The 115343-nt window shown below is 55.6% G+C and carries 89 protein-coding genes, 2 tRNA genes, 1 pseudogene and 1 riboswitch (2 of these 93 running past the window's edge); of the genes and pseudogenes, 68 read left to right on the top strand and 24 right to left on the bottom strand.

Annotated features, from left to right (window positions below):
• The 5 genes in view from AD930_RS14950 to AD930_RS14930 are tightly spaced (at most 16 nt apart) and all read left to right on the top strand, a layout consistent with a single transcriptional unit that may run on beyond the window.
• Positions 1–242, top strand: the 3' end of a protein-coding gene (locus AD930_RS14950; RefSeq protein ID WP_061506986.1) for a sll0787 family AIR synthase-like protein. 730 nt of this gene lie to the left of the window's left edge; the window shows 242 of its 972 coding nt (coding positions 731–972); the start codon falls outside the window, past its left edge; the stop codon is at positions 240–242.
• The gene (locus AD930_RS14945) at positions 239–1417 is read left to right on the top strand and encodes an MSMEG_0565 family glycosyltransferase (RefSeq protein WP_061506867.1); all 1179 of its coding nucleotides are present in this window, start codon (positions 239–241) and stop codon (positions 1415–1417) included. Before AD930_RS14950 ends, AD930_RS14945 begins: the two co-directional genes overlap by 4 nt.
• Positions 1405–1692, top strand: a complete 288-nt coding sequence (locus tag AD930_RS14940; RefSeq protein WP_043552798.1) for an MSMEG_0570 family nitrogen starvation response protein — start codon at positions 1405–1407, stop codon at positions 1690–1692. Before AD930_RS14945 ends, AD930_RS14940 begins: the two co-directional genes overlap by 13 nt.
• Before the next feature lie 16 nt (positions 1693–1708).
• The gene (locus AD930_RS14935; protein ID WP_061506866.1) at positions 1709–2956 is read left to right on the top strand and encodes an MSMEG_0569 family flavin-dependent oxidoreductase; all 1248 of its coding nucleotides are present in this window, start codon (positions 1709–1711) and stop codon (positions 2954–2956) included.
• Positions 2957–2971: 15 nt separating this feature from the next.
• On the top strand, positions 2972–4744 hold the full coding sequence (locus AD930_RS14930; protein WP_061506985.1) for an AMP-binding protein: 1773 nt from the start codon (positions 2972–2974) through the stop codon (positions 4742–4744).
• 95 nt (positions 4745–4839) lie between these two features.
• Here AD930_RS14930 and AD930_RS14925 read toward each other — a convergent pair whose 3' ends face one another.
• Positions 4840–5607 carry an SDR family NAD(P)-dependent oxidoreductase gene (locus AD930_RS14925; protein WP_061506865.1) on the bottom strand — a complete coding sequence of 256 codons (768 nt, stop codon included), beginning with the start codon at positions 5605–5607 and terminating at the stop codon, positions 4840–4842.
• A 101-nt stretch (positions 5608–5708) separates the two neighbouring features.
• Here AD930_RS14925 and AD930_RS14920 point away from each other — a divergent pair, with 101 nt between their 5' ends.
• Positions 5709–6641, top strand: a complete 933-nt coding sequence (locus AD930_RS14920) for a LysR family transcriptional regulator (protein ID WP_061506864.1) — start codon at positions 5709–5711, stop codon at positions 6639–6641.
• Positions 6642–6803: 162 nt separating this feature from the next.
• Here the strand turns inward: AD930_RS14920 and AD930_RS14915 are convergent, their stop codons facing one another.
• The gene (locus AD930_RS14915; RefSeq protein WP_061506863.1) at positions 6804–8036 is read right to left on the bottom strand and encodes an MFS transporter; all 1233 of its coding nucleotides are present in this window, start codon (positions 8034–8036) and stop codon (positions 6804–6806) included.
• Positions 8037–8144: 108 nt separating this feature from the next.
• Here AD930_RS14915 and AD930_RS14910 point away from each other — a divergent pair, with 108 nt between their 5' ends.
• Positions 8145–9083, top strand: a complete 939-nt coding sequence (locus AD930_RS14910) for an AraC family transcriptional regulator (RefSeq protein ID WP_061506862.1) — start codon at positions 8145–8147, stop codon at positions 9081–9083.
• A gap of 14 nt (positions 9084–9097) precedes the next feature.
• Here AD930_RS14910 and AD930_RS14905 read toward each other — a convergent pair whose 3' ends face one another.
• A complete protein-coding gene (locus AD930_RS14905; RefSeq protein WP_061506861.1) occupies positions 9098–9754 on the bottom strand; it encodes a TetR/AcrR family transcriptional regulator in 657 nt (218 codons plus the stop codon).
• A gap of 252 nt (positions 9755–10006) precedes the next feature.
• On the opposite strand from AD930_RS14905, the gene AD930_RS14900 reads away from it, so the two are divergent.
• The 16 genes from AD930_RS14900 (at position 10007) to AD930_RS14825 (ending at position 30836) form a co-directional block, all read left to right on the top strand.
• A complete protein-coding gene (locus AD930_RS14900; RefSeq protein WP_061506860.1) occupies positions 10007–11506 on the top strand; it encodes an aldehyde dehydrogenase family protein in 1500 nt (499 codons plus the stop codon).
• On the top strand, positions 11503–13098 hold the full coding sequence (locus AD930_RS14895) for a GMC family oxidoreductase (protein ID WP_061506859.1): 1596 nt from the start codon (positions 11503–11505) through the stop codon (positions 13096–13098). Before AD930_RS14900 ends, AD930_RS14895 begins: the two co-directional genes overlap by 4 nt.
• A gap of 123 nt (positions 13099–13221) precedes the next feature.
• Entirely contained in the window at positions 13222–14793 is a 1572-nt protein-coding gene (locus AD930_RS14890) for an acyl CoA:acetate/3-ketoacid CoA transferase (RefSeq protein WP_061506858.1), read from the top strand.
• A gap of 95 nt (positions 14794–14888) precedes the next feature.
• A complete protein-coding gene (locus AD930_RS14885) occupies positions 14889–16031 on the top strand; it encodes an acyl-CoA dehydrogenase family protein (RefSeq protein ID WP_061506857.1) in 1143 nt (380 codons plus the stop codon).
• Positions 16028–16795 carry a 3-ketoacyl-ACP reductase gene (locus AD930_RS14880; protein ID WP_061506856.1) on the top strand — a complete coding sequence of 256 codons (768 nt, stop codon included), beginning with the start codon at positions 16028–16030 and terminating at the stop codon, positions 16793–16795. The genes AD930_RS14885 and AD930_RS14880 overlap by 4 nt, the downstream gene beginning before the upstream one ends.
• 8 nt (positions 16796–16803) lie before the next feature.
• Positions 16804–17955 carry a dihydrodipicolinate synthase family protein gene (locus AD930_RS14875; RefSeq protein ID WP_061506855.1) on the top strand — a complete coding sequence of 384 codons (1152 nt, stop codon included), beginning with the start codon at positions 16804–16806 and terminating at the stop codon, positions 17953–17955.
• Positions 17956–17957: 2 nt separating this feature from the next.
• A complete protein-coding gene (locus tag AD930_RS14870) occupies positions 17958–18815 on the top strand; it encodes a sugar phosphate isomerase/epimerase family protein (RefSeq protein WP_061506854.1) in 858 nt (285 codons plus the stop codon).
• 15 nt (positions 18816–18830) lie between these two features.
• Positions 18831–19592: an electron transfer flavoprotein subunit beta/FixA family protein gene (locus AD930_RS14865; protein ID WP_061506853.1), complete on the top strand. Its 762-nt coding sequence runs from the start codon at positions 18831–18833 to the stop codon at positions 19590–19592.
• The gene (locus AD930_RS14860) at positions 19592–20527 is read left to right on the top strand and encodes an electron transfer flavoprotein subunit alpha/FixB family protein (RefSeq protein WP_061506852.1); all 936 of its coding nucleotides are present in this window, start codon (positions 19592–19594) and stop codon (positions 20525–20527) included. Before AD930_RS14865 ends, AD930_RS14860 begins: the two co-directional genes overlap by 1 nt.
• 607 nt (positions 20528–21134) lie before the next feature.
• Positions 21135–22421 (top strand): carbohydrate porin, encoded by a 1287-nt coding sequence (locus AD930_RS14855; protein ID WP_167375202.1) that lies wholly within the window; start codon positions 21135–21137, stop codon positions 22419–22421.
• Positions 22422–22512: 91 nt separating this feature from the next.
• Positions 22513–23781, top strand: a complete 1269-nt coding sequence (locus tag AD930_RS14850) for an MFS transporter (protein ID WP_061506850.1) — start codon at positions 22513–22515, stop codon at positions 23779–23781.
• A gap of 550 nt (positions 23782–24331) precedes the next feature.
• Entirely contained in the window at positions 24332–24907 is a 576-nt protein-coding gene (locus AD930_RS14845) for a TetR/AcrR family transcriptional regulator (protein ID WP_061506849.1), read from the top strand.
• A 1-nt stretch (position 24908) separates the two neighbouring features.
• Complete coding sequence (locus AD930_RS14840; RefSeq protein WP_061506848.1) at positions 24909–25226, top strand: DMT family transporter; 318 nt, start codon at positions 24909–24911, stop codon at positions 25224–25226.
• Between the two features lie 135 nt (positions 25227–25361).
• Positions 25362–26354 (top strand): efflux RND transporter periplasmic adaptor subunit, encoded by a 993-nt coding sequence (locus AD930_RS14835; RefSeq protein WP_244150615.1) that lies wholly within the window; start codon positions 25362–25364, stop codon positions 26352–26354.
• Positions 26354–29392 (top strand): efflux RND transporter permease subunit, encoded by a 3039-nt coding sequence (locus AD930_RS14830; protein ID WP_082781918.1) that lies wholly within the window; start codon positions 26354–26356, stop codon positions 29390–29392. Before AD930_RS14835 ends, AD930_RS14830 begins: the two co-directional genes overlap by 1 nt.
• A complete protein-coding gene (locus AD930_RS14825) occupies positions 29358–30836 on the top strand; it encodes an efflux transporter outer membrane subunit (RefSeq protein WP_341843840.1) in 1479 nt (492 codons plus the stop codon). The genes AD930_RS14830 and AD930_RS14825 overlap by 35 nt, the downstream gene beginning before the upstream one ends.
• Before the next feature lie 263 nt (positions 30837–31099).
• Here AD930_RS14825 and AD930_RS14820 read toward each other — a convergent pair whose 3' ends face one another.
• The 3 genes from AD930_RS14820 to AD930_RS18365 form a co-directional block, all read right to left on the bottom strand.
• Complete coding sequence (locus tag AD930_RS14820; RefSeq protein ID WP_061506846.1) at positions 31100–33559, bottom strand: TonB-dependent receptor plug domain-containing protein; 2460 nt, start codon at positions 33557–33559, stop codon at positions 31100–31102.
• A gap of 148 nt (positions 33560–33707) precedes the next feature.
• Positions 33708–35000: an MFS transporter gene (locus AD930_RS14815; protein WP_082781942.1), complete on the bottom strand. Its 1293-nt coding sequence runs from the start codon at positions 34998–35000 to the stop codon at positions 33708–33710.
• A 41-nt stretch (positions 35001–35041) separates the two neighbouring features.
• A complete protein-coding gene (locus AD930_RS18365; protein WP_244150613.1) occupies positions 35042–36163 on the bottom strand; it encodes a peroxidase-related enzyme in 1122 nt (373 codons plus the stop codon).
• Between the two features lie 130 nt (positions 36164–36293).
• Between AD930_RS18365 and AD930_RS14805 the strand changes: the two genes are divergently transcribed.
• From AD930_RS14805 to AD930_RS14760, 10 genes are all read left to right on the top strand, one after another.
• Positions 36294–37301 carry a LysR family transcriptional regulator gene (locus AD930_RS14805; RefSeq protein WP_061506844.1) on the top strand — a complete coding sequence of 336 codons (1008 nt, stop codon included), beginning with the start codon at positions 36294–36296 and terminating at the stop codon, positions 37299–37301.
• Positions 37298–38764, top strand: a complete 1467-nt coding sequence (locus AD930_RS14800; protein WP_061506843.1) for an NAD(P)-binding domain-containing protein — start codon at positions 37298–37300, stop codon at positions 38762–38764. The genes AD930_RS14805 and AD930_RS14800 overlap by 4 nt, the downstream gene beginning before the upstream one ends.
• A 39-nt stretch (positions 38765–38803) precedes the next feature.
• Positions 38804–40171: a cytochrome-c peroxidase gene (locus tag AD930_RS14795; RefSeq protein ID WP_244150612.1), complete on the top strand. Its 1368-nt coding sequence runs from the start codon at positions 38804–38806 to the stop codon at positions 40169–40171.
• 140 nt (positions 40172–40311) lie between these two features.
• Positions 40312–41220 carry a glucosamine inositolphosphorylceramide transferase family protein gene (locus tag AD930_RS14790; protein WP_061506842.1) on the top strand — a complete coding sequence of 303 codons (909 nt, stop codon included), beginning with the start codon at positions 40312–40314 and terminating at the stop codon, positions 41218–41220.
• A complete protein-coding gene (locus AD930_RS14785; protein WP_061506841.1) occupies positions 41214–42341 on the top strand; it encodes a glycosyltransferase in 1128 nt (375 codons plus the stop codon). Before AD930_RS14790 ends, AD930_RS14785 begins: the two co-directional genes overlap by 7 nt.
• A 49-nt stretch (positions 42342–42390) precedes the next feature.
• Positions 42391–43452, top strand: a complete 1062-nt coding sequence (locus AD930_RS14780) for a glycosyltransferase family 4 protein (protein WP_061506840.1) — start codon at positions 42391–42393, stop codon at positions 43450–43452.
• 225 nt (positions 43453–43677) lie between these two features.
• Positions 43678–44058 (top strand): alpha/beta hydrolase family protein, encoded by a 381-nt coding sequence (locus AD930_RS14775; RefSeq protein ID WP_043552763.1) that lies wholly within the window; start codon positions 43678–43680, stop codon positions 44056–44058.
• A gap of 20 nt (positions 44059–44078) precedes the next feature.
• Positions 44079–44298: riboswitch (cobalamin riboswitch) on the top strand.
• 172 nt (positions 44299–44470) lie between these two features.
• Positions 44471–45301, top strand: coding sequence for an ABC transporter substrate-binding protein (locus tag AD930_RS14770; RefSeq protein ID WP_061506980.1), 831 nt, complete (start codon positions 44471–44473; stop codon positions 45299–45301).
• A complete protein-coding gene (locus AD930_RS14765; RefSeq protein ID WP_061506839.1) occupies positions 45298–46305 on the top strand; it encodes a FecCD family ABC transporter permease in 1008 nt (335 codons plus the stop codon). The genes AD930_RS14770 and AD930_RS14765 overlap by 4 nt, the downstream gene beginning before the upstream one ends.
• Positions 46302–47063, top strand: a complete 762-nt coding sequence (locus AD930_RS14760) for an ABC transporter ATP-binding protein (protein ID WP_061506838.1) — start codon at positions 46302–46304, stop codon at positions 47061–47063. Before AD930_RS14765 ends, AD930_RS14760 begins: the two co-directional genes overlap by 4 nt.
• 9 nt (positions 47064–47072) lie before the next feature.
• Here AD930_RS14760 and AD930_RS14755 read toward each other — a convergent pair whose 3' ends face one another.
• The 6 genes from AD930_RS14755 to AD930_RS14730 form a co-directional block, all read right to left on the bottom strand.
• Positions 47073–49619, bottom strand: a complete 2547-nt coding sequence (locus AD930_RS14755) for an HWE histidine kinase domain-containing protein (RefSeq protein ID WP_082781917.1) — start codon at positions 49617–49619, stop codon at positions 47073–47075.
• Positions 49612–50181 carry a biliverdin-producing heme oxygenase gene (locus tag AD930_RS14750; protein ID WP_061506837.1) on the bottom strand — a complete coding sequence of 190 codons (570 nt, stop codon included), beginning with the start codon at positions 50179–50181 and terminating at the stop codon, positions 49612–49614. The genes AD930_RS14755 and AD930_RS14750 overlap by 8 nt, the downstream gene beginning before the upstream one ends.
• 165 nt (positions 50182–50346) lie before the next feature.
• Positions 50347–52143 (bottom strand): glycoside hydrolase family 15 protein, encoded by a 1797-nt coding sequence (locus AD930_RS14745; protein WP_061506836.1) that lies wholly within the window; start codon positions 52141–52143, stop codon positions 50347–50349.
• A 189-nt stretch (positions 52144–52332) separates the two neighbouring features.
• Entirely contained in the window at positions 52333–58398 is a 6066-nt protein-coding gene (locus tag AD930_RS14740; protein WP_061506835.1) for a DUF3320 domain-containing protein, read from the bottom strand.
• 178 nt (positions 58399–58576) lie between these two features.
• Positions 58577–60781, bottom strand: a complete 2205-nt coding sequence (locus AD930_RS14735) for a TonB-dependent receptor (protein ID WP_167375201.1) — start codon at positions 60779–60781, stop codon at positions 58577–58579.
• A gap of 135 nt (positions 60782–60916) precedes the next feature.
• Complete coding sequence (locus AD930_RS14730) at positions 60917–62272, bottom strand: Nramp family divalent metal transporter (RefSeq protein ID WP_082781916.1); 1356 nt, start codon at positions 62270–62272, stop codon at positions 60917–60919.
• Between the two features lie 168 nt (positions 62273–62440).
• On the opposite strand from AD930_RS14730, the gene mntR reads away from it, so the two are divergent.
• From mntR to AD930_RS14710, 4 genes are all read left to right on the top strand, one after another.
• Positions 62441–62914, top strand: coding sequence for a manganese-binding transcriptional regulator MntR (gene mntR / locus AD930_RS14725; RefSeq protein WP_043552753.1), 474 nt, complete (start codon positions 62441–62443; stop codon positions 62912–62914).
• Between the two features lie 145 nt (positions 62915–63059).
• Entirely contained in the window at positions 63060–64538 is a 1479-nt protein-coding gene (guaB, locus tag AD930_RS14720) for an IMP dehydrogenase (RefSeq protein WP_043552752.1), read from the top strand.
• A 9-nt stretch (positions 64539–64547) separates the two neighbouring features.
• Positions 64548–65864 carry an RsmB/NOP family class I SAM-dependent RNA methyltransferase gene (locus AD930_RS14715; RefSeq protein WP_061506833.1) on the top strand — a complete coding sequence of 439 codons (1317 nt, stop codon included), beginning with the start codon at positions 64548–64550 and terminating at the stop codon, positions 65862–65864.
• Positions 65865–65976: 112 nt separating this feature from the next.
• Positions 65977–67803, top strand: coding sequence for a cation:proton antiporter (locus AD930_RS14710; RefSeq protein WP_061506832.1), 1827 nt, complete (start codon positions 65977–65979; stop codon positions 67801–67803).
• Positions 67804–67819: 16 nt separating this feature from the next.
• On the opposite strand, the gene AD930_RS14705 is transcribed toward AD930_RS14710, so the two are convergent.
• Positions 67820–68335 (bottom strand): L,D-transpeptidase family protein, encoded by a 516-nt coding sequence (locus AD930_RS14705; protein WP_373320504.1) that lies wholly within the window; start codon positions 68333–68335, stop codon positions 67820–67822.
• 149 nt (positions 68336–68484) lie between these two features.
• Between AD930_RS14705 and AD930_RS14700 the strand changes: the two genes are divergently transcribed.
• Entirely contained in the window at positions 68485–69204 is a 720-nt protein-coding gene (locus tag AD930_RS14700; RefSeq protein ID WP_061506831.1) for a response regulator transcription factor, read from the top strand.
• 86 nt (positions 69205–69290) lie between these two features.
• On the opposite strand, the gene AD930_RS14695 is transcribed toward AD930_RS14700, so the two are convergent.
• Positions 69291–69899, bottom strand: a complete 609-nt coding sequence (locus AD930_RS14695) for a glutathione S-transferase N-terminal domain-containing protein (RefSeq protein WP_061506830.1) — start codon at positions 69897–69899, stop codon at positions 69291–69293.
• A 327-nt stretch (positions 69900–70226) separates the two neighbouring features.
• Here AD930_RS14695 and AD930_RS14690 point away from each other — a divergent pair, with 327 nt between their 5' ends.
• From AD930_RS14690 to AD930_RS14675, 3 genes and pseudogenes are all read left to right on the top strand, one after another.
• The gene (locus tag AD930_RS14690; protein ID WP_156477131.1) at positions 70227–72527 is read left to right on the top strand and encodes an SGNH/GDSL hydrolase family protein; all 2301 of its coding nucleotides are present in this window, start codon (positions 70227–70229) and stop codon (positions 72525–72527) included.
• Positions 72528–72670: 143 nt separating this feature from the next.
• Positions 72671–73738 (top strand): annotated as a pseudogene (locus AD930_RS17510) (IS5 family transposase).
• Between the two features lie 92 nt (positions 73739–73830).
• Positions 73831–74220: a hypothetical protein gene (locus AD930_RS14675; protein ID WP_156477129.1), complete on the top strand. Its 390-nt coding sequence runs from the start codon at positions 73831–73833 to the stop codon at positions 74218–74220.
• A gap of 202 nt (positions 74221–74422) precedes the next feature.
• Here the strand turns inward: AD930_RS14675 and AD930_RS14670 are convergent.
• From AD930_RS14670 to AD930_RS14660, 3 genes are all read right to left on the bottom strand, one after another.
• Positions 74423–74497, bottom strand: a tRNA-Val gene (locus AD930_RS14670).
• 57 nt (positions 74498–74554) lie between these two features.
• On the bottom strand, positions 74555–76378 hold the full coding sequence (locus AD930_RS14665) for an ABC-F family ATP-binding cassette domain-containing protein (RefSeq protein ID WP_061506827.1): 1824 nt from the start codon (positions 76376–76378) through the stop codon (positions 74555–74557).
• Positions 76379–76422: 44 nt separating this feature from the next.
• On the bottom strand, positions 76423–77184 hold the full coding sequence (locus AD930_RS14660; RefSeq protein ID WP_061506826.1) for a response regulator: 762 nt from the start codon (positions 77182–77184) through the stop codon (positions 76423–76425).
• 149 nt (positions 77185–77333) lie between these two features.
• On the opposite strand from AD930_RS14660, the gene AD930_RS14655 reads away from it, so the two are divergent.
• The 12 genes from AD930_RS14655 to glpK all read left to right on the top strand — a co-directional run bounded on the left by AD930_RS14655 (position 77334) and on the right by glpK (position 91348).
• Entirely contained in the window at positions 77334–77825 is a 492-nt protein-coding gene (locus AD930_RS14655; protein WP_061506976.1) for a sigma-70 family RNA polymerase sigma factor, read from the top strand.
• A gap of 100 nt (positions 77826–77925) precedes the next feature.
• Entirely contained in the window at positions 77926–78498 is a 573-nt protein-coding gene (locus AD930_RS14650; RefSeq protein WP_043552737.1) for a sigma-70 family RNA polymerase sigma factor, read from the top strand.
• 143 nt (positions 78499–78641) lie between these two features.
• Entirely contained in the window at positions 78642–78797 is a 156-nt protein-coding gene (locus AD930_RS14645) for a NepR family anti-sigma factor (RefSeq protein WP_231558340.1), read from the top strand.
• A 106-nt stretch (positions 78798–78903) separates the two neighbouring features.
• Entirely contained in the window at positions 78904–80574 is a 1671-nt protein-coding gene (locus AD930_RS14640) for a sensor histidine kinase (RefSeq protein ID WP_061506975.1), read from the top strand.
• A 132-nt stretch (positions 80575–80706) separates the two neighbouring features.
• Positions 80707–82431 carry a thiol reductant ABC exporter subunit CydD gene (gene cydD / locus AD930_RS14635; protein ID WP_061506825.1) on the top strand — a complete coding sequence of 575 codons (1725 nt, stop codon included), beginning with the start codon at positions 80707–80709 and terminating at the stop codon, positions 82429–82431.
• Between the two features lies 1 nt (position 82432).
• Positions 82433–84127, top strand: a complete 1695-nt coding sequence (gene cydC / locus AD930_RS14630; protein WP_061506824.1) for a thiol reductant ABC exporter subunit CydC — start codon at positions 82433–82435, stop codon at positions 84125–84127.
• Positions 84128–84248: 121 nt separating this feature from the next.
• Positions 84249–84626 carry an OmpA family protein gene (locus tag AD930_RS14625; RefSeq protein WP_061506823.1) on the top strand — a complete coding sequence of 126 codons (378 nt, stop codon included), beginning with the start codon at positions 84249–84251 and terminating at the stop codon, positions 84624–84626.
• Between the two features lie 27 nt (positions 84627–84653).
• A complete protein-coding gene (gene recQ, locus AD930_RS14620) occupies positions 84654–86522 on the top strand; it encodes a DNA helicase RecQ (RefSeq protein WP_156477162.1) in 1869 nt (622 codons plus the stop codon).
• 1 nt (position 86523) lies between these two features.
• Positions 86524–87327 carry a DeoR/GlpR family DNA-binding transcription regulator gene (locus AD930_RS14615; RefSeq protein WP_061506821.1) on the top strand — a complete coding sequence of 268 codons (804 nt, stop codon included), beginning with the start codon at positions 86524–86526 and terminating at the stop codon, positions 87325–87327.
• 94 nt (positions 87328–87421) lie between these two features.
• On the top strand, positions 87422–88942 hold the full coding sequence (glpD, locus tag AD930_RS14610; protein ID WP_061506820.1) for a glycerol-3-phosphate dehydrogenase: 1521 nt from the start codon (positions 87422–87424) through the stop codon (positions 88940–88942).
• A 54-nt stretch (positions 88943–88996) separates the two neighbouring features.
• Complete coding sequence (locus AD930_RS14605; protein ID WP_061506819.1) at positions 88997–89821, top strand: MIP/aquaporin family protein; 825 nt, start codon at positions 88997–88999, stop codon at positions 89819–89821.
• Between the two features lie 27 nt (positions 89822–89848).
• Positions 89849–91348: a glycerol kinase GlpK gene (glpK, locus tag AD930_RS14600; protein WP_043552721.1), complete on the top strand. Its 1500-nt coding sequence runs from the start codon at positions 89849–89851 to the stop codon at positions 91346–91348.
• Positions 91349–91425: 77 nt separating this feature from the next.
• Here glpK and AD930_RS14595 read toward each other — a convergent pair whose 3' ends face one another.
• Complete coding sequence (locus AD930_RS14595; protein WP_061506818.1) at positions 91426–91923, bottom strand: copper chaperone PCu(A)C; 498 nt, start codon at positions 91921–91923, stop codon at positions 91426–91428.
• Positions 91924–92076: 153 nt separating this feature from the next.
• On the opposite strand from AD930_RS14595, the gene nrdR reads away from it, so the two are divergent.
• Genes nrdR through thiL form a run of 3 tightly spaced genes read left to right on the top strand, consistent with a single transcriptional unit; the run spans position 92077 to position 94103 of the window.
• Positions 92077–92577: a transcriptional regulator NrdR gene (nrdR, locus tag AD930_RS14590; protein WP_043552718.1), complete on the top strand. Its 501-nt coding sequence runs from the start codon at positions 92077–92079 to the stop codon at positions 92575–92577.
• Positions 92578–92614: 37 nt separating this feature from the next.
• Positions 92615–93145 (top strand): transcription antitermination factor NusB, encoded by a 531-nt coding sequence (gene nusB, locus AD930_RS14585; protein WP_043552715.1) that lies wholly within the window; start codon positions 92615–92617, stop codon positions 93143–93145.
• Entirely contained in the window at positions 93129–94103 is a 975-nt protein-coding gene (gene thiL, locus AD930_RS14580) for a thiamine-phosphate kinase (protein WP_244150609.1), read from the top strand. Before nusB ends, thiL begins: the two co-directional genes overlap by 17 nt.
• Before the next feature lie 47 nt (positions 94104–94150).
• Here the strand turns inward: thiL and AD930_RS14575 are convergent, their stop codons facing one another.
• Entirely contained in the window at positions 94151–95296 is a 1146-nt protein-coding gene (locus AD930_RS14575; protein WP_043552711.1) for a hypothetical protein, read from the bottom strand.
• 73 nt (positions 95297–95369) lie between these two features.
• On the opposite strand from AD930_RS14575, the gene AD930_RS14570 reads away from it, so the two are divergent.
• The 5 genes from AD930_RS14570 (at position 95370) to msrA (ending at position 101673) form a co-directional block, all read left to right on the top strand.
• Positions 95370–96176 carry an SDR family NAD(P)-dependent oxidoreductase gene (locus tag AD930_RS14570; protein WP_244150608.1) on the top strand — a complete coding sequence of 269 codons (807 nt, stop codon included), beginning with the start codon at positions 95370–95372 and terminating at the stop codon, positions 96174–96176.
• A 218-nt stretch (positions 96177–96394) separates the two neighbouring features.
• Positions 96395–96468 (top strand) — tRNA-Cys (locus tag AD930_RS14565).
• 272 nt (positions 96469–96740) lie between these two features.
• On the top strand, positions 96741–98174 hold the full coding sequence (locus tag AD930_RS14560; protein WP_061506815.1) for a TolC family outer membrane protein: 1434 nt from the start codon (positions 96741–96743) through the stop codon (positions 98172–98174).
• A 181-nt stretch (positions 98175–98355) separates the two neighbouring features.
• Entirely contained in the window at positions 98356–101049 is a 2694-nt protein-coding gene (locus tag AD930_RS14555; protein ID WP_061506814.1) for a valine--tRNA ligase, read from the top strand.
• 81 nt (positions 101050–101130) lie between these two features.
• A complete protein-coding gene (gene msrA / locus AD930_RS14550) occupies positions 101131–101673 on the top strand; it encodes a peptide-methionine (S)-S-oxide reductase MsrA (protein WP_043552705.1) in 543 nt (180 codons plus the stop codon).
• A 9-nt stretch (positions 101674–101682) separates the two neighbouring features.
• Here the strand turns inward: msrA and AD930_RS14545 are convergent, their stop codons facing one another.
• Genes AD930_RS14545 through AD930_RS14525 form a run of 5 tightly spaced genes read right to left on the bottom strand, consistent with a single transcriptional unit; the run spans position 101683 to position 107356 of the window.
• Entirely contained in the window at positions 101683–103041 is a 1359-nt protein-coding gene (locus AD930_RS14545) for an ABC transporter ATP-binding protein (protein WP_061506813.1), read from the bottom strand.
• Between the two features lie 14 nt (positions 103042–103055).
• Positions 103056–104813: an ABC transporter permease gene (locus AD930_RS14540; RefSeq protein WP_061506812.1), complete on the bottom strand. Its 1758-nt coding sequence runs from the start codon at positions 104811–104813 to the stop codon at positions 103056–103058.
• Positions 104810–105289: a dUTP diphosphatase gene (gene dut / locus AD930_RS14535; protein ID WP_061506974.1), complete on the bottom strand. Its 480-nt coding sequence runs from the start codon at positions 105287–105289 to the stop codon at positions 104810–104812. Before dut ends, AD930_RS14540 begins: the two co-directional genes overlap by 4 nt.
• A gap of 24 nt (positions 105290–105313) precedes the next feature.
• Entirely contained in the window at positions 105314–106564 is a 1251-nt protein-coding gene (coaBC, locus tag AD930_RS14530) for a bifunctional phosphopantothenoylcysteine decarboxylase/phosphopantothenate--cysteine ligase CoaBC (protein WP_061506811.1), read from the bottom strand.
• 6 nt (positions 106565–106570) lie between these two features.
• Positions 106571–107356, bottom strand: a complete 786-nt coding sequence (locus AD930_RS14525; protein WP_061506810.1) for a class I SAM-dependent methyltransferase — start codon at positions 107354–107356, stop codon at positions 106571–106573.
• A 29-nt stretch (positions 107357–107385) separates the two neighbouring features.
• Here AD930_RS14525 and mutM point away from each other — a divergent pair, with 29 nt between their 5' ends.
• The 7 genes from mutM to gyrB form a co-directional block, all read left to right on the top strand.
• Positions 107386–108225 (top strand): bifunctional DNA-formamidopyrimidine glycosylase/DNA-(apurinic or apyrimidinic site) lyase, encoded by an 840-nt coding sequence (gene mutM, locus AD930_RS14520; protein WP_061506809.1) that lies wholly within the window; start codon positions 107386–107388, stop codon positions 108223–108225.
• Positions 108226–108252: 27 nt separating this feature from the next.
• Complete coding sequence (locus AD930_RS18450) at positions 108253–108384, top strand: hypothetical protein (RefSeq protein ID WP_264820969.1); 132 nt, start codon at positions 108253–108255, stop codon at positions 108382–108384.
• Positions 108359–108628 carry a 30S ribosomal protein S20 gene (gene rpsT / locus AD930_RS14515; protein ID WP_043552691.1) on the top strand — a complete coding sequence of 90 codons (270 nt, stop codon included), beginning with the start codon at positions 108359–108361 and terminating at the stop codon, positions 108626–108628. The genes AD930_RS18450 and rpsT overlap by 26 nt, the downstream gene beginning before the upstream one ends.
• Before the next feature lie 335 nt (positions 108629–108963).
• On the top strand, positions 108964–110397 hold the full coding sequence (dnaA, locus tag AD930_RS14510; protein WP_082781914.1) for a chromosomal replication initiator protein DnaA: 1434 nt from the start codon (positions 108964–108966) through the stop codon (positions 110395–110397).
• 141 nt (positions 110398–110538) lie between these two features.
• Positions 110539–111663 (top strand): DNA polymerase III subunit beta, encoded by a 1125-nt coding sequence (dnaN, locus tag AD930_RS14505; protein ID WP_043552687.1) that lies wholly within the window; start codon positions 110539–110541, stop codon positions 111661–111663.
• Positions 111664–111700: 37 nt separating this feature from the next.
• Entirely contained in the window at positions 111701–112810 is a 1110-nt protein-coding gene (gene recF / locus AD930_RS14500; protein WP_061506808.1) for a DNA replication/repair protein RecF, read from the top strand.
• Positions 112811–112919: 109 nt separating this feature from the next.
• Positions 112920–115343: the 5' portion of a DNA topoisomerase (ATP-hydrolyzing) subunit B gene (gene gyrB / locus AD930_RS14495; RefSeq protein ID WP_061506807.1), read on the top strand. 15 nt of this gene lie beyond the right edge of the window; only the first 2424 of its 2439 coding nucleotides appear in the window; it begins with the start codon at positions 112920–112922; its stop codon lies beyond the right edge, outside the window.

The following is a 115343-nucleotide window of genomic DNA, read 5'->3' as shown; positions in this document are numbered from 1 at the left end:
TCCCCCGCCCTGAGACTGCACCGATGGAGCGCTGGCTGTCTGCATTCCCCAGCTATGGCTATTTGCTGACGGCGTACCCGGAAAATGCTGCGGCCGTTATGGACCGGTTCAAAGGACGGGGGATTGCTGCGGCTGTGATCGGTCAGGTGACGGACACGCGGCAGCTTGATGTTACATGGGAGGACGAGAAGGAAACCTTCTGGGATCTCGCAAGGACGCCGCTCATGGGGTTAGCGCCATGACGCTCTCCATCGGCATCCTGACGCATTCCACCAACCCGCGCGGCGGCGTGGTGCATGGTATGGCGCTGGCGGAAGCCCTGTGCGACGCTGGGCACGCTGCCACCCTGATTGCGCCAGACACAACAGGGAACGGCTTTTTCCGCACGCCGCGTTGCGGCACCCGTTGCATCCCCGCTGTACCCGAACAGGACCTGCCGACGCTGGTGGAACGCCGCATTGGTGAGATCCGGGAGGCCCTGCGTGGAGAGCACTTTGATGTGCTGCATGCGCAGGATCCGCTTAGCGCCAATGCGCTGGCTGATCTGAGGGAAGAGGGGCGGATAGCGGGTTTTGCCCGCACCATCCACCATCTCGATCATTTTCCCCATCCTGTTTTGGCAGCACGGCAGGAGCGGGGATTTATAGGCGCGACTGAACTGTTCACGGTCAGTGCGCTGTGGGAACGCACCCTGCGCGACGACTATCGGCGCGAAGCTCCTGTTGTGGGCAATGGGGTCGATCCTGTGCGCTTTTCGCCCGTGCCAGCCATGCAGGATGCGTCACTGCGGGCGCGGTATCATCTGCCTGCCGAACGCCGCTTGGTTCTGGCTGTAGGCGGGATTGAGCGCCGCAAGAATACGCTGCATCTGCTGGAAGCCTTTCTGGCCCTGCGCCAGGAGCAGCCTGACGTGCATCTGGTTGTGGTGGGCGGTGCTTCACTGCTGGATCATTCGTCCTACCGCACTCAGTTTACGGCACGTCTGCGCAAAAGCGGGGAAGGCGACCATGTCACCGTGACCGGGCCTGTTGCGGATGAAGACATGCCGTCCTTCTACCGGCAGGCGGCCGTGCTGGCCTATCCGTCCGCAACGGAAGGGTTCGGTCTGTGCCCGTTGGAGGCTCTGGCCTGCGGCACGCCTGTTGTGGTGCCGGAGATTGCGCCCTTCACCGAGCATCTTTCGGAAGCGGATGCGCTGTGGTGCCGTCCGGATGATCCCAACACTCTGCTTCAGACGTTGCGTGACGCCCTCAGCGTCCAAAGCCGCGACCGCTTTCAGGTCAGCGGCCCCGCAACGGCGCGCCGTTTCGACTGGCGCAGCGTGGCCAGTCGGCATCTCCCAGCATACCGGCGTCTGGCTGCCCTGCCACGTGCCAATATCCATAATTCCGGAGCGTTCTCACCATGCCCGAAATGACTTTTCGTGTGCGCTGGCCCGATGGGACGGAGGCGGATTGTTACTCTCCCTCTCTGGTCATTCAAGACTACTTCTCGCCCGGCCAGGATTATCCGGTCCGGGAGTTTCTTGAAAAGGCCGACACGGCCCTGACGCAAGCCAGTGAGCGGGTGCGTGCACGTTACGGCTTTCCGTGCAGCCGTGCCCTTGGCCAGCTTCGAGCCATCCGGCAGGCCAGTGTTCCGTTCCTCACACATCCCGATGCGCAGGTGCGCGTCCTGTCTTTCAGATCCTGAGACGAAAAGAACGACCATGACACAGAACGAAAAAAGCATCCCCGTCATTATCGTAGGGGGCGGACAGGCCGGCCTGTCGATGAGCTGGTATCTCTGCCGCGAGAAGGTGGAGCACTTCGTCTTTGAGGCAAAGACCGCATGCCATTCATGGGATGATGAACGCTGGGACAATTTCTGTCTCGTGACACCAAACTGGCAGTGCGCGCTTCCCGGTCATCCTTACACAGGGACTGACCCGCATGGCTTCATGGTGAAGCAGGAAATTATCGACTACGTCAAAGGCTTTGTTAACTCCTTTAAACCGCCTCTGCGTGAGTACACGGCTGTCACGTCCATTACGCGCCATGAAGCTGGGGGCTACCGTGTGGTGGCGAACGGTGACGTTTGGCATGCCCAGCATGTGGTTATCGCATCAGGCGCGTATCAGGATGCCGTAATCCCCGGCTATGCGAGTGCCATTGATGCCTCAATCCTACAGGTGCACTCGCAGGATTACCGTAATGCAGACCAGTTACCGGAGGGAGCTGTTCTGGTCGTAGGGAGCGGTCAGTCAGGCGCGCAGATTGTCGAGGATCTGTTTCTTGAAAAACGTAAAGTCCATCTCTGCGTTGGTTCAGCCCCGCGTGTTTCGCGCTTTTATCGCGGCCGTGATGTAGTGGACTGGCTTGCAGACATGCGTTTTTACGATCTTACGGTAGATAATCACCCGCTGCGTGATGGTGCCCGAGACAAGACCAATCATTACGTCACGGGCCGCAACGGCGGCCATGATCTTGATTTGCGCCTTTTTGCAAAGGATGGGGTAAGCCTGCACGGCACGCTGGAGACAATCCGGGATGAGGTGGCGGAATTCAGGCCGGACCTCAAAGAGAACCTTGATGATGCAGACAAGACAAATGCTGACATTAAGAAATCCATTGACGCCTACATCGCCCGTGAAGGGATCACGGCTCCGACGGAATCCCCCTATGTGCCCGTGTGGGAGCCCGATGGGAGCAATACTCCGCTGGACCTGAAGGCTGCCGGAATTACATCAATCGTCTGGTGCATCGGCTTCCGCCCGAATTATCGCTGGATCGATGTGCCGGTTTTCAATGGGGCCAATAAGCCAGTCTGGCATCGGGGTGTGACGGATGCGCCGGGCTTCTATTTCCTTGGCCTGCCCTGGTTGCACACATGGGGGTCCGGGCGCTTTTCCGGTGTCTCGCGTGATGCTGCGTGGCTGGCAAGCCAGATCACCGGCAAAGACGTGCCAGTAGCCTGAATGGAGGTAAGCGCCATGCTTCCGTGGACGACTTATGACGCGTTGTATGAGGCTGCGACAAACCAGCCCGAGGCCTTCTGGCTGGATGCGGCACAGCGTGTGACATGGAAGAAGCCGCCAGTGGCCGCATGCAGAACACGGGCGGATGGTTGGCATGACTGGTTTCCTGATGCCACGCTTAACACCTGCTATAATGCTGTGGACAGGCATGTTGAAAACGGGCGTGGCGCGCAGGCGGCATTAATCTGGCATTCCTGCGCGACCAGGGAATGTCAGAGTGTAACCTACAGGGAACTACAGGGCAGGGTGGCCGGGTTTGCCGGTGGCTTACGGTCGCTGGGGGTAGAGCAGGGTGATCGCGTTCTGATCGCCATGCCAACCATGCTGGAGACCGCCATCGCCATGCTGGCCTGTGCCCGGATTGGTGCTGTGCATGTCGTGGTTTTTGCTGGGTATGCCGGGCCTGAGCTGGCGAGACGGATTGATGACGTGGCCCCGAAAGTCGTTATCATCGCCAGTTGCAGTTTTCAGGGACAGACAGTCATTGCGTCAGAGCCTGTCCTGAATGAGGCGCTTACTGAAGCAAAGCACAGACCGCAGGCCTGCGTGATTGTGCAGCGCGATGCCTGTCCGGCCTCGCTTCTTCCTGAAAGGGACCACGATTTCCATGTGCTGGAACAGTCTGTGCCCGTTGATCCGGTCATGCTGCGTTCCGAAGATCCCTTATATATTCTGCATACATCCGGGACCACGGGGAGTGCGAAAGGCATTGTGCGGGACAATGGCGGTCATGCCGTCGCACTCGCCCTGTCCATGGAGCTAATTTACGGCTGTAAACCCGGTGAGACCTTTTTCACCACATCGGATCTGGGCTGGGTTGTTGGCCATTCCTATGGGGTCTATGCGCCGTTGATAAGCGGCTGCACCAGCGTGCTTGTGGAAGGAGGTGCATCCGCTTCCGCTATTCGTAAGCTCTGCCATGAGCACGAGGTGACGTGCCTGTTTACCACCCCAACCCAGATGCGCCTTATGCGGCAGGAAAGCCGTAACCAGCCTGAACCCGTTTTGCCCGCGTTGGCACGCATTTTCGTAGCCGGCGAATATGTGGACCCAACCTTGCTGGGCTGGGCACGATCCTATTTTCGCAAGCCTGTGGTCAACCACTGGTGGCAGACGGAAACCGGGTGGAGCATTACTGCCCATTTCTTTGGTCTGCCTGAGTGTGAACCAGTCTCGCTCATGAATGACATCGGGCGGCCTGCGCCGGGATTTCACCCGGTTATCGTGCCATCGGTGCCGGGTGAACAGTGCGGCGAGATTGTCCTTTCCCTGCCGCTACCACCCGGCTGTCTGGCAGGGGTATGGAAGGAGAGGGAGGTACATGTTCCCACGGCCTATCTTGATGAAACGGGCAGGTATTACCGCACCTTCGATGAAGGCATGATCGACCCGATGCGCGCTGTGCATATGCTCGGGCGTTCTGATGATGTCATCAAGGTTGCAGGGCGGCGGATTTCGGGCGTTCAGATTGAAAAAATCATTGCCTCCCATCCTGCGGTTTATGCCTGTGCAGTGGTCGCGGCCCCCGACGCATTGCGGGGGCAACGGCCTGTTGCCTATGTGGTGGTTAACCCCGGGAGGGAATGTGCACCTTCGTCCGAGGAGATTATTCGGCAGGTTAATAACGTGCTTGGCCGGTGGATTGGTCTTAAAGAAGTCCGTTTCGTCCAGCAGTTACCGACCACTGTGTCCGGCAAGATCACGCGGAAACGCCTGCTGGTCTCCTGACGGTATCAGTCCTGCATCCGGTCATTCTTGTGCCTCTGCTCAAATACTGCGGAGTGTGCGTATTCAGTCTGCAAGAATACCGTAATCGTCCTCGTTCAGATGGCCTGACCGCCGGAGACTTCAATGCGCTGGGCGTTTACCCACCGATTATCTTCGGACAGTAGCGAGGCGATCATCGGGCCGATATCGTCCGGTAGTCCGGGGCGTCCCAGCGCGGTTGTTTCTGCAATGTGGTGGGCGACGTCCGGGTTATCCCGCACTATGCCCCCCGAGAAATCCGTCTGGATCGCGCCGGGTGCGACCGTGTTGACGGCGATGCGGCGCGCCCCAAGCTCCTTGGCCATATAGTGTGTCATCACCTCTACTGCGCCCTTCATGGCTGCGTAGGTAATCCGGCCGGGGTAGGCAAAGCGCGTCAGGCCGGATGAGATGTTTACGATCCGGCCACCATCCGCGATCAGCGGCACCAAGGTCTGCGTCAGGAAAAATGGACCTTTGGCATGAACGCGATAAGCGGCATCAAAATCTTCTTCGGTTACCTTGCCGAACAGTCCTTCATGAGAGGTGCCAGCCATGTTGACCAGATAATTGAAATGCTCAGCACCCCATTCGCGCAGCACGCGCCGGACTTCGTCTGCAAAGGCCGGGAAGGCCTGCGTGTCGCCAGTGTCGAGTTGCAGAGCGACGGCATGGGCTCCGCTGCGCTGGACACTTTCGATCACCTCATCCGCCGCGGATTTGTTAGTGTGATAGGTGAAGATTGAGGGAATGCCGCGGCGGGCGAGGGATTCAACGGTTGCGCGGCCCAGTCCACGGCTGCCGCCGGTGACGATGGCAATGGGGGTCGTGGTCGTTACAGGCATGGGACTCTCCATCTGGTGAAGGCATAATTCTGCTCACACTACCGTCCGTTCGATAAGAGCGCTCTTTCCGTCAGCATTGTTTTGCGCAATGGAATAATCTTATGGACAGACTTGCAATACTCGCCCTCTTTATCCGCATTGTTGACCGTGGCAGTTTCAGCGCCGCGGCAGCTGATTGCGGTGTCTCGCGCCCCGTTGCGACCGCTGCCATCAAGGCGTTGGAACAAAGGCTAGGGGCGCGGCTTTTGCACCGCTCGACGCGCCACGTTCGTCCAACCGAGGAAGGCGCTGCCTATTATCGCCGGTGTGTGGCAATCCTGGCGGACCTCGAAGATGCCGATCGTGGTGCGAGTGGCGCTGTAGCGGGTTTGTTGCGTGCAGATGTGATCGGGCGTCTGGCACGTATGATCCTGCTGCCAGCACTGCCTGACTTTCTGGCCCGGCATCCGGCGCTGACCGTTCACCTCGGGGAAGGCGAGCGGTTTGTCGATCTGGTGCGCGAAGGGGTGGATTGCGTTGTGCGGGCCGGAACCCTGCCGGACAGTGATATGATTGCCCGGCCTCTTGGCGTTATGGAGGAGGTAACCGTTGCCAGCCCGGAGTATCTGGCGCGGCATGGAACACCTGCTTCTCTTGAGGACCTTGGGGGCCATCAGATGATCGGCTTCGTATCCTCCCGCACGGGCCTGCCCCTGCCGCTGGAGTTTACGCGCGGAGGGGAGGTGATTGAGGTGTCGCTTCCGGCACGCTTGCTTGTTGGGGGTGTTGATACTTATGTCGAAGCAGCGAGGCGTGGCTTTGGTCTTGTGCAGGTTCCACGCTATGGCTTTGCTGATGACCTTGCGAATGGGAGCCTGATCGAAGTCCTTCCCGATTTTCCACCCACGCCAACGCCGCTTTCAGTGCTTTACCCAAGCAACCGCCAGCTTTCTCCACGTGTGCGGGTGTTCGTTGACTGGTTGGCGGACGTTATTAGCCCGAGATTTCAGGGCAATGCCGGTGAACGTTCCTCCTTTGGTGCAAAAGCGGAATAGTCACTTTATCAGGGCCGTATAAAGAATGCTGGGATCAAATGACACGCAGGCCTTAACCTCGCGTGTCTTTTCGTCAGCTCACCCTTCCCAATCACCAGGTTCGACTGCATTGAGAGCGGCCCTGACAATGTTCGCAGGGCAAGACGTCTGAACGTTTCGCCGTTATTGGCAAGCATATGCCGGAGAGGATACGCGGGTGTGAACCCGAAGTGTGATCAGTAAAGCCGAAAATAGGAGGATGGCACTTGCGGCAACAAACACTCCCGTCACGCCGCTGAAGCTGAACATCAGACCACCCACAGCTGCTCCGGCTGCGATGGCTGACTGCACGGAGACGACGACCATCCCGCCCGCGCTTTCAGCCTGATCAGGGACTGTATGCGCGACCCAGTTCGACCATGCGACAGGAACGCCACCAAAGGCCATCCCCCATAGGATTACCAGAAGCACTTGTCCGGCTATTCCCGTGGGCAGCAGGATCAGCCCCAAACTTGCGGCCCCAATCAGGACCGGCATGACGACGAGCGTGGCGCGTAGGCTACGTGCAAGCATCCATCCGGCAACCAGTGTTCCGACAAAGTTTGCGACGCCAAAAGCCAGCAGCACCAGTGCCAGACCGCTGGCATTGATCGTCATTACACTTTCCAGCACCGGACGGATGTAGGTGAATAGGGCGTATTGACCCGTATGGACAAGGGTGCAGCAAAGCATGCCCACGCCAATACCGGGCCTGCGCAAAACATCCAGAATAGCGCCTAGTCGGGCCGGACTACGCGGTGCCAGAGGTGGCAGCGTGAAAAACTGGAAGGCTAGCGTCAAAACGCCAAGTGCCGCCGCAGCAAGAAAAGCTGCGCGCCACCCATACAAGGCCCCCAGATAACTGCCTAGTGGCACGGCCACGACGGTGGCTACGGCAATGCCGCTGAAAATGATCGAAAGAGCCCAAGGGAGCAGCGACGCAGGAACAAGGCGCATCGCCACTGCGGCTGCCATACTCCAGAAGCCGCCCAGAGCAATGCCAAGCAAAACACGCATGGCGAGGAGTATGACCAGACTGGATGACAGAGCGGCTAACAGGTTGGAGGCGATCATCAGCAGACTGAATGCGAGCAGCACAATGCGACGATCAATCCGTCGTGTCAGACTTGCCGTCAGTAACCCGGAAAACATTGCAACCACAGCCGTCACTGTGACCGCCTGTCCTGCCAGAGCTTCTGAGACACCCAGTCCGGCCGCCATCGGGGTCAGCAGGCTTGCAGGCAGATATTCTGCTGTCAGAAGTCCGAAAACCCCCATGGTTAGCGAGAAAACTGCCATCCATGCAGGGGAAGTGGGTTCTGCGTCGTCCATACTGCCGATGTCAGCAGTGGCTGGCTCCAGAAATACATCACTCATGAAAACGTCCTCGAAATTGCTGTTCGAGCGTAGGCTAGACGGTGCAATCGGGACGATCTATGACTGTAAATCCGTAATTTTTGATCGAAACGCTTAGGAGGACTTTCATTGGACCAAATCGCTCCGTCCTCTGACCTCATGAGCGAACTGCTCCTTGGGATGCGTTTGCGCGGCATTCAATACCGCCGCGTCTATGCTGGCCCCTCTTTTGGCTTTGCGTTCAAGGCACAACCCGGTTGTGCCTATTTCCATTTCATGGCGACGGGCACAGCAAAGCTGGTGACTGAAGAGGGGGAACTTCAGACGCTATCGGCGGGAAACGCGGTGTTTCTTCCGCAGGGGAGTGCCCATCAAATCGTTTCTGATCCCAAAGCCTCGGTTCAGGATATCGATCACTACGATGTCGTTTCGCTCAGCGAGACCGTTTGTGCCGTGACAGCTTCTTCCTGCAGCGCACCTCATGTCATTTTCTTCAGTGGCTGCATGGAGTTCGATCTCGGTGGCCTTCAGGGGCTTGTTCCCCTAATGCCAGAGCTCATGATGATTGATGCCACGAGCCAGCGTTATCTTGAGCTCATGCCGATCCTGACCGCTATGGAACAGGAAGCCCGTGCAGGGCGCGTTGGAGATGCAGGGATTCTTGCGAGGCTGGCTGATGTTGTGATGGCAGTCATTGTCCGGGGTTGGGTCGAATGCGGCTGTGGCAACAGTTCCGCATTCGTGACAGCGCTTCGAGAGCCGAGACTGTCACGGGCCATTCTAGCTTTGCATCGTCAGCCCGGGCGAGACTGGACCATAGCGGAACTGGCCGCAGAAAGCGGTCTTTCGCGCTCGGTCTTTGCAAAACGATTTCAGGAAACGATAGGCGTAGCACCGTTACGTTATGCAGGAGAATTACGGATGCGCATTGCCCGGACCTGGCTGGCCTATGACAGAATGCCCATTGAAAGGGTCGCTGAGCGCCTAGGTTATACGTCACAGGCTGCCTTCAGTCGTGCTTACAAGCGGATCACAGGAATATCACCGGGGTCCAGCCGACGAGCTTAGGAGGGCAACACACCCTAAGCGCAGAGAAGCCTCAGGATTGTGTCTATGTTGAAAGCCAGTCGCTCCTGCAGGGCTTTTTTGGATAGAAAATCCCGATTGAAAATGACTGATCCAGTATAGCTGTTTGTTAAGTAATAATAGCCAATTGACGCAATGGTAATATTGACTTGAACCGCATCCAGTCCCGCACGGAATGTTCCGTCTTGTGCGCCCTGGTCAAGAATAGCCTGAATACGCGCAACAAATTTCTTACTGACCTCGCGGAGTGTCAAAGAGCCTTTGATGTGTCGTGCTTTATTGAGGTTTTCGTTGTTGATCAGCGTAATGAATTCTGGATTTTTAAGATAATAATTCCATGTAAAGCGCACAAATTCTGTAATAGCGTCCTTTGGTGGAAGGCTTTCCAGATTTAGGAGAGCTTCTTCTGAGCGGATATCAATATAGGCCTGCTCTATGATGATTTTAAAGAGATTTTCTTTGCTTTCAAAGTAATGGTAAATCATGCGCTTATTGGCCTGTGCTTCAAGCGCTATGGCATCCACACGTCCGCCTTCCAGCCCGTTCTGAGCAAACTCCTTCTTTGCGGCCTTCAGAATTCGGAGCTTTGTTGCCTCAGCATCGCGAATACGGGGCGGGGAGGGAGGTCGTGAGGTTTTGGTCACGCGCGTCAATGAATTTGCCTTCTAGGTCACAAGGAAGGGACATAAGCCTCAACAGAAGGTGAAGGCTTCCCAATTTTTTTGCAACAGATTTAAGTAACTAATTGGTTCTTTTCTCGTTTAACGTCGAGGACGCTGATTGCTCGTCTGAGCAAAGCACCAACAACGGAGAGGCGGAACGCCCCCTCGCACGAAGTCAGCTTTCTTGAAGAATAGCCTTCTTTTGAAAGGGCCCAGTGCGATACGAACGGAAGGCTGAATTTGATGACTGTGATAAAAGACCGTTTTTCTACACCTGCCAAACCGCGCGATTTTGGATTTTTCATAGATGGCGAATGGCGGCATGGACGAGAATTTTATGAACGGTTTTCTCCCTCTCACGAACAAAGTGTGACGCGTACAGCCTGCTGCACACAACAGGATCTGGATGATGCCGTGGCCGCAGCCCGCCAAGCGTTTGAGGAAGGGCCCTGGGCCCGGCAATCAGGGGCTGATCGGGCAGATGTTCTGCTAAGGGCCGCCACATTGATGCGTGAGCAGGCGGAAGAGATTGCGTATTGGGAAGTGCTGGAGAACGGAAAGCCTTTCACACAGGCTAAGGGAGAAATTGCTCACGCGATTGCCTGTTTTGAAACGGCAGCCGGTGCCGCACGCTTGTTGCATGGTCATACATTTAACAATCTGGGACGTTCGCTTTTTGGAATGGTTCTGAGGGAGCCCATTGGGGTGGTAGGCCTTATTACCCCCTGGAATTTCCCGTTTATGATCTTGTGCGAGAGGCTTCCATTTATTCTCGCATCCGGGTGTACTGTCGTGGTTAAGCCCGCCGAGGTAACCAGTGCCACAACCCTGATTATGGCCGATATTCTGGCAGAGGCGGGGCTCCCCAAAGGTGTCTATAATGTTGTGACAGGCTCCGGCAGCGTTATTGGGCAGGCTATGGCAGAGCATGCCGACATTGATATGCTGTCTTTTACCGGTTCAACAAAAATCGGGCGGTCCTGCATTAAGGCTTCTGCTGACAGCAACCTCAAAAAGCTGGGACTGGAGTTGGGCGGTAAAAACCCGATTATTGTTTTTGCAGATAGTAATCTGGATGATGCCGCAGATGCGGTCGCTTTTGGTGTTAGTTTTAACACCGGGCAGTGCTGCGTTTCGACCAGCCGACTGATTGTTGAGCAGTCTGTAGCAGATGAGTTTGAGCGCTGTGTTGCTGAAAAAATGGTAAAAATTCGGGTAGGTAATCCGTTTGATCCGGCAACGCAGATTGGTGCCATTACAACGGATGCTCAAAACAAGACAATTCTTGACTACATTGCAAAAGGAAAATCAGAAGGCGCTGTTTTGCTGTGTGGCGGAACCGAGCTTGCAAATGAAAAGGGGCGTTATATCGCGCCAACCCTGTTTACACATGTAACGCCAGATATGGCGATTGCGCGTGATGAAATCTTTGGTCCGGTTCTCTCCTCTTTCCGTTTTGAAAAGGTAGAAGAGGCTATTCGCCTGGCGAATGACACCGTGTATGGCCTTGCCGCTTCCGTCTGGACGCAGGATATCAGCAAGGCTCTGACTGTAACCCGGCGGGTCAAAGCGGGGCGGTTCTGGGTCAATACTATCATGAGTGGTGGTCCGGAAACGCCTATCGGGGGCTTCCGTCAGTCCGGCTGGGGGCGTGAGGCGGGGCTTGCCGGGGTGGAAGAATATACGCAGCTCAAAACTGTGCATATTGATGCCGACAGACGTTCGCACTGGATTGCATCATGACCGCGCGCTTCGACTACATTGTTGTAGGCGGTGGCTCTGCCGGATGCGTTCTGGCAAGCCGTCTTTCCGAGGATCCGACGGTAAAAGTCTGCCTGATTGAAGCCGGGAAGCGGGATGTCCATCCTTTTATCCATATCCCTGCGGGCTTTGCGAAAATGACCGGAGGGCCATGGACATGGGGATTACAGACCGTTCCGCAAAAGCACGCGAACAACCGGAAAATCTCCTATGTTCAGGGGCGTGTTCTGGGAGGCGGGTCGTCAATAAACGCAGAGGTTTTTACGCGCGGCCATCCATCAGATTTTGACAGATGGGAGCGCGAGGGAGCAACGGGCTGGGCGTTTAAGGACGTCCAAAAATATTTCCTGCGGTCTGAGGGGAATACTATTTTGTCGGGAGCCTGGCACGGCACACTGGGGCCTCTGGGCGTTTCGGATATGACGGCACCAAATGTGACCACGCAGGCATTTGTGCAAAGCTGCCAGGAAATGGGGCTGCCTTATAATCGCGATTTCAATGGTCCTACGCAGGAAGGGGCTGGGTTGTATCAGTTAACCGTGCGGAACCAGAGGCGTTGTTCGACAGCGGTTGGCTATTTGCGTCCGGCGCTGGCCCGTAAAAATCTCACAGTTGTGACAAATGCCCTTGTCCTGCGCATTCTGTTTGAAGGACGGCGCGCGGCTGGCGTGCAGTATGCTGTGGGTAGCAAAGTTATGATCGCTGCTGCTGAGCGCGAAATTCTTGTCACATCCGGTGCAATCGGAACGCCCAAGCTTATGCTTCTGTCCGGCATTGGTCCGGCGGAGCATCTGCGGCAGCACGGTATTCCTGTTGTTCAGGATCTGCCTGGCGTGGGTGAGAACTTACAAGACCATTATGGCGTTGATATTGTTGCGGAAATAGAAAAAAATATTAGTCTGGATAAATACAATAAGCTGCACAATATGGCATGGTCGGGCTTGCAATATGCGGTGTTTGGCACAGGGGCGGCTGCATCCAATATTGTGGAAGCCGGGGCATTCTGGCGCACGAGCCCCGCTGTCGATGTTCCTGATATCCAGTTCCATTTTCTGGCGGGTGCTGGAGCAGAGGCCGGGGTGATGACCGTTCCAAAAGGGCGGGCAGGGATTACGCTCAACAGCTATCTCTTGCGGCCAAAATCGCGCGGCACTGTGCGGCTTACGTCTGCGGATGCGCGTGTAGACCCGCAAGTTGATCCTAACTTTCTGTCTCATCCCGAAGACCTGAGGCTGGCTGCAAAAGGGGTCATGCTGAGTTATGAGATGTTCTCTCAACCCTCGCTGCAAAAGCACATCCGCGAGATTTGCTTTTTCAAAAATAAAGCGCCCTCTCTCGATGAGTGTGAGGCCTATGCGCGGCAGTATGGGCGCACATCCTATCACCCCGCCTGCACATGCCGCATGGGGACTGGGGAGGGCGCTGTGGTTGACCCGTTCCTGAAGGTCTACGGGGTAGAAGGACTGCGGATTTGTGACAGTTCCGCCATGCCGTCTCTGCTCGGGTCAAATACCAATGCAGCGACTGTCATGATTGCTGAAAGAACTGCCGACTTTATCCGCGCAGGTGCCTGATACCGGCTGATACCTGGAAATTTACCGGGTCCCTGAAACAGGCTCTTGCATGGCGACAGATTCTCGTATTCACTTTACTAAGTAACCAACTGGTTAGATAATAAGAAAAACGGACCGGATTCCATGTCGAAAATCAGAACCGCCGCGGAAGCTGTCAGCCTCATACAAAATGGGGCTACTATTGCGGTCAATTCATCCTCGGGGTTGCTGTGTCCAGATGCAGTGCTGGAGGCACTGGGCCAGCGTTACGCTGCAGAGGGTGCTCCCGCCAGCCTGACCACCATTCATCCCATTTGCGCAGGGGATATGTTTGGCACGAAGGGCGTGGATCACCTTGCGCAACCGGGGATGATCAGCCGTATTATTGGTGGGTCTTATCCCTCAGGCCCCAGCAATGCAGAGCCTCCGCTGATCTGGCAGCGTATCCTGAGTGAAGATCTGGCAGCCTATAATGTGCCATCGGGCGTCATCTTTGACATGCTGCGTGAAGGAGCCGCCTTAAGGCCGGGCGTGCTGACAAAGGTGGGCATGGATACTTTTGCCGACCCACGCCGGGAAGGCTGCGCCATGAACGAAACGGCACGGCAGCAGCCGGTGGTCCGGGTCATGCAGTTTGAAGGCGAAGAGTGGCTTTATTTCCCTGCGTTAAAGCCGGATGTGGCCATTATTCGCGCCAGCACCGCCGATGAGAAAGGAAATCTGACGTTCGAGCAGGAGGGGGCAACCCTGGGGGCCATGGAAATGGCACTTGCAGCGCACAACAATGGTGGTCTGGTTATTGCGCAGGTAAGGCGTGTTGCCGCGCAAGGAACCTTAAAGCCGCATGATGTGAAGGTCCCCGGCATTTTGGTGGATGTTGTGGTAGAGGCCCCGGACCAGTTGCAGACAACGGCAACTCTGTATGATCCGGCAATTTCCGGCGAAATTTTCCGTCCTCTTTCCAGTTTTGAAAGTCCCGCTTTTGGCCCCTCTAAGGTTATGGCGCGGCGTGTTGCGCAGGAGCTGAAAAAAGGCTGGGCCGTTAATATCGGTTTTGGCATTTCTGCGAATGTTCCGCGTATTTTGCTTGAAGAAGGGCAGCATGGAGCCGTCACCTGGGTGATTGAGCAGGGGGCTGTGGGGGGCGTGCCTCTGCTCGACTTCAAATTTGGATGTGCAAGCAACGCAGAAGCTTTTGTCGCATCGCCGCATCAGTTTTCTTATTTTCAGGCCGGTGGGTTTGACTGTTCCTTACTGTCATTTCTGGAAATAGGCGAAGATGGTTCTGTGAATGTCAGCCGTCTTGCAGCAACACCCCATCGGACGGCAGGAGCCGGAGGGTTTGTGGATATTACCAGTCGGGCAAAACGGATTATCTTCTCGGGAAATTTCAATGCTGGCGCAAAAATGCACATAGAGAATGGTCGGTTGGTCATCGACAAAGAAGGGAAGATTGCCAAAATTGTTCCCGAAGTTGCCCAGGTCAGTTTTTCAGGCCGTAAAGCGACAGAGAACGGGCAGGACATTACCTATGTCACCGAACGCTGCGTCCTCAGACTTCTGGATGGCAAGCTGACGGTTACAGAGGTTGCTCCGGGCATTGATGTCGAGAGAGATATTCTTTCCCAGGCTTCCGGCACGCTGCATGTGGCGTCCGACCTGAAGGAAATGGATGCCGCTCTTTTCAGAGACTCTCCAATGGGCCTGGCACTCTGATTCTATAAATATTCAGGAAAACCCTGTCGCGTTAGAAAATGCTGGTTTTATTTATCTCATAAGTAACTAATTGGTTATAAAACGAGGAGACGCTCATGTTCCTTAACGAAACACAAGAGGAAGTTCGCTCCACAACGCGTTCTTTTGTAAATGACGTTGTTCGCCCCGCAGCAGAAGCTCTCGACCGCGAAGAACGCTTTCCAGCTGAAATTTACGATGAGATGGGCAAGCTTGGCCTGTTTGGCATTGCTGTGCCGGAAGAACTAGGCGGACCCGGCTTTGATACGCTGACCTATGCCGTGGTGATGGAAGAACTCTCCCGCGGTTATGCCTGTGTGGCGGACCAGTGTGGGCTGGTGGAACTTATTTCCACTTTGCTTGTCAGGCATGGTACGCCGGAGCAGCGGAAAATGCTGCCTGATGTCATGGCTATGAAGCGAAAGGTCGCCTACTGCATTACCGAACCGGAAGCCGGAACGGATGTGTCTGGCATTCGCACAACCGCCGTCAGAGATGGGGACGGCTGGGTGCTGAATGGCGGCAAAATCTGGATCCATAACGCGCCCGTGGCAGATACAGGGTTTGTGCTGGCCCGCACGGATAAAGAAGCCGGTAATCGGGGAATGTCCATTTTTATCGTGGATCTGCACGCTAAAGGGGTGGAACGGGGGCCTAAGGAACACAAAATGGGCCAGCGTGCCAGCCAGGTGGGGGCACTGGATTTTCAGGATGTGCGCCTTGGCCCGGATGCCTTGCTGGGCGAGATGAACCGCGGCTTTCATATGATGCTGAGCGTGCTGGACAAAGGGCGCGTCGGCATTGCCGCTCTGGCAGTAGGAATAGCGCAAGCGGGGCTTGAAGCCGCTGTGGATTATGCTGGTACGCGCAAGCAGTTCTGCAAACATATCTCCGAATTTCAGGGTGTGCAGTGGCTGCTGGCGGACATGGCCAAGGACATCGAGGCAGCCCGTCTTCTGGTTTACTCTGCCGCTATGAAAATTGATCGCGGGCTGGATGCCACACGCGCCTGCTCTATGGCGAAGTGCTTTGCCGGGGATATTGCTGTTGCCCGCACGGCCGATGCTGTGCAGGTGTTTGGCGGCTCGGGCTATATTCGGGGCTTTGAGGTTGAACGCCTGTATCGGGATGCAAAAATCACCCAGATTTATGAAGGCACAAACCAGATTCAGCGCATGATTATTGCCCGTGAATTACTGCGGAAGGGTGCTTCTGCATGACACAGGTTGCGCTTGTCACCGGAGCTTCCAGAGGCATCGGGCTGGCGGTGGCTGAAGCTTTGGCAAAAGAGGGATTTTCTCTTGCCGTAAATGGGCTGGCTGATGATGACGAGCTGGCAGCAGCCGTTAGGCATCTTTCAGCCTTTGGGGTCGCTGTTATGCCACTTCCCTTTGATGTGACGAAACAGGAGTCCTATAAAGATATTTTTTCAAAAATCGAAGTGCAGCTCGGACCCGTTACCACATTGGTCAATAATGCTGGTGTGGGGGTGATGCAGCGCGGAGATCTGCTGGATGTTTCCCCTGAAAGCTGGGACCGCTGTTTGGCTGTGAATGCAAAGGCCGTTTTCTTTTTATCGCAAGCGTTTGCGCGTTACCTTCTTGCACGGCCGCGTTCGGCTGAGGTGTTTCATTCTATTGTCAACATCACCTCGTCCAATGCCGTTGCTGTGGCAACCGCACGCTCAGAATATTGCGCCTCCAAAGCCGCAGCGGCGATGGTGTCCAAAACTCTGGCTGTGCGGCTAGGAGCAGAAAATATCGCGGTTTACGATGTCCAGCCCGGACTGATTGCGACCGAGATGACGGCCCCAGTCATTGAGCACTATCGGAAACGGGCAGCGGATGGCCTGACGCTCTTCCCTCGTGTGGGCCAGCCCGCAGAGATAGGCCGCATTGTTGCCGCCCTGGCGGCGGGCAACCTCCCTTACACAACTGGCCAGGTTATTTCGGCTGATGCCGGAATGCTTGTGCCGCGATTTTGAGATCAGCCATGAAAATATTTCTTCCTGATAGCGAAGGGCTGAAAACAGCGTATCAACTGAGTGGCAAGACGGCTCCGCAGAGTGTCCTGCCAGCTGATCCAGCCCGTATTGTTTATTCTGCCGCGCATGTCACAGCAGACCCGTTCAGCGCATCGGCTCCGTCTGGTCGCGCCGCGATCGACTGGGAGGCCACATTGGCTTTCAGACGGTATCTGGACGGACTTGGGCTTGGCATTGCGGAAGCCATGGATACCGCGCAGCGTGGTATGGGGCTGGACTGGCCCAATGCCCTTGAGCTGATCAAGCGCACCAAGGAGGACTTGCCCCACGCACGGGTGGTCAATGGATGCGGGACGGACCATCTAGACCCGGACGATGCCCGTACACTGGATGACGTGATCCATGCGTATCTGGAGCAGGTGGAAGCTATTCAGCGCGTGGGGGCGCGCATTATTCTCATGGCGAGCCGGGCGCTTGTTCGCGTGGCAAAAAGCCCTGAGGATTATAAAAAGGTTTATGCCAAGGTTCTGGATGCCTGTGATGAACCTGTGGTTCTGCACTGGCTTGGGAGCGCTTTCGATCCGGCTTTAAAAGGCTATTGGGGTGCTTCAGATTTCAAGGATGCTCTGGAAATTGCTCTTGATATTATTGAACAGAATAAAAGCAAAGTGGATGGCATAAAAATTTCTCTTCTCGATAAAGAGAAGGAAATCCTCATGCGACGGCGTCTGCCTGCAGGCGTGAAAATGTACACTGGCGATGACTTTAACTATCCAGAACTTATTGCCGGCGATGATCAGGGCTATAGCCACGCCTTACTGGGTATCTTTGACCCGATTGCGCCTTTAGCGGCATCTGCTGTAAGCCGATTGGGGGAGGGAGATAAAGCGGGTTTCCATGCGCTGCTGGACCCGACGGTGCCTCTGGCCCGGCTTATGTTTCAGGCCCCGACCCAATACTACAAAACAGGCGTTGTCTTTCTGGCCTGGCTGAATGGCTTCCAGAAGCATTTCATTATGCTGAACGGGGCACAATCCATGCGTGCTCTACCGTATTTTACAGGTATTTTCCGTCATGCTGATGCGTGTGGGCTTCTGCGAGACCCTGACCTCGCCGTAGCGCGCATGCGTAATTTGTTAACTCTGTATGGAGTGGACTGAGCATGCGGGATTTTAGCCAGAATACGGCAGCTCTGGCTCTGAACACAGCAACACTGGGCCATAATATGCCCGGTGCCGGGGCTGGCTGGTCTCCTGAGCAGACGCTGGATGCCTGCGCACAGCGAGGGATTGGCGGCATTGTGTTCTGGCGGCCGGAAGTAGCAGGCAGGGCGGCAGCTATCGGGCAGTATGCCAGAGAGGCTGGCGTGAAAGTTGTGGGCCTGTGTCGCTCACCGTTTTTAACCGGGCCTTTGTCCCTTCAGAACCCCAAAGCCATTCAGGATGATTTTTACAAGGCGATTGATGAAACCGCCGCGCTGGATGGGGATGTGCTGACAATTGTAGTGGGGGGCGTGGAGGCAGGGACAAAAGGTATTCGGGAAAGCTTGAAATATGTCGCGGAACATGTGGCTTCTGTCAGTGACTATGCCGCACAATGTGGTGTCCGGCTTGCGCTGGAACCCTTGCATCCGATGTATGGTGGGGATCGCTCCTGCCTGACAACCACGCGGGATGCACTCGACCTGTGCGACCAGATTGCCGCTCCTAACCTCGGGGTGGCCATAGATGTTTATCATGTCTGGTGGGATACGGATCTGCCACGGCAACTCGATCGTGCCCAAGGGCGAATTTTTGGCTTCCATTTATGTGACTGGCTGGCACACACGACAGATTTTCTGCTTGACCGCGGGATGATGGGCGATGGGGTGGCGGACCTTAAAGGCCTGCGCGGCACAGTTGAAAAGGCTGGCTATTCCGGGTTCTGTGAAGTTGAAATTTTTTCTGCACAAAACTGGTGGAAGCGTGACCCGAATGATGTGCTGGACATCATGGTGGAACGCTTCCGTACAGTGTGCTGATGGCTGGAGACTGTTATGAAAATTCTCGTTCCAGTAAAACGTGTTGTTGATTACAATGTGAGGGTAAGAGTCCGGCCAGATGGCTCAGGCGTGGAACTCAGTAACGTCAAAATGTCCATGAATCCTTTTGATGAAATTGCGCTGGAAGAAGCCGTTCGTCTTAAGGAAAAGGGTGTGGCAACAGAGGTTGTGGTCGTTTCCATTGGTGTGCCTCAGGTAAAGGATACATTACGCACGGCTTTGGCTATGGGGGCGGACAGGACCATACTAGTGCATGCCACTGATGATGTTAATCAGGATATAGAGCCTCTGGCTATTGCTAAAATACTGGCAAAAATTGTTGATGCCGAAAAACCTCAGCTGGTGATTGCCGGAAAACAGGCGATCGACAATGATATGAATGCAACCGGCCAGATGCTGGCGGCGGCCTTGGGGTGGGGGCAGGGCACTTATGCCTCAGCAGTTGAGATCGATGAGGGTGCGGTGCTGGTCACCCGCGAGGTTGATGGCGGTCTGCAAACACTGCGCCTCAAACTTCCGGCAGTTGTGACAACGGACCTGCGCCTTAACCAGCCACGCTATGTTGCGTTGCCTGCCATTATGAAAGCCAGGAAAAAGACGATTGAAGAAATAGACCTTGCAGCACTTGGCGTGGATAGCGCGCCACGTCTGACAGTGCTGAGCACGGTGGAGCCGGCTAAAAGGCAGGCAGGTGTCAAGGTGCACTCTGTTGATGAACTGATCTCTAAACTGAAAAATGAAGCAGGAGTTCTGTGATGTCTGTTCTGCTTTTAGCTGAAGTGCACAACGGCCAGCTTTTGAAAGACATGCTGGCCCGGACTTTGACAGCCATTGCACCACTGGGGCAGGCCGATGTGCTTGTAACCGGCCAGAACTGTAAAGCAGCCGCCGAAGAGGCCAGTTGTCTAAAAGGTGTAGCAAAGGTTCTGATTGGTGATGATGCCACACTGGCACACGGTCAGGCAGAACCGCTGGCTGCGCTCATCCAGAGCCTTGGTGCATCTTACGATCATATTGCGGCAGGGGCGACGACATTTTCACGCAACATCTTGCCACGTGTCGCCATGGTGCTGGATGTAATGGTTCTGGCAGATGTAACGCATGTGCTGGATGCAGAGACATTCGAGAGGCCGGTATACGCGGGCAATGCGATACAAACAGTGCAGTCGCGGGACCGTGTGAAAGTTTTTACTGTGCGCACGGCAGCGTTTTCTCCATCCGGTATGAGGGAAGAAGGAACGGCCCCCGTCGAAAGCGTTCCTGTTCCTGCAGATCCAGCGTTGTCTGTATGGGTAGAGGATAAAACGATTGTTTCTGAAAGACCTGATCTGACATCAGCAAAAATTATTATCTCAGGAGGGCGGGGGCTTGGGTCTGAGGATAATTTCCATCAGATTACGCTTTTGGCCGATAAGTTGGGGGGCGCAGTAGGCGCCAGTCGTGCCGCTGTGGATGCAGGTTATGCGCCTAATGACTGGCAGGTGGGGCAGACAGGTAAAATTGTAGCACCAGAGCTTTATATTGCTGTTGGAATTTCCGGAGCCATTCAGCATCTGGCCGGGATAAAAGACTCCAGAGTGATTGTTGCAATCAATAAGGATGAAGAAGCGCCTATTTTTCAGGTGGCCGATTATGGACTTGTGGGAGATTTGTTCACATTGCTACCTGAGTTGACGGGTAAGGTAGGATAGAGAGTTTATCGTCTGATAAACGGGTTTTAATAAAATGTTTTCTTTCTAAAAAATTTGCAAATGAAAGTGAAGGTGATTGACGAGCTTTCTATAACGCTCTATCCAGTTACTTAATGGCTGGGACTGTAAACTACACTCAGCCTATGCAGATCCAAAGCTGGTAAACAAAAAAAAGAAAGATAGCCAGATGACTGTAAGCAGACAAAACATCCAAGTGGTGGGGACCGCCTGAAACGCACAGACCGTTTGGTTGGATAACCCAAAAAGGCTGAAACGGCCTTTTTTCAGAAATAACGCAAAGATATACATGCAGGCCTGAGGAAGACTGTCTGGCCTGCATGTGTCGCTGCGCTCTTGATTGGTGTTCGTTATGAAGACCATCTTTGCACCTAAAGCGGCGTGTATGCTGCTTTTAACACTGCTACAAATAACTATTGCATCCTGGGCTTTTGCGCAGGCGCCATCTGTGGATCATGGTAGTCCCAGCAAAAAATCCGAGACAGTAACGGTCAAGCCTGCTTCTAAAAGCTTTTGGGATAACAGCCGCCTTCCTGCTTTTTTGCAGGATGACGTATCAGCTTCAACCCGACAGAAAGAGCAGACAGGTATGGCTGCCAGTCCATTGGGATCTGCCTGGCCTGAAGTCCGGGTTGTTCCAAAAGACGACCGTATTCTGGGCACCTTGGGCGGCCTGCGTACGAAAATGGAACAACATGGTCTTGCTTTTACCTTGACCTACCTGACCGAAACTCTGGGAGACGTTGCTGGGGGCAGAAAACGGGGCGTGACATATACCCATCAGGTTGTCATGGGAACAGACCTAGATTTTGAGAAAATGTTAGGGTGGAAAGGAGCCTCTTTCCACATGCTTGGCATACAACGCGCTGGCCGCAATGTCGCGACAGATTATATGGGCGTAACGCCTCTGACGCAGCCGCAGGAAGATTACGGGGCAGGGGGCAATGTTCTGTATAAGCTTGTCTATATGTATATGGAGCAGTCACTCTTTGACAAAAAACTGCTCATTGATTTTGGGCGGATGCCAGCCAACATGAAGTTCGGAACGTCCTACCTCGGTTGTTATGCCCTGAATATGATTACCTGTGCCCACCCATCCGGGCTCTCTAATGTGACAAAATGGCGTTCATGGCCTTTTTCACAATGGGGCATTATGGCCCGCGTCAATCCGGGGAAGCGTTTATATGCGCAAGCAGGCTTTTATGAAGTCTCTCCCACGGAAGGTGGCCGGGCCGGGTTCAATTTCTCTTTTGCACAAAATGGCTTTGTTATTCCTGTAGAAATTGGATGGGAGCCTTCTTTTGGACGTGAAAAATTGACCGGGCATTATAAAGCTGGAGGATATATCGATACCTCAGACCATCCGGATCCCTTTACATCCACAGATGGCAGACCCAGGCTGGTGTCCCATTTGCCGGGGAAAACCGAACGACAAAGGGGTGCCTGGTACATTGGTGCAGACCAGATGGTGTATCGCTACGGTCCGGCTGCAAATCAGGGCATTCTGCTTTACGGTCTGGCAGGATGGAATATGGGAGCATCCCTCCCTAACCAGAGCCAGTATACGCTTGGGATTATCTCACAGGGTATGTTCCCCGGCAGAATAACGGATGCCATATCATTTTTCTGGACCCGGCAGACAGTGAACAGAAAAATTACGCGCCAGCAGGAAATGCAGGCAGATATGGGCATGCCTCTCCTCAATGGGGTTGCGGCACCGCAGTCTGATTTTCAGGTTCTTGAACTGACTTACACAGCGTTTATTGCACGAGGGATCAAGCTTTTGCCAGACCTGCAATATATTATTAATCCTGATGCGAACAAAGTTTATCCTAATGCGTTACTTTCTGGATTTCGGTTTGTCGCACAGTTCTAGAATGCGCCTGCCTTAATACTTACGCGCGAGAAGTCTGTGCAAGCACTCAGACATTTTGCATCTCCTACAAGAAGAAAAACCGGAGGTCGTGATGGTTGGTAAATATCGCTGGATAATATGCGGACTTCTTTTTGCGGCAACAACGATTAACTATGTGGACCGTCAGGTTCTCAGTTTGCTCAAACCGCTTCTGGAACAGAAATTCAACTGGAGCGAAAAAGATTACAGTTATCTGGTTATTGTTTTTCAGGCTTGCTACGCAGTGGGTTTTGTATCCTTTGGAAAATTGATTGACAAAATTGGCACACGACTGGGCTATGCCTTCTGTATGTTTATATGGAGCATTGCATCAATCAGCCACGCTTTTGTAGGGGGAACGGCAACTTTCGCGGCAGTGCGTGGTCTGCTTGGGTTTGGAGAGTCCGGGAATTTTCCATCGGCTCTGAAGGCTGTCTCGGAGTGGTTCCCTTCTGTGGAACGTTCTTTGGCTGTTGGAATTGTCACAGCAGGAACAAGTATTGGTGCCATCATGGCGCCAGCCACAGTGCCATGGCTTGCGGTTAAATATGGATGGCAGGCGGCTTTTATTATTACGGGCCTTTCGGGCTTTGTCTGGTTGCTCATCTGGCTACGTATTTACCGCCTGCCGGAGGAAACAGCACGCCTGTCACCTAAGGAGCGAGACTATATTGCTCACGATTCAGGTGTTGCCGAAATGCCGGAATTTAAAGGACGTTGGATTGATCTTCTGAAATTGAAAGAGACATGGGCCTTTGCTCTTGGCAAATTCATGACAGATCCAATCTGGTTTTTTATTCTTTTCTGGTTGCCTTCTTATTTTTCTGACAGATACCATCTTGACCTCCAGCATCTTGGATTTCCGCTGATGGCTGTTTATTGCTCGACATCTGTCGGGAGCGTGGGCGGGGGCTGGATTTCTTCTTTTCTGATTGGCCGTGGCTGGAAAGTTGCAAATGCACGGCGCTTTACCATGTTGATGATGGCGCTGCTGGTTATCCCTCTGTGTTTTTCAGCGCAGGTTGGGACCATGTGGGGGATGGTTGGCCTGCTGAGCGTTGCTGCCGCTGCGCATCAGGGTTGGTCAGCTAATATCTATTCTATGCCTGCTGACTATTTTTCCAAGAGCATGATCGCATCAGTGCAGGGGATTGGAGGAATGGCTGGTTCTATAGGAGGAATGCTTTTCCCTGTATTTATTGGAATTATTCTCGATCACTACAGGTCTATAAATAACATTAATACAGGGTATTATGTTTTGTTTATTGTTTGCGGCAGTGCTTATATGCTCGCATGGTTGCTTATTCAGGTATTAACCCGGCGGAAATCTGTTTCTGTGTAGAAGCGTTGGGGCTTGGCCGGTATTTTCGTGCGACTGATAGAGAGCCTGCTGGTCGAAAGGTAAGAGGCATTGTTACAAAGCAGGATAATTAAAGGAATAGCTCTCAGGATTTTTATATAACCTCGAGACGCAAAAGAACTAGGAAACCTGTGAAAAACATTGTGGCAAAAGCTGGCGTGTCAGGTTTTTCATGGGCTTCCGTCAAAAGCTCCTCTATTACAAGATAGAGGAAGGCAATCATGCAGCAGGTGAGAAGTAGAACTTCAAATGTCAGGCGCTATGAGAGCTTCCGCTTAGTGTCGTTGCAAGTATAAGGATTTATTGCAGAGTTAGGATTTCTAGCCTCATGGGCGTGTTCTGTGTAGGCATATCCAGTCATTATGAGCCACTGCTCCCATCTCTGCCAAGGTCGCATTCAAATCTGCCTGAATGCGCTTTCCCCCGATTTCTGCAACGGGTGAGGGTGCCAGTTTTGTCTGACGCGAGATATTTCGGCACGTCCTTATTCTTTCCCTTGAAAACATACCGTCCAGACGGTATGTGAGTTTTCATGAACAGGAAACCAAAGCGCGTCAACAAACCCGATGTAGTGAAAAACGATCTGCTTAATGCAGCAGGGCGGATACTCGTCACGAATGGTATTCAGGCTTTTACACTCGAACTGGTGGCAAAAGAGGCAAACGTCAGTAAAGGCGGCTTGCTGCACCATTTTCCAAACAAAAAAGCCCTGCTTGACGGTCTGTTTATGCGTGAGATGGATCTGTTTAAGCAGGAAATTCTGGCGTCGATGCAGAAGGATCCTATCGAGTTTGGCCGTGCTGCGCGGGCTTATATTGGGCTCAATCAGGTTGGTACTCATGAGACGCCCGTCATCATTCGCCATCTGCTGGCGGCTATGTTGATTGACCCACAGCTCAGTCAGGAATGGATACAGCATTACTGGAGCGTTATCCGGTCTGTTGGCCTGTTTGATGGTATGACGCCAGCGCTGTTGCTCGCCTGTATGGCTGCTGATGGTCTTTCTCTCTGGGATATTCTGGAAGCTGATATTCTGGACCAGAACACCCGGGACAATCTCCAGAACCTGATGGCGCAGTTAACGCAGCCTCCGGAGAAAGCGCGCTAAAATGCGAGGATATTTCTTTATCTTCATGACGGTGCTTTCAGAGGTTGTGGCTACTGCAGCGCAAAAAGAAGCTCTGGATTTCACCAGAGTTCTTCCCACACTCGTCATGGTAGTAGGCTATATCTCATCCTTTATATTTCTTACTTTGTCTCTTCGCCTTGTTCCTATGGGCATTGTCTATGCAGGTTCGGCTGGTCTTTCTATTGTGTTAGCTAATCTTGCAGGGTGGATTTACTTCCGGGACCAGCTTAATGGGCATCAGGCCGCCGGAATACTTCTTGTTTTGGTAGGTATTTCGGTTATTGCGGCTCCGCAGTGAAAATAAATTCTGCCTTTACTTTCGGAAATCATCATGTCTTGTCGAACCTGTTCAGACATCCTGAAAAGGGTGCTGCCTTTGTTTGCGGCATCATGCCTTTTGGGCTGTAAGCCGACATCGTCGCCGGTAAAGCATGTGTCTCTTCCTGCTGTGCAGGTTCTTAAAGTGCAGGACGCATCTCCAGAGAAGGCAGTCTTTGTTGGGCATTATGAAGCAAGCAGAAGTATTCCTCTTGCTCCAACGCAGGCCGGGCGCCTTACAGCAGTCTCTGTTATCAGCGGCCAATATGTTCATCAGGGTGATGTTCTGGCTGTATTTGAAGACAGACTTCTGCTGGAGGTGGCAGCTCAGGCTCAGGGCGAGATTGATGCTGCCCGCGCCGAACTTAATCAGGCCGCAGCAACCTATAAAAGAAGTCGAGGACTGGACGCGATAGGGGGACTGTCCTCTGGAACGGTCGAGGAGCGTGCGTCTTCCTGGCGGCTGGCTCAAGGAAAATACAAATCAGCCCTTGCTGCTTTGGCACAGACTCAGATTCAGGTTGCTGAAACCAGAATTCGGGCTCCCGAAGATGGTCGGGTTATCAGCGTCACGGGCATTCCGGGTAGCCTTGTGGGGGCCGGGAGTGAAATCATTCGGATAGCCGCAGGGGTGCCTGAAGCTCACTTTAAGGTTCCTGCCTCCTCATCGTGGGCTGTTGGGGACGCGACTGAGGTGAGTGTACCTGCTAGCCTGAATGACCCATCCGTTCACGCCGTTATTAGAGAAATTGGCGCTGTTGATGAGGCAAGTCAGACGCAGGATGTGAAACTTCGGCTGGAGCATCCGCTTTCCGTGTCCGTCAACAGTCTCGTCACGGTTAGTCTTGCGCCGCATGAGGTGTCCCATGTGGCGCGGGTGCCGCTTACAGCTTTGGTTTCTGAAGACCAGACGCATGCACATCTTTGGGGTGTGACAGAAGGGCAGGAGCCCCATCTTGTTCTGCGGCGCGTACGGATTGCCGGGTTAAGAGGGGCAGATGCATTAGTTGAAGGGCTGACCACCAGCGAACGGATTGTCACCAATGGGGATGCGTCGTTCCATCAGGATCAGGCCGTTCAGTGTGTCAGTCAGGTGAGTGAACGCTGATGATGGAGCGTTTCAACGTCTCACGGTGGGCTGTCGGGTACCCAGCACTTGTCAGCTTCATGATGGCCTGTTTGTTTCTTGCCGGGGGATACGGGTTTTTCCATCTTGGCCGCGCAGAAGACCCGGCTTTTACCCTCAAAAATATGATCGTTTCAGTACAGTGGCCGGGGGCAAGTGCTCAGCAAATGCAAAGGCAAGTTGCCGAGCCGCTTGAACAGGGCCTGCGTGATGTTGAAGCCATAGATATTCTCAGCACCTATTGTATTCCGGCAGCTTGTGTAACGCAGGTTTTTCTCAAGGACGATGAGAGAAAGGAACGTGTTCCGGGTATCTGGCAGAAGATCCGTAACAAGTTATCTGATCTTGGTCCCAGCTTACCGTCCGGAGTAGCTCTTGCGGCTAATGATGATTATGCGGATGTCTATGGGTACGTGTTTGCGCTAACTGGTGGAGAAAACGCTGAACTTATAAAGACATCTGAATATTTGAAGAAGATTTTTCAGACCGTTCATGGCGTGGGTAAAGTCCAGATTAGCGGTGAAATTCCTCAGCAGATTACTGTCGATATTGATCCGCAACAGAGTGCCGCGAGAGGCATAAGTCTCGATCAGATCGCCAGATCGTTGCAGAGCCGATCAGGGCTCGCTTCTGGTGGTGCGGTGGATTTTACGACCGTTGTTCCCCTGAATGTTTCCGGAGCCCTTGATGGCGTCCGATCGGTGGAAAATACGCCGATAGCAGGCCATTCCGGCACTGTGCGCGTCAGAGATATTGCGCAGGTCAGTCGTGACTACGCAGATCCTGCGCCTTCGCTAATCCGCTATGGCGGGAAGCCCGCGGTTGTCATTGCGGTCGCAATGGCTGACGGCGCAGATGGGCTTACGTTGGGCAAGGCGCTTCAAAAGGCAGCCGCGTCGGCAGAACTTCCCGCAGGTATGAAGCTGACGCAAGTTGAGGACCAGAGCAGCGTGATCCGGGAAGCGGTGAATACGTTTCTGATCAAGTTTGTGGTGGCTCTGAGTGTTGTTCTTCTGGTGGCTTTTGTCAGTCTGGGCTGGAAAGCCGGGATTATTGTGGCCTGTTCCGTCCCGCTGACGCTGGCTGGCGTCAGTCTCTATATGGGTATGGAGCATATCGGGCTGGACCGTATTTCTCTTGGAGCGCTCATCCTCTCGCTCGGGCTTTTGGTGGATGATGCCATCATCAGTATTGAAGCGATGGTAGTGCAGCTGGAACAGGGGCGTAGCCGGGAAGAAGCTGCATCCTTCGCGTGGAGCCACACGGCTTTCCCGATGCTGACAGGCACAGTTCTGACGGTTCTCAGCTTTCTGCCGGTTGGTCTGGCTCAGTCGACAACTGGTGAATATGCCGGCGAGATTTTCTGGGTCAGTGGTGCAGCACTACTCTTCAGCTGGATTGTCGCGGTGGTCTTCATCCCTTTTCTGGGTGTTCATCTTCTGCCTGAGCCGAAAAAACATAGGTCGGTCTCTTATGAGCATGGTGTCACGACCATGCTGCGCCTCATCCTTGGGACCAGCCTGCGGTACAAGAAAGCTGTAGCAGGGGGCACTGTCCTGCTGCTGATATTGGCGTGTGTTGGATTTGTGTTTGTTGACCAGCAGTTTTTCCCGCAGTCGGATCGTCCGGAAGTCATTGTGGACGTGGCGATGCCACCCGGGACGGCTCCGGGGGAAACCGATGGGACGGTTCGTATTTTGGAAAAGCGGCTTGCTGGGAGCACTGCGCTACGGCACATGGAAGCGCATATTGGGGATGGCGCCCCGCGCTTTTATCTTCCTTATGCCCCGGCCACGCCGAGTGCTGCGCACGCCATACTCCTTCTGGTCGCACAGGACCTGACGGCGCGAGAAGATCTCATCCACCAGATTGAAGCGATGTCTCTTCCCGTAGGCGTTCACCTGCATGTCCAGCGCTTGTCTCTGGGGCCAACTGCGGATTTTCCGGTGCAGTATCGCATTATAGGCCCGGCCCCCGAAACGCTGCGCTCAGTTGCTCAGGAGGTTAACGCGATTTTGCGGGATACCGAAGGCACTGTCTCTGTGCAGGCAGATTGGGGAAACCGGACACCGACCCTGACTTTTGAAGCCGAGCCGGAAAAACTGGCGTATTTTCAGACAGACCGCGCCAGCGTTGCTGCACAGTTTCAGGCTGCCATTTCCGGAGAGGTTGCTGGTGATATTCCCGATGGGCACCATCACATTCCGGTCCTGGTACGCGCCTCCCGTGCTGTGCGTTCTGATCCCGGTTTGTGGGAAAATCTGCCTATTGTAACGGGAGCCGCAGTTGTGCCGCTCAGTCAGATTGGAACCGTACGGGTAGCGACGGACTTTCCGATCCTCTGGCAGAGAAATGGTGAACTTTGCATGACCGTTCAGTCAGGCGTTGCTACGGGCCTCCAGCCAGCGACAGTGGTGCAGCGTGCAACGCCAGCAATAGAAACTCTGCGTAAGAGACTCCCGGCAGGCTACAGACTTGAAACGGGGGGAGACGTAGAGCTTTCCTCAACGGCCGATAGCGCGATTTTCGCGTTTCTTCCCCTAACAGGCGGCCTGATGCTTCTGGTTCTGATGATCCAGTTGCAAAGCTTCAGCCGTTCTCTGCTTGTGCTGTTTTCAGCTCCCCTTGGTCTGATTGGGATGGTATGTGGCCTGCTGATGACAGGCGCTCCATTTGGCTTTGTGGCGTTGCTGGGGCTCATTGCGCTCGCTGGCATGATTATGCGCAATACAATCCTGCTGGTTGACCAGATCCAGTTCAATCATAGCAATAATATGTCCCTGCATGACGCTATTATTGATGCGACCTTAACACGCACACGTCCTGTCTGCCTGACGGCTGTGGCTGCTGTTCTGGCGTTTATTCCCCTGAGCTTCAATGTGTTCTGGGGACCAATGGCTATTGTCATGATTGGCGGTCTTGTTGGTGGAACAGTGCTGACACTGATCGCTGTCCCCGCGTTTTACGCTGTTTTGTTTGACCGTAATGTGCCGGTGCAGGGCGTATCTGCTCATGTCTGAAAAGCGCTTTCCTTCTTGCAGAATTTGCATCCTCCTGTTTCCTGCGTTGTTCGCGGTGGCGGGATGCACCATGGGGCCAGATTTTGTGCGCCCCAAACCACCTCTGCCGGATCATTGGCAAAATGCTGTGACGACAGCTGCGCCGCAGCCATCCTCTGCGCCATGGTGGGCTGCTTTCAACCATCCCGTGCTGAATAGCCTCATGCGGCGCGCGGAAAACGGAAATCTTGATATGGCGCTGGCCCGCGAACGGATCAGATCTGCCAGAATACAACGGCGCGCTGCATCGGCTGAAAGCCTGCCATCCCTGAATGGACAGGCGTCCTACACGCATGAGCGTCTTGGAACAGCGGGGGTAGGGCAGGTTTTGCAGCCTCTTCTGGGTCTTTCTCCAGAAGCGGGGTTACATGAACCTGAGGGGGTCTCTTATACAAATTACAGTATCGGTGCAGTTGCGTCATGGGAGCTTGATCTTTGGGGCCGGCAGCGCCGTCTGCAGGAAGCGGCAAAGGCAGAACTCTCTGCTGTGCGGGCCGATATGGAGGCCATGCATCTTTCGACACAGGCTGAACTGGCAAGAACCTATTTCCAATGGCTGTGGGTTTCAGATCGCCTGAACAGAGCAGACAAAGCGCTGGACCGTGCGAAGCAACTTCTCGCCATAGCGGAGGCGGTTCAGGCACGCGGTCTTCTTGCGAGTGTTGATCTGGAAAAGCAGCAAAGTCTCTACCAGACGGGTCTCGGTGAAAAAGAGGAGCTTGCCGCGCAGCAGGCCGCCCTGCATCGGGCTCTGGCGGTGCTTGCCGCAGGGCGGCCTGATGCAGAAATGCCCGAACTGGCGAAGCCCGCAAGCCTTCTTGATGTAAAAATTCCAGAGGTTTCTACTGGCATTCCATCGGATATGGCCAGAAAGCGCCCGGATATTCGGGCAGCAGAAGCCCGTCTGCATGCTGCTACAGCGACGATTGGCATGGCACAGGCTGATTTCTACCCACAGATTACTTTAACCGGGCAGATTAGCCTTGATGCCCTGACTGTTGCTGAACTGGGGTGGAATGCACGCAATACCTCTTTTGGCCCCACGCTTTCACTCCCGATTTTTAATGGGGGGCGACTGTCTCGCCAGCTTGAACTCCGCCATTCTGAGCAACGGAGTGCAGGCCTGTCGTATCAAAGCGTTGTTTTGAATGCGTGGGTTGAAATTGAAAATCTTTTATCTCGGGGAAACGTATTTAGATCACAGTATCAGAGACAGTTTTCTCTTTTTGATCGTGAAAAAACACGCATGGCTATTCTTCAGAAACGTTACCAGCATGGTGATATTTCACAAAAAGAGCTGCTGACTGCCTCTCTCTCTGAAAATGAGAGCGCAGCAAATCTGGCCCGGACACATGCAGAGCTGCTGACCAATGTTGTCGACCTCAAAACAGCCGTAGGGGATTAGGGCATGCAGGCAAAGGAGCTAATGGCAGTTCTACGATTGGATCATTTGCTGCCTAAAGACAGAATGCAATTAAGCCAGGTTTCATCATTTTTTTAGGTCTGCTGGGGTAATTTACCATAGCGGGAAGGGGGAGATACCGGACGACCGCCTTTTTGTGGTGATCGCCCGGCATTTGTTATCTTGATGGTGTTTTCTCCAACAACTAACAGACCGCATCAAAGGTCTGCGCAGCTTTAATTACTGATAGGAGCTGATGACACACATTAGAAATTAAAGGACCCACGCACGTAATAGTAGCCCCCCATAAATCCGGAAGGAGAATATGTGGCGTATCGGTAAGAACCAGTTGGTGCTGCCGCAGCGCGGCTTACCTGTGTAGGATATTTGTTAAACAGGTTATTGGCGCCCACAGAAACATGCGCACGTTCTGTAATGCCAACATCTAGGTTAACATCGGTATTCCATTGCGGACGGACCTTGGTCCAGGTGGAAGATGGTTGTGACGGGCTGACGATAAACGTCACACTGCCATAACGCTGCTCCTGGATGCTTAGCGTATAACGCCCCTTGTGCCAGACCAGAGAAAGTGTTTCCCGGTTTTTGGGAGACGTATGCAGAAGATCGTTCTGAGAAAATTTATTGTAATAGTCCTGCCCGTATGCGGCCAGAATTTCTGGTGTCTTACGGTAACGGGAAATCTGCGTATCAGCGATATTAACGTTAACACCAAACTGCAAGCTATGGCCCTGGGGCAAGTTCAACAGATAGGTTGCGTTAACATCTCCACCATTGGTCACAGTATCAACGGGATTAGTGTAATATTGCACATAACGAACGCCGGAGATGCCGGCACTTTGCAGCAGTCCTTCAATAGACGCTCCCCCAAAGTTGGACGTGCTTTCCAGACGGTCATTAATACCAATGCGGTAGAGATTGGCCGTAATATGGAAATTATCAACCGGGGTTGCATCTATTCCTACGCTGTAACTCCGCGAATATTCACCCTTACGGCCCTCTGCCCCCAAAAGACGGGCAATCTGGCTGGTCGAAGACGCATAGGCAGACTGATACCCTGGGGTGGAGAAAACGGTGCTGTAATACAGCCCAGCCAGAGTGGGCGGCCGATATCCGGTATTGATATTGGCGCGAATGGCCCAGCGTTTGTTGAAATTGTAGCGCGTTCCGATAGAGCCTGTGAACGTTGTAATCGTATCAGAATAGTTGGTGGCATGCCCGCCTAGAGTCCATTCCCATTTTTTTGTGGCCCACAGATCCAGGTTGACGTGACCATCAAAAATATCACGGTAATGGTTTCCTGCTGCGGAAGGAGGGGTGCCGGAATAGGCAGAGGCACCGGGAGCCGCAGCCTTGCCTGCGTTAGGGCCGTCCAGAATAGCAACCCCGCCATTCCCCCAGGATTGCGTATCACCCTGAGCCATCTGGAAGGTATCGTGCCGGTATTCGCCGCCGAGTTCCACACCCAACGGCTTTGCCAAAATGGCGGAGGGAATATCGCGGGACATTTTGAAGCCCGCTGTCAGGTCAGACGCAATATTGGTACCGTTATAAAATTTTGTCTGACTGTTCAGGCCATAGGTTGGGCTGATGGTATCATAGGCGCCGTAGCGGAGCTGGTCGCGCCCATACAGCACATAGGCATCCCAGTTCCAGCCATGAAAATCCCGGCCACGGATACCGCCATTGACCTGAAAATCGTTTTCTTCCGTTGTCAGGTGGGGAGAAAACCCGTCGGGGAAAATTGCACGGACGTTTGCATCGTTATTGGCTGTGCGGAAAAAGCCGGGGGCATCCACATCCCGGTGGCTATAAGTCGTGGTGGTGTAGAGAGAAATTTTGTCGGTCAGCGGCAGAGAGCCGTTCGCGCTGAAGAGTTCAGACAAAGAACGACTAATGCCTTGAATACGGTTGACGTCATTCCCTATTTTCTGCTCGCGAGGGTCCAGAGAGCCATCCGGCAAGCTGAAATATTTCTGGCTTGTATTTAATCCGGAACGATTTGTTGGCTGCTGATGGGTTATCTGCGTCGCAAGGTCCAGAAAGCCTCCGTGGTGACCAAGCGCAAAATTATAATTACCATAGCCATCAATACCGACGCCATCTCCGGCATAATACCCACTATCCTGCAGGTTGATGGACCCTTTGCCCGGCGTGGATTTCAAAACGATATTAACCGCGCCGCCAATGGCTTCCTGCCCATAAAGCGCTGTTGCCCCATCCATGATGACTTCAACATGGTCGATCGCGCTGATGGGAATCAGGCTGATATCTGTGGGCTGAGACCCTGTGGCAGGCCCGGTGTTAAAGTTAAAGTTTGCGCCCAGATGCCGCCGCTTCCCATTCACCAGAACAAGAGTTTCATCTGGCCCCAGATTTCGGAGGATCATCAGGCGGGCTACGTTGTTTGAACCAATGCCGCCAGCAGGGGGAGAGTTAATGGCGGGGGTCATCTGTGCCAATGCCGCAATGACATTGGTTTGTCCGGTGGCCATAAGCTCCTTCGCGGTCACAACTTCAACATGCGTGGTACTGTGTCGCCGCGTGTTGTTCGAGAGTGCGCCAATACCAGTGGTTACAGCGCCTGAGACCAGAACAGATTCTGGTTCTGCGGTCTGTGTTTGTGTTGTGTTGCCAGTCGCAGCGTAAGCTGATCCCGCCAGATCCAGACTGGCAATAACACCAAGCGCAAAGTTTTTCTTTATCATGTGCCATACCAGAAAAAGGGGTGAATCGAATAATTTCCGATTATATGGAATGATTTCAAAACGACAAACAAAAACTCATTAAATTTAGTAAAATAATTATACAACTAAAAAATATAGTGGATAAAGAGAGGAAAGAAACCTCTTTGTATCAGCTGATCTTTTCAGGAAATTTCTCGGAGATTGAGCTGAAAAGCAGGTAGGTTGCGGCTATCAGGCCGATTGCAACACCGCTCATGACAAAAATAGCGGGCGCCATGGCTTTTCCGCTGATGCTGATAAGCCATGTGACAATCAGCTGCGAAAAACCACCGACGACTAAAACCACCATGTTATTCACGATAGCCAGCATGGTCGTGCGGGATGCAGGAGAGAGAATCTGCGTGATGAGCGTGCAGTAAGATCCGAGAAACATCCCGCTGACAAAAGAAAGACTGACCTGCATGATAATCAGGCGGGTAATGGAAGGGGAGGCCACAAGCCATGCATAAAGGGGCCAGAGGATAGCCAGATAGGTCGCAAGACTTGCAAAAATAATTAGTTTTTTGTTCAGAAAATCAGAAAGATAGCCGCTGAAAGGAACCACAATGAGCATGGATGCTGCGGCAGACATCTGGACAAGGTAAGAACCTGTAAGCGAGAGATGCAGAATTTTTGTCGCGTATGTCACGACATATCCGTAAATAATATAGAAAGAAACCGTGCTGGCAGTGACCAGCCCCATCCCCGTCAGAATTTCACGCCATTGAGTTGTCAGGCTGTTCATCATGCCTGGTGTTTGCGTAACCTTACGTTTCCCTGTTGCCGAGCCAGACATTTTAAGGCGAATGGTCAGGATGAGGGGGATAATGAAAAGGCCGAAAGCAAATGGCAGCCGCCAGGCCCAGGCATGCACCTGCTCTGGTGTGCACCATGTTGTCATCAGGTAACCAACGCTACCGCCAAGAACCTGCGCAATGATCTGGCCTGTAATCTGCCAGGATCCAAAAAAGCCTCTACGATTAGGAGGTGCAATCTCCACCAGAAATGTCGTGGATGTTGCAAACTCTCCTCCCACTGAAAATCCCTGCAACAGTCTCGCGATGGCAATCATGATCGCGCCAGTTACCCCGGCTTGTTCATAGGTAGGGGCGCAAGTAATAAGGGCCACGGCAACAGCCATCAGCCCCATACCGAGTGTCATTGCTTCCTGCCTGCTCCGGCGGTCTGCATACAACCCCAGGCAGATGCCACCTAGAGGGCGGGTAAAAAAGCCTACGCCGAACAGGGCGGTAGACATGAGAATGGCAGAGACACTTCCGGCAGACTTTGGGAAAAACAATGTGCTGATAATGGGAATCATGTACGAGAAAATGGTAAAATCGTACCATTCCAGCGCATTGCCGCCGATTGATCCGATAATGGCGGCCCAGCGTGTTCGGGCTGTGTGCGGTCTGTCCGTCATGTCGGTGTCTTTCAAAAACGCCGTTGAGGCAAATGCCATTCTCAGGGGGGTAAAATGGAATGACCCAGCGTATGCATAAGGCGGTTGGCCCAGCCAAAAATGCCAGTGGCGTAAATCAAATCGAAAATTTCCAGATCAGACAGACCATGGTCTCTGAGAAAGGCGACATCAGATGACGCAAATGCTCCGGGCGATTGGGTCAGTTTGACAGAAAAATCAAAAATCGGCTGCCAGTATTCGTCATTCAGGCAGGCTTCCGGGCCTTCTGTAAAAATGGTCTCCACCAGCTCTGGTCTCTTTGTCAGCTGGATAAAGCGCCGTGCATGGACTGAGGCGCAATACAGGCAGTGATTGATAATGGAGCAGCCCAGAGCACCCATTTCTCGTCCAGCGCGAGAAAGGCCGTCCCGCCCGTACATAATGGCGTTGAATAAGGGAGAGCGCACAGCGAGGCTTTCCGGGTCGTGCGCCAAAGTTAGTACATAGTCCGAAATTTTTGTATTAGAGGGCGTGATTTTCATCGCGTCCCGCTGCTCTTCAGTCGCGTCTTCCAGTCGCACTGGCTGGAGGTAGGGAATCCATTCCAGTGGTTCGGCGGTGAAAACAGCACTCTCGGAACCATTGGGAGGTTCCGCCTCGGCAGTCCCGGTAGGGGACAAAGTGCTAGCCATAGCCTGCATGCCCAAGGTGATGCGGGCCAGATAGCACACGCAGGCAATTAGCTCCGCCAGATGTACAATTTCCGCATCCGTGAGTCCGGCATTCCGGAGATTCAGAATATCGGCGCGGCTTGCGTCTTTTGGGTGCAGCGTGACCAGATCTGCATACTGCGTAAGGGCGGCCAGAAAAGTGTCCTGTTCCGGGGCTGGTTCTTCGAGGGCCATAGCCGTCAGGGAAGGGGGTGGCGCAAGCGTTTCCAATGCTTCCAGATAGACAGAGGCCAACGTCGGCGCGCAGGACTGGCGTGCCATGCGGGCTGCAAGCGCCGTGCGGATGCAGTGTGTAAGCCGACCCGGCCTTTGTGGAGAAACGACCGCAGCATTCGCCTGTGCGCTCATGCTCAGAATATCAGAGCGCATCGTCACGACTTCGGTCAGCTCATTTCTTTGAGCCTCGGTGCGCGCAGATGCCGCGATGGCAGACAGGAATGACGAGATATCCATGCAGAAGGGGGTCCATAGTCGTTTCTATTCCGCACGATATTGATCCGGATTACGCATGGCAAGAAGATTATCATTCGTTTTCTAAATTCTTTCTTGCTGCTCGTTTACTCCGCGCATACACTCCTGACTCATGAAAACTGATCTTCCGGATCTCAAGCAGCTTGAAGCCTTCTGCGCGGTGGTCGCCGTAGGCAGTCTGACAGGGGCGGCGCGTCTTCTGGATCGCTCGCAGCCCGCCATGACGCGCCTTATTCAGGATCTGGAAGCGTCACTCGGTTTTGCGCTGTTTCATCGTAATGGCCCCCGCATTGTGCCAACAGAGCAGGGGATGCAGTTTCATGTGGATGCCGAAAGGCTTCTGGCGAATGTCCGACGTCTGCATGAACGTGTGGAAGCCATTGCTCAAAATCAGGCAGCGTCTTTTGAAATTGCGGCCATTCCCGCGCTGGCGACTGGGTTAATCCCTTACGCTCTGGCGCAACTGCCTTCCGCTCTTCTGCCGGATGCAATTCATGTGCGATCAGTCAGCGCAGAACAGGTTGTGCAGTCCGTTATGGAACGTCGGGCAGACCTAGGGGCAGCGAGCTTTCCGGTTAGTCATCCGGAACTGGATGTGCTGTGGGTAGGGCAGTCCCGTTGTGTGGCTGTGCTGGATCGGGCTGATCCGCTGGTATCTTGCCCGGTAGTCAGGCTGGCAGACCTGGTTTCCCGCAGATTGATAACAATTGCCAATCCGTATCGCCTACGTAACCGCGTGGAAAAAGCATTTTTAAAAATCGGCACTTTCCCGAAGTCTATTATTGACACGAACACCAGTGTGACGGCTCTGGCGATGGTGCGGGCCCAGTTGGGAGTTGCCATTGTGGAGCCTGCTACAGCCTGTGGCCTGTTGTTGCAGGATACCGTGGTCAGGCCGCTGGATACCGCTATTCCTTTCTTTTTTGGCATTGTGAAGGCCTCCGGTCGCCCTCTGACGCCGGGGCTGGAGGCCGTGGTGGAGGCTTTGCGTAAGGCGTCCGCCGCACAGTTGCCAGACTTTGTGCTGCATGAGCGTGTCAGTGCTGAAATTACGGAAGAGGCCCTGCATGGTCTGGGTGGCCCTTCCTCATCCCCTTTGCCCGGAGACTGGCAGGTATGACGCTTTCCTCCCCCCCCGATGAATTACCCGGCGGCCTTGAAAAGCTTGAAGAGCGACTGAAGCAGGACCTTTCCTGGCTGGAATTGCCCGCAAAAACCTGGGTGCCGGAACGGTGTGTCGACAATCGCACTGTGCGCGATGTGGTGATTATTGGTGGCGGCATGGCAGGGCTGACAGCCTCCGGCATGCTGACGCGCTATGGGGTGCAAAACCATGTTGTGTATGACCGCGCTCCGGCCGGCCGTGAAGGGCCATGGGTGACATACGCCCGCATGGAAACCCTGCGTTCCCCCAAAACGCTGACCGGACCTTGCCTTGGTCTGCCCTCGCTGACCTTCCGCGCATGGTATGAATCCCGCTTTGGTGTGGATGCGTGGGTGGAACTGGGATTTATCCCGCGAGAAACCTGGATGGAGTATCTGCGCTGGTTTAGGAAAGTTCTTGATCTTCCTGTAGAAAATGAGACAGAGCTTCTCGATATTCGTTATCGGGGCGATGGTCTTCTGGACCTTCTCGTGCGCCAGCAGGGGCGGGAGGAGAGCGTTCTGGCGCGGCACCTCGTACTGGCAACAGGGCGCGATGGTCTGGGTGGCGGCTATATGCCGGAAATTTTTAAAGCCTTGCCGCCGGAGTTGCGTGCGCACTCGGAAGATACGATTAATTTTGAAGCACTGCGAGGGCGCAGGGTGACTGTTATCGGGGCCGGGGCCTCTGCAATGGATAATGCAGCCGCCGCCCTTGAGGCCGGAGCCAGCCGTGTGGATATGCTAATACGCCGGAAGGATATCCCGCGGATCAACAAGTTTACGGGCATTGGAAGTCAGGGGGTTGTTCACGGTTTTCAGGCGTTGCCTGATGCGTGGAAATGGCGTTTTCTGGATTATACCCTTGCGGCACAAACACCGCCGCCACGACCCAGCACGCTCCGTGTTTCGAAGCATCCTAATGCCTTTTTCCATCTCGGCTGCCCGGTAGATGCGGTTGCGGTGGAAGGTGATCATCTGCGCGTAACAACGCCGCGCGGTGTGTTTGAAACAGATTTCATTATTGCTGCGACAGGCTTTGCTGTTGATATTGGGCAAAGGCCGGAACTGAAATCAATCGCACCAAGCATTCGCTTCTGGAAAGATCGCTTTACGCCGGCACCGGAAGATAATCCTTCAGGCTCCCTGAACCCTGAACTGGAATTTTCACCGGATCTAGGGCCAGCTTTTGAGTTCCAGCCGAAAGAAGGCGTTGTTTGCCCGGCACTGGAAAAAATTCACTGTTTCTGCTTCCCGGCAACACTTTCTCATGGAAAGGTCAGTGGGGATATTCCGGCTATCAGCGACGGTGCAGACAGGTTAGCCAAAGGCATTGTCAGTAGTCTGTTTGTTGAAGACCGTGCTATACATTATCGCAATCTGGAGCAATTCAACACGCCAGAATTGCAGGGAGACGAGTGGCAGGATATTGGGTTCTGAGGTGCCGCGTTTGGACGGTTTAAGAGAAGGCTCTCATTCTTGCGCTCTTTCAGGTTGCTGCGATCAACATTTCTGGTGACAGGATGCGCTGTCCTGCTGGCGCTGAGCGGGCAGGTGGCCAAAGCGCAGCCTGTGGCTGTGGCATCTTGTAGCCCTGCTGCTGCTGGGAGCAACCCATGCCCGCGTAGCCTGCGTCTGGAAAAGCAGCAGCCGCTGTCCATGATGGCCTCAGTGGGCAAGGCTATGTTTTTTGACCCGGCATTGTCTGGTTCCGGCACGTTATCCTGCGCCTCCTGCCATGTAACCAGCCTGCATTATGGTCCAGCCGGGAAGGACCCGGTTTTTAAAGGAGGCGCCAAGGGCGACCGTGAGGGGCGGCGCGCAATCCCCAGCCTGACCTATCTGGAGCGGCAGCCGCCGTTCAGTATTGGGCCGGATGATGCTGTTGCTGATGATATTGCCCCTACAATCGCGGTGCCGGTAACGGGAGGCGCCCATGCGGCAAAAAGTGCGGTCAATACAGCAAGCTCAGCAGCCAATCTGGTGCCTCAGGGAGGTCTGTTTCTTGATGGCCGGGCCGATACACTGCACCAGCAGGCCAGTGGCCCCATGTTTGACCCGGATGAAATGGCAGCCACACCGGAGAAAGTGACCGCGCGCCTGCAAACGGTCGCTTATGCTAAGCCTTTGCGGGATCTGGCCGGTATTCGGGGTAAGGTTTCGTCTGATTTCCTGCTTTCTGAAGGTCTGTTTGCGTTGGCGCGCTATCAGATTGAAGAGCAGAATTTTCACCCTTACTCCAGCAAGTTTGATGCCTGGTTGCAAGGAAGGGCGCGCTTCTCTCCTGCTGAGCGGGAAGGCTACCTGCTGTTTAATGACCCTAAAAAGGGGAACTGTGCGGCGTGTCATGTGGACACGGTGGGGAGCGATGGCTTGCCGCCTCTTTTCACAGACCATCAATACGAAGCACTTGCAGCGCCTCGCAATTTTGCTCTCCAGCATACGCATGACCCGGCATATTATGACCTTGGAGTGTGTAATCAGAAGCCAGAGGGCCGGAAAGAGCTTGCGCCTTATTGCGGAATGTTTGCGACACCCACTTTGCGGAACACGGCAACGCGGCATAGTTTTTTCCACAATGGTGTCTTTCATTCTCTGGAAGACGTTCTGGATTTTTACGTGTTGCGGGATATTGAGCCTGAGCGCTTTTACCCCAAAGGGCCGGATGGGAAGGTTCAGGCCTATAATGATATTCCGGCGGCTTATCAGGGCAATATCGATACGACCGATGCTCCGTTTGACCGCAAGCCGGGGCAGGCTCCGGCTCTGACTCAAGCCGAACGAAAGGCCATTATTGCATTCCTGCAAACACTAACAGATGGCTGGACGAAAGATGCCGGAGATTAACGGTCAACAGGCTCTCATAAGACGCTGATCTGCCCTACTTTTGGGGCCGTTGACCTTGATAAAAGGTTAAGTGTTGATTATGAATTCTCAAGAACAAAAATGTTCTTGTGTTAATTTTTATGAATGTAAAAGGTTTTTAATTGGGTCTCCGTAAAGATATATGGCGTGTTGGTATTTCTGACGCGCCTCTGGATGCCATTATTGAAGAAGGCGGTGTAAACGCCGAAACTGTCACCTGGCTTCCTGAGCTGAAATCTTTCCAGTTTATGGCTGACCCCTTCGGGTTCTGGAAAGACAACCGGCTTTATATCTTTGTTGAAACCTATGACTACCGAACCCGACACGGGATCATAGAAGTTTTTGTTTATGACGAACGCTTCAATCTGTTAGGGCGGCGTGTTGCGCTTTCTGAGCCGTGGCATCTGTCTTATCCTTACGTGTTTGAAGCGGACGGCGAGATCTGGATGCTGCCGGAAGCGTATCATTCTGGAAAACTGACCCTGTATCGTGCAGCCTCCTTTCCCGACGCTTGGGAGCCTGCCTGCGTGATTGATCTGGGGCCCGATGTTGCGGTGGATGCCACCCCCTTTTTCCATGATGGTCTGTGGTGGCTTTTTTACACACCCGCCAGTAAGCCGCCCAAGCCGGTGGGGGAACTGCATCTGGCCTTTGCCGAGCAGTTAACCGGCCCGTGGACACGGCACCCGAACAACCCTGTGCGGTTCGATTCAGCCAGTACACGGCCGGGTGGAACGCCGCGTGTTCTGAATGGGCGGGTCATGCTGCCGGTGCAGGATTGTTCATGGACCTATGGTGGGGCTATTCGGCCTTTGTGGTTTGAAGCGCTGACCCCGGATCGGGTTGTGACGCACGCCAGCCCCAAGGTCAGGCTTCCGGAGCAGTTTGCGCCGTATACAGAAGGGATGCATACGCTTTCAGCCGCAGGGTCTGTCACGGTGTTTGACGTCAAGCGGACAGAACTGTCTGCCCATGGATTATCTATCGAACTCATTCGAGAATCAAAGAAATTCCTGCAAAAAAAATGCTGAAAAACAAAGACGTTTTTTCAATCGGTATTGTTATCCATGATTTTGTGTTTGGCGGGTCCGAGCGAATTGCCATTCGGCTTGCCAATTACTGGTCTCTGCAAGGCTATCCTGTTGTTGTGTTTGCCGGGGCAGAAGCAGGCGAGATGCGGGATCTTCTGGCTCCGGCAGTCAAACTGGTTATAGCCCCCAAAGCGATTTGCCGCTCGCGGTCCTCCATGACGGAACTCGCCAAAAAGGCCGCAAAGTATTTTCAGAAAAACCCCGTAAAAGCCTGTTTTGTGCCGGGGAATTATCATTGGCCCGTTGCTTATGCACTGGGGAAACTACCGTCCGGTGTGCGCCCTGTTATTCTCACGCAAATCAGCTCTCCAATTTATAAACCGGGGCGGTCGGCCTGGGCGCAGAAAATCTTCAATATGCGGATGCGTTTTCTGCTTCGGAAATCTGACAAGCTGGTGGCGCTTGATCATACCACGGCAGAGGAAGCCAACTGCTTATTCAGGCGGCCTGTCGCGGATGTCATTCCGTTGCCCGCGCTCTGCGGGAGCCTTCCTGCAGCCCGAATGCCAGATGTCGGCAATTTCAATATTCTGGCCGCAGGCCGGCTGACGCACGCAAAAGGGTTTGACCTGCTGATTGAAGCCTTTGCATCCGTTATCAAACACTACCCAGCCGCAACCCTGACGATTTGCGGAGCAGGGCAGGACCATCAGGCTCTGCTGGATCTCGCCACCCGCGAGGGCCTAGAGGACAAGGTCCGGCTGACAGGCTATGTCACAGATATCCGGCCCTATCTGGATGATGCGCGTCTGTTCGTCCTCTCATCCCGGCGGGAAGGGTATGGCGCGGTTATTCTGGAAGCGCTTGCGGCGGGTCGTCAGGTTATCACAACGGATTGCACGCCAGCGGCTCGTGATTTTGTCGGGTGTTCTGAGGCTGTGCATGTTGTGCCGGTAGGAGACAGCGGTGCGCTTGCGCGTGCCATGATTGCAGTTCTGGAAAAACCTGCTCCGGATAGTCAGAGGCTGGCTGAGGCTGTAAGGCCTTTTTCCATTGATTGTGGTGGGCAGGCCTACCTTCTCCTGATGTCTGATTTGCTTGCGAAGACAAAGAGACATTAGGTCATTGTTTGCGATGTGCTGTGGTGCATTGACTAAAGAGGACGCATAGATGCGCATCGGGTTTGTTATCCACACAATTGGCCTGATGGGCGGCACGGAGCGCACCTGTTGCGCCGTGATAAATGGTCTGGTTGATGATGCGGACATCACGCTGATAGAAGTTCTGTCAGAAGGGCCGCCAGCCTATTCTGTGGATGAGCGCATCAAGCGGGCTGTTTTATCAGCACAGCACGTCTCGCTTTTATGGTCCGCACCTAAGCTGATCATGCGTCTCTATGGGCTCATCAAAAGCAGAAAGCTTGAAACGCTGGTTGTCGTGGAATCAACGCATGCGCTCTACGCGGTTGCAGCGGCCAGACTGGCTGGCGTCCGGTGCATTGTGTGGGAACATTTCAATTACAACGTCGATCTGGGGAAAAAGAAGAGGCGCTGGGGCCGACGTATCGCCGCGAAATGGGCGAATGATATCGTCACACTGACCCATCGGGACCAGAGCCTCTGGCAACAAAAAGCGCGGCCCAAAGCGCAGGTGCATTGTATTCCCAATATGGCTCCCCCGGTTTCTGAGAAGCCGTATGATATCGCGGCCCGCACGGTGCTGGCATTGGGGCGGTTAAGCCCGCAAAAAGGGTTCGACCGGCTCCTGCAGGCCTGGAAACTGGTTGAAGGTGATCCTCGCTCTGCGGGCTGGAAGCTGACAATTGTGGGCGAGGGGCCTCAAAAGACCTTGCTGACAGAACAGGCCGCTACCCTTGAGCGTGCCAGTGTTGGTCCGGCCCAGAAGGATGTTGCCACGCTGTTTGCTCAGGCAGGGATTATGGCTTCGTCCTCACGGTTTGAGGGATTACCCATGGTGCTGCTGGAGGCAGCGGCTTTTGGTGTGCCGATTGTGGCGTTTGATTGTGAAACGGGACCTGCCGAGATTATTGTCCCTGACCAGACAGGCCTTCTGGTGCCGCAAAATGATGTGGCCGGACTGGCCGAGGGACTTTTAAACCTGATGGCGAACCCGGAAAAACGTCTGGCTTTTTCCAGCAACGGAAAAGACAGGATTGCGCTTTTCAGCCGGGATCATGTCATTGCCCTGTGGCGCAAAATGCTGGGGCTGTAAGCCTTCTGGCTGGTTCTCTGTAAACGGGTTGCCAACACATTTTGGTGAAGATGGAGACGGGGCCGCAACGAGACCTGCCTTATGGCCGTTGAAGAGGTAGCTCCCTTCACACTCCATACGCTGTCTTTTCCATGAAGAGAGTTTATCTGGTTAAGCAGGACCATGCGGTAGGGCGAGATACTTGCCTAAGCAGACGTCCTCTGGGCCTTAGGCAAGGTGGTTCCTATGAAAATTACAGAACAGCTCACATCTGCCGTCTCACAGGTTGGGGATTTCATGACTCTGGCCAGCAAGGATGTCTCCGGCATGCTTTCTGTCCTGAATGATCTGCTCGGCCCGGTCCCGCAGCCCGATGCGCCGAGTAAGCTGGAACAACGCGCCAGTGCGGCAGGGATGATCGACGTCATCCGGAACTGGCAGGTGCAGGATGATGCTCCTCCGGCCACAGAAGCTGAAATCCAGCAATTCTTCACACCAGAAGAGCTGACCCAGTTTTCCAATGAAACCGGGCTTTCTGACACAGCGACACTGAGCATGCTGCAAACGCTGCTGCCCCGCTGTGTGCGACGGCGAGCCTTGCATGAGCCGTTTGCCCCGCGTTCTTGACACGTCTGGGTTTTGCGGGTTTCTGAGGCAGGTGTGATGGGGTCTCCCGAATGGGAGACTGAAAAGGGAACCGTGTGCGAACACGCTTGTTCAAAGCACGGGCTGCCCCCGCAACTGTAAACGGTATGCTTCTGCATTGTTTGCTCCAAATGGAGCTGGTCACTGGCTGAAAGGCCGGGAAGACAGATGCAGGCGTGATGATCCGTGAGCCAGGAAACCTGCCATCCGCAAGGCGTGACTGGATACTGTCAGACGGGGTGATCTGGCGGGTATGTTTGTAGGGCAGGGGCTCCCCGGGTGTGCTTTGTGCTGCTCTGCAGGGATACGGTCTGGTGACAAGAGTAATGTGTCACGGGATGAAGACCGCTATGCCCCTCTGTTTCCAATTTTCCTTCGCTCGCCTGACCTGCTGATGTGGCGGAAGTTCCTGCTGGTTCTGGTGCTGTGCTTCGGGCCGCGTGCAGCTCTGGCCGAGCCAAAACACCGGATAGCCTCGCTTAATCTATGTACTGATCAGCTTGTCCTGATGCTGGCAAATCCTGAAAACATTGTGGGGCTTAGCCCGATGGTGCGGGATTGCCAGAACGCTGTGCTGTGCGAGCAGGCGCGGGCTGTGCCCTCATTACGTGTGTCAGCCGAAGCCGTTGTAGCGCATCAACCGGATATTGTTCTGGGTGGCACCTATACGGCGCGTGTCGCCATGCAGGTGGCCAGATCGTTGGGGCTGCCCGTGGTAGCGCTCCGGCCTGCGGATAAACTGGATGATATTCCCACACAGATCATGACGGTTGCGGACGCTATTGGCGAGCCTGAGCGGGGCAGGCAGCTTGTGGCGGCATTTCGGGCGCGTCTGGCTGAGCTGAGTGTAACAGCCCCGAATGGTCCCGTCGCGGCCATCTATGCCGCCAATGGCTTTGTCACGCAGCCGGGAAGCCTACCGGACGATGTCCTGCGCCATGCCGGGTTTCAGAACTATACGGGCCGGAAGGGGATGAGCCATATGCTCAAGCTGCCTCTGGAAACCCTGATCGCCCATCCGCCGGATCTGCTTATTCTGGATCGTTCCGGGCAGGGCTATTCCATAGCTCAGGCCATGCTGGACAATCCGGTTTTACAGAACGCTTTTCCCCAAGCGCATAAGGCTGATATTCCCGCCAGATTATGGCTGTGTGGCCTGCCGCAAACGCTGGATGTCATCAGCCGTCTTCAAGTTAATCGTGCCGCACTGGATGCTCTTCGATGATCACAGGTCAACAGGGGCGGGGCCTCTCTTTTTATCTGGCGGCCTGCGTGGGTGTGCTTTTTGTTGTGTCTCTGTGGCACGGGGAGAGCTCCATTGCTGGCATGCAGGCTTTGCAGGATGTTCTAGCAGGGCGTTCTACGGCCGGCACCATTATTCTGGAGCAGTTGCGTCTGCCGCGCGCGCTTCTGGGCATTCTGGTGGGCGGTGTGCTTGGTCTTTCCGGCGCAACCTTGCAGGGCTACATGCGCAACCCGCTGGCAGACCCGGGTATTCTGGGGGTATCGGGCGGTGCAGCGCTGGGGGCTGTGTGCGTCTTTTATACCGGGCTGATGCAGGTCTCGCTTGTGGCCCTTCCGCTTGGTGGGTTGATCGGTGCTTTTGCAGCGGTCGCGTTGCTGATGCTGCTGGTGGGGGACGGAGGGGTGCTGGTGCTCCTGCTGGCTGGCGCGGCGTTAAGCGGGTTTACGGCAGCCCTGACAGCGCTAACACTGAATCTGGTCCCAAGCCCGTATGCTTCTTTTGAAATCATGCACTGGCTGATGGGCTCCCTGACAGACCGGACCTTTACGGATGTCGCCATCTGTCTGCCCGGCGCTGTGCTGGGGGTTGCCCTGATGCTGACAACAGGCCGGGCACTGGATGCCCTGACACTGGGGGAAGATGTCGCCACCAGCATGGGTTTTGTGCTGACAGGCTGGCGAGGCGTGCAGATGCGGGTTGTGCTGGGAACAGCGCTGGCTGTTGGGTCCTGTGTGGCTGTATCCGGCGCGATCGGGTTTGTGGGACTGGTGGTGCCGCACGTCTTGCGCGGTTTGACGGGCTACCAGCCCTCCCGCCTGCTCTGGCCGTCATTCTGGGGTGGGGCGGCTTTGTTGCTGGTGGCAGATAACGTTGTCCGATTGACGGCATCCGGACCAGAACTTCAGCTTGGTGTTCTGACGGCTCTTGTCGGCTCGCCCGTCTTCTTCCATCGGGTGCTGAAGCTGCGGAAAGATGGCGTATGACCTGCCTGCACGTATCAGATGTTTCTCTTTCCCTCGGCGGACGGCAGATCCTGCGGTCTGTCACGATGCCTGTGGAGCGTGGGACAGTAGTGGGACTGATTGGACCCAATGGGGCAGGGAAGAGTAGCCTGTTGCGCGTTCTCGCCGGGTTGAAGGCACCTGATACAGGGCGTCTCCAGCTTGATGAGCAGAACCTCGCTTCAGCCCCGGCACATTGGAGGGCGCGCCAGATTGCGTTCATGCCGCAAGAGGTTGTGCGCCCACCGCCCATGAGCGTACGCCATGTGGCAGCCCTTGGCAGGCTGGCGCATGGGGAAAGCGGTTCTGTTGCGTTCCATCATCCCAAAGTAACGCAAGCTCTTGAGAAAACGGGGCTGTTACAAAGTGCGGACCGTCCGGCCAATCGTCTTTCTGGCGGGGAACTGGCCCGACTGGCGCTGTGCCGGATGCTCTGTGTGGACGCACCCATTCTGCTGGCCGATGAGCCTGTTGCGGCTCTGGACCCGGCGCATGCGCTGATGGTGATGTCACTTTTTCAGCAGGCCGCGCACCAGGACGGCAAGGCCGTGGTGGTCGTGCTGCATGATCTGGCACTGGCTGCCCGCTTTTGCGACCAGTTGGTGCTGATGCAGAATGGGGCGGTGCGGGCACACGGCGTGCCAGAAGACGTGCTGGCTGAGCCTTTGGTGCGGGATGTGTATCAGGTCACGACACGGCGGATTGGGACAATCCCCGTGCCGTGGGATCTCTGTCCCTGAAAAGACTTCTCAGCCGATGAGTTTTTCCATTTCCCGGATCAGAGTGATGGGAGCGTAGGGCTTACGCACTACGGGCACATCGTGAAATTCTGTGGGGATCATGGAGCGATCAGCATAACCCGTGGCAAACAGAAACGGGATGCCTCGCTCCCGCAGCGTGCGCGCCACGTCGGTCGACGTTTCATCACCCAGATTGAAATCAAGCAGAGCAAGGTCAGGATGGTGCGTGCGTATGGCCTGCAGGGCTTCGTAAACAGAGGAGACTGTGCGCACATCAGAAAGACCGTGGTCTGACAGGGCCTGCTCAACATCCATCGCAATCAAAAGCTGATCTTCCACAATCAGGATACTCTTGTCCTGCAGTCGCACGCGGTCTGCCTGCATGACTTCTGCTTTCAGGGGTTCCTGCATGGTGCTGTTCTCCTGTGTGATCAACTCAGCATGGTGGCTGGGAAGATTAAAACGGATGAAAAGCCCTTCCGTTCGAAATTCTTTTATTGTTTTGCCATGCAACTCATGCGGAACAGCCCGGTCCAGCAAAATGGAACCAAAGCCTTTGCTCTCAGGCTTGCTGATGGGTGGGCCACCGACTTCCTGCCAGGTTATTACCCAGTCCTGCGTCGCTTCATCCTGCCACCAGGAAACATGCAAACGGCCCTCCCGATTGGAAAACGCACCATATTTTGCCGCATTGGTTGCCAGTTCATGCACAATCAGCGCGATGACGGACAAGGCGCGGCCTGTCAGCCAGATCTGTGGGCCAGAAAGCGTAATGGTATCGGGCAGGAGCCGGTACGGGGCCAGCTCAGCTTCCAGAAGAGGATAAAGCAGACCGCCGCCATCAGTGCGGACGACCTGATCATGCGCGGTCGCCAGAGCCTTCACTCGTCCTTGCAGGATAACGAAATGTTCCTGCATCGTGCGGCCTTCTGGCACTGGTCGCGCCATAAGAGATTGCACGACGGCCAGAATATTCTTCACCCGGTGGCTGAGTTCTTCATTCAGCATGCGCTGGCGCGTGTCAGCCTGAGAGCGTTCTTTTAATTGCTGCTGATGATAGGCGCCCATCACCTCAATCAACCCGGAGCGGACCAGTCCTGCGGCTTCCAGATTATTATCGGTCCAGGGGAGGCACTTTTTCTGCACCTCTTCCTTCCAGATGGCAAAGCTGGTGCGCGGGGTCAGACGTGGGCCGAGCGGGCCGTTGGTATAGGTTTTGTTAGGGTCACCGCCCCAATTCAGCGTCTGGAGGATTTCCCGCCGGAAGAGGAAGACATAATCCTTCGGCTGGGCAGAGATAGGGATAATCATCACACCAGCAACGTCTGGCAACAAACCTGCTGCATCCGGGGTGAGCCCGGTCAGATGATCCGTATGCCAGATATGGTGGCCGGCGCGTTCATGCGCGATGGAGACCAGCCCCAGCACGACATCGGGCGCGGAGGGAGCGCTACCGTGCGTGGTCCACTGGCCATTGATCCATAAACCAATCCCATCGCAGGGGATGAGGGGAGCGAGATCGGCAATATGCTGGCGCAGGTAAGAAGGCATGTCCGACATCGGGACAGCTTCTCTCAAAAAATTTTCGATCAGGATGTGAGTCTGCTGGGTGACCTGCAGGCGGCTGGTTCTGAGCAGCACCACAATTCGCAACGCAACAAACTCACCAAAAATCTTGACGATTGTGCGCTCACCCAATGTCAGGATTTTGGGGGAATAGTTGTGGCAGGCAATCATGCCCCACAATTTCCCGTCCACCATCAGGGAAATAGACATGGAGGCCCCCACGCCCATATTGCTCAGATACTCACAATGAATGGGGGAGACGCTCCGCAACTGGGAGAGAGACATATCCAGCGGCCCAAGCCCCGGCAGTTCCTGCACCGGCACTGGGGTATAGCCAACATCCCCGATCATGCGGATCAGGGCACGCTGATACAGATCTCGCGCCTGTGCTGGAATATCGGCGCTGGGAAAATGCTGCCCCAGAAAACTCTCAAGAACAGAGGACCGTGCTTCCGCCACGATCTTGCCAGACCAGTCCGGGTCAAAGCGATAGATCATCACCCGGTCATAATGCAGCATGCCTCGCATCAGCCGCACGACGGCCCTGAACAGGGTCTCCATGTCCGACATGTTGCGCAGGCGGTCGAGCATCATCCGCAGGCTGGCGACGGACTGACTGTTGTCTTCCGGCGCGCCTTCCGGCTCGCACTCAATAACAATATCGTCCCCAGAGACATGGATGGAGAGATCGAACGCAGCCGCCCCGGCAAGATGCACGCCAAACATATAGGCTGGCCGCCCAAGGGAGAGGCTGTGAGCCAGAGCATTGCGCAGGGCGTGCAAAGTGCTGGCGCTCAGATAATCCGAAAGCAGGACACCGGGAGCCAGCCCTGCCAGCCCCAGCATGCTGGCGGCATTGGCAGAAACACGCCGCACCCGGAACGTATCGCCCTCACAGGCCAGCAAACAGCCATGCGGCTGAATACTGCCGGGGATATGGATGGGCTCTTTATCGCAGCTGGTAAGGTCTGCCTGACCAAATTCAACCATGTGGTGTTTCCGTAAGGCTGTCTGTGTGCCTTACGGCAGCAATGGCATAGCGAAAAAGACTGTGGGCAGCGTCCGCTGCGGCCTCTGCATTCCATTCAGGAGCGGTATCCAGAAGGCGAAGAAAGTGCTGCCAGTTGTCGGGAGAGGCGGTCTGGATTGCCAGATGCCGTGCCCCAAAATCCTGCGTGTATCCCAGAGCTGCAACCTGCCTGGCCAGAAAGCGGGCGCCGAGGGAGGAGCCTTCCAGAACATACAGCACACCCAGCAGGGCCGGAATGGATGCCGGAGGGCTGAAAGCGGGCAGGGGAGTGTGAGTTTCCTGCAGATCCTTCAGGTCGGCCTGCATTATCACGGTGAGGGACACAGGAGCCCACTCGGACAGGCTCTCTGGCCATTTGACCATACTGATGGCCTGCTCGGCCCCTCTCCGGAATGCGGTCAGGCTTTTCAGGTAACGGCGATAGGCTGGCTCGGAGGTCAAAGGGCCAATGAGCTGATCCAGCTCTGTATGATCGGACTGTGTTTTGTCACGTAGAAAAAAACGACGTGAACTCTGAGTCATGCCGAACCTCGCACCATCTGGATAAGACTACGCCAGAAGGTCCCGCATGGTTGTAAACAAAGTGGACAACAGGATCTGCGTATCAGTTAACGTGAACCTATCATCGCATTCATGTGCCGGATAGGCAACATTTGACGACGCAATGATTCGCTCTGTTGATGATTACTAAGCGGAAAGTGTTAAGGCTGTATGAATAAGCGCCAGATGGGAAAAGCCCTGCGGAAAATTGCCCAGTTGCGTGTTGTTCCGTGGGTCATACTCCTCCGCCAGCAGGCCGACATCATTCCGCAGGCTCAGCAGTTTTTCAAATAACGCTATCGCGTCCTCTCGTCGGCCTGACAGCGCATAAGCATCGGCCAGCCAGAAGGTGCAGGCCAGAAAGGCTCCTTCCGTGGAATTCAGGCCATCCACATTGTCGCAGGTTTTGTATCTTTGCAGAAAGCCCTCTTTGAGCAGGTGTTTTTCAATCATGGCAATGGTTTGCTGAATGCGGGGGTCATCATATGGCAAAAAGCCTACCCGGGGGAGGAGCAGTAAAGCCGCGTCCAGCGTATCGCCGCCATAAAACTGTACAAAGCTGCCAAGCTCTTTATTAAAACCATTTTTACAAATATCGGCATGCAGAGCATCGCGGGTCCGGGTCCAGCTTTCCTTGGGGCCGGGGAGCCTGTAGCGCTCCATATCCTCCAAAGAGGCCTCAAACGTGAACCATGCCATCACTTTGGAATGCACAAACTGCCTCGGGCCTCCGCGCACTTCCCAGATGCCCTGATCAGGTTGCTTCCAGATATGCTGTAGCCAGTTGACGACCTCTGTTTGCAACGCCCAGGCTGAATGGCGGTTATGCAGCCTTGCGGCTCGCCCAAGCTGTGCGACGTGCGCCATGATGCCGTAAATATCGAGCTGCACCTGATCCGCCGCCGCATTACCAATACGAACAGGAGCGGCATTGTGGTAGCCGGGCAGGCTTTCAACAGTCCATTCCTGTAAATTTCGCTCCCCACACAGGCCATACATGATCTGAATCTGGCTGGCGTCTCCCGCAATGCTGCGATGGAGCCAGTCGCGCCAGGCCTGAGCCTCGGTATGATACCCGCAGGAAATAAAGGCTGAGAGGGTCAGGGCGGCATCCCGCAACCAGCAATAGCGATAATCCCAGTTTCGAATACCGCCCGGATCTTCCGGCAAAGACGTTGTGGGGGCGGCAATAATCCCGCCGGTTGGCGCGTAGGTGAGTGCCTTGAGGACGATCAGAGAGCGGAGAACGGCCTCGCGCCATGGTCCGTGATAGGTGCAGTGTGCGCACCAGTTCCGCCACCATTGCTCGGTGTAGGCCAGTGCGGCCTCCGCATCGAGCGCGGAAGGAAGGGGCTCGTGAGAGAGGGCATGTTGCAGAACGAAGGTTTCTGTCTGACCGTCTTTCACCTCAAAAATAGCTTCTGTTGTCAGGTGCTGCCCTTGGAGCGGCACTGTGGAGCGTAATACCACCTGATCCGGTCCCGCGATGGCGCAAAGACCGCTTCCATCAGGCAGTCTGGTGACCCACGGGATGGTTTGCCCGTAGTCAAACCGCAAACGCAGGCTGCAACGCATCTGCACCTGTCCGCGAACAGCCGTCACGCGGCGGATCAGCGTGCGGTGTTCCTGCTCAACCGGCATACACTCCGTCAACATCACTTCACCGGTCTGGGTGGTAAATGTGGTTTCTAAAATCAGAGTGTCCTCGCGATAGCGACGCTGCACGCTGAGAACGGGTTCTACTGGGTGTAAAGCCCAGTATCCGTGTTCCGCTGTTCCCAGCAACGCCGTCATGCAGGCCGGGCTGTCAAACCGTGGCAGGCAGAGCCAGTCGATAGTGCCATCCCGGCCGGTCAGTGCCGCAGTGTGGCAATCCCCCAGCAGGGCATAGTCTTCAATAGGAAGAGGAAGAATGCGGCGCGGAAACGGATCGTGAGAGGACATACCGGCATCCTTTGCAGAAGAAGGAACTCTGTAGTCTGAACGGTATGCAGGGGGTAAGCGTTCCGCATCTGGGTTAGCTGCGGGTGATGCGCCCGTTTGCTAGCATTGAACGGGTGAGGAGAGCAGTCTCTGCTGCACCCGAAAGGCCATAATGCTGGTGCGGCCATTCGGATGGAGGGGGGGGGACAATCAGGTAGTGCCGTCTGCGGCAACACGACTGCGCGCCAACGCGGCTTCAAACCGAGCTCGGGTCGCTGCGCCCATACGGCCCATGCCACAGGCTTTGCGCATGGTGGCAATAAGCTCCTCATCCGGCAGCCCGGTGACCAACAGTGTTTTTGCCAGACTGACCAGCATGGAAAGCGGCACGGTTGCCGGGTCCAACGTTTCCTGCGGGGCGGGGGCTTTGAAAGCCAGCGGCGCATCTGGCGAACGGTTTTCTGGCCAGATAAAGGTGCCCACCTCTTCTTCCGTGCGCGGGAGCGTAGCAGGGATCAGCCCCTGAACACGCTCGCGGATTTCCCGCCCGGCCCGTGCAAAGCCATGCTGGCGGGAGAGAGACTGCACGAGCAGATCCTCCCGCACCGGACCATGTTTGTTTACTTCCTGCTGAATGAGACGGATCAGCGTAGGCGTGTAGGTTTCCTTGAAGAACAGGGCCTGATCGGGCACTGCATCTGGCTGAGTTTCAGAGGCTTCCAGTTCTGTGATCGGTAACGCTGCATCGACCTGCGGCAACACATACTCTGGTGCCCGTGCGTAAAACCCCGGCTCGTCTGATGCGGCTCCGCCGGGTGTAGAGTTATCGGGGAGATCTGAGGTTCCTTCTGCGTTCCCTGCCTCATCCTGTGCCAAGGCAGCCTCTTGTGCCTCAGCATGATCAGTCTCCGCTGTGAGAAGGGCAGCCCGGGCGCGTTCCTCTTCTTCCTGCGCCCCACGCTCTTCCCGCATTTTGGTCAGCAGGGCATGCAGAGCTTTGTCCAGCCGGTCACACTCGCGCTGGGCGTTGGTCCACCAGTCGGTCGACCAGATTCTGAGGATGGTCCAGCCCAGATTTTCCAGAACTGCCTGACGCAGCCGGTCGCGGTCTCGCGCCGTGGCGCTGCGATGATAGGTCGCGCCATCGCACTCCACCCCGGCGAGGAAGGTGGTCGGGCGGTCTGGGTCCACAACACCCAGATCAACCCGGAAGCCGGAAACGCCAATCTGCGGCACAACCTGCCAGCCTTTCAGGCGGAGCAGGGCGGCAACTTCTTTCTCAAAATCACTATCAAAGTCGCCCACAGAGCCTTCGTGCAGCCCAGCCAGTGCGGTCGCACCGTGTTCGGCAAAGGTGAGGAACTTGCGCAGATCATGCACCCCGACGGCCTGCGTGCGGGCAATATCAATCTGATCCCCATGCAAGGAGCCGAATACAATCAAACGCTCACGGGCGCGGGTGATGGCGACGTTCAGGCGGCGCTCCCCGCCATCACGGTTCAGCGGGCCAAAATTCAGAGTAATTTTGCCAGCCTGATCCGGCCCGTAGGTCAGGGAGAACAGCATGATATCACGCTCCTCACCCTGTACGTTTTCCAGATTGCGGATCAGCACGGGTTCCGCGGCTTCATCACTAAAGAACCGCTCAAGAGCCGGGTCTTCACTCCGGGCCTTGTCCATCAGATCGGTAATCAGGGTTTGCTGGTCACTATTGAAGGTGACAATGCCCAGAGAGCGCTCGGAACCATCCTGCAACAGACGAAGCGCCTCCGCCACAACAGCGCGGGCCTCGACCGGGTTGGTGCGACCTGCGCCGCGCATATAGACGCCCCCCGGCACAAAGCGGAAGGAAACCGCCTGATCTTTGGTGACGGGTGAGGGGAAGGTAATGAGCTGGCCGCCATAATAGGCCTGATTGGAAAAGGCGATCAGGCTCTCATGCCGGCTGCGATAATGCCACGAGAGGTTAACGGGCGGCACACCCGCTCCGAGGCACTCATCCAGAATGGATTCCAGATCACAGGTCTGGGTTTCCATCACCTCATCTGTATCGGAGGCAGTCCGGTTGAAGAAGTCTGTCGGCGGCAGCTGTTTAGGGTCACCCACCACAATGACCTGCTTGCCGCGGCCAATCGCCCCGATTGCGTCCCATGTCGGGATTTGCGAGGCTTCATCGAAAATCACGAGGTCAAAAGCGGTGGCGTCTGCAGGAAGATACTGCGCGACGGAGAGCGGGCTCATCATCAGGCAGGGTGTCAGGCGGCGCAGAGCCGTGGGCATTTTTTCTGCCAGTTGCCGGATGGGGAGGTGCTGCATTTTCTTGGCCAGTTCCCGCGTCAGCACCTTATATTCCGGGTCTGTCTGACGGGTTCTGGCATCCGGGATTTGCCCGGCCAGTTGTGAGCGGATGAGCTTGACGGACATTTCCATCAATTTGCGGTCCAGCGTGCGGAAGCGCTCGATCTGCTTTTCATGCGTCGCCGCCACAAAGCTCCGCAGCAGGGGGGACTGATCAATCGCAAACCGGACCCACCAGCGCGCATAATTGGCTTCAAACACGCGTGTGACATCATGTGATGCCACCAGACCATGCTCAATCGCGGCAATCAGCGGGGTCAGACCAAGCCGGACAGCATCCTGACAGGCATGTTTCCAGGAACACCAGTCCCGCAAATCTCGCGCAGACTGTTTCCAGGCCAGCAGAGTTTCTGTCATGGCGTCCGGCCATGTTTTCTGGCTGCCTTCAACCAGCGCCAGCGCGTCTGATCCGCTGAGAGCGCCGAGCGCTTCAAGGCTGGTCAGGCACTCAACCAGAGCAGCCTGAAATGCTTTGAGCGTATGATTAACTGGCCCACCAGTGCGCAGCAGATCCATCCCGTCGCGCAGAAGCGCATTCAGATGCGTACGGGCGGCGAGCAAGCCGGCTGTATCGCCCGCGCAGGCAGCCAGTGCCGCGCGTGTTTCGGCGCCCCATGCATGCATGGCCTCAATGGTGCTGAAATTGGTATCCAGACCCTTCCAGACCGAGCCAACAACAGCGTGGTGCGGCGCGTCCTTCAGCTGCTTTTCCAGAGCCTGTATTTCCGCCAGACGAACCAGATCCTCTTCACACTCATCCGGCAGGGCGTTTGTGTGGCTTTCCAGTTTTTTGCGCAGGGCCTTCTGAATTTTAGACCGGGCAAAAATCCATTTTTCTTTGGAATCCTGCCATTCCTGCACCATGCTTTCCAGCGGCAGACTCAGCACGTCCGGCTTCCAGTCCGTGCGGAGTTCGCCTTTGAGCTGGGCGTGCCGCGCAATCGGCGTTTTTTCGGCCAGAAGAGTCTTTAGTGTTTGCTGAGAGGTGTCTGGAAAAGCCCATGCGCAGGCTTCCTGTTTCAGGAGTTGGTTGCACAGAATGCTCATCTGTCGCAGGCGGCGCAGAGATAAATCTGATGCCTCCAACCCTAGGGTGCGCGCGGCCTCCTCTGCGGTAGTGCGCAGGCGGCTCAGGCTGGCAAGGGCTGCGGTGACGGCATCCAGCAGGCGCCCTTCCCAGATGGGCGACCACTCCACATGCTCAAGCCCCGCCAGTTTGGGCGACTGCACAACATCGCCAATACGCTCATACAGGCTGGCAATATTTTCCGCCGTGTCGGCCAGCGTCTGATAGTCCTGCGCGGTATGAGCATTACAATCAGGCCATGACAGGGGGATGACGAGTGTTTGCGCATCGTCCGCGCGGAGCGTCACGCCAATAGCGCGATAGGCCGTCCAGCCATTGCGCCATTTCTGGTGCAGCACAACAACGTAGTTGTTCAGTTCGGCACGGATCTGGTCAAGTTGCTGGCGGCTATGGGCCCATTCATCCGGGCTGAAGGTTTCCAGCACTGTCTGAGCGGCCTCAAGCTGGCCAAGCACAGCCAGCTTGCTGGCTTTGGGTGAGAACAGGTCCAGACAGAATTCCGCCAGCCCGATCTGCTTCAGACGGTTGCGCACCACTTCCAGCGCCGTCCGCTTTTCCGCAACAAAAAGAATGGTGCGGTTTTGCGCCAGTGTGTTGGCAATGATGTTGGCAATGGTCTGGCTTTTCCCGGTGCCCGGCGGGCCAATCAGCACAAAGCTCTCACCAGATGCCGCACGGGCAACGGCTTTGAGCTGCGAGGAATCTGCTTCCATCGGGCAGATAAGGTCCGCCTTGACGAGTGCTTCGTCCAAAGAGCCATCAACTTCAAAAAAACGGGGCAGGGGCGCTGCCTCGGTATCTTCTGCGGTGATACCATCGAGCAGGCGTGTGGCGACTTCGCTCGTGCGGAGCTTGTCACTGCGTTCCTGCAGGTCTTTCCACATCAGGAACTTCGCGAAGGAGAGTGTCGTCAACGCGACGTAATCCCGCACTTCCCAGCCGGGCACGGAGCGCAGGCCCACCCGGAAGAGTTCCAGAATACGCTCAACATCCAGCCCGGACTCATCTTCCGGAAGTGCTTCGCCTGCCAAAGCCGGGAAACGCAAATCGTAATCGCCTTGAAGCATTTCAAGCAATGTCGCGTTAATCCGGCTTTCATCGGGGTGCGCGCGCAGAACAAAGCCGGATTTGATGCTGGGCCGTTCCAGAATAACGGGGATCAGGATCAAGGGGGCAAGGTAAGGCTTGTCCCGTCCCTCCGCCGTCCACGCCAGAGCGCCGATGGTCAGGAACAGAACATTAGACCCGCCCTCATGCTCAGCGGCACGGGCGCGCCGATAAAGCTCTGTCAGGGCTGCCTGTAGCTGGTTTTCCTTGCGGGAGACCAGAAGTTCATTCCGCCCGAGCGCTTCCTCAGCGTAGGCGCGGGCCGCATCTTCATGATGTCGTTCATGATGCAGGCTGGCCTGACGGGGGTCATCCTCGTCCATCATGTCCGGCCGGGGGCAGAACCGCAGAGGCTTTGTCAGCCGTCCAGCCCGCATCGCGGCCAGATGATTTTCAAGCTCGGACGCGTTCGGGCAATCAATAACAATCAGCTGCTTGTCGGAGCGGGGCAGATTGAGCAGGCGGTTACGGCCCGACATATCCAGCAGACGATTACACCAGCGCTGGAGCCGGTCGGCGGGCGTTGCAGGTTTGTCTTCTTCCGCGTCCTGTGGGTCTTCCCGTAGGGCTGGTGCCGCTTCAAACGCGGGCAGGGCGGCTTCCGGCTCTTCCGTGTCGGGCTGATCCTCTGCCGGAGCGGTGGGCACGGTGCAGGAGAGCGGATGAATGCGCCGCAGTCTGGCGCGGTGGATGTCGACAATCTCGCGGAAGGTGTTGTCTTCGTCCTCGCCCGCGTGACGCAGGTTGGCTTCCCCTTTTTCACACGCCACAGAGAAGCTGGGCTTACGACCGGCTGTAACCAGCGTTGTTTCAAACACCGCCAGATCCTGCAATTTCAGACGGTTCCGCAAGGCAGGCAGATCCTGCATGACGGAAACCCCGGCATCCAGTTTTGCCAGCCAGAAGCCGGTAAAAGCGTGGCCTTGCGTCAGAACAATAATCGGACGGATACCCACAGCTTCCAGACAGGCTGCAAACAGCACTGTAGTGTCCAGACAGGTCGCCAGACGTTCTTCCACGCTCTGGCTGGGCAGGCGGACGCGCTGCCCGTGGTCGATAAAGGACGCAGGCGGGTTGATGTAGGCCAGATCAAGCTGGCAGACAGCACACCAGATCGCCTGTGCCTGCTGCCAGACACGTTCCTTGTTGCCCTGATATCCTTCCAGAGAGGGGGATAGCCCTTCCTTTTTCAGGATCTCCGTCGCACTGCGCAGAATACGGGCAATAGCCGGGTCATTCGGCAGCACGAATGCGGCCAGAATGTCTGGAATACCGGACAAGCCACCCCATTCATTGCGGGCCAGAACACGCACGTCGGTTGTGTGACGCGTCAGTTCCTCTCCGGTTTCCTTATCCGTCGCCAGAAAGGTGACAGAGGCGCGAGAGGCTTCAGTCTGGCTGCTCAGAAACGCCCCATCCAGTTTCAGATCGAGGTCTTTCAGGGAGCGAAACTGCCCGGGCTCGACCTGCTGGAGGTGCCATGAGCGGGGGCGAATAACTGTCGGTTCACTACTGACTGTCACGTCAATCTGGGAAAAGCTGCGGTCCGTTTCGTTCTGCAGGGCCAGTTCCAGCAGAACAGGCACACTGTTTTCCCAGAGTGAGGCGTTCAGGGCATCCTGAAGGGAGACTTTGAGAACAGGCGACGCAGGAGGAGCCGGCGCAGGGTCTGGCTGCGGTGTTTCCGTTGCGATGGAAACCTCTTCCGTATGCTCTAAATCCATGCGTCGTCTCTCCAGAACTCAGTTTGCACGGCTAGGTTCGTGCAAAAATCTCTGGTGCTGTTATGGAGCCTGACGATAGAAAATGTAAGGGACATTTGCAGAACAAATTTTGTCGCAGCCATAAAACGACATCATTATCAAGCGCTTGCCCCTTAAGCTTTGCTCCTGTTCCGGTGGATCAGAACTGGATCACGGTTGTCAGATATCCCGCCCGGCGCTGTCCATATTGCGCCATGAAAACCCCCAGACCGCTGCCGTTCCGGATCTGGTAGCGTTCATCAAACAGGTTCATCACATCCACGCGCAGTTTCAGTCCTTTGAGGGGGCGCAGGCGTTTGAAGGTGTGCTCATACCCAATATTGATGATGTGATAGCTGGGCTGCTTTTCCGTATTGGCAAAGCCGGAGCGCAGACCATAGCCATACTGGAAATCCACATAGGCTTTATTACCTGTCCAGCCATACGAGACACCTGCACTGGACGTAAATTCACCTTCATGATCCAGTTTGATCGCATGATTTTTGATATAAGCCAGTTCATCCGCCGGGAACTGATACTGTGCCGAGTTCACGTCTTTGGCTGCGGTATTCACAAAGGAGAAATTCCCGAAAACAGCCAGGCCTTTGTAATGGTAGTTTCCACCAAATTCTGCACCGTAAACCTTGCCGGTTCTGTAGCTGAAGGGGGTGAGAATAACCGCACGCCCAAACTGCCCGAGATCTCCAAGGTTTTTAGCCTGCTTGTAAAAGCCATCCACCGTGATGGAGAGCCCCTGCGGGAAGCGATGCGACAGGCCAATATCGAAGTAGTTTGACCGCTCGACCTTAGTGGCTGTCCCGTTAAAGTTTTCCGGGGAATTGGTGGTGCCTGCAAACTTCATCAGCGTTGACTGGCCGATATACTGCGCTGTCGGCGGTGCGAAATATCGTGAATAGCCAAAATGCACAGTCGTCGAAGGGTCAACCTCCCAGACCAGATTGGCGCGCGGGCTGGCCTGTCCTTCCCGATCAAAAGACGACTCAAATCGGTCATAGCGTACGCCGTAATTCAGCGTTACGCCTTTGAGCAGCTTCCATTCATCCTGCAGGTAAGCTCCCGCTTCTGCGGCCCAGTTTCCCGTATTATCCTGAATGGATACCGGATGTGTGGACGTCTGCATGCCGTCCTCATCCACCGGCAGAACATCCGTGCGTGTCCACAATTTCTCCGAGGTATATTGCCCCAGCACACCGAAGCGGATGGTGTGCGCCTTAAAGGCATCATACGAGGCATCAAACTGGAGGCCGCCTGTGGTGAAGTTGTTATTTTCCTTTTCTGCAACACCCTGGAACACCATATCCCGCACAGGGTCGGGCGTGTAATTGATTGCGCCATAGCGGAAATAAGGCGAAATCTGATAGTTCAGTTTGTTCCCGGTTTTCTGGTAAGACAGAACCACATAGTAATTCTGTTCATTCTGCTTATCGTCAACATCCTGAGATTTAACGTCGCCCGCGCCGTGAATATCGTAAAGCTTTGGCAACCCGGCCGCATTGGGTATTTCAAAATTTGCGTTCGAAATACTAGTCAGCAGGCTGAGGCGGCTTGTGTCATCAAAATGGTATGACGCGTAACCGAAAGCTTTTCCCTGTTCTGTTACGTCGTGGGTCGCGCGAAAGGCTGGGGTCGGGTTTTCAATCCCGATATTGTTTCTATTGAATGACCCTGTGACGAAATATTCCCATTTCCCCTTTGTGCCTCCAACCTGAAAGGATGGGTTGAAGCTGTTATAGCTTCCTCCATACAAAGAGATTTCCCGATTATTGAGAGAATTGCCGGATTTTGCCGTGACATCCACAATCCCAGCCGTACGGAAGCCGAACTGAGCGGGCAGGGTGCCTGTCATCAGCGTTACAGAATCAATAATTCGGGTGTCCAACTCCTGCCCAAACCCGTTCAGGCCTTCTGGCAACAGAACGCCGTTAATACGGTAAGTCAGGCCGCCGTGCTCTCCGCGCACATGTTCTTCACCAAATGAATCCATGACGACACCGGGCATGCGGAGGAGCACCTGATTAAAGGCCGCGTTCTCGCCCCCGGGTGTGGTCGAAATCTGCGCTTGCCCCATGCGATAGGCCACAGCCCCCAGATTGGGCGCAATACGGGCGCGGGCGCTGTTGAAGGCTGCATGAACCGTAACGGCCTCCACTTTGGGAGACGCTTCCGCCTCTTTGGGCGCCTGTGCCTTGGCGCGCTGCTCGGCTGATTTCCCTTTTAAATGAACATTTTTTTTGTCGGGATCAGGAAGGGGAGACGTCGCTGCCTGTGCGTGCAGCGGTGCGCCTGAAAGAGCACACCATAAGGCCAGAGCCGTGCAGGATGTCCATGACGCAGGCCTCGCCATAACAGGCAAGAGTCCCGCACCGTTCCGGGAATAGACAAACTGCATTTTTTCATAGCAAGTGCTATATTTGAGGCCGAACAAAAACACTCTCGGGCGTCTTTCATGAAGGAGAGGAACAAAAAGGAGAGGGCGTGGTTAACCGAACACGGTATCGTAAAGCAGTTTGAAATTCAGGATCAGAATGATCCCGGCAACACCCCATGAAAGAAGTGAAACAGGGCGGGAGAGCACAAATTCCCCCATTTTCTGACGGTCTGAAACAAACCAGACAAGAGGAATGACAGCAAAAGGAAGCTGCATGGAAAGGATGATCTGACTGAACACCAGCAGGTCTCCGGTGCCTTTCTCGCCCCATAGGAGCGTGACCAGAATAACCGGGAGAATAGCCAGCCCGCGCGTCAGCAACCGGCGCGCCCAGGGGGCCATGCGGAGGTGCAAAAACCCTTCCATGATGATCTGCCCGGCCAGAGTGCCCGTCACGGTTGAATTTGTGCCCGCCGCCAGCAACGCGACGGCAAACAGCGTCGATGCAATGCTCAGCCCCAGAATGGGAGAAATCAGCTTGTAGGCTTCCTGAATTTCCGCAACATCCTGATGCCCCGTCGTATGGAACGCTGCGGCTGCGACAATCAGAATGCCTGCATTCACAAACAGCGCCAGCATCAGGGCAATCGTGCTGTCCAGCGTAGACCAGCGAATAGCTTCTCTCTTCCCTGCGGAGGTTCGGGCGTAGCTGCGTGTCTGCACAAGGGCCGAATGCAGGTAGAGGTTATGGGGCATGACCGTCGCCCCAACTATGCCGATGGCCACATAGAGCATTTGAGGATTGGTCAGAATAACCGGGGAGGGGATAAACCCTTTCATGACGGCCGCAATCGGAGGGGCTGCTGCGGCGATCTGAAAGACGAAGCACACAGCAATCAGACTGAGCAGCGCCATGACAAAGGCTTCAAGCCACCGAAACCCCAAACGCATCAACAGCAACAAGACAATGGCGTCCAGCGCAGAGAGGCAGGCTCCCAGCAGGAGCGGCATACCAAAGAGCAACTGGAGCGCGATGGCGGTGCCAATCACTTCGGCAAGGTCACACGCGATAATAGCGAGCTCACAGGCCAGCCAGAGCAGAATGTTCACACTGCGAGGAAAGTAAGCCCGGCAGGCCTGCGCAAGATCATGTCCCGTCGCAATACCCAGTCGGGCAGCGAGGGATTGCAGCAGAATGGCCATCAGGTTGGACAGCATGATAACGGAGAGCAGCGTGAAGCCAAACTGCGCACCGCCAGCAAGATCCGTCGCCCAGTTTCCCGGGTCCATATACCCGACGGACACCATATAACCCGGCCCCACAAACGCCAGAAAGCGCCGTAATCTGGACGCACCTTCTGGCACAGCAATGGATGCATGGGCTTCGGGCAGGCTGAGCCTGCTCTGCTGTGGAGAAAAAACAGCATTCAGGGCGGTGCGGCGTTGTGAAGCCGGAGGTGCAGACATGAATTGAGGAACTTTACCGAAAAGAGATTTCAAATATTACAAACGGACCCGTAAAATATGCAATAGGCTATAAGGTAGAGGCTTGGCATTTTTCTCAGCGCTGTCTCTAAAATGCCCTGAGCAAAGATGCTTTTGCTGCTGTTCTGAATTCGCTATAGCTCCCTCACTATGCTGTTACGCGGAGATCCTCAGTTGAAAGAACGCCAGCCGGTCATGCCTGATGTTGAAAGCCAGAGTGAGGGCTTCCGGCATGCACGGGAGGCAAGACGCAATGTTCTGATTGAGGACTACGTCGAACTGATTGATGATCTGCTGACCGAGGGGAAAGAGGCCCGCCAGGTTGATATTGCCGATCGGCTCGGCGTCTCTCAGCCGACAGTCGCCAAAATGCTGGTGCGCCTGGAAGCGGAGGGGTTTGTAACCCGCAAACCGTATCGCGGCGTATTTCTGACCGACGCTGGCGTTGCGCTGGCAGAAACGGTCCGGGCGCGACATCAGCTGGTGGAAGAATTTCTGCTGGCCCTTGGGGTGGACGCTGTCACAGCGCGCCTGGATGCCGAGGGGATGGAGCATTTTGTGAGTGACGCGACGCTGGAAGCGTTTCGGCGGGCGTTAAAAAACGGGACCCTGACGCCCCGGTAATTTTAAAAACCTGTCAATTTTATGTCTCTTTCTCTTGCCTTTCGGCGGGCAAGACCATAAGAGGAAGCGCCAATGGTCGGTGACCTGCGGCGATACTCTGCTGTCGGGTGCCCCCAATCGCAATCTGGTCAAGGGTTCCCGTTGTATGACTTCTTCCCCCTACAGCCGTGTTACCGAAGCCTTGGCGTTTGATGACGTTCTCGTCGTTCCCGCTGCTTCTGAGGTTGTCCCCAACCAGACGTCCGTTCGCACACGTCTGACACGCTCCATTGAGCTCAATATTCCGCTGGTTTCCGCCGCCATGGACACGGTGACGGAAGATCAGATGGCCATCGCCATGGCCCAGCAGGGCGGCCTTGGCGTGATCCATAAAAACCTGACGCCGGCAGAACAGGCTGAACATGTTCGCCGCGTCAAACGCTTCGAATCGGGCATGGTGGTCAACCCTGTTACGGTCGGGCCGGACCAGACGCTGGCTGAAGTGCGCGAGATCATGCAGCGCAACGGCATCAGCGGTCTGCCGGTCGTCGAACCGGGCACGCAGAAGCTGATCGGCATCATCACCAACCGTGATGTGCGCTTTGCTGTTGACCCCAACCAGCGCGTTTCCGAACTGATGACGCATGACGGGCTGGTAACGGTGCGTGACGGCGCGGACCCGGATACGGCCCGCCAACTCCTGCATAAACACCGCATTGAAAAGCTGCTGGTGGTGGATGAGGCCGACCGTTGCGTCGGGATCATCACCGTCAAGGACATGGACAAAGCCGTTGCTTACCCGCTGGCCATCAAGGACAGCCTTGGCCGCCTGCGTTGCGCAGCCGCTACCGGTGTGGGTGATGATGGCTTCAATCGCGCAAAACTGCTGGTGGAAGCCGGCGTGGACGTGCTGGTGGTGGATACCGCCCACGGTCATTCCTCCGGCGTGCTGCGGGCAGTTGAACGCCTGAAAGCGCTTGATAGCACTATTCAGATCGTCGCGGGTAACGTGGCCACGCCGGAAGCGGCTCAGGCACTGATCGCCTCTGGTGCTGACTGTGTGAAAATCGGTATTGGTCCGGGCTCTATCTGCACCACGCGTATTGTGGCCGGTGTCGGTGTACCGCAGTTCTCCGCCGTGCTGGAAACCTCGGTTGCCTGTCGTGAACTGAACGTGCCCTGCATTGCTGATGGTGGTATCCGCACATCGGGTGATATCGTAAAGGCCATTGGTGCTGGCGCTAACGTCGTAATGGTTGGCTCTCTGCTGGCCGGCACGGAAGAAGCTCCGGGCGAAGTGTTCCTGTATCAGGGCCGCTCCTACAAATCCTATCGTGGCATGGGTAGCCTTGGCGCCATGGCACGTGGCTCGGCAGACCGCTACTTCCAGCAGGAAGTGCGGGACTCTCTGAAGCTGGTGCCGGAGGGGATTGAAGGGCGCGTTGCCTATAAAGGCGGGATGGCCGCCGTTATCCACCAGCTGGTGGGTGGCCTGAAAGCCGGTATGGGTTATACCGGGTCTCCGGAACTCAAAGACCTTCAGCAGAATGCGCGCTTCCGCCGCATTACTGGTGCTGGTCTGCGTGAAAGCCATGTTCATGACGTGTCCATCACGCGTGAAGCCCCTAACTATCGTCGGGACTGAACCTTACCTATGACTCCTTCTGCTCGGCTGGGTGCCTCCATTGATCTTCTGACAGCTATGGAGGCTGCTCCCAGAAAACCGGCTGACGCCGTTGCCAACAGCTTTTTTCGTGAACGGCGTTATATCGGTGGGGGAGACCGTCGGGCAGTTTCCGGCATGGTCTGGGAGATTATGCGGGCCTGGCGTCGGCTTGGCTGGTGGCTGACCAAGTGCAAGGCTGATATTACCCCACGCACTCTTGCCGCCGCTCACCTTGTGCTCAAGGGCTGGCCTGCGCGGGAAATTGCGGACCTCTTTGCTGAAGGCCGCTTTGCTCCCGGTGCTCTGACTTTTGCCGAGCAGGATGTTGTTGCCGCTCTGGCCGGTGGCACGCTGGATAACGCGGATATGCCTCGTGCTGTCCGGCTGGAATTGCCAGACTGGCTTTTGCCGCGTCTGGAAGAAACATTTGGGGATAAGCTGGAAGCTGAACTCGCAGCTCTGTCTGAACCCGCAACGCTGGATCTGCGCGTGAACATCCTGCGGACAAACCGGCGGGATGCGCAGAATGCGCTTGGGCGTGAAGGGCTGCATGCCATCTTAACACCGCTTTCCCCGTGGGGTCTGCGGCTGAACGGGCGTCTGCCTGTTACCTCCACCACGCCCTTCAAGGACGGTCGGATCGAAATTCAGGACGAAGGCAGTCAGCTGGTTGCCGCCATCATGGGGGTAACCCCGGAGATGCGCGTTCTGGATTACTGCGCCGGGGCCGGGGGCAAGACGCTGGCTATGGCTATGATGATGGAAAACAAGGGGCATATTGCTGCGTGCGATGTGTCTGAAGTCCGTCTGGATGGTGCGGTGCGCCGCCTGCGTCGCGCCGGTGTGCATAATGTGGAACGTCACCTGCTGAAATCCGGGGACAAATGGGCCAAGCGACGCGCCAAGTCATTTGACCGCGTTCTGGTCGATGCGCCGTGCAGCGGCACAGGCACATGGCGGCGTAATCCTGATGCCCGCTTGCGGATGACGGAACAGGATCTGGAAGAATTACTGGTCAAGCAGGCCGAAATTCTGGACCGGGCATCGTCTCTCGTCAAACCGGGTGGACGGATGGTCTATGCCACCTGTTCCGTGTTGCGGGCGGAAAACGCCAGTCAGGTTGAGGCCTTCCTGACCCGCCATCCGGATTTCCAGCTTGTGCCGTCAGATAGCACGGCTCTGCCTGAGTCCTTGCGTGGCACGTCCATGTTTTCCCTGACCCCGCATCAGAATGAAACCGATGGTTTTTTTGCTGCCGTGTTGGAGCGCAAGCCGGAACAGGACGCTGAGGCTACAGAGCTTTAAGAATAGATCTGCTCGACAAAAAATTGAGTATCTAACTTATTAGGCCTGTGCATAATTCATTGCCGTTGTGTCACGTACAGGCGGGTAACAGGATTTATTAAGATGGATACTCATGAGTGAAAGTGTACTGATCTTCCTCTTTTGTGTTCTCGGCGGGAGCATGCTTGCACAGTGGACGGCGTGGCGCTTCCGTCTTCCCGCCATTGTCCTGCTGTTTAGCCTCGGACTGCTTTATGGTCCTGTGCTGGAAATCATGCACCCATCCCAGATGATGGGGGCTGCCTTTCACCCGCTGGTGTCCCTTGCTGTTGCCCTGATTGTGTTTGAGGGCGGCCTGATACTAGATTTCAGGCAGCTAAAAGAGGCTGGGGAAGGGGTTTTGCGCCTCACCCTCGTAGCTCTCCCCATCAATCTCATTCTAGGCAGTATGGCCGCGCATTATATTGGCGGTATGGGTTGGGGACCGGCGTTTCTGTTTGGCTCCATTATTGTCGTGACCGGGCCGACAGTCGTTTTGCCCTTGCTGCGCAGTGCCAAGCTCCAGCCTAAAATAGCCGCCTTTCTGCGGTGGGAAGCCATTGTGAATGACCCGGTCGGGGCCATTCTGGCAACACTGGTGCTGGAAGTACTGCTAATGCGCCCCGGTGAGGGGTCCGGCACCTTCTTCGGCTTTATTCTGCCGCATATGCTGGCCAGCGCCGGGCTGACCATTGCACTGGGGATTGGCGCAGCACTGGGTGTGCGCTGGCTTCTTGTGCGGGACCTGATGCCAGAAGTGCTGAAAAGCTCTATCCTGATCACCATTGCACTGGTCCTTTTCGCGCTCGGTACCCTCACAATGGATGGGGCAGGGCTGATTGCCTCCACGGTCTTCGGCATGGCGCTGGTTAATCTGCGTATTCCAGGCATGGCCGAAATCCAGCGGATGAAAGAGTCTCTGGTTGTTCTGATTGTTTCGGTGCTGTTTGTGCTACTGACGGCAGACCTCCAGCGGACACAGCTTTCCAACCTTTCATGGTCCATTGGTGCGCTGACACTGGCAGTGCTGTTTCTGGTGCGGCCGCTGGGGATTTTTCTGGCCACCATGGGTTCAAGCCTGAGTTGGGCGGAACGCATTTTTGTAGGCTGGATTGCTCCGCGCGGGATTGTTGCTGCTGCTGTGGCCGGTATTGCCGGGCTGCGGTTGCAGGATGCCGGTTATCCGGGCGCAGGGCTGGTTATGCCTGCTGTGTTCGCGGTGATTGCCTCAACCATGATCCTGCATGGTTTCTCTCTCCGTCCGCTGGGCCGCAAACTGAAGCTGACCTTGTCGGATGAGCAGGCTCTGTCGATTGTCGGGGCGAATGACTGGTCAACGGGGCTGGCTATCGCCGTTCATCAGGCCGGAGCGCCTGTCCTGCTGGTCGATAATTCCCGTCAGGATCTCCAGAGAGCAGAGAAAGCTGGCGTTCCTGTGCTCAGAGCAGAAGTCCTTTCAGAAGAAGGGGCGGAAAGTCTGGAAGAACGGCCCGGTGATTATCTGATCGCAGCAACACCAGACGCCATTTATAATGGACTGGTCTGCGCCCATCTTGCCCCTCATTTTGGCCGTCAGCGCGTCTATCAGGTCAGCCCCGGTATTGCCCGGCTCGACTTGTATCGTGGCCTGAGCCGGGATGCCCGCGGAAAGGTGCTGGGAGAACCCTCATGGAATTTCACCCTTCTGGACACACTCATTCGGGAAGGCTGGAAGTTCAGGAGCGTTGAGGTCACACCGGACAATCAGGAAAGCCTCCTGCAGGAAAGCAGCAACCTTCTGGTGGTCCTCGTGCTGCAGAAGGGGGTCTCCATGACGATTGTCTCGGCAGAAGATGAGGCTCTGTCTCAGCCTGAAGTTGGTCAATGCGTTATCGCTCTGGTCCCGCCCGTACACGCAGAGGCGGAAGAGAAGGCCGGTTAGCCTTCTGCCTAGCTTTTTAGCCCGGAGCGTGGACCTGCGCGGCATCCGCTCCGGCCGCCAGAACAGTGCGCAAATCTGATTCGCTGAGGGCGAGGCATCCTTCCGTCGGAGTGCGATCAGGGCGTTGCAAATGCATAAAAATGGCCGAGCCACGCCCTGAGATGGCGGGATTATCATTGTAACCCATCACGACTATGAGATCATAAACGTGATCCTCACGCCATAACTGCTCATGTCGGGCGGGGTGAGGGAGCTTTACAAAGCGATTGTAATCATGGCTCTGTGGGTCATCACACCACCCATCCCGTGGGCTAAGTGGTTCAACCGGAAGTATTGTTTTGGGTTTTATCAGCCGATCTGCCCGGTAATACACTTTTCTGAGAGGAAAAATACCGATGGGGGTTGCATGATCGCCCTCCTGCTTTTGCTCTGTCAGGCCATTCTTTCCAATTACCGCGCTCATGACTTTGTGTCCGCAATGCAGTTGTGCGTCAGAACCGCTGTATGAAGCGGACAAGAGGTGTATCATCATAGTCAAAGATTGCCCGTTCGCAGATTTTTCATGAAGGTCGCATATCACGCTCACACTAGAGGTCTGAGCGGAATCGTGACAAGTTTATGAGAAGACGAACAGACGAGACAGCCCGACCATCAGGCTGACACTGAGGAGATGAAAACCCAATGACGGGTGCACGTCCAATATTGGTTGTTGATGACGACCGGATACTTCGCCAGACCCTTGTTGAGCAACTGCAGCTTGAAGGGGAATTTACGGTTCAGGAAGCTGCGTCTCTGGCTGAGGCGCGTGAAAAACTGAAGGCGCCGGATAGCCGGTTTGATGCACTTCTGCTGGATGTCAGCCTGCCCGATGGCGATGGACGTGACTTCTGTGCCGAATTGCGGAAAGACGGTCTGCGCATGCCCATCATCATGCTGACCGGGTCAGACGATGAAGCGGACATTGTGCGCGGACTGGATGCCGGCGCCAATGATTATGTGGCCAAGCCCTTCCGGATTGCAGAACTGCTGGCCCGTCTGCGCGCCCAGATGCGTCTGTTTGAAAACAGTGAAGACGCAGTGTTCAGCATTGGGCCATACACGTTCCGCCCGTCTGCCAAGCTGCTGCAGGAACCGCTGAAGAATCGCCGTATCCGCCTGACAGAAAAAGAAACGGCCATCCTGAAGTTCCTCTATCGCGCAGGCACGCGTCCGGTACCGCGTCAGGTGCTGCTGAATGAGGTCTGGGGCTATAATGCCGCAGTCACCACGCATACGCTGGAAACGCACATCTATCGCCTGCGCCAGAAAATTGAGCCCGATCCGGCCAATGCTTCGCTGCTGATTACAGAAGGGGGCGGCTACCGCCTGAACCCGGAAGTGGCAGCAGTTCCGGCGCACTGACTACGGGTTGCTTATACCCTCATAAATACGGATCAGACTGTAATGGTCTGATCCGTATTTTTTTGCCTGCATGATCTGAAACTTTTTTAGATCAGCCCTTCTTCTTTCAGGGCTTTCTGGGCAGCAGGGCGGCTAAAGACATTATCCCGCAACGCAACCGCTTTGGGGTAGGCAGAAATGTCTATTTTAAGCGGGCCCGTCCAGTTCAGAATAACGGCCATAAGAGAATCAGCCTGCGTAAACCCGGTAGGTAAAAGGGAGCCATTAGTACCGCTGGCCAACTGAGCCTCGACCTGAGTAAGGCGACGCGTGATGAGAGCGAGTAATTTTTCCTTCGTGACATCAGGTATGTTCGGCGCGAAGAGCGCGCCAATCGCACTGTGCACATCTTCACAAAAACCTAATGCCTCAAGCAGACGGTAAAATTCAATGGTATCTGGCTTAGGGTGGAAAGTCTTATTGTCAGATTGCTGACCAATATAGGTCAGAACGGCAACATTTTGCGTCAGGACGACACCCGGAGAAACTTCGAGAGCAGGGACTGCACCACGAGGATTAATGGCTGTATAGTCTCGACCATCAGCCGTTTTCTTCTCTTTCAGGTTCACCTGCTCAAGTTCATGCGGCAAGCCTGTTTCGTTCAGCATGATATGTGCTGCGAGCGAACATGCGCCTGGTGCGTAATACAGCTTCATTGTGACACCTTTTGCTTCTACGTTTTTGAATGATGGAGAACTATAAGTTGCTCCTTATTAAAAAGAGTCTCATGAATCTGGATGAGTGTGAATGGTACAATATGGCTTCAGATCTATTCACAAATTATGCGAAATTATTTAGTCATTCTAAATGGCCAGCATCAATGGACTATGATGCATCTGAGTGATATTCAGGGGGCTTGCAACACTATGTTTTGTAAACTACATTAAAGTGTTTTATTTTTCCATATGTAAACAGCAAACGGTTTGATCGCAAAGACTTAGACGGGTGGCTGTTTTTTAGTGCAGATAACTAAAGGAACAAAAATGCCTAATCCCAACCAAGTCTGCACTTCGAAAAATCTTGATCTAGCAGAAGTTTTGCGTGGCGGAGATACATTGCTGGCTTTGGTTAATATAGGGACGCCGGAAACACCTAAATTTACTTTTGTCCGTGTGCCATCCTCGAGTATTTCTCAGGAGGACCTAAATAATAAAAAGAGAAACCATATTTCACTTAAAGACGTAATATCCAAATTAAACGACTTATTTCAGAATTCTAGTGGCAGTACGTTTGAAGAAGCCGTAAATGGTAATGACGCGATATCTGATGGAGTATGCACAGCAGAGACACTTGCAGCGTTATCTCCACGACTTAGTGCGCTTGGCAAAAGTGCTGTAACCTTGCCGGTCGGTGCAGCATTTCATCTGGGGTATGGCCAAGAAGAACAGCAGCACGCAGGACATGCAATTATTTTTTCCGATGCACCTCAAAATACTGGCACAAACAAACGCCGGCAGGCCGTAAATCCATCTTGGGGCAGCCCATATATGTTCGGCCCAACAGTTATGGCGCGTCATCTGCAAAAATTTCATGCAGCCTGCTCAAGAGGCGTAGCTACAGTCATGATTGTAGGGGATAGCATTTTTAACGCGGGAGCAAATCTTGCTAATCCACAACAATGTCCATGGGAGCATATTCTAGATAAAATTAAAGTGGAAAATCCTGGTGTCAGGTTGACAGATTATAACATGACATGGGGAGGTCAGACATGGGGAGATATAGCATCCTCTGACAATGCAGCATCGGTGCCACCGTGGGTACCTGGGCAAGACGGCACAACATGCTGGCTTGACCTGTGTCTGCTCAAAAAACCCCACCTTGTATTTTTATGGTTTGGAGGAAATGATGGAAATACAGTTAATCCAGCCAATATTGATAAAGTTGTGAAGTCATTTCAGGCTATAGGTTCTGATGTTATTTTGTGTGAAACTTTTCAGCCCAATACAGGGTCAAAGATTGGAAATTACTATCTTGAATCTGTTCAGGATGGTATTCATTATGTACGCCGTTATATAACCTCGTATGCACAAGCGCATGGTCTTGGTTATTTACCATTTGGTCGCTGGGTTGATATGGCGCGAGATGGATTTGATCCGGAGAGTTTGGCACTTCCTGAAGTTATAGCTCAGGCGGGCACCGCTTACCCAGCACGTTATACTACTATTCCGGTTGATATGCTAGCCAATAGCAAAGACTATCAGTTCCCGGATATTAAAAACATGCTGGGCGTATCCGCAGCAAAGTGCACGGACTGGTGTATTGCGATTGAGCATGATGGCGTCAACCCATTAACAACTGCCTGGCGAATGTCTTTGTCTTCATCTGATAAAACTGGTGATGGGTATGAAAATGATTTGTGGTTATTTTTCAATAAAGACAATATTGCATTCCATGTGACAGATGCTGCAGGAAATAAAACTGTCCATCAAACAAATATACCTGTACCCCGCAATAAATGGCAATTTTGGATGATGGTTCGTGGGGGGAGGGTCGTATTTGCAATGCGCCTCCCATTCAATAATGGATGGGTATCTCAAAACCCCGAAGAACAATCTTCTGGTTTAGGTTACACGCATATTTTTGATCAGTATATTCCTCGCTGCGGTGCGTCATATACTCCTTTAATTGCAGGGATTTCTTCTAATTCTGAAAGTTTCAGAATTTCCGCTTTTGGTGTTGCCGATGCAACTCGGGCAGATGGTGGAGGAACACGTTATCGACCCATTAGTAACGCTTTAGCACAGTATTATGATACAACGCAGATTGATGGTAATCCTAATGCGGGTGGGTCGGGCGATTACCATTTGAATAATTTTGGTGTGCGTGACATGTTGTGGCCAGTGGTTGACGGTCAGCAGTGGGGAGCACCTGTTGCCCAAGCTATTCTTAATAGCTTGTTTGACGTTAATGCTGGTTATTACACAGCTAAAAATCCAACTCCTGTTACGATGGACTCTGCATTTTCGGGGACGGCTATCGGATATAACTCAAATTTTGGGGAAATCCACGTAAAGGGTGGAGAGACCACACAAGGATTTAGGATTGTTTTCCGGAACGACGATGGAAGCTGGAAATCAATCCCGATTTCAGTTAATAACGATGGCTCTGTGGCTATTGGCGAAATTTTAATTTGTGGAAATTCTATCTGGCTGGGACGGTTTGCAAAATCCGACCTTCCAATGGCAGCAGAAGGCGCAATGGCATGGTGCAATGACCTTAATGCTCCTGTATTTGCTACTGGGGGCAAATGGTATCCGGCCACCCTGGGGTCAGCTGTTAATTAAGACTCCAGTCAGTTAATCCCTATGCAACCGAGAAAATTTAAGTAATTGAGAGAAAGATAAAGGTGGAGGGTTCGAAAAACCCTCTGGTTTTGGTACACTTCCTCTGATTCCATTTCTCCGGGGTTAATTGGAGCGAATGGAAGATGAAGAAGACTGGCTTCTTTGATGTTGAAGAGCGGCTTGCTCGGCTGAGCGGGCTTAGTGATCAACTCGAAGCATTTTCCCCGGACTATGGATTTCTAAGCATTTCGTCCTGACCTGGATAAAGCTCTGGCGTATGCAGACGGCAGTAAAGGCGGGCGTCCGGCGTTTGATCCGGTGGTGATGTTCAAAATTCTGGTGATCCAGACCCTGAACAATCTTTCCGACGAGCGGACGGAGTATTTGATCAACGCCCCTTTCTCTTTTATGCGTTTTTTGGGATTAGGTCTGTGAGACCGCGTGCCCGATGCCAAAACGGTCTGGCTGTTTCGCAAACGCCTGACCCGGGCGGGTGCCATTGAAACACTGCTTGATCGCTTTGATGTGACGCTGCGGAACGCTGGCTATCTGCTGATGTCGGGCCAGATTTTGGATGCCACACTGGTGACTGCTCCCAAACAACGCAATACAAATGCGGAGAAAGCGGATTTGAGGGCAGGACGGATCCCACAGGACTGGCAGGATAAGCCCTCAAAGCTGTCCCACAAGGACAGGCATGCGCGCTGGACACTGAAGTTTACGAAAGCGGAGCGTCAGGCTGACGGGACGATCCCTGCAACGGATCTCGCCATCCTGTTCTTTGGCTACAAATCCCATGTCTCTATCGACCGGAAGTTTCGGCTGATCCGGAAATGGAAGACGACGGATGCCGCCGCCAGTAATGGTGCAAGAGTGAAAGAGGGTCTGCTGGATAAAACCAATACGGCCTCAACGGTCTGGACAGACACGGCCTATTAATGAAGATTTCATGGAGAAGCAGGGCTTTGTCTCGAAGGGTCACAGGAAAAAGCAGCATTTCAAGCCGATGCCCCGGCCTATCCAGAAATCGAATGCTGGAAAATCAGTTCTCTGCTCGCGTGTCGAGCATGTTTTTGCAGACCAAAAGTCTCAGACGGGACTGTTCGTCAGGACCGTAGGCATTGCTCGAGCCAGTATGAGGATCTGCTAGCAATATCGTCTATAATATGCGCCGCCTCCTCTTCCTGGACCGGATTAACGCCAGCGCGTAGCAATATCCAGAGCATGAAACCTTCTCCCTGCTCAAAACGCAGAGCGAAATCAGGACCTGGAACCAGAAATCAGGCGCAAAAGAAAGCAATCCATGGTTCTTCGAACTCTCCGCTGCGCTCGCGTGCTGTGCCTGTGGGGTGCGATAGGGGAGGCCGCAGCGTATCAGGAATGGCAAAACTGCGGCTTGCCGTTCCCCATGCCACGCAAGCAGGCCGTGCGGATGCTGATGGAAGCAGCACTGGACATGCCGGCTCTGGCCCCGGCGCCAGACCGGCCACCCTCAACAGCCAAAATCATAGCCTCCCGCCATAACGGCGCGTTAGGCGGGAGGCCTCGTAATGGAGAAACGCCAGCAGAAGCTCGCCGCCGCAAGCTGCATATGGTGGATAGTGAGGTCATCCCGGCACCAGACGGGCAGAACGCCACCGTCATCACCTACGCCACACACCCGGAACAGCAGAAGCAATTTTCCGGGGTGTGAGAGCGGGAGAGGGTGGGAACAGCCTCGTAATCCTGACGCAGGGGAGGGGGTGTTCCCATCCAATCCGAATCGGAAAAAGTGGCACGGATCTGGCACGGATTTACTAGTGCCAACGGCCAATACTCCGCACCAAATCGGACCAATGTATTTTTTGGAAGAAACCGGAAACCACGCAAGAGCAGCAGAAAACTGCGATTTATCGTGGTGGGTGCGACAGGGATTGAACCTGTGACCCCCGCCGTGTGAAGGCGATGCTCTACCGCTGAGCTACGCACCCGGTTTGTGGGGATCCTATTAGCCGAGCAGCGGGGGGTTGGCAAGCGGGGAAACGCAATTAATTTTCCCCGGAAGCCAGACTTTCCCGCTTCATCTCCAGTTCTAGCCATTTTTCTTCAGATTCAGCGAGTTTCGCCTCAATCTTCTCAAGGTCCGCACTGTATTTCTGGAAGAGTTTCGGGTCCCGGCTATACAGGCCAGCATCTGCCAGCTTAGTGCGCAGGGCTTGAGCATCCCGTTCCAGCTTTTCCATTTCCTTGGGCAGATTATCCAGCGCGAACTGGTCTTTGTAGCTCAGTTTTTTAGCTGGTGCGCGAGAAGCGCCGGCTGTCTCTTTGGAAGACGAGGCAGAGCGAACAACAGGTTTTTCGGACGCAATCTCTTCTTCTATGCCGCCTTTTTTCTGGATCAGCATATCGCTGTATCCACCGGCGTAATCCGTCCAGATGCCATCGCTCTCTGTGGTCAGAACAGAGGTTGCGACCCGGTCCAGAAAATCACGATCATGACTTACCAGCAGGACGGTCCCCTCATAAGCGTCTAACATCTCTTGCAGCAGGTCGAGGGTTTCCAGATCCAGATCGTTTGTCGGTTCGTCAAGCACCAGCAGGTTGGAGGGCTGGGCCAGTGCGCAGGCCAGCATCAGGCGGCCTCGTTCCCCCCCAGAAAGAACACCCACAGGTGTTCGCGCCTGCTCGGGTTTGAAGAGAAAATCCTTCATGTAGCCAATAACGTGGCGCTTTTCCGTGCCAACCTGCACCATGTCACCGCCACCACCCGTCAGCGTGTCGGCAAGTGTTTTATTAGGATCCAATGTACGGCGCTGCTGGTCCAGCGTGACCATGGAAAGTGATGGTCCCAGAGTAATCGTGCCGCTATCGGGCTGGTCCTGTCCGACAAGAAGCCGGAGCAGGGTTGTTTTGCCAGCCCCATTGGCACCGACAATCGCCAGCCTGTCTCCACGGAGCACGCGTAAGTCCAGATTACGGACAATGCAGCGCTCTCCCCACGATTTGCTGATATTTTCCGCCACAGCAACCAGACGGCTGGATGTGGAGGCACTTTGAACGTTCAGCGTCACTGTGCCCTGTGCGCGAACAGCATCACGCCGGGCCGCCCGCAACGCAGCCAGTTCACCCACGCGGCGCACATTCCGTTTGCGGCGGGCTGTGACACCATACCGCATCCAGTCTTCTTCCCGCGCAATCTGCCGGTCCAGCTTGTGCGCATCGCGCTCTTCCTGCTCCAGCACTTCTTCACGCCAGGATTCAAATCGGCTGAAGCCCTGATCAAGACGCCGGGTCATGCCGCGATCCAGCCAGACCACCGAGCGGGAGAGCGTGGAAAGCAGCCGCCTGTCATGACTGATGATGACCATGGCGCAGTTCAGGCTGAGCAATTCACGCTCCAGCCATTCAATGGTGGGCATGTCCAGATGGTTGGTGGGCTCATCCAGCAGCAGGATATCGGGGGCAGAGGCCAGCGCCCCGGCAATTGCACAGCGCCGGGCTTCACCGCCGGATACGTTGGCTGGGTTTTCCTTTCCGGTCAGGCCCAGTGCGTCCAGCATGGCCGCAGCCCGCCATTCCGATGCCGGGTCGGTAATTTGCGCCAGCACATAGTCGGCTGTTGTGGCGTAACCGGACAGGTCAGGTTCCTGCGGCAGATAGCGCAGGGTTGCGCCGGGCTGCAGGAACAGCGTGCCGGAGTCAGGTTGAATGACGCCTGCAGCAATTTTCAGGAGTGTGGATTTGCCGGAACCATTGCGGCCGACCAGACAGAGTCTCTCACCCGCCGAAACAGAAAAACCTGCCTTATCAAGCAGCGGATTTCCGCCAAGCGTGAGAGTAATGTCCTGAAGGAGAAGGAGAGGGGGAGCCATTCCCTGTTTCTGTGGCAGAGCGCCTGCGGACGCAAGAGGCTATCTTATGGAACGGCCCCTGTTGAATGCGCCACAGCCCAATTACTAACGGCCTGATAGGTGGCAACGGCCAGCGTCAAAGGTTCAAACGGCTTGGTGATGACAAAGCTGGGTTCAGACGTTTCGCCGGTCAGCAATCGCTCAGGATAGGCAGTAACGTAAATGACCGGAGCGGAATGGCTTTTAGTAATTTCCGCCACGGCGCGCATGCCGTCACCACCAGCGCCGAGATTAATGTCTGCCAGAATCAGGCCGGGACGGGTTTCCCGCGCCAGACGAATGGCATCGGTCTGTGTATGGGCAACACCTGCAATTTTGTGGCCGCATTGCAGCACGAGATCTTCAATATCCATGGCGATAATCGGTTCGTCCTCAATAATCAGGACGGATGTCTGAATGCCGGTCTTGAGAAAGCTGTGAGCGGTTTCAAGGTCTTCAGCGGCTTCTTGAGTTGAGAGGCCAAGAATTTTGGCTGCCATGTCCAGCGAGACTTCTTCCAGCGTTGTCAGCAGAAGGAGTTGGCGCTGTATAATGGAGAGACCATGCTCCGGGCCATCATTCTCTGGCTGCGTCGCAAAATGTCTGGAAATGGCCTGATAAAGCCTGCAAAGAGAGGGCAGATCATCTGTCGGGCGGCTCGTAGTGAGTGTCCGCAGACTTTCCGCCACAAGAAGATCTCCTCGGGGCTGGCTCCCTGTCAGTGCGCGGGCATAGCGCCTGCCGTAGGGTAACGCCTGAATTAAAGCGCTGCGCAGCGACTCTGGCATGACAAGGCTCCTTCGCGTGGAGTAGGGCGTAGATTAAGCACGACCGTGACGACGACATGTGTCATCGTTTGCAGAAAAGGGGAAGTGTTCTGATTCGGGATCGACAACATTCTGACAATGTTGCCACGACATCGTTCTCTCGCACAGAGCTGTTAACGTTAGTTCCGTCGCTGCGCGCATTTTCCCGTTTTCTGGCACGAGATGCCGCTTTGGCGGATGATCTGGTGCAGGAAACTGTTTTGCGGGCTCTCAGCAAGTCCGAACAGTTTGTGCCCGGCACCAACCTTAAGGCGTGGCTTTTTTCCATCCTGCGAAATTTTTTCCTGGAACAGACCCGGCATCGCAACAGGGAAAGAGAAGTCCTGAGCGATTACGCCGCAAGCCCTGACAGGGTCACGCAAAGCCGCTCGCCCCTGCAGGAGCGGGAAACCATCCGGGAACTGGATAATTTTCTGTGGCAGCTTTCGCCACTCCTGCGGGAAGCACTGGTGCTGATTGGCGCGCAGGAAATGACGTATGAGGATGCCGCCATGGTCTGCGGCGTCACGGTTGGCACCATGAAAACCCGCGTCTCACGCGCCCGGACACAGCTTCAAACTCTGGTGGAAGATTCGGATGATGAGAACCCGCCGTCCGCATGATAGTGAGCCCTCGAGAATTTTTTTTGAAAAACGATGCAACCTTTTCCCGCCGCCATTCATTCACCCTGCAAGATAATGCAAAAAGGCGGAGAAAAAGATCATGACAGTTTCATTCCACGATCAGGTTATCGGTATTCTCCCTAAACTGCGCGTTCAGGCTCTCGCTCTCACCCGCAATCGCGCGGCAGCGGAAGATCTGGTGCAGGACGCCGTTTGCAATGCGCTCGCTGCCCAGAACAGCTTTGCGCCGGGCACAAATTTTGCCGCCTGGATGCACCGCATTCTGCGTAACCGCTTTATCTCTGACCTGCGCAAAAAGCGCGATACGACCGACATTGATGATATGCCCGCCTCCTTCCTGGCGACCAATGCCCCGCATGAAGACCGGATTGTTCTGAAAGATCTGGATGCAGCCCTTGCACGTCTGCCAGACGACCAGCGGGAAGCTTTGGTGCTGGGTGTGCTGGAAGGAATGAGCTATCAGGAACTTGCTGATATTGCTGGGTGCGCTGTTGGTACGGCCAAAAGTCGTGTATTCCGTGCAAGACGCCAGCTTGAAGCCTGGATGACGGGTGAAGAGCATGTGGGGAATGAACGGCTTAAAGCACAGGCAGCAGCACTCCGCCGCAAGCTCAGCCAGCAGGACAGCCGGAACGCTTCTAAGGCTGTTTGATAAAAGGAATGTGTGGGCCTGAGAGCCCACCGAAGAAGCGGGAAGAGACTGAGCAGGCTTGGGCATGTCAGATGACGATTTACGCGGACGATGTGACCTTTCCATCCGGCCGGGTGCAGCAATGCCGCCAGATGGGCAAGACGATGGATAAAAAGCCACGGAAAAAACCAGAGACAACATCTGATCAGGCCTTTGATCTCTGGTTAAAGCGCGGACTGCATCAGCTTTTTGACGACGTGGCGAACGAGCCTATTCCTGAAGAATTGCTGAAGCTCATTGAAGAAGATCGCGGAGAATAATCCTGATCTGCAGAGGAAGGGGAAGCGACAATGGCGCTCAGTGCGCTATGTCCTTCTCTCCCTGCTATCCGGATTGGGCCATATTTTCGCGACCACCAGCGCGCGGATGCGGTTGCTGATCTGCCTTTCGGGTATTCCTGTTCTGGCAATCAGCACCGTTCTGGCCCTTCATAACTATAATGAACTGATGGTTGGTAGCGCTCAGCGTGCAGCCACGGCCATTGCGCGGCTGGACTTGCAGTTCCGGCACGATACCGACCGCCTGCGGAGTGCGCTGGAAACCATTGGCGGGATGGGGCTGACCCCGGAACAGATTGGCCATGCCCTGCGTCTGGCTGAAACCATGAGTGGGCAGCGCTACTGTTTTCTGGGCATTCTGGATAGTGATGGGCAGGTTATCCAGACGGTGTCACCACCGGGGAGCGGGTGCCAGAATATCGGCGTTACAGAGCCAGCGCCCTCTTTTCAGGGCACCTTGCTGGAAGCCGTGCAGGAAGATGGAAACCCGGATTCTAAAGGCACTTTCCTGCGGATTACAGTTCCGGCCCTTTTCCTCTCCATTCCGGAAACACGCGGCTACCTCGTCGGCATCCTGAAACTTTCCAGAAAAGCGGCCTATCTGGCCAATAGTGCCGGCTGGCAGGCGTTTTCTGATGAGAGTAATCCGCTACAGGCCTGGCTGATCAATCAGGATGGAACGCTGTCTTCCGTCTGCACGGACTGTCGCTGGGTGCCACCAGCCCCTGCGGTCGTGCACCAATTGCAGCAGAAGCTTGAGGCCAGCGAGGGCTCGGTTGTCTCCATGCCGACTTCTGAAGGAGGCTATGCGCTGGGGGCTATTGCCGGTGGAACCGATATTCTGGTGGCCACCCAAAGAACACCGCGAGAGGCCGATGCTCTGCGCACAATGATTCTGGAAATCTCGGCGCTGATGATCCTTCTTGTGGCGGGCCTGATTGGCGTGACACTGGCTGCCAACATTGTTCTGGTCTGGCCGCTGCGCCGCCTGACGTATTCCGTGCAAAAATGGCAGATGGAAGGGGTCTTTGACGCCCGTATTACCCGCGCCATGCCGCTGGAACTGCAACGCTTGGGGCAAGCCTTCACCCGTGCCACACGCAGACTGAGCCGGCATGAAGCACGTCTGAACAAGGCGATGGCGCATCAGGAATTACTGATGCGTGAAATTCACCACCGGGTGAAAAATAATCTCCAGATTGTGGCCTCGTTGCTGAACTTGCAGGCCAGCCGAATCTCTCACCCCGAAGTCCGGGCAGAGTTCGCCCTTGCACGTGACAGGGTGCGGGCTTTAGCCACCCTGCACAAAACGCTTTATGCGGAAGACCGGCTGGATAGTCTGGATATGGCCAGCTTCCTGCGGGAGTTGTGCGAACAGACTTTGCATGTTGCGGGAGAGGGCGAGACCGGGCGGATTACGCTCAAGGTTGAATCCGATGACTTCCGGATGAACCCGGATCAGGCCGTGCCTCTGGCGCTGATTATGACCGAAATTGTCACCAACTCCATCAAATATGCCTTTCCTGACGGACGACACGGCACCATTTCCGTCGCGCTGCGGCTGGTGGATCAGATTGTCACCCTGACGATTGCAGATGATGGAATCGGATGCAGTTTTGATGAGGACACACCGGGCGAACGACACGGCATTGGCCGAAAACTGATTCGCGGCTTTGCCCGGCAGCTCAATGCCCAACTTTTCCGCAACGGGGAAAATGGCACTGTCTATAAATTTGTATTTCCGCTGATCAGTGAGTGAAAAAAGTCTCTCCGGATGCATAAAAGAGGCAGCACTCATACGCCTCGACATGGGCGTTATGCTCTGCTCGCAGTAGGGAGCGGCGTCCTTAGGTGTTTGCGTCCTTCGCTGTCCGGTATAAATGCCTAGTTTATGAGTGGTGACAAAGCAGCGATACGTGGCTGGACGCGGACACAGTCGCGTCTGGGGCGTCAGGCAGCGCGACCGGTTGTAGTTTTCGGACTGCTGTCCAGTCTACTGGGTGTTGGGCAGGCATGGTGTGTGGCAACTGTTCTCGGGCATGCCCTTGTTGGCCTTGTCTCGGGTGGCGGCGCGCCAACTCTTGTCTTGTGGCCCATTCTGGCTTTTGCGGGGTTAGCGCTCCTTCGTGCCCTTATTATGGCACTCAGCGATACAGCCGCAGCCAAGGCCGGGATTGATGCCCGACGCAGGCTGCGGGGGGAGGTGCTGGCCTCCATCCTGACCGGCGGGCCGGCGTTGCTCCGTAAAACCCACAGTGGCGAGCTTGCGACAATTGCCGTCGATCGCGTCGAAGCTCTGGACGGCTTTTTTGGCCGCTGGGTGCCGGCTTCTGTTCTGTGGATTGCCGCACCGCTCCTGATTTTACTGCCCGTAGGCTTCATTCAGCCCCGCGCGGCTTTAGTGCTCGGCTTGTGCGGTGCTTCCGTGCCGTTTGGTCAGGCTCTGTTTGGGATTGGCGCGGCCGTCGCATCCCGCAAACAATTTTTAGCGATGACCCGCCTTCAGGCCCGTTTTCTGGACCGCGTGAAAGGGATTGCCACCATTGTGCTGGCAGGCCGCGCGGATGATGAAACGGAACGGCTGGGGCAGGCTGCCGAAGAACTGCGGCTGCGCACCATGAAAATTCTGCGCGTTGCGTTTCTGTCTTCCGCCTCCATTGATTGCGCCATGGTCATCGCACTGGTGCTGGTCGCCATTATGGACGGCAAGCAGGCCATGGCCCTGCTTTCGGGCGGGACTGCTTCTCCGGCTCTGGCTTATACGCTCACCAGTGGCCTGTTTGTCCTGCTGGTGATCCCTGAATTTTTCGCACCCCTGCGTGGTCTGGCTCTGGCCTATCAGGATCGCGCTCATGCGCAGGGCGCCGCCACGGCCATTCTGGATCTGCCCGAAGCTTTGCCGCGTCCGTCACCAGACGGCGCACGCACCGTGAATGCCTCCGGCGTCATGGTGTCACTGGAAGATGTTTGCTTTACGTGGGACCCCGCGCGTGGACCTGCGCTGGACCATGTCAGCTTTACCGTTCCTGCCGGGGAAACCCTGATTCTGGCCGGCCCTTCCGGTTCTGGCAAATCAACCATCATGGAACTGCTGCTTGGCTTCATTCAGCCGGATAGCGGGAGTGTGCGGTTCAACGGGGCGCCGCTGGATAGTATTGTCCCTGATTCCCTGTCTCGTATGATCTCATGGATTGGCCAGAAACCGGTTCTGTTCGCTGGCACGCTGAAAGACAATATTCTGTTTGCCCGCCCGGACGCGGATGAGGCGGACCTGATGGCTGCTGTAAAAGCAGCTGCTGTCGATCAGTTTTTACCATCTCTGCCGGATGGTCTGGAAACGCGGATCGGGGAAGGCGGCTTTGGTCTTTCTGGTGGTCAGGCTCAGCGTATTGCCATTGCGCGCGCTTATCTGAAAAATGCCCCCATCCTGCTGCTGGATGAACCAACAGCACATCTGGACCCCGCTACAGAGAAAAGCGTTTTTGAAAGCCTGCAACGTCTGGCGCTGCGCCGGACGGTTGTTCTCGCCACCCATTCCGCAGCTGTACACATGTTTAACGGACGGCGTGTGGACCTCCAGATGGGCCGCGTTGTGGCACGGCAGGGAGCCGCGTGAGATGAAAACTTCAGACCAGACAGACGGCAGCACACCCGCTTTGACGGACCGTCAGGCCATTTTGCGCATTCTGAGGCTGTGGCATCGGCAGGCGCCCCGGTTGATTATTGGTGCCATGCTGGCGCTGATCGCCCTTTGCCTTGGGCTGGTGCTCATGCAGGCCTCCGGGCTGCGTCTGGCCAGCAGCGTGCTGGGGGAAGTTGTTATCACAACCGCGCTGTTGCGCTGGATTGGCGGCGGGCGTGTGATTCTGCGCTATGCCGAACGGCTTTTTGCGCATGATGCCATGTTCCGTGCACTGGCTGATCTGCGTGTCTGGTTTTTCCATTCTCTGGCGCAGGGTGCTGCTGCCGGGCTCGGGTTCCGGCGTGCGGGCGACATGCTCTCCCGCCTTGTGTCAGACATCGGCACACTGGATGGACTGTATCTGCGCATTCTGGTGCCGTTTGCCTGTGCATGCCTGACGCTGCCCATTCTGGTGATTCAGCTTGGGCGGCAGAGTGTTGTGTTGGGCGTGCTGGTGGGTGTGCTCTTTGCGTGTTCCGCGTTCCTTGTGCCTTACCTGATTGCTAAATCTGGCCGGGCGGAAGGGGAGCGTCTGGGGAAAAACCTCGCAGCCTTGCGCATTGGGGTGCTTGATCTGGTTGGCGGCCTGCGGGAAATCCGCGCTTTTGGGGCAGAGGGACGCATTCTCTCTCATGTACAGGCAGATGATGCCGCACTCCTTGCGGGCCAAATGCGGCTGGCGCGTCGGGCGGCTTATGCCAATGCCTCTGCCTTTCTCTGCGGGCAGGCAGCAATTTTTCTGGTGCTGCTCGCTGCGGCCGGAGCGCTTTCTCTTCATATTTCCGCACTGGCTGCTGTGGGCATTTTATTTCTGACTGTTGCTGCTTTTGAAAGTGCTGGAGCGCTGACACGGGCTGGCCTGCAAGCCGGTGTGATGGGTGCTGCGGCGCGGCGTGTTGTGGAGGTTGCCGTCAGCACTCCTAACGCCACACAGATTGCGGCGCAGACCGATGCACCGGAAGATACGCATATTCATCTGGAAGGCGTGAAATTCCGCTGGGCTCCTGATCGCCCGCTGGTGTTTGATGGGCTGACGCTGGATATCCCCGCAGGAGCACGGGTTGCCATTCTTGGCCCTTCAGGCGTTGGGAAATCGAGCCTTGCCGCACTACTTCTTAAAGCCGCAGTGCCGGAAGCTGGTAGCATCACGCTGGGTGGGGAAGAGATTTCTCACATTAAGGCGGACTCCCTGCGTCGTCGCATGGCCTGGCTGTCTCAGGCCACCCATCTGTTTGATGACAGTATTCGCGCCAACCTGCTGCTTGGCCGGCCGGACGCTACGGAAGATGATCTGTGGAAAGCACTGGAAGACGCCGCTGTTGCCGACGTCGTAAAAACCCTGCCGGACGGACTGGATACCTGGCTGGGTGAAGGGGGCATCAAGCTGTCGGGCGGGCAGGGGCGGCGCATCGCACTGGCCAGAACCCTGCTGACGCAGGCTCCTATCCTGATTCTGGATGAACCGGCCACCGGCCTTGATGCGCAAACTGAGCAGGACTTCCTGCGCACGCTTAATACCGTGACAGAAGGCCGGACCGTGATCCTGATTGCACACCGTCTGACTGGCGTGGAAACACTGGACCGGATCTGGCGTCTGTCCGGCGGGGTTGCAACGGCCGCAGCCGCCTGAGCAGCAGACGGAGAGACCTTTGTATTCGCAGAGCGCGAAAACTGTTGGCTTCCCGAAAGTTTTGCAGGCAGATTTGTAAAATTACTTTGAGCGTCTTTTTATCGTATTGGGGATAATCATCATGCGTCGTCTGCTGCCTCTTCTGGGCCTGTCCATTCTTGCTGCGTGCGCCTCTCAGCCTGCGCGTAAATATGTTGTCTTCTTTTCCAACCAGTCTGTGGAACTGAATGACACGGCCAGAAACGTGATTGCGGAAGCCGCGCGGAAGGCAGAAAGCCACCCCGGCAGCATTGTGCAGGTTGAAGGTTATGCCGCCGCTGGGGGTGATCTTTCCGCCGACGCTCTGATTGCCATTCAGCGCGCCAAACTGGTGGCGGAAACCTTGCATGAAGATGGTGTCTCCGGAGACCGTATTCGCCAGACACCCCGCGCTCCCAGCAATGGCGAAGGCATGACTGTCGGTGCGCGTCGTGTGGAAATTGAACTGGTCAGTCCCTGATTTTCTATGACTGAGATACAAACCGACATGACACCTCCGGCTCCTGCTCTGCCGCGGGATACGGGGGGGCGTGACCGGTTTGTGGGCACCAGCCCGAAAGACGTTCTGCACGCCGTTTTCGGCTTTCCCGATTTTCGGAGCCTGCAGGGGCAGGCGGTCGAGTGCGTTATGGAAGGCCGGGACGCCCTTGTCCTGATGCCGACAGGCGGCGGGAAAAGCGTCTGTTATCAGGTTCCCTCCCTCTGCCGCCCCGGCATGGGGCTGGTCATTTCTCCCCTGATTGCCCTGATGGATGATCAGGTGGCCGGGCTACGGCAGCTCGGCATTAATGCCGCAGCACTCCATTCCGAGCTGGAAGGGGATGAAGCCGCAAAAATCCGTTCAGATCTGGCCGCCGGACGTGTTGACCTGCTGTATGTCTCGCCGGAACGTTTGCTTTCCCCCGGCACGCTGGAGCGGCTGACACGGCAACCCATTTCCGTCATTGCGATTGACGAAGCCCATTGTATTTCCGCGTGGGGCCATGAATTCCGGCCGGAATATCGCGCGCTGGCCTCGCTCCCCAAACATTTTCCAAACGTGCCACGCATTGCGCTTACTGCGACAGCGGACGAGCGCACGCGGGAAGATATTCTTACCGCGCTGGATATGCCGCATGCCGAAGTGCTGGTTTCCAGCTTCCATCGGTCAAACCTCAATATAGCGGCTCTCCCCAAAGCCTCGGAAATGCGGCAGCTCACGGCTGTTCTTGAGCGGCATAGGGACGAAGCCTGTATCGTCTATTGTGGCAGCCGCGCCCGGACTGAGCGCATTGCCTCAGCCCTGCGGGATAAGGGCTGGACAGCGCTGGCTTTCCACGCCGGGCTTTCCCCGATTGAGAAGCGAGCAGCCTTGTTGCGGTTCCGCTCAGGTGAGCCGATTGTGATTGTGGCGACGGTCGCGTTCGGGATGGGGATTGACCGCCCCGATGTGCGGGCTGTGATCCACCTCGATATGCCCGGCTCTCCGGAAGCCTATTATCAGCAGATCGGACGGGCAGGGCGTGATGGCCTGCCGTCTGAAACCGTGCTGCTTTATGGGGGCGAGGATATGGCCCGCGCCCGCTACTGGCTGGACCAGTCCATTGCGCCGGACAGTGAAAAACGCATTATGCGCAGCCGTCTGGAAGCCATGATTGCCCTGACGGAAACAACCGGCTGCCGGACACGAGCGTTGCTGCACTGTTTTGGCGAAACGCTGGAAGGCCCATGCGGGCACTGCGATAACTGCCGTTATCCCGTTGTGACCTTTGACGGCACGGATGCTGCCAGAAAATTTCTGTCCACCGTCTATCGCACGGGTCAGAGATTTGGCGCGCTGCATATCATCGCCGTGCTACGCGGCAAGCTGACGGATGCTGTTGAGCGCAACCATCATGACACGCTGTCTGTCTGGGGCATTGGGAAAGACAAGAGTGAGCCGTTCTGGCGCGGCGTTGGGCGGCAGCTCATTGCCCGCGGCGCCTTGCGGAGCGAAGGGCAATATAGCGGCCTCGCCCTTAATCAGGAGGTCGCGCGGCCCATTCTACGCGGCGAAGAGCCTGTCAGTCTGCGGGCCGACGCCACGCAGGAACTGGAAAAAGCAGCCAGCCGCAGCCGCACACCGGAAACGCTGGCTGAGCTGCCGGAAGAAAAGCAGGCTGTGTTTGCCGCCCTCCGGAGCTGGCGGCTGGATGAGGCGCGGGAGCAGGAAATTCCGCCTTATGTGATCTTCCATGATTCCGCCTTGCGGGACATTGCGCTGGGTATGCCGACCAGCCTTGCTGAACTCGGGGAAGTGAAGGGCGTTGGTCGTTCCAAGCTGGAGCGCTATGGGGAAGCCGTTCTGGCGGTTCTGAAGACCGCACAGGGAGTATAACATGGCCTCCGTTGACGAAAGGCGCGCCCGGATCCTGCAGTTTGTGCAGCAGCAGGGCTACGTGGCGAATGAAGATCTGGCGAAAGTCCTGCATGTCACGGTGCAGACTGTCCGGCGCGATGTGAACAGCATGGCGGCAGAAGGTGCTTTAGCCCGGCATCATGGGGGAGCCAGTGCGCTCTCTTTTGCAGAAAATATTGCGTATTCTGACCGTCAGATTCTCAATCTCTCACAGAAAGAAGCCATTGGAGAGCGTGCTGCGGCGGCCATCCCGGATGGCGCCTCCCTGTTTATCAATATCGGCACCACGACCGAGGCCTTTGCCCGCTCCCTGCGGATGCACAGAGCCCTGCGCGTCATCACCAACAATATTCATGTCGCCACCCTGCTGACCCCGGCCCCTGAGTGCAATGTTGTGATTGCAGGTGGCACGGTAAGACTCCGTGATGGAGGCATTGTCGGGCCAGCTGCCGCAGCCATGATCGAGCAGTATCGGGCTGATTTTGGTGTGATTGGCATCAGTGGCATTGATGAGGACGGCACACTGCTGGACTTCGATGTGGATGAAATTACTGCCGCGCAGGCCATCATCCGAAACTCACGCACTGTCTTTCTGCTGGCTGATCACACAAAGTTCAGACGCCGCCCAATGGCCCGCGTCGGGCACATTTCCGAGGTTAGCGCGTTCTATACCGACCAGGCACCCCCTGAGGGTATCCGCGCTATTCTAAAAGAGGCTGGTGTTTGTCTGCATATCGCAAACGAAAGCCAATTTTCGGAAAAGAAAATGAAAAAGGATTTCTGAGCCGATTTTCGTCACATTAAAGCCATTGTTTTTGGCTTACATTTTCGGATACGAATAAGGCCAGTGTCCCGTTTTGGTGTAATTGGAAGAAAAAATGTCAGATTCCGCTCCTTCTCCTGCACAGCCCTATGATCTTCTGATTGTTGGTGGCGGCGTTAACGGCGCGGGTATTGCGCGCGATGCTGTTGGACGCGGGGCCTCGGTTCTGCTCGTCGAACAGGATGATCTGGCAAGCTATACCTCTTCCGCCAGCACCAAGCTGATTCACGGCGGCCTGCGGTATCTGGAATATTATGAATTCCGTCTGGTGCGTGAAGCACTGACAGAACGTGAACGCCTGCTGGCTATGGCGCCGCACATTATGTGGCCGATGCGTTTCGTACTGCCGCACTCCAAGCTGGTGCGCCCGGCATGGATGCTCAAAGCAGGCTTGTTCCTGTATGACCATCTGGCGTCCAACATGACGCTGCCCAAGTCCCGCGCCGTTGATTTCCGGACGCATTCCTCCGGTCGTCCGCTCAAGCCTGAATACACCAAAGGCTTCGTGTATTCAGATGGCTGGGTGCAGGATAGCCGTCTGGTTGTGCTGAATGCGCTGGATGCTGCTGAACGTGGTGCTGAAATTCGCACCCGGACCCGTCTGATCAAAGCGGACCGGGTCAATGGCGTCTGGGAAGCTGTTCTGGAAGATCGCGTAACCGGCACAACCAGCACGGTGCGCGCCCGTGCGCTGGTTAATGCGGCCGGGCCATGGGTTGCCAAGCTGCTTTCTGAGACCCTGCAAATTCCCAATTCCAAATCTGTGCGTCTGGTCAAGGGTAGTCACATTATTGTCCCGCGCGTGTTTGAAGGCCCGCAGGCTTACATCTTCCAGAACCCGGACAAGCGTATCGTGTTCGCTATCCCATATGAGCAGAATTATACGCTGATCGGCACCACAGATATTCCGTGGAAGGAAGCCCCCGGCACCGTCGGCATCGCACCGGATGAGGTGACCTATCTGTGTGAAAGCGTGAACCGCTATTTCCAGACAGAGGTTAAAGAAAGCGACGTCGTCTGGAGCTATGCTGGCCTGCGTCCGCTGTATGACGATGCCTCCGCCAATGCGTCTGCCGTTACACGGGATTATGTGCTGGATCTGGACACCACAGACGGCGCGCCGCTGCTCTCCATCTTTGGTGGCAAAATCACCACCTACCGCAAGCTGGCTGAGCATGCTCTGGAAAAACTGGCTCCAGTTCTGCCGGTCGTTGCCGGGGCAAGCTGGACCGCCAGCGAAGTGCTTCCGGGTGGTGATATTGGGGAGGGAGGCTTTGCTGGCGCACTGGCACGCCTGCGTCGCGCAGCGCCCTGGCTGCCGGAACAGCTTGCATGGCGCCTGATGCGCAATTATGGAAGCCGGGCTTATGAGATTATCGGTGAGGCAGCCTCCATGCAGGACATGGGTGAGCTTCTGGGTGGCGATTTGACCACGCGTGAAGTCGATTACCTCATCGGTAAGGAATGGGCGCGCGCACCGGAAGATGTTCTGTGGCGTCGCAGCAAAATGGGCCTGCATCTGAACGATGCTGAAAAGAACGCTGTTGCCGATTATGTAAAGAAGAAGGTAGCCTGATTTTTTAATCTCCAGCCATCTCTTTCCAAATAAAAAAACAAAAAAGAGGAAAGTATGACAACCACCCAACGCGCCTTGATTGGCGAACTGATCGCTGAATGCATTGCGGTCTTTATCATTATTGTTTTTGGGGATTCCGTAGCAGCGATGTATTCGCTCTACGACCCCAGCCCCTATAAAATGGCGTATTGGGGCGTCTGCATTGTCTGGGGACTGGGCGTGACGGTTGCTATTTACGTCACGGGCGCAGTCTCAGGCACGCACGCCAACCCTGCGGTAACACTGGCACTGGCCTGTTATCGTGGTTTTTCATGGAAAAAAGTTGTGCCCTATTGGGCAGCGCAGGTTGTGGGCGGCTTTCTGGGCGCGGTGATTGTTTACACGCTCTTCTCGCCCGTTATCGCGCATTATGCTGCCGTCAACCATCTGGACTGGCGGCATGACGGGGCCGCGGCTGGCGTCTTCTTCACCCATCCGGGCGATTTCATCACGCCGATGCATGCCTTTGTGGATGAAACCATCCTGACCGCCATGCTGCTGCTGGGGATTTTTGCAGTGACGTGTGAATACAACACGCAGGCGCCGCAAGCGAACTCGGGCGCGCTGATTATCGGCCTGCTTGTGGCCACAATTGGCGCTTCCGCTGGCTATCTGGAAGCATGGGCCATCAATCCGGCACGTGATTTCGGGCCACGGCTGTTCTGTTATTTTGCCGGGTGGGGGGAAGCAGCGTTCCCGTCTCCTGGAAATTACTGGTGGGTGCCGGTTGCCGGACCGCTTCTGGGCGGTGTAGTGGGGGCCGGGTTCTATCAGGGGGTTGTCAAACCCTTCATGCCAGCGATCGTTCGGGCACGGCAGCCTGACGTTGCTCAAGATTAATTGCTCCAGCCATAAGGATAACGTGCGATGAGCAAGCAAGATTACGTATTGGCGATTGATCAGGGCACGACCTCTACGCGCAGTATTGTGTTCGATCGGAATGCCCAGGAAATTTCAAGCGCTCGTCAGGAGTTTGCTCAGCACTATCCTGAACCTGGCTGGGTAGAGCATTGCCCCGAAGATATCTGGAACGACGCGAAAGCGACGGCCACCGCAGCGCTGGAAAAAGCCGGTGGCACAAGCCGCATTGCCGGGATTGGCATCACCAACCAGCGTGAAACCATTGTTGTGTGGGAACGCGCAACCGGTAAGCCGATCCATCGCGCTATTGTCTGGCAGGATCGCCGCACGGCAGCGGTGTGCCAGAAGCTGCGGGAAGAAGGGGCTGAGGCGCTTGTGCGGGAGCGCACAGGCCTGCTGCTGGACCCGTATTTTTCTGCCACCAAACTGGCCTGGCTGCTTGATAATGTGTCCGGCGCACGAGCCAGAGCGGAAAAAGGCGAACTGGCGTTCGGCACCATTGATTCCTTCCTGCTCTGGCGTCTGACCGGCGGCAAAGTGCATGCAACGGATATTACCAATGCGGCCCGGACCCTGCTGTTCGATATCCATACCCAGAAGTGGGATGATGATCTGCTGCGCCTGTTCCGTATTCCGGCTGCTCTGCTGCCAGAAGTGAAGGACAACAGCACCATTTTTGGTGAGACCGATCCCGCCCTGTTTGGCCGCGCCATCCCCATTGCAGGCATGGCAGGGGACCAGCAGGCCGCTGTTGTCGGTCAGGCCTGCTTCTCACAAGGCATGGCGAAAGCCACCTATGGCACTGGCTGCTTTGTGCTGCTGAATACGGGTGAAAAGCCCGTCACCTCCAAAAACCGGATGCTGACGACCATTGCCTACCGTATCAACGGCAAGACATCTTACGCGCTGGAAGGCTCCATTTTTGTGGCCGGGGCCGCCATCAAATGGCTGCGTGATGGCCTGCATCTGATTACGCATGCCTCGCAGACAGACGATATGGCCACACGCGTACCGCACAGCCATGGCGTTTACATGGTCCCGGGCTTTGTGGGGCTGGGTGCGCCGCACTGGGACCCGGATGCCCGTGGCCTGATCTGCGGTCTGACGCTTGATGCAACCGCTGCCCATATTGCGCGTGCCGCGCTGGAATCTGTTGCCTATCAGACACTCGATCTGGTCACAGCGATGACACAGGACGGGGCAGGGACGACTGAGGCCCTGCGCGTTGATGGCGGCATGGCAGCCAATGACTGGTTCTGTCAGTTCCTGGCCGACATGCTGCAGGTCAATGTTGAACGTCCGAGCAACATTGAGACCACGGCTCTGGGCGCAGGGTTCCTTGCGGGACTGGCAACTGGTGTCTGGGAAAACGAAAAGACGCTGGCCTCTGAATGGGCCCGTGGCTCGCTCTTCAAGCCTTCCATGGCTAATGAACAGCGCAAGACCATGATTGCTGGCTGGCATCAGGCCGTAAAACGGACCCTGACAAACCCGAGCTCAGTTTAACGTCTAAAATTCTCTTTTCTCTCCCGGCCTATGCCTCATAACGAGGCAATAAGCCGGGAGGAAAAGAAATCCCACCCTCAAGGGGCAGGCTGAGCCTGATCCAGCTTGATTGCGACGCTTTTGGATGAACCGCCCAGAAAGCTGAAGGTAAAGGTAACGTCCTGCCCCGGCTGGACAGAAGCGTCCGGGTCCAGGCACAGCAGATGATACCCCCCACGCGGAAACACCAGAGTTGTATGCGCGGGTAAGGATAGGTGCGTGAACAGGGACAATGTGCCCGGCGTGCTTTCCTGATCAGAATGGTGGCCAACCAGCGTCCGACATGCGGAAGACCGGACATCGGTCATCAGATGCGCATTGCCGCCATTATTTGCGATTGTAAAATAAACGCCTGCCATGCGGTTTTCACCCTTGATGAATTGCATGCTGGTGTCGGTAATGGTGATATCGCTCTGGGCGTCTTTCTGGCCGGGTAGAGATTTGTCAGGATCCCGATCTTCCGCCAGAACAGGGCCGGAGAGGGCCAGACCACCCAGCATTGCAGCGACACAGCCGGCACGAAAACGCATTTTCATCGTAACTCCAGTTTTTAATAGCCCGTGACCGGTATAAACTGGTGGGGCAAAAGAATTTTATTGCGGTCACTATACCGCAATGTCGCGCCAGAAGGCCAAGCTTGAAAAAGCACCGGCCTTTTCGGTGCCAGAGTGAGAAAGGCTCACGTCACGATGCGTTGCCCTTTTTGTGGGAACCCGGATAGTCAGGTCAAGGACAGTCGTCCCAATGAGGAAGGCTCGGCCATTCGTCGGCGCAGAGCCTGCCTGTCCTGCGGCCAGCGTTTTACAACTGTCGAACGCGTGCAGCTGCGCGATCTGATTGTCGTGAAGGCTGATGGCCGCCGCGCGCCGTTTGAGCGGGAGAAAATTACCCGCTCAATCCGGATCGCTCTGCGCAAGCGCCCGGTGCCGGAAAGCAGAATCGAACAGATTGTCACAGGTCTGGTGCGTCAGCTTGAAGCAACGGGTGAAACCGAAGTGCCTTCCGCGCGTATCGGAGAACTGGCGATGGATGGGCTGAGAGAGGTGGATACCGTCGGATATGTCCGCTTTGCCAGTGTATACAGGGACTTCACGGAAGGCCGGGATTTTTCGGAAATTTTGACGTCCATGGACTCGTTAGAACCTGATTCGCAGGAAAAGACTGGACCTCGTGGCATAAAGAAGCCATGAAACCCCGCTCCCTCACACGGGTAGCAGGAGATAGGGAATGACAGAGCTGCAGGACCATTCAGAACTTAAAGGCGCGCAACGGCCCCGCACCGCTGCCCGCGTTGCCGCCATTCAGGCTCTTTTTCAGATTGAGCAGAATGAAGATCGCCCGGAGAGCGTCATTCAGCAATTTCTGGTGCATCGTTTTGGCACCACACTGGATAATGCGTCTTATGAAGAAGGGTTTATCCCTGAGGCAGATACGCATCTTTTCAGCACCATTGTCCGGCAGGGTGTCGCGGAACGCGGCGTCATTCTGGAACAGCTGACGCAGACACTCCCGGCCACATGGCCTGTGGCACGTCTGGACCCGGTTTTGCGCGCTCTGTTTCAGGCCGCTCTGGGCGAGGCGCTTGAATCCAGTGTGCCGGCACGCGTGCTGATCAACGAATATATCGACATCGCACACGGTTTCTTCTCAGGTGATGAACCCAAGCTGGTCAATGGAGTGCTCGACACCATCATGAAAAGACTGGCAAGCGTTCCAACGGAAGAAGCTGAAGAAAAAGAAGGTGGTCCCGCTGACTGATCTGCCGCAGGAATTTAGCTTCATCCATAGGCACTTTTCCGAGCTTGCAGGCCCGGCAGCGCTGGGCCTGAAGGATGATGCTGCTGTTTTTGCACCCCCGGCAGGCAAAGAGCTGGTTATTGCCGCCGATGCTATGGTGGAAAACGTTCATTTCCTGCCAGACGATCCACCTGAGACCATCGGGCGTAAGCTCCTCCGCTGTAATTTGTCCGATCTTGCGGCCATGGGCGCGACCCCGGAAGGCTGGTTGCTCACGCTGGCCCGCCCTCCGGGGCTGGATGATTCATGGTTTACAGCTTTCTGCAGCGGCCTGAAGGCTGATCAGAAGCAGTTTGGCCTCAGTCTGATGGGAGGGGACACCACCTCCACACAGGGGCCTCTCGTCCTTTCTCTGACAATTCTGGGTTCAGTTCTTTGTGGCCAGGCCATCCGGCGCGTCGGCGCACGGGCTGGAGATGGCCTCTGGGTGACCGGAACGATTGGTGACGGCGCTCTGGGCCTGCGCGTCCTGCAAGGGCTTCTGATGGATCCATCAGGCCACCTGAGCAGCCGCTACAGGCTTCCACAGCCCCGTATAGGCCTGCCGCTCTATGGTCTGGCCTCTGCCGCCATGGATGTCTCTGACGGCCTTCTGCAGGACGCAGGGCACCTTGCGCGTGAGAGCGGTCTGGCCGTGACCCTGAACGCCAATGCCGTCCCGCTGTCCGATGCGGCCCGCGCCTGCGGCCCGAACTGGCTGGACGTGTGCCTCACGGGTGGCGATGATTACGAGATTCTGTTTGCGGTCCCACCCGCGCATGAGTCGGCACTCAAGCAGGCAGGAGTGTTAGAAACCCCTCACGGACCAGTTCCGGTGACTCGCATTGGTCAGTTTCATGAAGGAAACGTGGGCGTGCAGGTTCTTGACGCCGAAGGTCAGACCATGCCGTTCACCAAAGGGGGCTGGAGCCATCTTTGAGGGTTAAATCAGGCTGAAGATAAATTCTTCAGCCTGACTAAATCGCTTCAGGAAAGCAGCTTTTCGTACATACGGTGCCGCTTGTAAGGAACAGGCACAATCCGTTCGATCAGGTTGCGGATAGGCATGTTGGTTTCCAGCACCCAGCCAAGCTCAATCGTACGATAAGGCAGATCCCGTCCACGCTTCATCAGCTCATCAATCAGCAGGCCGGGAATAATGGCGCTGAGAGCCGTGCCTGCCAGCTTTTTCTTCACGCCCAGCAGAATCACGCGCGCAGAATAGAAATCATGCGCAAGCAGGCGCGATGCCAGCTTGACCCAGCCAAGCGGGGAGGGGGCCCCACCGACATCCCCATTCAGATCATAAATATTCGGGATGACCAGCGCGATTGCGACCGGCTCCCCTTTGAATTCAACCAGAACATACTGCTCCGGCCGCAAGACGGGCTTTAACGCTTTGAGCAGGGAGCGAATTTCAATTTCCGTAATGGGGACATTGCCCCACGTGCCTTCCCACGCGTCGTTATAAATCGACCGCAGGATGTCGGCGTCTTCATCAATATGGTCCTTGCGCAGCCCGCGCACCGTGATGCCGCCCAGCCGCTCCCGCAGATTAGCGGGAATCCGGTTAGCCTGCTCAGCGGCAGGGCTGGTTTCCATCCTGTAGGACAGCAGATCCATAGCCTTGGAGAAGCCAGCCTGCTCAATAGCCGGGCCCAGCGTGGCCGGGTGCCAGCCGGTGCCAATCATAGGGGGCTCCATCTGCCCTTCAATCATGGTGCCCGATTCACCATGATAATTCAGGGTCCAGGGGCCTCTGATCCGCTCAATACCCTGTGCCTTGAGCCAGCTTGTCGCAGCATCCAAAAGAGGTTTGACGCACTCCGTGTCCAGCGCATCCAGCGCGCCGAAAAACCCCGTTCTCGGGCCGGGCTGCTCAAGAGCAAGTGTATCAATCTGAGCGGATATTCGCCCGATGGGCTTCCCATCACGCCAGGCCAGAAAGTAACATGCTGTGCCATGACTGAAGAACGGCGACCGGCGCGGATGGAGCATATCACGCTGCTCCATATCCAGAGGCGGGACATAGCTGGGTTGGTCGTTGTAAAGAAGGCGCGGAAGCTTGATGAAGAGCGAAAGCTGACGAGCGCCCGAGACGGCGGAAACGACGATCTGGTTCGGGGTAGTCATCGGTACTCCATCAAACTGGGCCTGGAAACCGCAAGGTGATGCATCATTCCGACGGAATGGAAAAGGGGGAAGTGTGAACAAGGTCTCAACCAGCAGGCACGAACTCCGGTCAGTGCTGATTACAGGAGCCACTGGTGGCATCGGTATGGAGCTGGCAAAACGCTATGCGAAACCGGGTCGTGTGCTCATGCTCTGGGGTCGCAACAAGGAACGACTGGACGCGATTGCCAAGCTGTGCTGCGCCCGAGGAGCTGAGGTTTTTCCTCGTCAAATTGATCTCTCCAATGGTGAAGCCGCTCTCGCCGCACTGCGGGAAGATCAGGCCCGCTCAGGTCTGGATCTGGTGATCCTCGGCGCAGGGTTGTCGGATATTAAATCCCCCGATCAGCAGACAGAAGATCCTGCTGGCGTTCTGAGGCTCGCGCTGGTCAATTATGCAACGCCGGTAACGCTCGCAACAGCAGCGGCACAAAGCATGCTCTCTCAGGGTTACGGAAAAATTGTTCTCATTGGTTCGGTCGCCGGCTTCTATGAACTCCCGTTTGCGGCGTCCTACAGTAGCTCCAAGGCTGGTCTTGCCTGCTTTGCTCACGCCGCCAATCTGGCCTGGCGTCCCAAAAATATTCAGCTAACCCTCGTTGTGCCGGGTTTTGTTGACACCCCAATGAGCCAACGACTGGAAGGACCGCGTCCGTTTCTGGTTTCTGCAGGCAGCGCGGCCTGCAAGATTATGAAAGCGGTTAAGAGCGGGCAGGCAGAGCTTATCTTCCCCTGGCAGTTTCGGGTCATGCGGATTGCCGAGCGCCTGCTGCCGGCCTTTTTACGCAAGCATATTCTGCAAAGTCTGGATGTGGGGCAGAAAGAGCATGCAGGAGGATAGGATTAAGTGCCGTATTTACAGCGGGTTTACGCGCTCGATATCAGGCAGACTTCATACTTTTCTACACCAGTGAGCATCAAGCTTACGGACTGCCCGCAGGCACAGAGGCGGGGGAGGGCGAAATACTTCCTCCTTCGGCACGGAAGCATTCTGAAAATCATTCACGCAATGGCTTGACCAAAACTGCGTTAAGAGAGATAAGGCCCACACACCACACCGGTCCGGTGGCAGAATGGTGATGCAGCGGACTGCAAATCCGCGTACGTGGGTTCGATTCCCGCCCGGACCTCCAGTTTTAGTCAGGCTAAAACTCAAAGTGGTTTTCTGAATTTTATAAGCAGTTTCGTGATAACCACGACACCCGCACGCACTACCTGGAAAGCTACCCGTCAATTTGTCATGGCAGGTTAATTTTTACCTTTGCAATTGCGGTTATCCACTCAATAAAAACCAGCACTTTGCCATTCTTCAGTTTTTTAGATGATAAAAGATAGAAATATGCCTTCCATCATGGCATGAAGTGGCAACTATTTATTTGTGCTCTAATTCAGGCAGGAGAAACAAATGCGGCGTATTTACGGGGTCGGGATGGGCATGGCAGCCATGCTTTGCAGTTCCACTGCGTGGGCCCAGAAGTATGACGGGAGTGGTTCACCCACCTTTATCCCCCATACGCTGCAGGAAGCTCTTGCTTCCGCCTATCTGACCAACCCTACGCTGCAACAGGCACGAGCAACTCTACGCGCGACAGATGAGCAGGTTCCCACAGCGCTTGCTGGGTGGCGTCCCACAGTAACCGGCACCGTCGGGCTGAGCTACTATAAGGGAACAAACGACTATCAGGGCACAGCTGATCAGCCTGGCTATATGCGCGTTTATGATACGCCAGGTTATACAGCAGGCCTCACTATCCAGCAGCCAATTTATAGTGGTGGTAAAACGACAGCGTCCACGCATCAGGCTGTTAATAAAGTCATGGCCGCACGCGCCAACCTGATTTCGGTTGAGCAGCAGGTCTTCAAAAATGTTGTAAACGCTTATGTAAGCGTGATTGAAGACGAGCAACTTTTGCAGCTCAACATCAATAACGAACGCGTCCTGCAGCAGCAGCTACGTGCCACTAATGAGCGATTCAAGGTCGGGGAAATTACCCGTACCGACGTGGCTCAGGCGGAATCCGCTTATGCATCAGCAAAGGCCACAAGGCAGCAATCCGAAGGCACCCTGCAGACGGCACAGGCGACTTACATGCAGATTATAGGGATGGCACCTCCACCTAACCTTGTGCCTCCCCAGCCTTTGGTGCTGCCTGTTAAAAATGAGCAGACTGCGGCTGCTATGGCTGTCAAAAACAACCCTGACGTCATTAATGCTCTTTTCACCGAATCATCGCAGAAAGACGCCGTAGCCGTCGCAATGGCTGCCATCATGCCCAAAATTTCAGCGACAGCGGCTTATACTCGGCAGATCAATCAGAGTCTGAATCATCAGATCGATGAAAATAAATATGCGATGCTGAATTTCAATATTCCTGTTTATCAGGGCGGTTCGGAATACGCTGCTGTCCGGCAGGCCAAACAGCAAGCGCAGGCAGCGCACCGGGAAGTAGATATTCAGCGCAGAACAGCTGCACAGGATGCTGTTTCAAACTGGCAGAAGCTGGTTTCCTATCAGGCGGCTATTTCCAGCAACCGAATGGCTATTAAAGCAGGCACCGTCGCCCTTGATGGCGTCGAGCGGCAGGCTATTGTGGGCACCAGCACAACGCTGGAAGTTTTGCAGCAGCAGGAAACACTGCTTCAGGCGCAGGTCGCTCTGGTGCAGAGCCTGAGCAATATGGTCCTCGCGTCCTACAATGTCGCTTCCGCCATAGGTCGGCTGACGGCAGCTGATCTGCAATTGAGCGTTCCGCTCTATGACGACAAAGCTTATTATAAAGCTGTAAAAGATCGCCTGTGGGGGCTGAATGACTATGCTGTGAACCAGCCCGGTCGCTAAAAACCCACGTCGATTCTCAACAAAAATGGATCGGTCTCTGCTCTGACACCACCTATTTTTCTCTCTTCCGATGAAAAGTAGGAATGTCAGATGTTTCCTGCTCGGAAAGCTGAGACTATAACTCTTCAAAGGCGGGGGCATTAGATGCCTTCCGCCTTTTTATGTTTTCTGGTTGGATATCATGCTGAACAAGACTTTTGAGCCTGCTGAGACAGAGAAGAAACTTTACGAACTGTGGGAGAGCGAAAAAGCATTTTCCGCTAACCCGCAGAGCGGCAAAAAGTCGTTCACCATCATGATTCCGCCACCGAATGTCACCGGCACGCTGCATATGGGCCATGCCCTGACCATGACCTTGCAGGACACGTTGGTGCGCTGGAAACGCATGCAGGGGTTCGACACCCTGTGGCAGCCGGGTACCGACCATGCGGGCATTGCCACGCAGATGGTTGTCGAGCGGGCCTTGGCCACAGAAAACACCACCCGTCAGGAGATGGGGCGTGAAGCCTTCGTGCAGCGCGTCTGGAAATGGAAAGAAGAGTCCGGTGGTGGCATTACGCGCCAGCTCCGCCGGCTCGGGGCATCTCTGGACTGGCCGCGTGAGCGCTTCACCATGGATGAAGGCCTGTCCCGCGCGGTCAAAGAGGTGTTTGTCACCCTCTACAAGGAAGGGCTGATTTACCGGGATCGCCGTCTGGTCAACTGGGACCCGATGTTCCGGTCCGCTATTTCCGACCTGGAAGTGGAAAGCAAGGACGTCGCTGGTAAGCTCTGGTACATCCGCTACCCCGTTGAAGGCAAACCGGGCGAAACCATTACGGTTGCCACCACCCGGCCTGAAACCATGCTGGGCGACGTGGCTGTTGCTGTGCATCCGGAAGATGAGCGCTATGCCGCGCTGGTCGGTCAGTCCGTTCGCCTCCCGCTGACGGGACGCCTGATCCCCATCGTGGCCGATCTGCATTCCGACCCGGAAAAGGGCACCGGTGCGGTGAAGATCACCCCGGCGCATGACTTTAACGATTTCGAAGTCGGTCGGCGGCATAACCTGCCCATGCTCTCCGTTCTGGATGAGCAGGCCCGTGTGGTTCTGGACGAAATTGAAGACGAACTGACCAGCGTTGACGGTCTTGCTGATCCTGCTTTTGTGAGAAGTCTGGCAGGTGTTTCCCGTGAGGACGCCCGTAAGAGCATCGTCGCGGAGCTGGAAAGACTGGAATGGCTGGAGAAAATTGAACCGCATCGCCATCAGGTTCCGCACGCTGAGCGCGGCGGGGCGGTTATTGAGCCGCGCCTGACCACGCAGTGGTATTGCGATGCCGGCAAGCTGGCTGGACCTGCTATTGAGGCCGTCACCAGCGGTAAGATTTCTTTTGTGCCTAAACAGTGGGAAAATACGTTCTTTGCTTGGATGCGGGACATCCAGCCCTGGTGTATTTCCCGTCAGCTCTGGTGGGGGCATCGCATCCCGGCATGGTATGGCCCGGATGGCCACGTATTTGTAGCGCATGACGAGGCCGACGCTCAGAAGCAGGCCGATGCCCATTATGGCAAAACCGAAACACTGTCTCAGGACGAAGACGTTCTGGATACGTGGTTCTCATCAGGCCTGTGGCCGTTTTCCACTCTAGGCTGGCCGGACAAGACACCGGAACTGGCGCGCTATTATCCGACCGACGTTCTGGTAACCGGCTTTGACATCATTTTCTTCTGGGTCGCCCGGATGATCATGATGGGCCAGCACTTCATGCATGATGTGCCGTTCCGCGACATTTTCATTCATGGTCTGGTGCGCGATGAACGCGGCCAGAAAATGTCTAAGAGCAAGGGCAACGGGATTGATCCGCTTGAACTGATTGATGCTTACGGTGCCGATGCCCTGCGCTTTACCATCTGCGCTCTGACCGGCATTGGTCGTGACGTGAAGCTGGGCCGGAAAAAGGTTGAAGATTACCGCGCCTTTGTCACCAAAATCTGGAATGCTGCCCGCTTCTGTGAAATGAACGGCGTGAAGGCACAGGATGGGTTTGACCCACACAGCGTGACATCCCCGCTTGGCAAATGGATTATCGCAGAAGCCTCCATCGCTATTCAGGACGCCACCAAAGCTCTGGAAGCCTATCGCTTCGATGAATACGCACTGAGCTGCTATCGCTTTATCTGGAACCGCTTCTGTGACTGGTTCCTTGAATTCGCCAAGCCTGTTTTTGCGTCCGATGATGCAGCAGAAGCCGCTGAAATCCGCGCTGTTGCCGCATATGTTCTGGGAATCATTCTGCGGCTGTTGCAGCCCGTCATGCCGTTTGTCACAGATGAACTCTGGACCGAATTCGGCTTTGGCAAGCAGGGGAGCCTGATTTCTGAGGCATGGCCGGAGCCGGTCGTTCTGACAGGAGCAGAAGCAGCGCAGGCGGAATGTGATCACATCATTCGGCTGATTTCTGAAATCCGTACAGTCCGTGCGGAAATGAATGTGCCGCCCTCACAGAAAGCCCCGGTCTTCCTGCAGGATGCATCCCCGGAAACCGTGGAGCGGGCTGAACGCTGGCAGGAAGCCATTGGCCGCATGGCGCGCGTTTCGCACGTTGCTCCGCAGCAGGGCGATGTGCCACGTGGCTCAGCTCAGGCTGTGGTCGATGAAGCGACGCTGATTATTCCGCTGGAAGGGCTGATTGATATCACCGCTGAGCAGGAGCGCCTGAAGAAGGAGCTTGCCAAGGCAGATGACGAAATTGCCAAGACCGAGAAAAAACTCGGGAACGAAAATTTCGTCTCACGCGCTAAACCTGAAATCGTTCAGGAAATGCGGGAACGCCTGGAAGCCCAGCAGGGTGAAAGTGTTCGCCTGAAAGCGGCACTCGCCCGCATCGCCTGATTCCCTACAGCTTTCAGACCTGCGCCTCTCTTTAAAGGAGTGGTGCAGGTCTCACGACGCAAACACAGTGAAGGAATGAACATGTCCCAGTCTATCGTTCTTGGCGGCGGATGCTTCTGGTGCATGGAAGCTGTTTTTCGAGACATGGCGGGGATTCTTTCCATCGCCCCCGGCTATGCTGGCGGCCATACGGCAGAACCAACCTATAAACAGGTTTGCACTGGCCAGACTGGCCATGCGGAAGTCATTCGGCTGGAGTTCGACCCGAGCGTAATCGGGTATGAGGATGTGCTGAGAATTTTCTTCACACTCCATAATCCCACCACTCTGAACCGGCAGGGGGACGATATTGGCACCCAATATCGCTCCGCCATTTTCTATGCGGATGACGTGCAGAAAAATGCCGCACTGACCGTTAAGGCAGAAATTGAAAAAGCCAATCTCTGGGACGCGCCAATTGTCACTGAGATTGTCCCGCTAGAGACCTTCTGGCCGGCTGAAGCCATGCATTTCGATTACTATGAGCGCAATCCGAACACGGGCTATTGTCAGGCAGTTATTGCCCCCAAGGTCGCCAAGGCGCGCAAACTCTACGCGTCCCGCTTCAAACGTGCAGGTGTCTGAGCTGCTGGCTTATTCAGAGATCGCTTCTTCCAGATAGAAGCGATCTCCTTCTTCATCAAAATCGAACAATTCCGCAAAGCGGGCCCAGCCGATAACGGTCTGGAGCGTCTGGCGGGCATAATCGGGTGACATCGCCTCTTCCAGCGCATCCCGGAAGCGATCGGCATTAGCGCTGTGGGACGGGCGCTCATCCAGCACGGTGCAGATCATTTTAACCAGTGGCACATGATGCAGCAGCGCATGACTCATAATGGCTTTGCGCTCATCAAGGTCACTCAGCACAAAATGCACGCCTTCATTGGTGAGCAGGATGTCTCCATCCTCCAGCTCCGCAAGCCCAAGCAGTTCAAGGGATTCGCCTAACGGGAACAGGTCATCCAGTTCCAGCTGCAGCTTTTCCGCCAGCATGGGCAGATCTGCCCGGCCGTTGAGTGGCGGGGCCGCCAGTGCTTCCATCATCCCGATCATCATTGTGATGGACACCATCGGCAAAGCCATGAAAGACGGCGCAGCCTGCGCCGCCTGCTTCACGCCTACGGCTAAGTCGGCCTCGGAAATAATCGGCGCGCGTTGCGTCATCAACGCATAAATGTGATCCACAAACTGACGGAAGGCTGGATCTTCCCGGTCACGCGGGTGCGCAAACGGCACCGTCAGGGCATGGGCAATACGGCCGGGATTGGAAGAGAAAATCATGATCCGGTCACAGATCAGAACAGCTTCTTCAATATTGTGCGTCACCACCAGCATGGCCTGAACCGGCAGCTTTTTTTCTGACCAGAGCTCAACCAGATCTGTCCGCAGATTTTCAGCGGTCAGCACATCCAGAGCGGAGAAGGGCTCGTCCATCAGCAGCAGGTCTGGCTGCACGACCAGTGCGCGGGCCAGCCCCACACGCTGCTGCATGCCGCCAGAAAGCTCTTTTGGCCATGCGTTCTCGTAGCCGCCAAGCCCAATCAGATCGATGGCGTTTTCCACCCGTCTGTCGCGCTCTTCACCCGTAATGCCCTTGGCTTCCAGCCCGAGTGCGACATTTTCTTCGACCGTCATCCACGGGAAGAGCGCGAAGGACTGAAAGACCATGGCAACGCCATCCGCTGGTCCTTTCAGGGAGTTCCCTTTCCAGAGCACCTCACCGGATGAAGGGGAAAGCAACCCGGCCAAAATCCTCAGGAATGTCGATTTTCCAGAACCTGACCGGCCCAGAAGGCCAACAATCTCTCCCGCATTAAGCGTCAGATTGACATCATCCAGAACCAGCAGATCAACCGCACTGTCTTTATGGTAGGACTGACTGACATGCCGTGCCTCAACCAGCGCTGTGGCTTGTCCGGCTGTCTGGTTGTCGGCGAGGGAAGGGGACGTCATGGTTCGGTCCTGTGTCAGGTCAGTTTCAGGCGACGGTGAGCGTAATCAGAAAGAGGACGCCAGACCAGCCAGTTGAGGATGAGCACAAACAGCGCCATCACGACAACACCCAGGGCAACCTCACTGATGTCGCCTTCGGTCGTGGCCTGCGCAATATAGGCCCCAAGGCCGTGGGCTTTCAGCGTCACATTGCCCCATTGCGCTACTTCTGATGCGATGGCGGCATTCCATGCGCCGCCTGAGGCCGCCAGTGCCCCCGTCAGATAATAAGGCGTGATGCCGGGCAAAATGATTTTCCGCCACCAGAGCAGGCCTTTGACCTCAAAATTTTCCCCGACTTCCAGCAGATTGGGCGGGAAAGATGAGGTGCCTCCAATGACGTTGAACAGAATGTACCATTGCGCCCCCAGCATCATCAAAGGAGTCAGCCAGATATCCGGAGCAAGATGAAAATAAATGATGCCCCCCACAAAAACGGGGAAGAACAGATTGGCCGGGAACGCCGCGCAATATTGCACAATCAGTTGCGCCCGATGCGCGCGCACGGGCTTGAGCCCCAGCCAGACGCCCACTGGCACCCAGATCAATGAGGCCACGCACAGCATGCTGACAACACGCAGAAGCGTATAAAACCCCAGCACGACAACATGCCCAATTTGCCCGAGCGTATAGGCCGAGCTGCCGTAAACCCACGCCTGTTCCAGCGCACACAGAAAGATCAGCCCCAGCGCCCCCCACCACAAGCCATCTGAGAGCCGTTTTGAAACGGTCGTCTGAGACGGCTGAAACCGTCCCTGTCTACGCCCCAGAGGGAGGGAGCCGATCTTGCGCATAAAAGACAGGAACAGATTGATACTGGCCCGCAGGACACGGGTGCGGCGCAGCAGACGAAGCACCCACGGCTCTGCCAGAGCTTCATCCTGCACCGTTGTTTCCAGTCGGAACCGTGAAGCCCAGACGGTGAGGGGGCGAAACAGGACCTGATCATACGCCAGAATAATCGCCATCATGGCGAGGATGGCTGCCAGCACAGCACCGATATTTTGCTGACTGATGGCAACGCCCACATAGGACCCGATCCCCGGCAGGATGATCTGGGTGTTGCCGACAGTAAGGGTTTCTGAATAGACCACCATGAACCAGCCGCCCGCCATGGACATCATGGAATTCCACACGAGCGAGGGAACGGCGCAGGGCACTTCCAGCCGCCAGAATTTTTGCCAGGCGGTTAGCCCGAAGCCTCGTGCGGCTTCTTCAAGCTCTGTCGGGACGCTCCGCAAAGACTGATACATCCCAAAGGCCATATTCCAGGCCTGAGAGGTGAAAATGGTGAAAATGGCGGCCAGCTCAGCCCCCAGCACCTGTCCGGGAAAGAGGCCCAGAAAGAAGGTCACTGTAAAGCTCAGAAAGCCCAGGATGGGAATGGACTGAAGGATATCCAGCAAGGGCACCAGAATTTGCGCGGCCCGGCGGCTTTTGGCGGCCAGTGTTGCGTAAAGAAAGGTGAAAACTAGCGAAAGCCCGAGAGCCGCGAACATCCGCAGAGTGGTCCGCAGGGCGTAGCCGGGAAGATACAGGATATCGAGATGGATCGGAGCCTGCGCCGGGGCGGCGAGGGGCGCCAGCATGTGGCGCACACTGTTGCCGGCCAGAACAGCCAGCCCTACCACGCAAATCAGCAGGAAGGCATCTGCCGTATTCAGGTGACGTAACGGCAGACGCGTAGAGGGGTTTTGAGAAGAAAGAGAAAAATCTGGTCGCGCTGCCGTCATGGCAGGCCGGTTCCCGTACTGCCAAAGCCCCCTGTGCCGCGGGCTGTTGCGTCCAGAGTGTCACATTCGGCCCAGGAGACGCGCTCAACCGGCGCAATAACAGCCTGAGCGATGCGCATGCCATGCTCAACGGTAAAGGGCTGATCACCTGCATTGAGAACAATCACGCCGACTTCGCCGCGATAATCTTCATCAATAGTGCCGGGGGAGTTGGGCAGAATAATCCCGTGCTTCAACGCAAGGCCGGAGCGGGGACGCACCTGCAACTCGTATCCGGGGGGTAGCGCAATGCACAGACCAGTCGGGATAACCGCGCGGCCACCAGGCTGGAGCGTGAGAGGTTCCGGCACGGCCGCCAGAAGATCCATCCCGGCTGCACCTGCTGTAGCGTAAGACGGCAATGGCAGATCCTGCCCGTGTGGCAGGCGCTGCACCCGCACTGTCAGGCCGGTGTTCCGGGATTCAGTTGCAGGCATCAGGCACTCCATATCTCATAGTTCTTATAACGACTTGTGAGGCTTTAAAAACCAGTCTGCAAGAGTTGTGGCAAACCTGCGGGCCACTTCTTCCTTACTCAGGCGAGGCCAATGCTCCGCTTTATCCTGCGTGATGAGGATGACCTGATTTTCGGACCCACCCATAACATCTGAACCCGCCCCAACATTGTTGGCAACAATCCAGTCACATCCCTTTCGCGCCAGCTTGGCGCGGGCATGAGCTTCCACCGTTTCCGTCTCGGCTGCAAAACCAATGACGAGGCGCGGGCGGGAAGGGGACGGCTCTGAAAGTTCGGCCAGAATATCCGGGTTGGGCAACAGGGCCAGTGGCGAGGGCAGATCATCCTTGCCTGTTTTTTTGATTTTCTGATCCTGCACATGCGCAGGCCGCCAGTCCGCGACAGCAGCTGTGCAGATAGCCGCATCAAACGACGCATTTTGTGTCGCCTTGAGAGCCAGATCACGCATCTGTCGGGCTGTCTCACAAAAAGACACAGCCACGCCCGCCGGGGGACGCAAAGCTGTCGGGCCGCTGATAAGCGTCACCTTAGCACCCAGATCCGCCAGAGCTTCGGCAAGCGCATAGCCCTGCTTACCGGAAGAGCGATTGGCGAGATACCGCACAGGGTCCAGCGGTTCATGAGTCGGGCCTGCCGTTACAAGGCATGTTTTGCCTGCCAAAGGGCCGATCTTGCGGCTCTGTTGGCGGAAAAATGCCAGAACAGCATCCCGGACATCGGCAGGTTCCACCATCCGGCCAAGGCCATATTCACCACAGGCCATCTCACCGGCAACGGGCCCAAGAAAAGTCACGCCACGTTGCCTGAGTGTCTGAATGTTGGCTTGCGTGGCGGGATGCTCCCACATCCGCACATTCATGCCCGGAGCGACCATGACAGGGGTGTCCGTGGCCAGCAGCACTGTGCTGGCCAGATCGTCCGCCGAGCCGCCTGCCATGCGGGCGAGTAGATTGGCGGATGCAGGGCACACAACAATCAGATCCGCAGAGCGGGAAAGGGCGATATGCCCCATTTCCTGCTCAGCCGTGAGAGAAAACAGGTCCGTATGAATAGGCTGACCGCTGAGTGCCTGCAACGTCAGCGGCGCAACAAACTGACTGCCCCCCTGTGTGAGCACGCATCGCACCCGTATGCCATCAGCCCGCAGCGACCGGATAAGTTCCGGCGCTTTGAAAGCGGCAATGCTTCCGCTGATAATCAGCAAAACAGAGCGTGAGGCGAGGGGAGCCGTCATGAAAGATCAGAGACGCCAGCCAGAGTGAATGGCTGCAATCCCGCCAGACAGAGACTGATACCGCACGTGAGACAAGCCTGCCTCACGGAACATTTCCGCCAGTGTTTCCTGATCCGGGAAGGTGCGGATGCTTTCTGCCAGATACTGGTAGCTTTCCCGGTCACCCGCCACCATGCTGCCCATGGTCGGCAGAACCTTGAAGGACCAGGCATCATAAATCGGCGCCAGAGCGGCAACCTGCACGCGGGAGAATTCAAGGCACATAAAACGCCCACCGGGACGTAGCACGCGACGCGCTTCCCGAATCACTGCCATTTTGTCGGTGCAGTTTCTCAGGCCAAACGCGATGGAAACGCGGTCAACCGACATATCTTTCAGCGGAATGGCTTCAGCATCCACCACTGCAAAGGAGAGGTCGGATACAAAACCCCGGCTCAGCGCCCGGTCACGCCCGACAGAGAGCATGCTGGCATTGATGTCAGTCATGATGGTGGGGCCGCCGCCGCCCTGCAGCCAGCCAAAGCTGATGTCGCCCGTGCCGCCTGCCAGATCCAGCAGGGACAGCCCGGGCTGAGGCCCGAGTTCCGTGACAAAAATACGTTTCCAGACCCGGTGAATCCCCAGAGACATCAGATCATTCATGACGTCATACTTGCCCGCAACGCTGTCAAACACAGCGCGGACGAGGGGTTTCTTTTCTTCCTTCCGGACGGAACGGAAGCCGAAATCGGTTTCTTCCGGCTGCGGCGCAGCGGAAGATGAGGGGGAGGGCGCAAAGCTATTGTCGGTCATGGTCTTACCCTATACCCTGCTTTGCACTCATGCCGGAACTCCCTGAAGTCGAAACCGTGATGCGTGGTATGCAGATCGCTCTGCAAGGCCATCAAATCAGCGATGTCATTCTCCGCCGCCCGGATCTGCGATGGCAGATTCCTGCCGATTTTCGTGATTCTGTTGCTGGGCAGACTGTCACAGGCTTCCGCCGCCGTGGGAAATATATTCTCATGCGGCTGTCGAATAATCTGTCCGTCGTGCTGCATCTGGGCATGTCGGGACGCATTATTCTCGATTCTCCGACGCCCCCTGCACTGCATGAACACGTCACCTTCATCACGGCGGATGGACGGCGCTGCGGGTTTATTGACCCGCGCCGCTTCGGGATGCTGGACCTCGTGCCCACCGGGCAGGAAGAGCAGTATAAGTTTCTCGCCGCTATGGGGCCGGAACCACTGGAGCCCGCTTTTACGGGCCCTGTGCTTCGCGCAGCCCTCAAGGGGCGGAAATCTCCGATCAAAACAGCGCTTCTGGACCAGAAAATTGTCTCAGGTCTGGGCAATATTTATGTCTGTGAAGCCCTGTATCGCACGGGCATCCATCCGCAGACCGCCGCAGGCAGCCTGAAACCTCAGGAAACAAAGCGGCTGGTTCAGGCCATTAAGGATGTTCTGAATGAAGCGATTGCCGCTGGCGGCTCAAGCCTGAAAGATTATGTGCGCCCGGAAGGCGGGCTGGGCTATTTTCAGCATGCCTGGCGCGTTTATGGACGCAAAGGGCAACCGTGCCCGGACTGCCCCGGCGCGCCGGCCTGTACGGGGGTCGAGCAGATCACTCAGGCGGGTCGCTCCACCTTTTTCTGCCCCTCACGGCAGAAAATGAGGTGAAATTCCCTCTATAATGAGGGAAGCGACTTGACTGTGGATACCGCTGTGGATTACAGCACCGCTACATCTTTGCAGCCATCCTGGCATTGCCGGGCTGCTACCATTTCTTTTGTGCTGGATAAAATAGAAACTCATGGCGAATATCGCTTCAGCGCGTAAGCGCATCCGGCAGACCGCAAAGCGGACTGCTCGTAACACAGCCCGCAAGTCTCGCATGCGCACCTTCATCAAGAAGGTCGAAACTGCAATTGCCGCTGGCAACCATGACGAAGCTCGTGAAGCTCTGCGCGTTGCTCAGCCGGAACTGCAGCGCGGCGTGATCAAGGGCGTTGTGCATGCAAACACCATTGCACGCAAAATTTCCCGCCTGTCTGCTCGCGTGAAGTCTCTGGCAACTGCCTGAGACCTTCAGGCTGCACCAGCAGCCTTTAGACACATGCGTTTTGTAAAGCCGAATCATCCTGGGGTGGTTCGGCTTTACTTTTGTGTAGCCCTCGGCATGGCATGGCAGAGATGAGGGCAAGAGCACAGAGATTTTCATTGCTCCTCCCTCGGTCGTGCTTTAATTCTGGCCGCTAGTCTCCACCCTTGGGAGAGCGTCTTTTTCGCGCTCCCGCGCCGCATTTCATAGCGGCAGTGTAGGCTTGCCGGAAGCCCGGCTGCCTGGTGGCCGTGCAAGCGGCCCCTTATCGAAAATCACGCGCGGCTGGCCGCGTTTATGACCGCTCGGGAGCGTAGATGACAATCGGAGTGGACGATGACGAAAGGGCTTTCCCCCAAGCTGAGGATGGCAAGGCGCTTGAGGAATCGTGGTTACAGATCTGTTCAAGGCTGAAAGGGGAAGTCGGGGAGGTTGAATACCGTACCTGGCTGACCAAGATCGCGCTGGGGCCTGTGGATGGTGATGAGATTACACTCCTCCTTCCCACCCGCTTTCTGCGTGACTGGGTGCGGAGCCAGTATGGCGACCGCCTGAGCGAATTATGGAATCAGGTTCTGCCCGCCATTCGCCGGGTCGAACTTCAGGTCGCACGCCCGGGTGACCCGGCGGCACCGCCGCTTGTGCTCGCCACCGAGGACGCCCCCGTTGCTGCCCCCAGCATTGAAGTGGAAGATGCCCCTCGCAGCGCGCCGGAAGTGCGGAGTGACCTCGTCACCACACTGGATACCCGCTTTACATTTGATACGTTTGTGGTGGGGAAACCGAATGAATTTGCCTATGCCTGCGCACGACGGGTCGCAGAAAAACCCTCCAGCGTCGGCTTCAACCCGCTCTTTCTATATGGCGGCGTGGGCCTGGGTAAAACGCATCTGATGCATGCCATCGGCGCGGAACTGGTGCAGAGCGGCAATGTCTCCGTTGCCTATATGTCTGCTGAAAAGTTCATGTATCGCTTCATTGCGGCCATCCGGTCTCAATCGACCATGGAGTTCAAGGAACAGCTTCGCTCCGTGGATGTGCTGATGATTGATGATCTTCAGTTCCTGATCGGCAAAGATAACACGCAGGAAGAATTCTTCCACACCTTCAACGCGCTGGTGGATGCCGGACGGCAGATTGTGGTGTCTGCGGATAAATCGCCGTCTGATCTGTCCGGTCTGGAAGATCGTCTGCGGACCCGGCTGGGCTGCGGGATGGTGGCCGATATTCATGCCACCACGTTTGAGCTGCGCATTTCCATCCTGGAATCCAAAGCTGCGGCGTCCGGCGTGGTTGTGCCCGGTAAAGTTCTGGAATTCCTCGCCCATAAGATCACGTCGAACGTGCGTGAGCTTGAAGGCGCTCTCAACCGCCTGATTGCTCATGCCAATCTGTTTGGCCGCCCGGTTACGCTGGAAGCCACGCAGGACGTTCTGCACGACATCCTCAAGGCGCATGATCGCCGTGTGACGATTGAGGAAATTCAGAAGCGGGTGGCCGAGCACTGGAATATCCGCCTGACGGATATGTCATCCGCACGCCGCGCCCGAGCCGTTGCCCGGCCACGGCAGGTGGCGATGTATCTGGCCAAACAGCTCACCAGCCGCTCTTTGCCCGAGATTGGCCGCAAATTCGGCAACCGCGACCATACAACCGTCATGCACGCCGTCTCGCGCGTTGCGGAACTGATGGAGCGGGATCCGGCTTTTGCAGAGGATGTCGAACTGATGCGTCGGATGCTGGAAAGCTAGACCAACCAGTGCCTGCACTCTCACACAGGAGGCAGGCACTCAAAGATTGACTGCACCGTTACTGCTGTTAGTTTTCAACAGGATAGATCCCGGCCCGCCTGAATTCCTGCGTGGGGCCGGTCATGCAGGAAAGAGGCATAGATGAAGTTTTCAGCTGAGCGCGCAATACTGCTCAAAGCTTTGGCACACATCCAGAGTGTTGCTGAAAAGCGTAACACCATCCCCATTCTTGCCAACGTTCTGATTCAGGCGGCGGACGGGCGACTGAGCCTTAAAGCCACCGATATGGAAATCGAGGTGGTGGAAGAAATTCCGGCGACCATCAAACGGGATGGCGCAACCACTGTTCCGGCGTCGGTTCTGTATGAAATTGTCCGCAAACTGCCGGACAGCGTGGAAGTCGAGCTGGATCAGGCCGACAGTGAAGGGCCGCTGCTGCTCCGTGCAGACCGCTACTCCACCCGGCTGAACGTGCTGAGTGTTGATGATTTTCCGTCCATGGGCACGGGTGATCTGCCGTGTCACTTCAAAGTCGGGGCAGGGGTGCTGCGCTCCCTGATCGACCGGACCCGGTTCGCAATCTCCACCGAAGAAACGCGTTATTACCTGAACGGTATTTTCTTCCATGCTGCCGATACGGACGCCGGAAAGCTGCTCCGCGCCGTTGCAACGGACGGACACCGTCTGGCGCGCGTGGAAACGGAACTCCCTGCCGGTGCAGAAACCATGCCGGGCGTGATTATTCCGCGCAAAACGGTGGCGGAACTGCGCAAGCTGATTGATGAAGCGCCGGAAGAAATCGAGGTTGCCCTCTCGGAAACCCGCGTGCAGTTCACGGCTGGCCCGGTCATGCTGACCTCCAAGCTGATTGACGGGACCTTCCCGGAATATGACCGGGTGATTCCGCTGAACAACAAGCGTATTCTACGCGTTGGCAAAAAAGACTTCTCGGATGCAGTGGCTCGTGTGGCAGCTATTAGTCAGGAGCGGTCTCGTCCGGTTAAACTGGCGCTGGAACCCGGCTTGCTGACTCTTTCTGCCAGCAGCCCCGAACAGGGCGTGGCGACGGAAGAGCTGGACAAGACCAGAATTTCCTATGATGCGGAATCTCTGGAAATCGGCTTTCAGGCCCGTTACCTGAACGACATTACCGATCAGGTGGAAAAAGACGTTGAGTTCGCATTTTCTGACAGCTCAGCACCTACCATTGTCCGTGATGTCGATAGCCCCTCAGCACTATATGTGCTGATGCCAATGCGCGTTTAAGACGATAGGCGTTATTCTGAGCCTTATCGGGTAAAAAGTGGCTCAGCTTCTTAAACTGACCCTTTCCGAATTTCGTAACTATGAGCGTCTGGTGTGGTCACCAGACGCTTCTCTTGTTGTGCTCACCGGCGAGAACGGGAGCGGCAAGACCAACCTGCTTGAATCGTTGTCTCTCCTGACGCCGGGGCGTGGATTACGTGGCGCGCCGTTAGCGCAGTTGGGCCGCGACAGCGCAGCAAGCTGGGGCATTTCTGGCCGCTTTTCCTTTGGTCAGGACGTTCTGGAACTCGGCACTGGCATGGCCGGCGTGGGAGAGGCTGCACGCCGCGTCTATCTGCTGAATGGCCAGCAGGTCCGTAATCGTGATGCGCTGGACGATACGCTCTCCGCTGTGTGGATCACGCCTCAAATGGACCGTCTGTTCAGCGAGGGCACTTCTGGCCGGCGGCGCTTTCTGGACCGGCTGGTCATGGCGGTCACCCCACACCATGCGCGTGAACTGTTGGCCTATGACCGCGCCATGACGCAGCGGAACCGGCTGCTCCAAACCCGTTTTTCCGAAGCTTCATGGCTAAGCGGGCTGGAAGCCTCCATGGCCCGGCACGGCGTGGCCGTTGCGGCTGGTCGACGCGAGATGGTGCAACAGCTCTGCCTCTTTGCGCAGTCCAGTCTGGGTGCGTTCCCCGGCGTGAATGTCACTTTGCTTTGTGGTGTCGCTGAGCAGCTTGAACATAATCCTGCACTGGCTGTGGAAGACTGGCTCCGCGAGCAGTTTGCGGCCAACCGGCAGCAGGACAGGGAGCGCGGTCGGGCGACGTTTGGCGTGCATCGCACAGATTTCCGGCTCTCTGATCTGCAAACAGGCCTGGCTGCGGCCACCGCCAGCACAGGTCAGCAAAAGACCCTTCTGATGGGCACAGTGCTGGCCCATGCCCGACTGGTGGAAGATTATCGTGGCACACCACCAGTCCTGTTGCTGGATGAACCGCTGGTGCATCTGGACCGCAATCGACGCGGCTCTTTGCTGGAAATTGTCAAAGACTTCCGCACCACCGTGATCCTGACCGGAACTGATGAAGCACCTTTTGAGGATTTACGAGCGCAGGCCCGATTTGTCGCACTAAAACATGGAGAATTTCTCGGATAAATCGAGAAACAATCCCATAAAAGAGAGCTTCCAATCTGGTCGGACTGCGCTGGCCGGAGTATAAGACAACATCAGGTCCTATTCTTCTTTTCCGGAGTACCGTTACCATATGACAGACCTTTCTCAGCCCACACCATCCACCGGAATGGAAGAGTATGACGCCGCGTCGATCTCTGTGCTGAAAGGGCTAGACGCCGTCCGTAAGCGGCCAGGGATGTATATCGGTGATACCGATGACGGCTCCGGCCTGCACCACATGGCGTTTGAAATTATTGATAACGCGGTTGATGAAGCCCAGGCCGGCTACGCAACCCGTTGTATCCTGACCCTGAATGCCGATGGCAGCGTAACAGTACGGGATAACGGCCGCGGTATCCCGACCGACATGCACACTGAAGAAGGGATCAGCGCTGCAGAAGTCGTGCTGACGCGCCTCCATGCTGGCGGCAAGTTCAACCAGAATTCCTACAAGGTTTCCGGCGGTCTGCACGGCGTGGGTGCTGCTGTGGTGAACGCCCTTTCTGAATCCATGGAAGTGCGTATCTGGCGTAACGGGCAGGAGCATGTCATCCGCTTCCGCCATGGTGAGCGGGAAGGGCCTCTGGAAGTCGTCGGCCCGTCTGACGAAGAGCGTGGCACACAGGTCACCTTCAAGCCAAGCGGCGAAACTTTTCCCAGAACAGTTTTTGACTTTGCCATTCTGGAACGCCGCCTGCGTGAGCTGGCCTTCCTGAACTCTGGCCTCGAAATTGTTCTGCGCGATGCCCGCACAGAAGATGTGCGGGAAGAAATTTTCTATTATGAAGGCGGTCTGGAAGCCTTTGTGGAGTGGCTTGACCGCTCCCGCACCCCGATTGTCACGCCGCCTATTACGGGCAGCATGGAAAACCCGGATAACGGCATCAAGGTTGAGTTCGCACTAAGCTGGAATGACAGCTTCCACGAAACGATGCTGTGCTTCACCAACAACATCCCCCAGCGTGACGGTGGAGCCCATCTGGCCGGGTTCCGGCAGGCGCTGACGCGTATTGTCGGCAAATATGCTGAAAGCATTGCCAAGAAAGACGCCCATTCTCTGGTGGGTGAAGATATGCGTGAAGGCCTGACGGCTGTTCTGTCCGTCAAAGTGCCGGACCCGAAGTTCTCTTCCCAGACCAAAGACAAGCTGGTCTCTTCCGAAGTGCAGCCAGTGGTGCACGCGGCCGCAGCCGATATGATCGGCCACTGGTTTGAAACTCACCCCAAGGAAGCCAAAATTGTTGTTGGCAAGGTGCTGGATGCTGCCTCTGCGCGTGAAGCCGCCCGCAAAGCCCGTGAACTGACGCGCCGGAAAGGCGTGCTGGATATCTCCTCGTTGCCCGGCAAGCTGGCTGACTGTCAGGAGCGTGATCCTTCTAAAGCTGAAATCTTTATCGTTGAGGGTGACTCCGCAGGTGGGACCGCAAAGCAGGGACGCGACCGCCGCTTTCAGGCTATTCTTCCGCTCAAAGGTAAAATCCTCAACGTGGAGCGCGCCCGGTTTGACCGGATGCTCGGCTCTGCGGAAATCGGCACACTGATTACCGCACTGGGCACCGGCATTGGTCGCGGCGAGGCCGATCAGGGCGGTTTCTCTATCGACAAGCTCCGTTACCACCGCATCGTCATTATGACTGACGCTGACGTGGACGGCTCCCATATCCGCACGCTTCTGTTGACCTTCTTCTTCCGTCAGATGCCGGAACTGATTGAACGCGGCTATCTCTATATCGCTCAGCCGCCGCTCTACCGTGCCAAACGCGGTAATGAAGAACGCTACCTGAAAGACGATGCGGCTCTGGAGCAGTATCTTCTGGATAAAGCTCTGAATAACGCATCCTTTGTTTATGCGGACGGCAAAGTCGTCTCCGGAGCTGATCTGGAAGCCGATCTGCCGTTTATCCGGCAGGCGACGCAGGCTATTTCTCGTCTGTCCAACCGCGTGCCGAGCTGGATTATTGAGCAGGCAGCGCTGGCTGGCGCTCTGACATCTGATCTGGAAACACTCCAGCAGCGTATTCCTGACCTTCAGAAGCGTCTGGATGCCGCTTCCGCTGAAAATGAACGTGGCTGGAAAGCTGTTGCCAGCACGGATGGTTTGGAACTGGCTCGCAGCGTGCGTGGCGTGGGTGAAGTCTACCGGATTGACCCCATCATGCTAGCCGGTGGCGATGCGCGCTGGCTCACCAACCAGCTGGAGCGTTTGGTGCGTGAGTTCGGCACTGGTGTCAGCCTGCGTCTGGAAAGCACAGACCTGCCGCTGAAAGGGCCGTCTGAACTCTATACGCGTCTGCTGGCACAAGGGCGGCGTGGCCTTGCCATCAACCGCTTTAAAGGTCTGGGCGAAATGAACGATGAACAGCTGTGGGAAACTACACTGGACCCGGCCATGCGCACTCTGCTTCAGGTTAAAGTTGGGGACGTTGAAGAAGCCGGACAGGTGTTCACCACCCTGATGGGTGATGTGGTGGAACCCCGTCGTGACTTTATTGTTGGTAATGCGCTGAAAGTCGCC

It is taken from the genome of Acetobacter malorum, from assembly GCF_001580615.1.
GTDB lineage: Bacteria > Pseudomonadota > Alphaproteobacteria > Acetobacterales > Acetobacteraceae > Acetobacter > Acetobacter malorum.
Note: the sequence above shows the minus strand (reverse complement) of the source record. Positions and strands in the feature narration are given on the sequence as shown.

Bases quoted from the DNA above. Each gene is read 5' to 3' on its own strand.
- AD930_RS14945 (WP_061506867.1), top strand. From the start codon at position 239: ATGACGCTCTCCATCGGCATCCTGACGCATTCCACCAACCCGCGCGGC.
- AD930_RS14940 (WP_043552798.1), top strand. From the start codon at position 1,405: ATGCCCGAAATGACTTTTCGTGTGCGCTGGCCCGATGGGACGGAGGCG.
- AD930_RS14935 (WP_061506866.1), top strand. From the start codon at position 1,709: ATGACACAGAACGAAAAAAGCATCCCCGTCATTATCGTAGGGGGCGGA.
- AD930_RS14930 (WP_061506985.1), top strand. From the start codon at position 2,972: ATGCTTCCGTGGACGACTTATGACGCGTTGTATGAGGCTGCGACAAAC.
- AD930_RS14925 (WP_061506865.1), bottom strand. From the start codon at position 5,607: ATGCCTGTAACGACCACGACCCCCATTGCCATCGTCACCGGCGGCAGC.
- AD930_RS14920 (WP_061506864.1), top strand. From the start codon at position 5,709: ATGGACAGACTTGCAATACTCGCCCTCTTTATCCGCATTGTTGACCGT.
- AD930_RS14915 (WP_061506863.1), bottom strand. From the start codon at position 8,036: ATGAGTGATGTATTTCTGGAGCCAGCCACTGCTGACATCGGCAGTATG.
- AD930_RS14900 (WP_061506860.1), top strand. From the start codon at position 10,007: ATGACTGTGATAAAAGACCGTTTTTCTACACCTGCCAAACCGCGCGAT.
- AD930_RS14895 (WP_061506859.1), top strand. From the start codon at position 11,503: ATGACCGCGCGCTTCGACTACATTGTTGTAGGCGGTGGCTCTGCCGGA.
- AD930_RS14890 (WP_061506858.1), top strand. From the start codon at position 13,222: ATGTCGAAAATCAGAACCGCCGCGGAAGCTGTCAGCCTCATACAAAAT.
- AD930_RS14885 (WP_061506857.1), top strand. From the start codon at position 14,889: ATGTTCCTTAACGAAACACAAGAGGAAGTTCGCTCCACAACGCGTTCT.
- AD930_RS14880 (WP_061506856.1), top strand. From the start codon at position 16,028: ATGACACAGGTTGCGCTTGTCACCGGAGCTTCCAGAGGCATCGGGCTG.
- AD930_RS14875 (WP_061506855.1), top strand. From the start codon at position 16,804: ATGAAAATATTTCTTCCTGATAGCGAAGGGCTGAAAACAGCGTATCAA.
- AD930_RS14870 (WP_061506854.1), top strand. From the start codon at position 17,958: ATGCGGGATTTTAGCCAGAATACGGCAGCTCTGGCTCTGAACACAGCA.
- AD930_RS14865 (WP_061506853.1), top strand. From the start codon at position 18,831: ATGAAAATTCTCGTTCCAGTAAAACGTGTTGTTGATTACAATGTGAGG.
- AD930_RS14860 (WP_061506852.1), top strand. From the start codon at position 19,592: ATGTCTGTTCTGCTTTTAGCTGAAGTGCACAACGGCCAGCTTTTGAAA.
- AD930_RS14855 (WP_167375202.1), top strand. From the start codon at position 21,135: ATGGCTGCCAGTCCATTGGGATCTGCCTGGCCTGAAGTCCGGGTTGTT.
- AD930_RS14850 (WP_061506850.1), top strand. From the start codon at position 22,513: ATGGTTGGTAAATATCGCTGGATAATATGCGGACTTCTTTTTGCGGCA.
- AD930_RS14845 (WP_061506849.1), top strand. From the start codon at position 24,332: ATGAACAGGAAACCAAAGCGCGTCAACAAACCCGATGTAGTGAAAAAC.
- AD930_RS14840 (WP_061506848.1), top strand. From the start codon at position 24,909: ATGCGAGGATATTTCTTTATCTTCATGACGGTGCTTTCAGAGGTTGTG.
- AD930_RS14830 (WP_082781918.1), top strand. From the start codon at position 26,354: ATGATGGAGCGTTTCAACGTCTCACGGTGGGCTGTCGGGTACCCAGCA.
- AD930_RS14825 (WP_341843840.1), top strand. From the start codon at position 29,358: ATGTGCCGGTGCAGGGCGTATCTGCTCATGTCTGAAAAGCGCTTTCCT.
- AD930_RS14820 (WP_061506846.1), bottom strand. From the start codon at position 33,559: ATGATAAAGAAAAACTTTGCGCTTGGTGTTATTGCCAGTCTGGATCTG.
- AD930_RS14815 (WP_082781942.1), bottom strand. From the start codon at position 35,000: ATGACGGACAGACCGCACACAGCCCGAACACGCTGGGCCGCCATTATC.
- AD930_RS18365 (WP_244150613.1), bottom strand. From the start codon at position 36,163: ATGGATATCTCGTCATTCCTGTCTGCCATCGCGGCATCTGCGCGCACC.
- AD930_RS14805 (WP_061506844.1), top strand. From the start codon at position 36,294: ATGAAAACTGATCTTCCGGATCTCAAGCAGCTTGAAGCCTTCTGCGCG.
- AD930_RS14800 (WP_061506843.1), top strand. From the start codon at position 37,298: ATGACGCTTTCCTCCCCCCCCGATGAATTACCCGGCGGCCTTGAAAAG.
- AD930_RS14785 (WP_061506841.1), top strand. From the start codon at position 41,214: ATGCTGAAAAACAAAGACGTTTTTTCAATCGGTATTGTTATCCATGAT.
- AD930_RS14780 (WP_061506840.1), top strand. From the start codon at position 42,391: ATGCGCATCGGGTTTGTTATCCACACAATTGGCCTGATGGGCGGCACG.
- AD930_RS14775 (WP_043552763.1), top strand. From the start codon at position 43,678: ATGAAAATTACAGAACAGCTCACATCTGCCGTCTCACAGGTTGGGGAT.
- AD930_RS14770 (WP_061506980.1), top strand. From the start codon at position 44,471: ATGTGGCGGAAGTTCCTGCTGGTTCTGGTGCTGTGCTTCGGGCCGCGT.
- AD930_RS14765 (WP_061506839.1), top strand. From the start codon at position 45,298: ATGATCACAGGTCAACAGGGGCGGGGCCTCTCTTTTTATCTGGCGGCC.
- AD930_RS14760 (WP_061506838.1), top strand. From the start codon at position 46,302: ATGACCTGCCTGCACGTATCAGATGTTTCTCTTTCCCTCGGCGGACGG.
- AD930_RS14755 (WP_082781917.1), bottom strand. From the start codon at position 49,619: ATGGTTGAATTTGGTCAGGCAGACCTTACCAGCTGCGATAAAGAGCCC.
- AD930_RS14750 (WP_061506837.1), bottom strand. From the start codon at position 50,181: ATGACTCAGAGTTCACGTCGTTTTTTTCTACGTGACAAAACACAGTCC.
- AD930_RS14745 (WP_061506836.1), bottom strand. From the start codon at position 52,143: ATGTCCTCTCACGATCCGTTTCCGCGCCGCATTCTTCCTCTTCCTATT.
- AD930_RS14740 (WP_061506835.1), bottom strand. From the start codon at position 58,398: ATGGATTTAGAGCATACGGAAGAGGTTTCCATCGCAACGGAAACACCG.
- AD930_RS14735 (WP_167375201.1), bottom strand. From the start codon at position 60,781: ATGGCGAGGCCTGCGTCATGGACATCCTGCACGGCTCTGGCCTTATGG.
- AD930_RS14730 (WP_082781916.1), bottom strand. From the start codon at position 62,272: ATGTCTGCACCTCCGGCTTCACAACGCCGCACCGCCCTGAATGCTGTT.
- mntR (WP_043552753.1), top strand. From the start codon at position 62,441: ATGCTGTTACGCGGAGATCCTCAGTTGAAAGAACGCCAGCCGGTCATG.
- guaB (WP_043552752.1), top strand. From the start codon at position 63,060: ATGACTTCTTCCCCCTACAGCCGTGTTACCGAAGCCTTGGCGTTTGAT.
- AD930_RS14715 (WP_061506833.1), top strand. From the start codon at position 64,548: ATGACTCCTTCTGCTCGGCTGGGTGCCTCCATTGATCTTCTGACAGCT.
- AD930_RS14710 (WP_061506832.1), top strand. From the start codon at position 65,977: ATGAGTGAAAGTGTACTGATCTTCCTCTTTTGTGTTCTCGGCGGGAGC.
- AD930_RS14705 (WP_373320504.1), bottom strand. From the start codon at position 68,335: ATGATGATACACCTCTTGTCCGCTTCATACAGCGGTTCTGACGCACAA.
- AD930_RS14700 (WP_061506831.1), top strand. From the start codon at position 68,485: ATGACGGGTGCACGTCCAATATTGGTTGTTGATGACGACCGGATACTT.
- AD930_RS14695 (WP_061506830.1), bottom strand. From the start codon at position 69,899: ATGAAGCTGTATTACGCACCAGGCGCATGTTCGCTCGCAGCACATATC.
- AD930_RS14690 (WP_156477131.1), top strand. From the start codon at position 70,227: ATGCCTAATCCCAACCAAGTCTGCACTTCGAAAAATCTTGATCTAGCA.
- AD930_RS14675 (WP_156477129.1), top strand. From the start codon at position 73,831: ATGGTTCTTCGAACTCTCCGCTGCGCTCGCGTGCTGTGCCTGTGGGGT.
- AD930_RS14665 (WP_061506827.1), bottom strand. From the start codon at position 76,378: ATGGCTCCCCCTCTCCTTCTCCTTCAGGACATTACTCTCACGCTTGGC.
- AD930_RS14660 (WP_061506826.1), bottom strand. From the start codon at position 77,184: ATGCCAGAGTCGCTGCGCAGCGCTTTAATTCAGGCGTTACCCTACGGC.
- AD930_RS14650 (WP_043552737.1), top strand. From the start codon at position 77,926: ATGACAGTTTCATTCCACGATCAGGTTATCGGTATTCTCCCTAAACTG.
- AD930_RS14645 (WP_231558340.1), top strand. From the start codon at position 78,642: ATGGATAAAAAGCCACGGAAAAAACCAGAGACAACATCTGATCAGGCC.
- AD930_RS14640 (WP_061506975.1), top strand. From the start codon at position 78,904: ATGCGGTTGCTGATCTGCCTTTCGGGTATTCCTGTTCTGGCAATCAGC.
- cydD (WP_061506825.1), top strand. From the start codon at position 80,707: ATGAGTGGTGACAAAGCAGCGATACGTGGCTGGACGCGGACACAGTCG.
- cydC (WP_061506824.1), top strand. From the start codon at position 82,433: ATGAAAACTTCAGACCAGACAGACGGCAGCACACCCGCTTTGACGGAC.
- AD930_RS14625 (WP_061506823.1), top strand. From the start codon at position 84,249: ATGCGTCGTCTGCTGCCTCTTCTGGGCCTGTCCATTCTTGCTGCGTGC.
- recQ (WP_156477162.1), top strand. From the start codon at position 84,654: ATGACACCTCCGGCTCCTGCTCTGCCGCGGGATACGGGGGGGCGTGAC.
- AD930_RS14615 (WP_061506821.1), top strand. From the start codon at position 86,524: ATGGCCTCCGTTGACGAAAGGCGCGCCCGGATCCTGCAGTTTGTGCAG.
- glpD (WP_061506820.1), top strand. From the start codon at position 87,422: ATGTCAGATTCCGCTCCTTCTCCTGCACAGCCCTATGATCTTCTGATT.
- AD930_RS14605 (WP_061506819.1), top strand. From the start codon at position 88,997: ATGACAACCACCCAACGCGCCTTGATTGGCGAACTGATCGCTGAATGC.
- glpK (WP_043552721.1), top strand. From the start codon at position 89,849: ATGAGCAAGCAAGATTACGTATTGGCGATTGATCAGGGCACGACCTCT.
- AD930_RS14595 (WP_061506818.1), bottom strand. From the start codon at position 91,923: ATGAAAATGCGTTTTCGTGCCGGCTGTGTCGCTGCAATGCTGGGTGGT.
- nrdR (WP_043552718.1), top strand. From the start codon at position 92,077: ATGCGTTGCCCTTTTTGTGGGAACCCGGATAGTCAGGTCAAGGACAGT.
- nusB (WP_043552715.1), top strand. From the start codon at position 92,615: ATGACAGAGCTGCAGGACCATTCAGAACTTAAAGGCGCGCAACGGCCC.
- AD930_RS14575 (WP_043552711.1), bottom strand. From the start codon at position 95,296: ATGACTACCCCGAACCAGATCGTCGTTTCCGCCGTCTCGGGCGCTCGT.
- AD930_RS14560 (WP_061506815.1), top strand. From the start codon at position 96,741: ATGCGGCGTATTTACGGGGTCGGGATGGGCATGGCAGCCATGCTTTGC.
- AD930_RS14555 (WP_061506814.1), top strand. From the start codon at position 98,356: ATGCTGAACAAGACTTTTGAGCCTGCTGAGACAGAGAAGAAACTTTAC.
- msrA (WP_043552705.1), top strand. From the start codon at position 101,131: ATGTCCCAGTCTATCGTTCTTGGCGGCGGATGCTTCTGGTGCATGGAA.
- AD930_RS14545 (WP_061506813.1), bottom strand. From the start codon at position 103,041: ATGACGTCCCCTTCCCTCGCCGACAACCAGACAGCCGGACAAGCCACA.
- AD930_RS14540 (WP_061506812.1), bottom strand. From the start codon at position 104,813: ATGACGGCAGCGCGACCAGATTTTTCTCTTTCTTCTCAAAACCCCTCT.
- dut (WP_061506974.1), bottom strand. From the start codon at position 105,289: ATGCCTGCAACTGAATCCCGGAACACCGGCCTGACAGTGCGGGTGCAG.
- coaBC (WP_061506811.1), bottom strand. From the start codon at position 106,564: ATGACGGCTCCCCTCGCCTCACGCTCTGTTTTGCTGATTATCAGCGGA.
- AD930_RS14525 (WP_061506810.1), bottom strand. From the start codon at position 107,356: ATGACCGACAATAGCTTTGCGCCCTCCCCCTCATCTTCCGCTGCGCCG.
- mutM (WP_061506809.1), top strand. From the start codon at position 107,386: ATGCCGGAACTCCCTGAAGTCGAAACCGTGATGCGTGGTATGCAGATC.
- rpsT (WP_043552691.1), top strand. From the start codon at position 108,359: ATGGCGAATATCGCTTCAGCGCGTAAGCGCATCCGGCAGACCGCAAAG.
- dnaA (WP_082781914.1), top strand. From the start codon at position 108,964: ATGACAATCGGAGTGGACGATGACGAAAGGGCTTTCCCCCAAGCTGAG.
- dnaN (WP_043552687.1), top strand. From the start codon at position 110,539: ATGAAGTTTTCAGCTGAGCGCGCAATACTGCTCAAAGCTTTGGCACAC.